The sequence below is a fragment of the Pseudomonas sp. SCA2728.1_7 genome (assembly GCF_018138145.1).
Classification (GTDB): Bacteria; Pseudomonadota; Gammaproteobacteria; order Pseudomonadales; family Pseudomonadaceae; genus Aquipseudomonas; species Aquipseudomonas koreensis_A.
This window is the reverse complement of the sequence record NZ_CP073104.1, coordinates 5,852,672-5,965,893: the sequence shown is the minus strand read 5'-3', so window position 1 is coordinate 5,965,893 and position 113,222 is coordinate 5,852,672. Positions and strand designations below refer to the sequence as shown.

Genomic DNA, 113,222 nt, shown 5'->3' with positions numbered 1-113,222 from the left:
GCATGGGTATGAGCGTACGCACATCGACAGTCTGGCGGCACTGAGCCGACTGCTCGGGGCTTACATTTTGAGCCCACCGGTGTTCGCCAGCGATGCAGCGCCAGCGAATGCTTCGCTGGACCGCTTCAGTCATCAGATTGAGCATGACACGCAGATGGAGAGTGATACGCGGGTGCCGTCGGTGGACAGCCTGGTGGGGCAGCGTTCCGATAGTTAAATCATCGATGTTTGGAGTACCACTATCGCGAGCAGGCGAAGGCCTACCTTTGGAATGCGTTCCCCTGTAGGAGTGAGCCTGCTCGCGATGACGTAAGTACAGGCAACACAAAACTGGCAGCCAACCCGCAATCGCCGTAGCATCCCGACATTGATTTGACCGAGGTGCCCATGCTCATTCCCTACGACGCGCTTGAAGTCGACACCCTCACCCGCCTGATCGAAGATTTCGTCACCCGCGACGGCACCGACAACGGCGATGACACGCCGCTGGAAACCCGCGTGCTGCGCGTGCGTCAAGCCTTGACCAAAGGCCAGGCACTGATCGTCTTCGACCCCGAAAGCGAGCAGTGCCAGTTGATGCTCAAGCACGACGTGCCCAAGCACCTGTTCGACTGAAATCCTCAGCGAACTTTCTGCGTGGCCTGCTTGCGCTGAATCCGCTCATAGACCTCCGCGCGGTGCACGTTGACCTTTTGCGGGGCCTCGACGCCAAAGCGCACGCTGGAGCCGTTCACTGACAGAACGCGCAAGGTGATGTCATCACCGATTGAAATCAACTCACCAACGACACGGCTGAGTACAAGCATGAGATTCGTCCTTCAGGGTTAGCGAGCCCTGAAGATGCGCGGCTTGCCGCGGCTCTACAATGCATGGCGGGCAAATCAGTTTTGCCTTACAGCCATGCTCGCATCAAGCCGTCAGACGTTTCCGACAAGCAACCCTCACGCCGCAGAAAATCGCGGCCCGAACAGAATCACGCTGGCGCCGATCACGCACAGTGCCACGCCGATCCAGTCCGAACCCAATGGACGCACCCGCTCGACCACCATCAGCCAGCCAATCGACGCGACGATGTAGATCCCGCCGTAAGCGGCGTAGGCGCGCCCGGCATAATTGGCTTCGACGCGAGTCAACAACAACGCGAACAAGGTCAGACTGAGCAGCGCAGGAATCACCCACAGAGCACTTTTGCCCTGGCGCAGCCACATGAAGAAGGCGAAACAACCGGCGATTTCAAACAGCGCCGCGAGGAAGAACCACAAGTAATTGAGCATTGATGCGTCTCGACAGGGTGACCATTGCGGCCACCCTAACGACGCCGTCTGTTACGGGCAAGCTCAGCCGTTGTTCTGTTTCGCCTTGGCGCGCATTTTCTCGGCCATGGAAGTCATTTCGTTATAGAGCAGTTGCGGGTTTTTCTGCTTGATCGCCCAAGCCATGCGCCCTTGTTCGTGGGGCAGGATCATGAACTCGCCGGCTGCCACTTGCTGATAGATGTAGTCGGCGATGTCCGCCGCCGTGATCGGCGAACTTTCCAGCAACTTGCCCACCTGCGCTTTCATCGCCGGGGTCGGGCCACGGAAAGAGTCGAGCAGATTGGTCTGGAAGAATGACGGGCAGACCACGTGTACGCCGACTTCCTGTTGCGCCAGTTCAATCAACAGGCTTTCCGAAAGTGCTACCACGCCAGCCTTGGCCACGTTGTAATTACTCATCGCCGGGCCCTGCATCAATGCGGCCATGGAGGCGATGTTGATGATTTTGCCTTTGCTTTGCTCAAGCAACGGCAGAAACGCCTTGCAGCCCTTGACCACGCCCATCAGGTTGATCGCGATCTGCCAGTCCCAGTCTTCCAGCGACAGCTCGCTGAAGAAACCGCCCGACGCAACACCGGCGTTGTTGACGATGATGTCGATGCCACCGAGCTTCTCTTCGCAGGCTTGGGCGAATGCGGTGAGCTGGCTGTAATCACGCACATCGCAGCGCTGAGTGAAACCGTCACCGCCCGCCTCGCGGACCATTTTCAGGGTTTCCTGCAGGCCGGGTTCGCTGACGTCCGACAAGGCCAGTTGCCAGCCTTCACGCGCCCAGCGCAGCGCGATTTCGCGACCCAGGCCCGAGCCCGCACCAGTGATCATCATGCGATTTTGCATAGCACACAGCCTTGTTGTTCCGGGGAAGATGCGCGGAGTGTAGCGAAGGATCGGCGCGCGCCCACGCTCCATCAGATTGCTGAATGGTCAGGGCAAACCGTGGCGCGTTGGATTCCCGAAAATGGTCTGAGTTCTGAACTAGACGAGAGGAAAAAAGGAAATAAGTCTGCGATCCAAATACATTAAAAAAACATTGAATTTTCTTTCACGCGCACCGGTCGGAATTTGTAAGCCGTCTGGAATTACTTAGTCTCCAGTCGCCCTTGAATACCAAGACTTCTCGAACACTATCAACAAGGAAATCGACATGGGCACAATTCTAATCATTATCCTGATCCTGTTGCTGATCGGTGGTCTGCCGGTCTTCCCGCACTCCAGAAGTTGGGGTTACGGTCCATCGGGCATTATCGGCGTGGTGTTGGTGGTGCTGTTGGTCCTGCTGTTACTCGGTCGGATATAACGCTTCAAGCGCAATAAAAAGAGGCCCTGTTCAGGGCCTCTTTTTTATTGCACGGATTTTATGATCGCTGCGCGATCAGTCCGGCTTGCCGTTGATTACACCGGCAGTGTTGTCCATCAGGCTCTTGGTCGCCGTTTGCAGGAACGCCTCGAGTTTGAGTTTCAACTCGGCCGTGCGCGGTGCATTCGGAACGATCTCGGCATGTGGATTGGCACCCAATTGGTATTGCCAGATCTTCGGGCCCATTTCCTTGTCTTTCGGCAGGACCAGAATCTGGTCGGCAGTGACGATGGCTGTGGTCTGCTCGCTGCCCGACGGCTTGATCACACCGAAACCGGTGTCGCCTTCCGGCAGGTTGAGCAAGTCACGGCCCCAGCACTGATGGCGCACTTCGCCACCCAGACGCCCCATGATGGTCGGCACGATGTCGATCTGCGTGCCCACGGTGTGGTCACGGGTACCAAACTTCTCCTGGATGCCCGGCGCGATCATCAGCATCGGCACGTTGAAGCGACCCAGGTCCATTTCGGTGATCTGGCGCTCGTTGCCGAAACCGTGGTCGCCAACGATGACGAACAGCGTTTCCTTGAAGTACGGCTCTTTGCGCGCCTTCTCGAAGAACTGACCCAGTGCCCAGTCGGCGTAACGCATGGCGGTCAAGTGTTCGTTGAGGCTGCCACGATCGGTCACGCGCTCGACCGGCAATGGCGTCGGCAAGGCGTACGGCGTGTGGTTGGACAGGGTTTGCAGCAGCGCGTAGAACGGCTTGCCGTTTTCGCGCGCCTTGAGCTCCTGCAGGCCACGGTCGAACATGTCCTGGTCGGACACGCCCCAGGTCGGATCGGAGAACACCGGGTTGACGAAGTCGTTACGGCCAACGAAGTTGGTCATGCCCTGATTGCTGAAAAAGCCCGACTGGTTGTCCCAGGCGAAATCGCCGTTGTAGACGTACACGTCGTCGTAGTTGCGGGCGCTGAGCAGCTGCGGCAGGCCGGACAGTTTGTGGCTGCCTTCCGGGGTCTGCATCAGGTATTCGAAACCCGGCAGGTTGGGGAAGCAGGCCATGGTCGCGAACATGCCCTGGTGGGTGTGCGTACCGTTGGAGAAGAAGCGATCGAACAGCAGGCCTTCCTTCGACAGTTTGTCCAGATAAGGCGTGATGTTGCCCGGCGCGCCCAACGCACCGACCGAGTGACCGGCCATGCTTTCCATCAGGATCACGACGACGTTCTTGATCGGCAGGGTCTTGTCGGCCGGCGGCGTGTATTCACGGCGCACGGCGGCGATATCGGCATCGACCAGTTTGTCATCCGGCATCAGCAACATATCGCGCACGACTTTCTGCGCTTGTTCTTGCGGCAGTGTGCCTTTCCAGATGTTGTCGCGGTCTTCGCCCATGCGGTCCTTGGCGGCCGCGATCAGCGACAGCGTGCCGTTGAGGCCGAGCTGGTTGGCGAAGTTGGAATCAGTGGTGTACACGTCACCCCAACGCATCGGCGGGCCTTGACGCAGAGTGCCACGAGCGGCAACCACGCAGATCAGCAAGCAGACCACGAACACCGCAAGACGGGTGTACCACGGCGCGACTTGACGGCTGCTGACGCTGCCGCCGCTGAACGGTCCGCGCGGACGCGTGGCACGGTCGGCGCCTTTGAACGCGAGGGTCAGAATGACGGTGCCGATGACCCATGCCAGCAGATAACGCACCACCGGGAAACCGTACCAGAGCATGCTCATCACGGTTTTCGGGTCTTCCTTCACATACTGGAAGACCAGACCATTGAGGCGCTGGTGAAACTCGCGGTAGAAGTCCATTTCCATCAAGCCGAGGAACAGCGCGATGCTCGAAGCGATGGTCAGCCACAGGCGGAAGAAGCCGCGCGCGGCCATGGCGCGTGCACTGAACAGTGCCAGCACCAGCGGAATGCACACGTAAACCACCAGGCGCAGGTCGAAACGCAGGCCGTTGGCGAAGGCTTCGAGGAAAGTCGAGGCCGGGGTGTCGAGGATCATCTCGCGGTTGTAGACCAGCAGCGCGAGGCGCAGCACGGAAAACATCACCATCATGACCAGCGCGCAAAGCAGCGTGTAGGCCAGATGCGATTTGACGGTCGGTTGCAGCAGGCGAGCAGAAGATCGCTGCTGATTCAGGGCGTCCGGGTTTGCCATGTCGTTTTAGGACCCATTGGAAGTTGAAGTTGCAAAAAGACAGCGGCGCCATGCCCTCTATTGGTCATTCCAGACCCCGGGGCTTGCGCGGTGCGCAAATGTTGCACGATCACCCGCACCATTGCCATTGATTACTGCCCCACCGCCAGACACTTTCATTTAGCGCAGCGGCAAACCGGGACAGCGTGCAAACAGCGCGGGCGAATTGTCTTGAACACTTTGTGAAAATTTCGTGCAACGCATATCTGGAAACACAATATAGATACAAAACAAAACGCCCCGAATCGATCGGGGCGTTTGCCTGTACACGCGACTTTACTTCTCGGCGCGTTCTTTCAGAGCCTTCAAGGTATTGAACGGCGCTTCAACAACGAACTTGTTGGCAACCATCGCCGGCACGCTGCCACCTGGTTCGGTGTGCACTTGATAAGTGACTTCAACCTGGTCGCCCTTCGGTACGAACTTCCAGAAGCCTTTGACCTGCTGCACGCGGACAAAGCCTTTTTCTTCAGGAACGTACGTCGGCAGACCTTTGAGGTTGCGGGTCAGGCTGCCGTCGGCGCCTTCGACGGTGGTGACTTCGATCACCGAGTCACGCGGAGTTACCGGCCAAGGGGTGTTGAACTGGGTGTAGGTCCAGCTCTTGTCGCCTTCGTGCTTGAGCAGTTTCTGGGTCTTGCACTCGTGAATCCAGGCACAGGCGCCGGAAACGTCTTCCTGCAGTGCGCGCAGTTTGGCGACGGTGGTCTTCATCAGCGCAACGCCCTGGTAGGACTTGTAGTCCGAACCCGGCACTTCACTCAGGGACACCTTGATGCCGTCCTCGTTCTTGGCGACTTTCCAGTCTTCAGCCTGAGCGACGGACGTGGCCAGCACAGCGGTCAAACCACACAACACAGCGATACGATGCAGCGAACCCATAGTCTTATTCCTTATTGTTGAAGTTCCGTTCGTTTGACACATCACGCCGCCGTCATCTGCTCCCACCAGCCGATCAGCCTGATCGCTTCTTCCGAGCTGCTGCCGCAGACTTCGACATCCGCAGCAAAGCCCGAACAGACTGCCGGGCGCTCCGGGCGGCCGAAAATGCTGCACAGGTTTTCGACCGAGAGTTGCACGCAACGTTCGCCAGCAGGTTTGCCATCAGGCATGCCGGGAATCGGCGAACTGATGGAAGGGGCAATGCAGCAAGCGCCACAGCCTTCACGGCATTTCATGACGAACGTTTCCTCGCGACGGGCGATGTGTAAAAGGGACGCGGACAGAGTAACCGCTAAAACGGCTGTTTTAAATTCCCTGAACCGGGGTTTTTAGCGATAACTGAATGTGACTGACCAGTCTCCGACAAAGCGTCTGGTCTGCGGGTCACAGATGGGCCGGGGTTTACTGCTTGAACTCAAAATCCAGCGCTGCGCCTTCGACTTCACGACGCTCTTCGTTGCGCAGTTGCAACTGCATTTCATTGCTGAGCAGGCGGCCGTTGAGCTGGAATCCGTTGTTTTTCTCGCCAAACATCTGCGGCAGGATCGGCTCGCGCTTGGGCAACTCAACCGTGCCCTTGGGCTTCAGCTCCTGGACCATGTCCTTGGGCAGGCTCAGATCGAGTCTGGCCGGCGGCAATTTGGTTTTCACCACTTCGCTGGCAGGTTTTGATTTCGAGGCGACCGGCTTGCGCTTCTTGATGACTTTTTGCTGGGTTTTCTTCGCCGTAGCGGCCTTCTGCGCGGGTGGATTTTTTTTCGCAGGGCTCGTCGCAGCCGGTTTTTCCTGATCCGCAGCGGCCACGGCTCCAGACGCATGACCGATCATCAGCAAACCCAACAAAACCCAAGCGGCAGGAAAAATCGCTTTCATGGACCCAACGACACTAACGGCAGAGGGCCATATGCTCGCTTGTTGGGCGCCACAAGACAAGCATCAGCCAGCGCTCGTTCAGAATCCGCCAGCGGTTTCCTGACACAGTTGCGTCGCCAGCATGCCTAAGGTCATCAGCGCGCGCTCCGCCTCGCGGTTCCACGGAATCCCGCAGTTAAGGCGGATACAGTGGTTGAACTGCTCGGTATTACTGAAGATCAGTCCCGGCGCAATGCTGATGCCCTGCTGCAACGCGCGGACATGCAATTCCTGTGTGTTCACCCTCCCCGGCAGGCTCACCCAGAGGATGAAACCGCCCGTGGGCCGGGTCATTTGCGTGCCTTCGGGGAAGTACTGCTGCACCGCCAACTGGAAGGCACTGAGGTTTTTCCGGTATTCCTGGCGGATGTACCGTAAATGCCGGTCATAACCGCCGTTTTCCAGATAAGCGGCAATCGCCATCTGCGTCACGCTGCACGCCGAGTGTGTGCTGAAGGTCTGCAAGCGCTGGATTTCCTGCTGATACTTGCCGGCGATCATCCAGCCGATGCGCACACCGGGTGACAGGGTCTTGGAGAAACTCGAACAGTAGATCACCCGATCCAGCCGGTCATAAGCCTTGAGCGCTTTGGTTTTGCCTTGCTCGAACATCAGTTCGCCATAGATATCGTCTTCGACGATCTGGATATCGAAATCCGAGGCCAGACGCAGCAACTGTTTCTGCCGCTCTTCGGGCATGGTGCCACCCAGCGGATTGCTCAGGCGCGTAGTCAGCACCAGCGCTTTGATCGACCATTGGTTGGCCGCCAGTTGCAGGGCTTCGAGGCTCATGCCGGTGGCCGGATCGCTGGGGATTTCGATGACTTTCAAGCCGAGCAGATCGGCCAGTTGCAGCAAACCGTAATAGGTCGGCGACTCAGCGGCAATCAAATCACCCGGACGGGTCAGCACGCGCAACGACATCTGCAAGGCATCGACGCAACCGTGGGTGATCACCACTTCCGAGGGATCGACCACCACACCAGCATCGCGCATACGGATCGCCACTTGCCGGCGCAGCGGTTCAAAACCGGGGCTGAACATGTAGCTGAAGGCGCGCGGGCTATGGAAACGGGTGACCTTGGCCAGTTGCTGATGCAGTGCGCGTACCGGCAAGTAATCCACGCTGGGCACAGCCGCACCCAGCGGGAACACACCTTCACGGCGTGATTCGACCAGCACCTGTTGAATGATGCTGCTGCGAGTGACCAGCCCCGGCCGTTCGACCCGGGCAATGTCCGGCGTCGGCGCGGTGAGCGCAGGCGTTTGGTGTACGTAATAACCGGACTGTGGCCGTGCGCGAATCAGCCCCTGATCTTCAAGATTGGCGTAAGCCTGCAACACCGTCGCATGGCTGACGTTGAGCTGCGAACTCATCTTGCGCACCGAAGGCACGCGCTCCCCCGGTTGATAGACCCCACGGCGGATGTCTTCGGCCAGTTGCTGAGCAATACGTTGGTAGAGCAAGAGATTGGTCATGACGCAGCACTCGATTTCACGGGCATTTTATTCTTGTGTGAAACAATACCGGAACAGTTTAGAAGTGTACTGGGACAGTTGCTACATTACTCGACCATACAGTGCGGTGTCTGCCCCTGACTGTACTGATTTGCGAGCCATTCGACAGACGTAAAAAAGCCCGGCACTGCATGACAGCCCGGGCTTTCCAGAGACGCAACCCTTAACGGGCGGCGCCGAGCTGGCCTTTTTCATCGGAGAAGACAATCTCAACCCGACGATTCTGTGCTCGTCCGCGCTCGGAAGCGTTGGCGTCCACTGGGTATTCGTCGCCGTAGCCCTCGACCTGAATGCGTTTGTCGTCGATGCCCAGATCCATCAACACGTCGGCGACCGATTGCGCGCGGTCACGAGACAGCTTGAGGTTTTCCTGTTTGCCGCCGGTGCTGTCGGTGTAGCCCTCGATGCGCACCACGCGTTTCGGGTTCAGTTGCAGGAACTGCACAATCTTCAGCACGACGCGATTGGCCGAGTTTTTCAGCTCCGCTTCACCGGTGTCGAACAGCACATCGCCGAGGGTCATCACCAGTCCACGGTCGGTCTGCGTGGTGGCCAGTGCAACGATCTGTTCTTCCAGCCACTTGCCCTGCTGCTGCACGCTAAGCAACTTGGATTCACGCAGGGCCAGTTGCAGGCGCTGGCGGTCCAGTTCGAGCTTGGCCGCGCGCTCTTCGTTGAGCACTTGATTGGTGTGCTCGCGGGCGATTTCGCTGTAACGCTGGCTCAGGTAAGCGTAATGCACGACGTCGGAACCGCTGCCCCAATAGGTCGACAGACGATCGGCACGGGCCAGCGACTCACCGGCGCGGATCACGTCTTTCGGCGCGATGCGCAGCACGTTGGAGTCTTCCTTGACCTTCTGGAAGTCGGCGCTGGCTTCTTGCAGCGCCGATTCGCTGTGCTGACCGGCGCAGCCGTACAGGCTGACACAAGCGGCGAGGATCAGGCCGCCGAGAACTTTCGACTTGAGACTCATTGGGCATCTCCCAGTTGCTTGCGCAGACGGACGATGCGGGTGTTGAGCACATTCACCTGTTCTTCACTTTTTTGCGTCAGCACTTTGGCTTCGGCCAGACGCGCATCCAGTTCGGCCTGTTCCGCACGCATGCGCGCGTTGCGGTAGGACTCGTCCGCCATGTTGCCTTTGGCGCGGTTGTACTTGGTTTCGGCCAGTTTCATTTCCGGCACGTCATCAGCGGTGGCACCCACAGCCTTGGCCTGGGTGATGGCCTGTTCGGTCAGGCGCATTTGTTCGATGGGTGCCGGATCGGTTGCGCAACCAGCCAGAGCCAGAACGGCCACAGCCGCGAAAAGAGGTCGAATACTCACTAAGAATCCCTACTGTTTTGGGGCACTGACAGGTTGTTGCGGCTGTTGCTGCTGCGCCTTCCAGCGCTCGATATTGCGTTGCAGCGCGGCTTCCGTCAGTCCGGACGCGGGCAATTCTGTCATCTTTTTGGCTAGCTGTCCGCGCAACCACGGATCGTTGCACGCCGAGTTATGCGAAACCGCGAGAAACAGACCCGGGCGGTCGATCGGTTGTTCAAAGGCCAGCAAGTCATTGGCCATGCCCAATGCCTGCGCGGCGGCCATGCCTGAGTAACGGCCGGCGAGTACATATTCCACTTCACCGAGGAGCAGTTTCTGAAAGGCCTGAGTAAGGTTGGCTGTCCGGGTCAAGGTCAGATTCTGCTCGGCGAAAGTGCCGAATGCCTGGGTGATTCGAGACTTTTCTGACAGCGCACCTGCGTGGCCGTGCAAGTCTTTGGCTTCGCCGTAGACCAGGGTCGAGCCTTTGCGCGTCCACACCAGGTAGTCGTTTTGCAGCAGCGGCGGATAGATGTAGTCGAGGTTTTCCAGCTCAGTAAATGTCAACGGCGCATCGGCCAGCATGTCCATGCGCCCACTGCGCACTTCGTCGAGGGCTTGCGAGCGTTTGCCGGCGTAGAGCAACTCGACCTTGATGCCGAGATCTTTGGCCACTTGCTGCAACAGGTCGGCGCTGGCACCGATCAACTGCTTGGGATTCTGCGGGTCCTGCCACAGATACGGCGGTGCATCCGGGCTACCGGTGACGACGAGGCGCTCGCATTTGCCAGCGGCCATGGCCAAACCGGGCAACAGGGCCAAACCCAACAACCATCCGCAGCGCAGATCCATGGCAAAACGCTCCCCACTCAAATCCAAGACAAAAAAAAGCCCGACCAACAGGCCGGGCTCTTTATAAGTGAAGCCGCTGGATTAGACCAGCTTCTCCAGCTCAGGTACGGCTTCGAACAGATCCGCCACGAGACCGTAATCGGCCACCTGGAAGATCGGCGCTTCTTCGTCCTTGTTGATCGCAACGATCACTTTGGAGTCTTTCATGCCGGCCAGATGCTGGATCGCGCCGGAGATACCGACGGCGATGTACAGCTGTGGCGCAACGATCTTGCCGGTCTGACCGACCTGCATGTCGTTCGGTACGAAACCTGCGTCGACCGCAGCGCGCGAAGCACCGACAGCAGCGCCGAGCTTGTCGGCCAGGGCGTACAGATGTTTGAAGTTGTCGCCGTTCTGCATGCCGCGGCCGCCGGAAACGACGATCTTGGCAGCGGTCAGTTCCGGACGATCGGACTTGGCCAGTTCTTCACCCACGAAGCTCGAAGTGCCAGCGTCGTGCGCAGCACCAACAGCTTCAACAGCAGCCGAACCACCTTCAGCAGCAACCGGGTCGAAACCGGTGGCACGCACGGTGATCACTTTGATCGCAGCGGTGGACTGCACGGTAGCGATGGCGTTACCGGCGTAGATCGGACGTTTGAAGGTATCAGCGCTTTCAACCGAGATGATCTCGGAGATCTGGTCAACGTCCAACTGCGCAGCAACGCGCGGCAGGATGTTTTTGCCGTTGGAGGTAGCGGCAGCCAGGATGTGGCTGTAGCCAGCGCCAAGCTCTGCAACCAGCGGAGCAACGTTTTCCGGCAACTGATGCGCGTAAGCGGCGTTGTCAGCGTTGAGGACTTTGCTCACGCCTGCGATTTTCGCAGCGGCTTCAGCCACGGCGCCAGCGCCTTGGCCAGCAACCAGAACGTGGATGTCGCCGCCGATTTTGGCAGCAGCAGCCACGGTGTTCAGCGTGGCCGGGGCCAGCACCTTGTTGTCGTGTTCGGCGATTACCAAGATAGTCATGATCAGATTACCTTCGCTTCGTTTTTCAGTTTCTCGACCAGTTCAGCCACCGACTTGACCTTGATGCCTGCGCTGCGTGCAGCCGGCGCTTCGACTTTCAGGGTCTTGTTGGTAGAGGCGGTGGAAACGCCCAAAGCGTCCGGAGTCAGCACTTCGAGAGGCTTCTTCTTGGCTTTCATGATGTTTGGCAGGGACGCATAACGCGGCTCGTTCAAACGCAGGTCGGTGGTGACGATCGCTGGCAGTTTCAGGGAAACAGTCTGCGCGCCGCCGTCGATTTCGCGAGTTACGGCAACGCTGTCGCCAGAGACTTCGACTTTCGAGGCGAACGTGCCCTGACCGTAGCCGCTCAGTGCAGCGAGCATCTGGCCGGTCTGGTTGTTGTCGCTGTCGATGGCCTGTTTGCCGAGGATCACCAGCTGCGGCTGTTCCTTGTCGACCACAGCCTTGAGCAGCTTGGCCACGGCGAGCGAGGTCAGATCTTCAGCGGATTCGACGAGGATGGCACGGTCGGCACCCAGAGCCAGTGCGGTACGCAACTGCTCCTGAGCGGTGGTCGGGCCGATGGAGACGACGACGATTTCAGTCGCAACACCTTTCTCTTTCAGGCGTACGGCTTCTTCCACTGCGATTTCGCAGAACGGGTTCATCGACATCTTGACGTTGGCGAGATCGACGCCGGAATTGTCCGCCTTGACGCGAACCTTGACGTTGTAATCCACAACGCGTTTGACAGCTACAAGAACCTTCATGGATTCCTCGTTACTCTCCGGTGAAAAGAAAGTCGCCTAGGCGAACCTGGCGGTTGATGCTCATCAGGCTAAAAGGGCACCTCTAAAAACGCCGACCGGGGTGCGAAGTGATTGCACGATGTGAAGGGGGTGCGACCGTTCGTCAGTGGTGACCGACAAGTCATTGATCCTCACGCTGTGTAAACTGCGCGCCAGACTGCGCTGCGCATCACTCTTAACCGCCTGTGCCCTGTCTTTAGACGTGCTCTTGAAACCGCCAGTCTGCCTACGACGAGCGCAAAACCGCCCGTATCTTGACCGGAACGCCTATTCCGGTCAATACAGCAAAATGACCATTCATAAGCCGCGCTTCTTTGATTTCTCTGGGCTGGAGCCGATTCAAACAAACGTTTGTATTGGACGCTAGGAGTGGTGTAGATATAATGCGCCGCCTAGAGAGAAAGGTCTGTTCTCCAATATTCCCCTTGACGTTAACGTAAAGGAATAGCGGATGCGACATCAAACCTCCAAATTAGAAAAAAAACTGTTGAGCCTTGAGTAGGAGATAGCCTGTGGAACGCGAATACATGGAATTCGACGTGGTCATCGTCGGTGCCGGCCCCGCTGGCCTGTCCGCCGCCTGCCGTCTGAAGCAGAAGGCCGCCGAAGCCGGTAAGGAAATCAGCGTCTGCGTGGTCGAAAAAGGCTCCGAAGTCGGTGCACACATCCTCTCCGGTGCCGTGTTCGAACCACGCGCTCTGAACGAACTGTTCCCGGACTGGAAAGAGCTCGGCGCGCCGCTGAACACGCCAGTCACCCGCGATGACATTTTCGTGCTGAAAAACGCCGAAAACGCGCAGAAAATTCCAGACTTCTTTGTGCCCAAGACCATGCACAACGAAGGCAACTACATCATCTCCCTCGGCAACCTGTGCCGCTGGCTCGCCCAGCAGGCCGAGAACCTTGGCGTAGAAATCTACCCAGGCTTCGCCGCTCAGGAAGCGCTGATCGACGAACAAGGCGTGGTGCGCGGGATCATTACTGGTGATCTGGGCGTCGACCGCGAAGGCAACCCGAAAGAAGGCCTGTACACCCCGGGCATGGAACTGCGTGGCAAATACACGCTGTTCGCCGAAGGCTGCCGTGGCCACATCGGCAAGCAACTGATCAAGCGCTACAACCTCGACAGCGATGCCGACGCTCAGCACTACGGGATCGGCCTGAAAGAAATCTGGGAAATCGACCCGGCCAAGCACCAGCCAGGCCTGGTGGTACACACCGCCGGTTGGCCGCTGGACATCATGGGCACCGAGAACACCGGTGGCTCGTTCCTCTATCACTTGGAAAACAACCAGGTGGTGGTCGGTCTGATCGTCGATCTTTCCTACAGCAACACCTATCTGTCGCCGTTCGACGAGTTCCAGCGCCTCAAGCACCACCCGGTGTTGGCTCAGTACCTGGAAGGCGGCAAGCGCATCAGCTACGGCGCCCGCGCGATCTGCAAAGGTGGCCTGAACTCGCTGCCGAAAATGGTCTTCAAGGGCGGCGCGCTGATCGGTTGCGACCTCGGCACCCTGAACTTCGCCAAGATCAAAGGCAGCCACACTGCGATGAAGTCCGGCATGCTCGCCGCTGAATCGGTGGCTGACGCACTGTTCGCGGAAAAGGACGGCACTGAAGAGCTGACCACTTACGTCGACGCGTTCAAGAAGAGCTGGCTCTACGACGAACTGTTCGCCAGCCGTAACTTCGGCCCGGCGATCCACAAGTTCGGCGCCATCGTCGGCGGCGGTTTCAACTGGCTGGATCAGAACATCTTCGGCGGCAAACTGCCGTTCACCCTGCACGACACCAAGCCGGATTACGCTTGCCTCAAGCTCGCCGCGGACTGCAAGAAGATCGACTATCCGAAACCAGACGGCAAACTCAGCTTCGACAAGCTCAGCTCGGTGTTCATCTCAGGTACCAACCATGAAGAAGAACAACCGTGCCACCTGAAGCTGACCGACCCGAGCATCCCGATCAGCAAGAACCTGCCGCTGTACGACGAACCGGCGCAGCGCTACTGCCCGGCCGGTGTGTACGAAGTGATCACCAAGGAAGACGGCGAGAAGCGCTTCCAGATCAATGCGCAGAACTGCGTGCACTGCAAGACCTGTGACATCAAGGACCCTTCGCAGAACATCACCTGGGTCACGCCGGAAGGCGCTGGCGGCCCGACTTATCCAAACATGTAAGTCGAAGCGCTGAACAACAAGGCTCCCGATTTGGGGGCCTTTTTGTTGCCCACAATTCCTGCAACACCGCCGAACCCTGTAGGAGTGAGCCTGCTCGCGATAGCGGTGTGTCAGTTGACGATGATGCTGACTGACACACCGCTATCGCGAGCAGGCTCACTCCTACAGGGGATCTCCATCGGATCAGGCGGCGCGCTCGTCACCCGGGCTGCGCTCAAAGTAGCGCTTGTACTCGCGGCTGAACTGCGACGTACTCTGGTACCCCACCCGATGCGCCACCTGCGCCACACCCAGCCCTTCCGCCACCAGCAACGTCTGCGCCTTCAACAAGCGCAAACGCTTCAGATACTGCACCGGCGACAACAACGTGCTGCGCTTGAAATGCTCATGAAAGGTCGACACGCTCATGTTCGCGCAACCGGCCAGCGTCTCCACGTTCAACGGCTCGGTGTAATGCGCATGCAGATGACTGATCGACGCCGCCACCCGCGCGAACTGCCCCTGTTGTTCCACCAGCGCCCGCAACACATCGGCCTGCGGCCCGCGCAACGCCACGAACAACAATTCACGCACCCGCGCCGGCCCGAGAATCTGGCATTCCAGCGGATCGTGCAGGCAACTCAGCAAACGTTCGACACAACCGCGCATGCCATCGTCGAGCACCACCGAGGTCATCGACTCCGGCGTCTGCGCGGGAATATGCCGGCCCGGCGCCAGCCCCATGGCCAGCACCAGCTCCCCGAGCAACACCCGATCAATCGCCACTGACACACCGAGCAATGGTGCATCTGGCAAGGCAAACGTCTCGCACTCGAACGGCACCGGCAGCGCCTGAATCAGGTAATGCCCAGCGCCATACTCCATGGTGCGCGGCCCGAGAAACGCCAGTTTGCTGCCCTGGGCGATGATCATCAGGCTTGGTTCATAAATGTGCGGGCCACGGGCGACGTCGCAACTGGCGCGCAACACTTGCACACCGGACAACCCGGTCGGGGAATAACCATCGCGCAGCGCCAGCGGTTCGATCAGCGAAACCAGCCGCGCATTGGCATCAAGATGACGAGTCAATTGCATCGAATTGTTCTTCACAAAAAATCACGGAAACAGGGGATGAAAACATCATGGCAGATCCTTTTGCCAATGCGACCGATCAACCCCGTATGCCGGAGGATTAGGCATGAGACCCGGAGGAATCGTCATGGCCGGACCGGCAGTCGACGCCCAAAATGCGCCGCCTCACTTGTTCCTGCTTATGCGAGGTTTCACATGTACACCGCCATCGGCTATGCCGCCCAATCGGCCACCACCCCCTCGCCCCGATGAAGTTCGAACGTCGCAGCCCGCGCGCCGACGACGTCGCCATCGAGATTCTCTACTGCGGCGTCTGCCACTCCGACATCCACCAGGCGCGCAACGAATGGGGCATCGCCGTTTATCCGTTGATGCCTGGCCACGAGATCGTCGGAAAAGTCACCGCGATCGGTGCGAATGTCACCCAACACAAAGTAGGCGATCTGGTCGGCGTTGGCTGCATGGTCGACTCGTGCCGCACCTGTGAAGCCTGCCAGTCGAACCTTGAGCAATATTGCCTCGAAGGCCCGACCATGACCTACGCCACCCCGGATCGGATCGACGGCAGTAACACCATGGGCGGTTATTCCGACAGCATCGTCGTCAGCGAACACTTCGTCGTGCGTATTCCGGAAAAACTCGCACTGGCCAGCGCCGCGCCGATCCTCTGCGCCGGCATCACCACCTACTCGCCGCTCAAGCACTACGGCGTCAAGGCCGGCGACAAGGTCGGGATTCTCGGCATGGGTGGCCTCGGCCACATGGGCATCAAGTTCGCCAAGGCCATGGGCGCTGAAGTCACGCTGTTCACCCGTTCGGCGAGCAAGGCTGAAGAAGGTCGTCGTCAGGGCGCCGATCACGTGATCGTGTCCACCGACGCCGAGCAGATGAAAGCCGCGGCCGGTTACTTCGACTTCCTGCTCGACACCATTCCGGTGCAGCACGATCTCAACCCGTACCTCGACACTCTGCGTTTCGACGGTGTGCACATTCTGGTCGGTCTGATCGAACCGATTGATCCGCCGGTACACGCCGGCAAACTGGTGATGAGCCGTCGCGTGCTGGCCGGTTCGTTGATCGGCGGCGTCGCCGAAACCCAGGAAGTGCTGGATTTCTGCGCCGAACACAACATCACCTGCGACATCGAAATGCTCGACATCCGCCAGATCAACGAGGCTTACGCCCGGATGATTGCCGGCGACGTGAAGTACCGTTTCGTCATCGACATGGCGACGCTCAAGGTTTAAATCTGCCTTATACCTTCAAGCCGAGCTCCGCCGAGAGCCGGGCTGTGACCCCTTTGATCAGGGGAATCAGCTCGGCCATTTTTTCCAGCGGCATGTACGGCACGGTGCTGGCGATACTGATCGCCGCGACAATGCCCTTGCTCGCATCGCGAATCGGCGCCGCCACGCAGCGGATCGACGGTTCGTTGTCTTCCAGATCGAAGGCGTAGCCACCGGCAACGTATTCGGTCATGCGCTGCTCAAGCTGTTCCCACGACTGCTGGGGATGCTGCGGCCAGAACTGACTTTTCCCACCTGCCGGCAGACTGATGTCGTACAGACGTTGCCAATCTTTCGGCGAATCATCGAGCATCAACGCCTTGCCAATCCCGGTGCGCGCCAACGGCATGCGATGGCCGACCCGCGAGCGCATTTCCGGGCCATTACGCCCCGGATTCTTCAGCAGATACAGCACTTCATCGCCTTCACGAATGCCCAAGTGCACGGTGTCGCCGGTCAGCGCCGACAACTCGTCCAGATACGGCCCGGCCAAGGTCACCAGCGGCAACTCTTCGCGCGCCTGAAAACCCAGCTCGATCAGCTTCGGCCCGAGCAGGTAACCGACTTGCGGCACCACGCGCAGGTAACGCTCATCAACCAGGCAACTGGCCAGACGATGGGTGGTGCTGCGCGTGGTGCCGATCAGCCGGGCAATCTCTTTAAGATCACGGGCGCCACTGGCCACCGCTTGCACCACACCGAGGCCGCGCAACAGCGTTTGCGTGCCGGTGGGCGCGGCGTCCTTGGTTTTTTCCGGGGCGTCTTCCTGCATATCCAGCCTTTTACCGTTGAGCGAAGGAACGGGCGGCATTATGGTCGCCCGACGCAGACCACTACAACTCGATACGCTCGACCTTGCCGACCAGCAGCACGTAGGACAAAGCACCGATCAAGGCGAGCACCGCGATATAGGTGATCGCTGGCGCGAACGAATCGCCACTGGCGAGGAAGCCGATGACGATCGGCGTGGCAATCGCCGACAGGTTGCCGATGAAGTTGAACACCCCGCCGGTCAGCCCTAGCAAACGCGCCGGCGCCAAGGTCGACACCAGCGACCAGGTGATCGAGGCCAGACCGTTGCCGAAGAACGCCAACGCCAGGAAGGCAATCACCAGCGGCGTCGATTCAACGAAGTTGGCGCCGATGATCGAGGTGGAAATCAGCAGCCCGCCGATGATCGGCAACTTGCGCGCAAAGCCGACGGTGTAGCCGCGACGGATCAAGAAATCGGAAAAGAACCCCGAACACAAAACGCCAACGAACGCTGCGAGAAACGGCAGCGACGCCAACAGGCCAGACTTGATGAAGTCCATGCCGCGATACTTCACCAGATAAGTCGGGAACCAGGTGAGGAAAAACCACAGCGTCGAGTTCAGGCAGAACTGGCCGAGGTAGATGCCCCACAACTTGCGTTTGGTCAGCACGATGCCCAAGTCGGTCCAGCTGAATTTGGCTTTGACCTTGGCCGATTCCTGCTGAATATCGACCAGACCACCGCCTTCACGGATCAGGTCGATTTCCGCTTCGTTGGCGCCTTTGAAATCCCGTGGCTCGCGATAGACCGCGTACCAGATCGCCGCCCAAATGATGCCCACCGCGCCGGTGGCGACAAACACCATGTGCCAGCCGAACTCGTGTTGCAGCCAGGCCAGCACCGGGGTCAGGAATGCCAGACCAACGAACTGCCCGGAGGTGTAGAAACCGATCGCCGTGGCGCGCTCACGCTCGGGAAACCAGGTCGTCACTACGCGGCTATTGATTGGATACGCCGGTGCTTCCAGTGCACCGACCGCCATGCGCAGCACGAACAATGCGATGAAACTGGCCGCGAAACCGAGCATCACCGTGGCCAGCGACCACAGCAGCAACGCGACGCTGTAAAGAATGCGCGGCGGCACACGATCGACCAGCCAGCCGCCGGGGATCTGCATGGCGGCGTAGGTCCAGCCGAACGCAGAGAAGATCAGGCCGACGTGAATCGGGTCGATACTCAGCTCACTGGTCAGGGCTGGCGCGGCAATCGACAGGTTGCTGCGGTCGAGGTAGTTGATGACCACGGTGATGAACAGCAACACCATGATGAAAAACCGCTTACGGCTGGGCGTGACTAAAGACGCCTGCCCGGTGAGGGTTTGCGGTTGCATGGGGAGAGCCTCTTTTTATGTTTATTGAGGTCGGCCTGAGGCCTGCACAAATCCCTGTAGGAGTGAGCCTGCTCGCGATAGCGTCTTGTCTGTAACATCAATTCTGGATGTCACATCGAATCGCGAGCAGGCTCACTCCTACATTTGAACTGTGGTGAATCAGAAGGGAATCACCACTCGGCAAAACTGCCATCGGCATGACGCCAGATCGGGTTGCGCCAGCGATGCCCGACCGCCGCGCGCTCGATCACGTATTCCTCGTTGATCTCGATGCCCAGGCCCGGCCCGTTCGGAATCTTCACGAAGCCTTTGTCGTAATCGAACACCCGTGGATCCTTCACGTAGTCGAGCAAATCGTTGCTCTCGTTGTAATGGATGCCCAGGCTCTGCTCCTGGATAAACGCGTTGTAACAAACCGCGTCCAATTGCAAACACGCCGCCAGCGCAATCGGCCCCAGCGGGCAATGCAGGGCCAGCGCGACGTCGTAGGCCTCGGCCATGTTGGCGATCTTGCGGGTTTCGGTGATTCCGCCGGCATGGGAAGCATCCGGCTGGATGATGTCGACATAGCCTTCGCTCAACACGCGTTTAAAGTCCCAACGCGAGAACAGCCGCTCGCCGAGGGCAATCGGTGTGCTGGTCAACGGCGCCAGCTCTTTCAGCGCTTCGTAGTTTTCGCTGAGCACCGGCTCTTCGATAAACATCAGTTTGTACGGGTCGAGTTCCTTCATCAGCACCTTGGCCATCGGCTTGTGCACGCGGCCATGAAAGTCGACGCCGATACCGACGTTCGGCCCGACCGCGTCACGCACGGCGGCGACGTTGGCCAGCGCCAGATCGACTTTTTCAAAGGTATCGAGAAATTGCAGCTCTTCGGTGCCGTTCATTTTCACCGCAGTGAAACCACGGCTCACCGCCTCTTGCGCCGCACGCGCGGTATCGGCCGGTCGGTCGCCGCCAATCCACGAATACACGCGAATCTTGTCACGCACCTGACCACCGAGCAGATCACTCACCGACACGCCGAGGGCCTTGCCCTTGATGTCCCACAACGCCTGATCGATGCCGGCCAGCGCACTCATGTGAATCGCGCCGCCACGGTAGAAGCCGCCGCGATAGAGCACGGTCCAGATGTCTTCGATATTGCGTGGGTCTTTGCCGATCAGGTAGTCGGACAATTCTTCGACGGCAGCGGCCACGGTGTGCGCGCGGCCCTCGACCACGGGCTCGCCCCAACCGGTGACGCCCTCGTCGGTTTCGACCTTGAGGAAACACCAGCGCGGCGGGACAATGAAGGTCGTGAGTTTGGTGATTTTCATCTCTGCTCTCTTTTGTAAATGCAGCTCTTATTAGATGCAGCGCACGCAGCGCCAGAAAGTCTTAGCGAAGCGCCTTCCACGCAGCCACGTAGGCCTTGGCATTCACTGCCACCTGCTCCGGCGTCATGCCCGGTTTGAACAGCCCGGAACCGAGGCCGAAACCTTTCACGCCTGCGTCGATAAACGCCTGCATGTTGTCCGGCGTGATGCCGCCGACCGGCGCCAGCACCGTCCCCGCCGGCAACACTGCGAGCCAGGCTTTGACGACCGCCGGGCCCATCTGCTCGGCCGGGAACAGCTTGAGAATGTCCGCGCCCTCCTCCAGCGCCGCGAAGGCTTCGGTCGGCGTGGCGACACCCGGCGATAAGTACAGCCCCGCCGCTTTTGCTGCGCGTAACACCTTGGCGTCGCTGTGCGGCATGACGATCACTTGGCCGCCGGCTTCTTTCACCAACCCGACCTGTTCCGGCGTCAGCACCGTGCCGGCACCGATCAGGCAATCGGCGGGCAAGGTCTTGCGCAGGATGCGGATACTTTCGTACGGCGAAGGGGAATTGAGCGGTACTTCGATGACGCGAAATCCGGCCGCATACAGGACTTCTCCGACAGCGGCGGCTTCCTGCGGATGCAGGCCCCGCAGGATCGCGATCAGACCGTTTTGCGCCAGTGCTTGCTTGAGCATGTCAGGCCTCCAGTCAGGGTTAACGGGATGAGGAATCAATCAGTCCGGCGGCCAGCGCCAGTTGCCACAGGCCACGCTCGGTGGCCTGTTCGGCCAGCGTCACGTTGGCGAACCCGCAGGCATCGAGGGCACGGCTGTAGCGCGCACAGAGTTGCGCGTTGCCGATGAGGATGATCGAAGGAAGATTCGGATTGTTGCGGCGACGGCGCTGAACCGTGGCGAGCGCCGCCAGTTCATGGCCGATCATCAGGCCGGACAGATAATCCGCCTGCTCGGTCGGGCTGAGTTCGCCGGTCAAGCCCAGGGTTCGGGCGCTGAACAACGTCGACAGCACACCGAGTTCGCCGTCCGCCGACAGAGCAACCTGCGCACCACGGTCAAATGCCAGAGCATCGAACATCGCGCCTTGCTTCAGGGTCCGGCCGAGGATGCTGTGCTCACTGAGCACGGCGAATACTTCGCCGGTCATGAAGGTATCGAAATGAGTGATGCAGCCATCGACCACGTCGACCCATTTCGAGTGGCTGCCCGGCAGGCCGATCAACAGATCAGCACCCGCCTCAATCGGCAGATTCTGCAACACGCCGAGCACTTGGGTTTCTTCGCCGCGCATCACGTTCGGCAGACGCGAACGCTGAATCACACCCGGCACGATATGCACGCGGGTGCCGCGCAGACTGACAACTGTTTGTAGGGAGTTTCCGAGATTGGCGACGTTCGCCGGCGTCTCGCAGTAGGCCGCTTCACGCCAGCCCTGCGCACTGCCGACCATGCCGCAGGCAATCACCGGCAGATCAGGCTGCGCATCGAGCCAGTCGCCGCATGCCTCGTCGAAGGCCAGTTCAAAACCATCGGCGCATTCGCGACCGTTGATGACTCGCGGAGTCTTCGGCAGTTGCATGATCCCGGACGACAGCGCGCGCTGCTCCAGCACCACACCACCCGCCGCGAGTTTGTAAGCACGTAATGAGGTCGTCCCCCAGTCGAGCGCGATCAATTGCGCCAGCATCGCTTCACCTGTTTTGTTTTTGGCAGTGAGTGCGACGGACTATAGACCTCTCAGGCGCTAAATCTCAATATGTAATTTTGCATCCCACATTATGGGATAAAGCAATCATTGCACGCGCTGCTGTTCAATGACGTGTACGAGGTCAGTTGCTGGAATCAGCATTGACTTCGAATAGTATCCCCCGAATGAGTAAGCTGAGGTAAACACTCTGCAAGAGACGGCGTTACGTTCATTTAATAATGCCAGCAGTTCTTCCGCGCTCATGAAAACATTTGAAACGCCCTCATCCTCCTTTCTCACTGCGGACAATCTAGACGTATAAATATGGTCTAAACCAGACTTATCGGCGTCAACCTCAACAAGATTACCAACAAAATAATTGGTCAATTTATCGGAGTTTTCAAATTCAAGCTCTTTATCCAGAGAGCAAAACAATGTTTCACCCAACTGTGTTTCTCCCGTCGCATCCTTAAAAAAATTCAACACATCGGTCTTCGAACTAAAGCGAACATTCCAAGACAAACTATCGCCCCCTGTAGCGACAGAAATGAATTCAATCTCGGTATCAGGAAGAATCGGCCGCTTGGCACAAGAACTACATAGAAGCATCGTCAGCAGAATAAATAGTCGTATCATTTTTTCGATTCCAAATATTGAGTCACTCGCTCATAAACTATATCGCACGCAGACTTTCCACTTTGAAGTTTGGAGGCGAACAGCATACCTGCTTGCCGGTGATTCGCACTGACCGCCTCATTTATATTCGGTCCAGATGTCATGATCCAGCGCTCTCCCAAACTGGCAACAGTATCTGAATCGTCTTTTTCCTTGGGGGATGCCAATATATTTATCCAGTAATCTGCCACGGGCTTTGGCGTCGTAAAATAGATATCAGAGAACATCCATACACCTGTACCACCGCCAACAGGATCGAGTGTTACCAACATCTTGACTGTATAACCTCGCTCTTTCAAAATCGAGGTCAAATGTGCACCATTCCACCCCCCAAGGCTATGACCAACAATCACAAGATAAACCGTCTTATCACCTTTTAACGGGCGTATTACATACTTCTCGATATCCTTCTCACCGCGAACATCCTTATAGCTTATATAAGGCAAATTAACGTCGAGCTTTTGTTCCGGAGACAGTCTGTTCGACAACTGATTCCACGCATTTTGCACGTTATGATGAGGAGGTTCATTCTGATAATACTCCTCTTTATCCCCAGCACCGCCAATAAAGAAAACGGCTACCTTTTTCACTTTGACAGTAACTTGCTTGACGCTCTGGTCAGTCTTGCAGGTCAACTCATGACCAGCCACTTCAGTTTTGCAGTCTCTGAGTGCAGGATTTTCGACTTCCATTTCGATCACTCTACAAACAATTTAATAGTTTCAGCCAAGTGAGAACTCACCATATGGGTAAAGCCCTGCTCATTGGTGATGCCATGTTCTATGCGCCCATCACCTCGCTGGATCGCATACGGATGATCGGGGATAGGCTCGCCAGTCGCCTCGTTAACCACTTGCAACCTGTCCGTAAAATGCACCGGCATCGGCAGCAATCCGCTAAACGCTGCCCCGCCGCCACTCTGGCCGATAATCACCGTCCCCGAGCCACCCACCACGACATTGCCGTGGCCTCCGGTGCTGTCGAGCGTGGCCGCGTTCAGGCCGTTGATAAAAACCGTGCCGGAAACGGCTCCGGTAATCGGACTGCCGCACGCCGATTTATCGGTCATGCGCGCGGCGGCGAGGCCGTCGAAGAAGACGTTCGGCGAGCCGGAGGCAATCGGGTTGGTGCCATGGCCTGGCAATGGACAGGCGGTCGGGTCGGTGACGCGTGCAGCGGGTTTACCACTCAATTCAAAGCTCCTTGCTTCAGGGGTTCCGGGTGCGGCTGATGAATATCGATGTCGGTCGCGGCGAAGCGCCAGCGATTGTCGACGGGGTCGAACAGGGCGTGGCAATGCTCACGGCTGTCGGGTGATGCGGCGGTTTGCAGGTGTTGCCAGGCTTCGTCGGTTTGCCAGGCCAGTTCAGCCGGCGAGGCGTCGTCGAGTTCGTTGAGCCAGGCGTTGTAGTTGCGCAGGTGATTACGCTCGTAAGTCGATTGCAGCAGTTCGGCCATTTGTGCGCCGAAGTCGAGATGATGCTGGGCCGTCCACTGGCCGATCTCGGAATAGACGTACCAGCCCATCGGCATCAACCCGCCGTCCTTGAGCAGCGAATGCCCGGCAGGGGCGACGAAACCACAGCAAATGTGCAGCGTCAGCCAGCCCTGATGGGCGTCGATAAACGCCGTCGGATCGAAGGTGCGCAGCGGTATCACGCGGTACTCGGCGAGCCCGGCACTGCGGGTCATCAACTCGGCATCAAGGCGTGACACGAACGCACGAATGGCGCTGCCGCCCGTACGATTTGTCATGCACAGAATGTCGACCGGTTGGCGCTGGGGGTTGTCGCTCAAGCCTGAGTTTTTCACCAGGCCATACAGACGCATTGACGCCCGTAGTCCGCTCATCGCCAGTCACTCGTTGACGCAGCGAAGGTTCCACGGGCGTGGAGAAGTTGTGCCAGAGGCATTGCAGGTGTCGTCCGTGAGCGCGCAAAAATGGCGCGTAGAATGCCGGACTAGAGCGCTGGCGACAATCGAATTAGCATTGTATTGCCATCGTTACGATCAGCCTTCGGCAAACTCCCGCAGGACCTGGCCATCCATGCGGTAGCGCACCCACTCTTCCTGAGGTTGCGCGCCGAGGGATTTGTAGAATTCGATCGCCGGGGTGTTCCAGTCAAGCACGCTCCATTCGAAGCGGCCGCAGTCGTTGTCGCAGGCAATTTTTGCCAGATGGCGCAACAGGGTTTTGCCAGCACCGCCGCCGCGTTGTTCGGGGGTAATGTAGAGGTCTTCGAGGTACAGGCAGTTGCTGCCCAGCCAGGTCGAGTAGCTGAAGAAGAACACTGCGAAACCGATCGGCAGTCCATCGCGCAGGCAAATCAGACCGTGAGCGGTGGCGCCTTCGCCGAACAGGCTGCGTTCGATGTCGGCAACGCTGGCGATGACTTCGTGGCGGGCCTTTTCGAAATCGGCGAGTTCAGTAATGAAGGCGAGGATTTGCGGGGCATCGCTGGGGGTCGCCGGGCGGATTTCGATCGTCATGGACGGGCCTTGTCGGAAGAGGAAAACGCCATACTAAGGTGGTGAGCGGCGCTCGTCACATGGCAAAACACACACTACCCTGCGCAATGTTGCAAACACTGCAGTTCCCTGTGGGAGCGAGCCTGCTCGCGAAGGCGTCCTTTCAGTCACCTGCATTGTTGATTGACAGACAGCATTCGCGAGCAGGCTCGCTCCCACAGGAACTGAGACAATCTGAAAGGATGCTTATGAACCTTGAGTTTTTTACACCCGTGGCGGCACTGGCAGCAGAGTTACTGCCCCACGCCCTGGAGCCGTCCGACGACGGCGCCCACGACCTCGCCCACCTGCAACGGGTCTGGCACAACGTGCGTACGTTGCATGAAGAAGAAGGTGGAGATCTTGAGGTGCTGCTGGCCGCCGTGCTCTTGCACGATTGCGTGGCCGTCGAGAAGAATTCACCGCTGCGTTCGCAGGCTTCGCGGCTGGCGGCAGATAAAGCTTCGTCAGTGCTGGCCGATCTGAACTGGCCGGAAGAAAAAATCATGGCCGTCGCCCACGCCATCGAAGCCCATAGTTTTTCCGCCAACCTCACTCCGCTCACCCTCGAAGCGAAAATCGTCCAGGACGCCGACCGCCTCGACTCACTGGGCATGCTCGGCGTCGCCCGTACCTTCTACATTGCCGGGCGCATGGGCTCGGCGCTGTACGACCCGCAGGATCCCGAAGCGAAACAACGCGACTACGACGACAAGCGGTTTTGCCTCGATCATTTCCAGACCAAACTGCTGCACCTCGCCGACGGTTTCCAGACTGCCGCCGGCCAGCGTCTGGCGCAGGTCCGTCATCATCGTCTGAAGGGCTTCATGGAGCAGTTCAAGGAAGAGATCGGTATCGCCTGATACGTTACTCCGGCGCACAGCAATCCTGACGTCGCTAACCTCAGACCTAAGTTGGGCGACGGGCGTGTTAAACAGATGCCGCTGAATTTTTCCGGTCAAGGAACCGCGTCATGTCACCAGCAACACCCAAGGTTTCAGGCAAGCTGTTCGGCCTGTTCTGTCTCGCCAGTTATCTGCTGTCGCTGTCCTATGGCTCGACGTTTTTGTTGTCGCTGCTGATCGCTTCTCGCGGTGGCAATGAACACGATGCCGGCAGTGTGATTTCGGCGGCGATGCTCAGTACGTTTGTCGCGGTACTGGTGTCCGGGCATTTGTCGGACTGGCTCGGGGCGGCGCGTTCGATTGCGTTGTTCGGGCTGTTGCTGGTGGTGGCGAGTCTGGGCTTTGCGCTGACGCAGGGGTTCGGTCATCTGCTGTTGTTTTTCGGCTTGCTGTTGGGATTGGGTTGGGGCGTTTTCTATACGTTGGGGCCGATCATCGTCGCCAGTCTGGTGACGCCGGCGCAACGAGCGAAATACTTCGCGCTGTTGTCGGGCAGCATGATGACCGGCATCGGCAGCGGCCCGTTGCTAGGTCGTGCGGCGAGTGCAGTGGGTTTGCCGGTGACCTCGGCGTTTTATCTGGCGGCACTGGCGAGCCTGGTTGGCGTGCTGTTGTTCTGGCAACTCGGGGCTCGATTGAAAAGCACGCAAGTAACCTCGGCCGCAAGAATCACTTGGCGAGCGACCACCCAAGTGCTCGGCTCGCGCGCACTGTTCCCGATCATCATGGTCGGTCTCGGCGGATGCGTGTTCGGTGGTCTGTCGAGTTTCCAGACCAGCTATGCCACCGCCCGCTCGCTGGATTACTCACTGTTCTTTCTGGGTTTCATGGGGGCGGCCATCAGCAGCCGGATGTTGATCGCAGGTTATGTGGTCAAACGTGATCCGCTGCGCGCGTCGTGTCTGTTGTCCGGACTGATGCTGGCTTCGATTGCGCTGTTCGCGTTCGGCGTGCACAGCGGCTTCAGTTATCTGCTGGCAGCGGTGATGCTCGGCGTCGGTTATGGCCTGACCTATTCGGTGATCAACGGTTTGGCGGCCAACGAAGCACCGGCCGGCACCACGTCACAGGCCTTGTTGCTGTTCAGTCTTGCGTACTTTATCGGTGTGTTTGGTTTCCCGTTGCTGGCCGGGAAAATCATCGTTGAGCACGGCATGAGCACGCTGCTTTTGACGGTTTTGATCGTCGCGTTGGCCAACTGGTTGATTACCCTGGGCCGTTTGCTCTGGCGGCGGATCAGTCTGAAAGCCGCGCAGGCAACCTAGACCGTTCGTCGCTGATCAGGCACCAATCCGATCACAGGGCAGACCAACGACAGGTAAGGATTCCAATCACTGGAGACGCCCTATGATCCCGTCAAGGTTGACCGCTTTCGTATTCAGCGCCCTGCTCTGCCCTGCGGTGTTCGCCGCATCCGCCACCGCAGCGGGCACTGGCCCTACCGACCCGACCCCGCCACGCGCCCCCGCCATCAACAGTGCCCCCGGCATGAATACCGATGGCTCCGGCGTGCCTTTGATCAATCAGCCTCCTGCGACCGGTACCGATCCGCGCACTCAGGGCAGTGATCCGGGCCGTCAGGGCGGCATGAACACCCCCGATGCCCCCGCAACGCCAGACAATGCTGGCCCCGGCATCGGCTCGAAAACCACCACCGGTGGCTCCGGTTCCGAAGGCTCCGGTCAGTAGTTCGCCGACGCGAGCGTCCTATTCAATCCAATGAAGAGGTAACCATGAACGTCGATAAAAACCTGGAAAAAGAAGTCCTCACCCGCCTGCTGCACGCCCATCCGAGTGGTCTGGGCAAGGAGGTGCTGGACAATTACCGGGGCGAGAAAGTCGTGGCCAGCGCCCTCGCCGCTTTGCAGGATCGCGGACTGATTCACCACGGGCATGTGACCTGCAACGAGGCTGGCGAGCATTCGTTGAACCTGCCGATCAAGCTCAGTGCGGCTGGCGTTGAGGCGGCGCGCAAGCTGGATCTGCAGTAGTCATGCGGCCGCTCGTTGCCGATGCGGCGAGCGGTATCCAGGATTGAATTGTGTGTTGAAACTAATTGCCCTTTCGCGAGCAGGCTCGCTCCCACATTTGAAATGCATTCCATTGTGGGAGCGAGCCTGCTCGCGAAAGCTATCTATCAGGCGTCGCCGGACTCGCGGATAAATGCATCCACTTCATCTGCCCCCGGCGAGGTCGCCGGCCCCCAGCGCGTCACCGCCAAAGCCGCTGCCGCATTCGCCCGCCGCGCCGCTTCATGGGCAGACAAGCCCTGCGCCAACCCGGCGACAAATACCCCGGCATGAGCATCACCGGCGCCGTTGCTGTCCAGCGCTTTCACGGCAAACCCCGGCACATGCCGACGCTCATCGCCCTGATGAATCCAGCAACCCTGCGGCCCGTCCCGCACCACCATCAGCACTTCTTTGGGCAGATGTTCAGCGAGACGATCCAGCGCCACGCCAATATCATCAGCACCAGTAAACCGCAGTGCTTCAACACTGTTGCTGGTCCACACATCGATGCGCGGCAACAGCGCCTGCATCAGCGGCGAATCCGGCGACTCCACCAACGGGCCCGGATCGAACACAACATTGATCGAGTCCGGTAGCGCCAACGTCCAGTCAAGCAACGCTTGGGCCTTGCCTTCGTGGAGCAGGCTGTAGCCGCTGAGATAAACGTAATCGCCCGACTCGGCCGGCACGCTGTTCAGATCCGCCTCAGTCACTTCACCTTCAGCGCCGATGTAGGAAATGAAACTGCGCTCGGCCGACGCATCGGTCAGCGCCACACACAAACCGGTGTCTTTCTGTGCGGGTTCGGTGATGCCGATGTGAATCCCCTCGGCGTTCATCGCCTGGCGCGCGAGATCACCGAAACGCCCAGTGCCATGGCGACCGAGATACACCACCGGCAGGCCATTGCGCACCGCCGCCGCCATCACGTTGAAACCGCCGCCGGCTTCGAAACCGGCCGACTGCGCCAGCACGTCACCGCCAATCTGCGGCAGTTTATCCACGGCCATGACCAGGTCGATGATGACCTGGCCGGTGTGCAACATCTTAGGCATGAGCATTCTCGGTTTGCGCGGCGCGGCGATCTTTCGCCCCGCCGAGGACGAAGTAAATGCCACCAGCGACGACGAAGGTCACGATCCAGCCGAGGCCGTTGTGGCCCAGCCAAGAGTCGGACAGGAAGCCTTTGAACCAGACGTTTTCAGCGGTGGTGCCGATGGTGGTGAAACTGAAGCCGAGGACGATGGCAATCGCCCATGCACCGAACGCACGCCACTCGATGCCGCCGCGATACCAATAGGCGCTGCTCGGGCTGACGTCGAGCAGGTCTTTCGGGCTGTAATAATGACGGTGAATCAGGTCGACGACGAAGATCCCGACCCACGCAGTGATCGGCACCGCCAGCAGGGAAATGAAGGTAATGAACGGGCCGTAGAAGCTGTCGGCGATCAGCATGAAGTAGATCGAACCGGCGAAGATCGCGACGATATCGACCACTACCGCGTAGACGCGTTTGACCTTGAGGCCGAGAGTCAGCGTGGTCAGCCCGGCGGAGTACACCGACAGGTTGTTCGACAGCAGCAAGCCACCGAATGCGGTGATCAGGTACGGCACGGCCATCCAGGTTGGCAGCATGTCGCGAATTGCCACGATCGGGTCAGTCGCCGAGGCGAGGTCGTTGTTGCCCACCGAGAGCAAGCCGCCGAGGGTGATCAGCAGCACCAGCGGAATACCCGCGCCGAATGCGGCAGACGCGACCAGACGCACAGCCTTGACGCTGCGGTGCTGATAGCGCGACATGTCGGCGCCAGCGTTGGCCCAACCGATACCGGTGCCGGCGGCCATGGTGCCGATACCGATGATCATTGCGCTCATCGGCGCCGGCGTGGCGTTGAATACCGCGCTCCAGTCGATGGTCGCGCAGAGGAAGCCGCCAACGAGAATGTTCAGCGCGCCGAACACGTAGTTCGCCCACTTCTGGATCACCAGCAAGGTCGCATGGCCGAGGCCGGACACCGACAGGGTCAGCAGGACGAAAATCGCGATGAAGATCAGCGTCAGTATCGGCGCACTTTTCGCTTCGACCGGTGAGCCGAACAGAATCGAGCACAGCGACAACAGCACGAATGCGGCAGTGGTGGTGTTGACGGTTTCCCAACCGAGACGCGACATCAGCGAGACCAGTGTCGGGCCGATATTGCCGCGTACGCCGAAGATCGCCCGCGACAAGGTCAGGCTCGGCGCGCGGCCACGGCGACCGGCAATCGAGATGATCCCGACCACCGCGAACGAACCGGCAGCACCGATGATCGCGACGATGATCGCCTGCCAGATCGCCAGCCCGCGAAACGCCACCAGCGTGGCGCCCAGCGGCAGGCCGAGGATGGAGATGTTGGCGGCGAACCAGACCCAGAACAGTTGCAGCGGATGGCCGTTGCACTCGGCTTCCGGCACCGGTTCGATGCCGCGGGTTTCCAGTTGCCCGGCGCTTTGCCCGGCGTTTGATGAACTCATGAAGGTGCTCCTGTTTGCCTTTTTTGTGGTTGTGGCAATGATGCAAAACGACAAGACATCGCGGCCGTCCTCGGCCTGTCTGCGCGATCCATTGCGGGTTGAAAATTCGAAATTTGCGGTGCGGCCTTCGCGAGCAGGCTCGCTCCCACATTGGATTTGTGGCGTTCACATAACCCCTGTGGGAGCGACGGTGCGACGATTCGACCTGCTCGCGAAGACTTCGGCTCGGTCAACGCAAGGCCAACAGTCCCTGCACCAACGGCTCAAGCTCCAGATGATTGACCGCTTTCACTGTGTCGATCATCGGCACCGGCCAACTCTCAAGACCCAGGCAGGCCCCCAGCATCGCGCCAAGAATCGCCGCGATGGTGTCAGTGTCACCACCAAGACTGGCGGCCATGCACAGCGCATCAAACGCGCTCATCTCACCCACCGCGACTTGCTGTGCCAGTGCAAACGAAACCACCACCGATTCCTGCGACGCCACCGAAGTGCCAATCACGTCGTAGAGCAGATCGGCCAGTAAAGCCTTGTCGCTATCGACACTGATGGTGCGCGCCCAACTGATGCGCGAAGCAATACGCCCACCGGCGACCCAGTGCCCGTGCGCCTCGGCTTGCTGAGCGATTTGCTGACCGAGGTTCAACGCCTCGCCGAGGTCCATGCCATTGATGCCAGCGGATACCACCGCTGCCACCGCCGCCGCACTGGAAATCCCCAGCGTGGTGTTGTGCGTGACCTGGCAAGCCTGCACAACCGCCGCAATAAAGCGTTGAGGATCGGCAACATCTGCCGCGATCCCCACTGGCGTGATGCGCATCGCCGCGCCATTGGTGGTGCCGTAACGCCCGGCCTCTTCCGGCGAGTGCCCGGCAAGGATCATTTCGATCGCGCGTTTGGTCGACGGCCCGAGCAAGTCCTGCGAGCCCTTGGCCTGCATCTCGGCTTCCCACTCGATCAGGCGTTGCGCGAGGATTGCCGGCTCGATGCGGCCCTTGCCTTCAACCAGCAACTCGCCGACCAGAATCGCCTGTTCGGTGTCGTCGGTGATCGAGCCTTTGGGCATGTTCGCGGCGATCGGCTGCAAGGGGCCGGCATCCTGCAAATCGGTGATCTGGCCGAAGCGGGTCTTGATGGTTTCTCGGTTCAGCGATTGGGTCGGCATGCCCAGCGCATCACCGAGGGCCAGGCCGTAGAAAGCGCCGAGGGCACGGTTGAGCGCGGTCATTTCGATTCTCCAAATTGCAGGTGCAGACGGAAATGCACCGGGTCGAGCAGGCTTTCGACCAGCTCCATGAAACGGTTCTGCCGGTCGTAGGTGGTGCGCAGGGCTTTGAGGAACACCGTGCCCTCAGGGCGGCCGAGCAGCGCGGCGTCTTCGGCATTCAGCGGTTCGGCGCCGATCCATTGATCGCCGCGCTCGCCGATGTAGCCGTACGCGGCCAGGGTGATGGTCAGGGAGTTGTCGATCAGACCGACGCGCGGCAGGCTTTCCAAGCCGCCGGTGGCCGGCATCAATGAGCGTTCGAGGGACACCAGCGTGCCGTCGTTGGAGCGACGACGGCGGTCGAGGGTGATGAATTGGTCGGTGCCGAACCGCGAGAGCAGATCGGGTCGGGTCACGGCTTCCAGGCGCAGCACTTCGGTGTTGATCAGTACGCCGCTGTCAGCCAGCGCCTGCGCCCAGCCGCTGCGCTGATCCAGCGCGACACCGTCGAAGGTGACGATGGAGCCGACGCCGCTTTGCGTGGCGATGTAATTGCGCCGTTTCAGTTCGGCCAGCGCTTCGCGCAGCGTGCCGCGGCTGACTTGGAATTCTTGAGCCAACTGATGTTCGCCGGGCAACAGAAAGCCGTCCTCCATGAGGCCGCTTTCGATGCGCCGGACGAGTTCGTCGACCACCCGTTGTTTCTTGTCAAATCGTACCTGTCTAATCATGTACAAATTGATACCTGAAACGGGTGTGGGCGGGCAAGGGAAATTTAGGGGAAGAGACAGAAGGTTGAAAGTCAAAAGCACCCTCACCCTAGCCCTCTCCCGGAGGGAGAGGGGACTGATTGGGGGATATTGGAGATTTACGTCGACCTGAAATAACGTCTTTGAATCCATGAACGCCAAGACTTCTCAAGTACGCCGACCTGAAAGTCCTTTACCGAATCCATAATCGACGAGGTCTTTCAGTCGACGGATCACCTCGGTCGACCCTTCCCCTCACCCTAGCCCTCCCGGAGGGAGAGGGGACTGAATGGGGGATGCTCAAGAAGTACGCCGACCTGAAAGTCCTTTACCGAATCCATAATCGGCGAGGTCTTTCAGTCGACGGATCACCTCGGTCGACCCTTCCCCTCACCCTAGCCCTCTCCCGGAGGGAGAGGGGACTGAATGGGGGATGCTCAAGAAGTTCGCCGACCTGAAAGTGCTTCGCCGAATCCACAATCGACACGAAAGTGCTTTTCCGATTCCATAATCGACTAGGTCTTTCAAGTCGATGCAGGACGCAAAACACCTCGGTCGGCCCCCTCTCCCTCCGGGAGAGGGCGGGGGTGAGGGGCTCTTGATTCTAGCGTTGCTTCAGCCGGTCAATGACCACGGCCAGCAGCAGGATCGACCCACGAATCACATACTGATAAAACGTGTCGATATTCTTCAGGTTCATCGCATTCTCGATGATCGCCAAAATCAACACCCCGGCAATCACATGCCGGATCATGCCGATCCCGCCGCTCAACGACACCCCGCCCAGCACGCAAGCGGAAATCACCGTCAACTCAAAACCCTGACCAATCATCGGCTGCCCGGACGTCATACGCGACGCCAGAATCACCCCCGCCAACGCACCAATCACACCGTGCACGGCAAAGATAATGATCTTGGTGCGATCAACGTTCACACCCGCCAGCAGCGCCGCTTCCTGGTTGCCACCGATGGCCATGGTGTTGCGCCCGTAAGTGGTGTAATTCAGCAGCCAGCCAAAAAACAGAAAGCAGACGATGGTGATCAGAATCGGCACCGGCACGCCGAACAACTGGCCATTGCCGAAGACAAAGAACGATTCCTGCGACACGCCCACCGCTTTGCCGTTGGCAAAAATGTACGCCAGACCACGAACGATCTGCATGGTCGCCAACGTCGTGATCAAGGCATTGACGCGCAACTTGGCAATCACAATGCCGTTGATCAGCCCGACAATCAGGCCCATCACCAACGCCGCACTGACCCCGAGAAACACGCTGTTGGTGTCACGCATCACCACCGCCGCGACCACGCCGGCGCAGGCAATGACAGAGCCCACCGACAAGTCGAAATGCCCCGATGCCAGGCAGTACAACATCGTGCACGCGGCGATCCCGGTGGTGGAAATTGCCAGGCCCAAACCGCGCATGTTCAGCGGCGAGAGGAAGTTGTCGATCAGCAGCGTGCAGGCAACGAAAATGCCCACCGCCGCCAGCAACATGACCCAGTCATCAAGGAAGCGCCGCATGTCCAGCGGTTTGCGCTCTTTGGGCAGGGTTTCGTTTTGGGTTGTCATCATAGTCACCTCTCAGTTCGCCACGCCGTCAGCGCGGTGGCGCGGCAAAGCCAGTTGCAGCAGGTTGGATTCATTGGCCTGGTCACGGCTGATTTCGCCGCGCAGGGCGCCTTCGCAGAGCACCAGAATGCGGTCGGAAATGCCCATCACTTCCATCAGATCGCTGGACACCACGATCACCGAAATACCCTCGGCGGCGAGGTTATGGATGATCTGGTAGATCTCAGCCTTGGCGCCGATGTCGATGCCGCGAGTGGGTTCGTCGAGCAGCAAGACCTTCATCGGCATCGACAACCAACGACCGAGAATGGCCTTCTGCTGATTGCCACCGGAAAGGAATTTGATCTGCTGGCCGGCGTGCGGGGTTTTCACTTTCAGGGCTTTGATCTGTTTGTCGGCGTTGCCCTTTTCCCACAGACCGCGAATCAGGCAGCCGAGGCCGGAATGGGCGCCGCGTGCACTGATGTTGATGTTTTCGGCAACGCTGGCCAGCGGGATGATGCCTTCCTTCTTGCGATCCTCCGGACACAGCAGAATCCCCGCGGCAATCGCGTCGCGCGGTGAGCGCAGTTTCAATTCATGACCGCGCAATTCGAGGCGTCCAGCGGTGTTGCGTTCCAGCCCGCTGAGCAGGCGAAACAGCTCGGTGCGCCCTGCCCCGACCAGTCCGAACAGGCCGAGGATTTCGCCTTTGTGCGCCTCGAAACTGATCGGTTCACGCAGGCCCGGGCCGAGCAGCCCAGATACCTTTAGCGCCACGGCGCCGCGTGGACGATGGCGATAATCGTAGATGTCCTGAATGTCGCGCCCGACCATGCAGGTCACCAGTTGATCGTGGCTCAACTGGCTCATGTCGTCGAAGGTGCGCACGTAGCGACCGTCCTTGAACACCGTCACCGCGTCGCAGATGCGGAACACTTCTTCCATCCGGTGCGAAACGTAGAGCACGACTTTGCCCTCGTCGCGCAAGCGGCCGATGATCGCCATCAAGCGGTCGATCTCACGGGCCGAAAGACTGCTGGTCGGTTCGTCGAAAGCGATGACGTGAGCACCACGCGACAGCGCTTTGGCGATTTCCACCAATTGCCGCTGGCCGAGGGACAAGCGCCCGACTTTGGTCTGCGGATCGATTTCATCGGCCAGGCCTTTAAGGCAATTCAACGCTTGCTGGCGCAGCGCGCCGCGATTGATCAAACCGAAACTGGCCGGCAGATGGCCGAGAAACAGGTTCTCGGCGACGGTCATTTCCGGCACCAGATGCAGCTCCTGGTGAATCACCGCGACACCGCTGCCGATGCTGTCAGCCGTCGACTTGAACGCCATGGTCTGCTCGCCGATCTGCAACTCGCCACTGCTCGGGATGTAAGCACCACCGAGGATTTTCAGCAGGGTCGACTTGCCGGCGCCGTTCTCGCCCATCAAGGCATGAACCTGCCCCGGATGGGCGACGAAACTGATGGCGTCCAGCGCCTTCACTCCGGGAAAGGTTTTGCCGATCCCGTTGAAGCGCAGGCTGCCGCTGGCGCTGTGTTGTTGTGTTTGTACTTGCGCGTGCATAAAGCCACCTCTTCACACCGAAACACGGCCCGGCTGCCCGGGCCGTCGCGGCATCAGTTCCACAGGCCGATTTTTTCCAGCTCTTGCTTGAAGTTCTCGCGGGTGATCAGGGTGACGTCGTCCATCGCGGTGTACTTCGGCGGCTCTTTGCCGGTGGTCACCCACTCGTACATCATCTCTGCGGTCTTGTAGCCTTCGATGTGCGGGCTTGGCAGCATCGAGCCAAAGAACCCGCTGTTAGGCTTTTTCAGTTCGCCGATGGCGTCGGTGCCATTGATACCGATACCGATCACGTTGGCCGCAGCAAAACCGGCGGCTTCGGTGGCGCGTACGCCGCCGAGCACAGTGTTGTCGTTCATGCCGCCGATGATCAGGTTTTTCGCCGCGCTCGGCAGTTTCACCAACGCCGAGTTAGTGGCGTCCATGCTGCCCGGTACGTCGAGGGTTTTCAGCGCGGCGAACAGAATGTGATCCTTCGGCATACCGGCGTCTTCAAGGGATTTCACCGAACCGTCGGTGCGCTTCTTGCCGGTGTCGAGTTCGTTGTAGGTGTTGACCACCGCGTAGGTGTCTTTCCAGTCCCAGTTACGCTTCTTCGCTTCGGCGACCATGGCGTTGCCCTGCTTCTGGCCGACTTCGAACGCGGCCATGCCGAGGTATGGCACGTCTTCCATGAACTTGCCGTTGGCGTCGACGAAACGGTCATCGACGGCAATCACTTTGAGGTCATTGAGCTTGGCTTTGGCCATGATCGCCGGGCCGAGCGACACGTCCGGCGGGCAGATCACAAAGCCCTTGGCACCGTTGGCAGCAAGGCTGTCGATGGCCGACAGGGTTTTCTCGCCATCCGGCACGGCGATTTTGATCAGTTCGAAGCCCTTGTCCTTGGCGGCTTTCTCGGCAAAGGCCCACTCGGTCTGGAACCACGGTTCTTCCGCCTGTTTGACCAGGAAACCGATTTTCACGGTGTCGGCAGCGAGCAGCGCACTGCTCAGGCTGAACGCGGTAACCGCCAGGGCGGTACTGCACAGGGTACGAATCCCGAAACGACGTTTCATAAGCTGACTCCTTGTTATTTTTTTTGAGCAATGTTTGAAAAGCGTTAAAGCGTGTTCCTGCAAAATCTTCTGACAATAGTCATATCGTATGATGATTGGATTGCAAACGGATTTATCCGCATGAAAGCCACTGTGCTCAGTCGTGGTACATCACCGAGCGCCCACCATCGATGGTGATGCATGCAGCATTGATGAACGGCGCCTCATCACTGGCCAGAAACACCGCAGTCATCGCTACTTCCAGCGGCTGACCGATGCGTTTCGGCGGGTGCAGATCGAAAGCACGCTGACGCTCGGCGTGCGGGTCGGCGAAACCGTTCCAGTAATCGACGTTCAGTTGCGTTTCGATATAGCCCGGCGCGATGGCGTTGACGCGAATCCCCTTCGCGGCGTATTCGATGCCGAGCGCGCGGGTCAGGCCGAGCAAACCGTGCTTGGCCACCGGGTACGGGAAGCAGCCGGGAATAATGTGGCTGGAATGGGTCGAGGCAATGTTGATGATGCTGCCAACGCCCTGCTCGATCATCTGCGGCAGCACCGCTTTGCAGCCGAACCAGGCGCCGTCCAGATCGATTGCGAAGCAGCGACGCCAGTCTTCTTCGGTCATTTCCAATGGATCGCGGAACACGTTGACCCCGGCACAATTGACCAGCACGTCGATGCGCCCGTGCAGTTCAACTGCGCGTTTGGCCATGGCGTGGAGATCGGGCTGATGCGAGACATCTGCCTGCAGCGCTTGCACGTCGTAACCCTGCTCACGCCAATGGGCGGCAACCTTCTCGACCTTTTCGACCTGGATATCGCTGATAACCAGTTTCGCTTGCTGCGACGCGCAGGCCGCGACGATGGCTTCGCCGATGCCTTGCGCGGCGCCGGTCAGCAGCACGACCTTGTTTTTCAGACGCTCGCCCTTCGGCGGTGCGGGCACCGGCGGCAGGGAAAGGGGTTCAGCCATGGATCAGGACTCCTGTTTCGCAAGCACAAAAAAACCGGGCATCTGCCGATGTCCGGTCTGGAAGGCGATGTGAACGAAACAGGCAGGCGCCGCCGACGGCATCGAGCCGTTGCGAGACGCGGACTCCACGCGGGAGTGCGATAGACATTCGCTGCATCACTTCACCTGTTTTGTTCTTTTTAAGTGTGAGTGCGTGTTACTGCTGGAGCCGACTATAAACCCGACCGCCAAATAATCTCAATATATAATTTTGCATCCCATATTTTGGGATTTAATCCGCAAAGCGCGTACAGAGTTTTCCTGCGACATCCACGCGCATCGACAGTACCGCGCCATCCAATGGATGGTTGTGGGGACTCTGGGCGCTGGTGATGAACAGGGTTTTCAGGCCTTCACCGCCGAACACACAACTGGTCGGGCGACTGACCGGTAGATCGATTCTGCGATCAACTTTGCCATCCGGCGTCAGCCGCAGCAGGCAACTGCCATCCCAGCGGGCATTCCAGATATAGCCTTCGGCGTCCATCGCCGAACCGTCCGGGCCACCCTGCTGATCGGGGCCATACCAGACTTGTGCGACATCGAGATTGCCGTCGGTGTGAATGAAATAGCGGTGCAGCGTGTTATCGAGACTGTCGCCGAACAGCAGCGTGGTGCCGTCGTCACTCCACAACAGCGTGTTGGGAATACCCAGGCCGCGCAACAACGGCGTGACACGTTTATCCGGATCGATCCGGAACAGACCACCGGAACGACGGGTGATCGGCAGATCTTCGCCCTGTTCGCCGATGTTGTTTTGCATGGTGCCGAGCCACAGACGACCTTGGCCATCGCAGCGTGCTTCGTTGGGACGATTGCCGGGCTGCGGGTCGGCGACGCAGAACAGCGTCAGGCGCGGCTCGAGGCCGGGGGAATCGAGGTCGAGGCGATAGACACCGCTGCTCAGGGTCACCAGCGCATCGCCGCTGGCGCAGGGGATGAACGCGGAAACGTGCTCGGGCATTTGCCAGAATCTGCACGTTCTGGCCGATCAGACGCAGGGCCTGTTTGCCGGCGATATCAACCCAGTACAGCGCCTGGGTTGGCGCGTCCCAGAACGGGCCTTCACCGAGCTGGGCGCGGTGTTGGGTCAGGGCGGTCCACGGCATATAACGGTCTCCATTGTTCTTGTGATTTTCTGTAGGAGTGAGCCTGCTCGCGATCGCGGTGGATCAGTCAAATCTGCTTTGCCTGATACGACGCTATCGCGAGCAGGCTCACTCCTACAGGGGATTTCGGTGTATTCAACTGGCTTTTTTGTCGGCCATGACTTTCGGGTAAAAGCGTTTGATCGCCAGGTCGGCGTTGTCGATCAGGGTCATGCACGCCCAAACGCCGCGCGCGGAATCGCGGGCGGCGATGGCGTCGGCCATGTCTTTGTGGATCGGCAAAGTGCGGCGCAGTTCATCCGGGTCGGCCGCAGAAACTTCAAACGACACAGCGAGCAACGCGCCGAGCGCCGGGACCATTTGTTCAATGAATTGGTTATGGCTGGCGGCGAGAATGCATTCGTGGAAGACCTGATCGGCGCGGTTGTAATCGATGCCGCTGTCGACCGCACGCTCAAGGGCGTTATAGGCCAGTTGCACCGCTTCAATCTGTTCCAGCGTCGCGCGCTCGCACGCCCAGCGCACGGCCATCGGCTCTATGGTGCGGCGCAGGTCGAGCAGGTCATCGACGAAGTTTTCCGGCAAGCCGTTGCGCGACAGCCAACCGACCACTTGCGGATCGAACAGGTTCCAGCGCCGTACCGGCAGCACGCGGGTGCCGACTTTCGGCCCGACTTCAAGCATGCCTTTGGCGACGAGGGTTTTGATGGCTTCGCGGATGACCGTGCGACTGACGCCGAGCTGTTCGCCCAGATCGGCCTCGACCTTGATCGTCTGCCCGGGTTTGACCTGGCCAGCGGCGATCCAGCTACCCAGCCAGTCAACGGTCGACGCATGAAAGCTGCTGGACATGAACACCTCAAAGCGGATCGCGATGGGTGATCAAGCTAATCATCATACGATTGCGCGTCAATAAGGATTTACTGCAGGAACACAAATCAGTGTAGGAGTGAGCCTGCTCGCGATAGCGGTATGTCAGTCACCATAAGTATTGACTGATCCACCGCTATCGCGAGCAGGCTCACTCCTACAAGGGGTTGTGTTTCAGGGTTCCAGGCCGATGCGAAAGAACTCGCCGCCGCTCCACACGCCAAGCCAACGCTGCCCGTCGATTTCGCGACTCACCGCCAGTTCCACCAGTTGGTAGAACACATTGCGATGAATCAGCGCTTCAAGATTGGTGCGCACATGCACGTAAGGCGCAGGCTCCTGCGTCGTCGGATCAATCTCGACCCGAATCGGATGCTCAGGCCCGGCCTCGGCGGTTTCATCAACGTTGGTGGTGAAGCGCAACAGCTGCGCCTCCCCTTCGCCTTCAACCTCGACGGCAATCGCCACGAACGGCGCATCGTCGACCTTGATCCCGACCTTCTCGACCGGTGTGATCAGGAAATAGTCATCGCCATCGCGGCGCATGATCGTCGAGAACAGCTTGACCATCGGCTTGCGCCCGATCGGCGTACCCAGGTAATACCAGGTGCCGTCGCGGGCGATGCGCATGTCGATGTCGCCGCAGAAGTCCGGGTTCCACAAGTGCACCGGCGGCAAGCCTTTGGTTTTCGGGATCTGTCCCAACAGGTCATTGGCTTTTTGCGGGCCACTCATGGCGTTCTCCTTGAATTATTGGTCGCCGACTCCCAACAGGCTGCGCGCGTACTGCGCCAGCGGCGGGCCGATCAGGTCTTCGGGCTTGCTGTCGTGGAACGTCAGTAAACCGCCACGACTCTTGATCCGTGCAGTATCAATCAAATACTGGGTGCTGGTCTCGATCAACATGATCTGAATCACGCCGCCGTCGATGCCGAGGCGATCCACCGCTTCTTCATCGAGCCACTCATCGGAGTTGCCGATGCGGTCGTCAGCCTTGGCGAAACGCGTGTACAGCAGATAGTGCGCACCGGCATCGCGAGCTTCGCCCATCGCCTGATCGAGTCCCTCGGGAGCGCGGGCGCGGCGAACCATAGGAAAATATTCGACGAAACCTTTGAAAGCTTCTTCAGCCACCACATTCGGGCGCGGGTAAGAACCACCCGGCGGTGCGAACGCGCCCTGGGCGATGTAGATGAATGAGTCCGGCTGAATGCGGAAGTTGTTCACGCGGCGGCTGTCGCTGTGATCCAGCAAGCCTGCGTCGCTCATCTGATAGCGAGTGCCTTCGGCCATATCGCTGACAGTCATACAGCCGCCAAGCGCCAAAACGGCCAGCAGCAAAACCAGGCTACGCATCCTATTCCTCCAGAGGCCGGTGACGGAAAACCGGCGAATGGCCGTTGGATGCAGCTTTTGCGCCAGCTCTGAAAATTCGTTGATTGTAAGATCGTATTCGCGAGCAGGCTCGCTCCCACAGGGGGAATACATTCCAAGGTGGGAGCGAGCCTGCTCGCGAAAGCGGTTGTTCAGCCGCCGATGATTTTCATGACGGTAGCGCCGCCAGAGAACGCCACTTCCTGCTTGTCCCCCAACGCCTTGACCAGCAAACGCTGGAGCGCCGGCAACGCCTGATGGCGCGGCTTGTCGAGCAGATCACCGACATAGTGGCGGTTACTCGACGACAGACAGCCATGCAACCAACCAGTGGACGACAGGCGCAAACGCGAGCACGTGCGGCAGAACGGCACGCTTTCGTTGGCGATCACGCCAAAGTTGCCTAAACCGGGAATTGCGTAACGCACGGCCGTTGCGTCCACTGGTGCGTCGGTTTGTGCGTACTCATAACGCTCGCCAATCAGCGCCAGCAGCTGTTGCAGGCTGACGAACTGTTGCAGGAACGCATTATTGTCCTTGGCCAAGTGACCCATGCGCATCAGCTCGATGAAGCGCAATTCGTATCCACGCTCCAGACAGTAATCCAGCAGCGGCATGACTTGATCAAGGTTCTGCCCGCGCAACGGCACCATGTTGACCTTGATCTTCATCCCCGCCGCTTTCGCCTGATCCATGCCATCGAGCACCGTGGCCAGATCGCCACCACGGGCGATGCTGCGGAACGCGCTGGCGTCGAGGGTATCGAGGGACACGTTGATCCGGCGCAGACCGGCATCCACCAGCAGCGGGAGTTTTTTCGCGAGGAGTTGACCGTTGGTGGTCAGGCTGATGTCGTCCAGGCCCATCTTGCCGACGGCGGTCATGAACGATTCGAGTTTGGGGCTGACCAGCGGCTCGCCACCGGTAATTCGCAGCCGCTCGATGCCGGCGGCTTCGATCAGATACGCCACGCCACGCGCCATGGCTTCGGCCGACAGTTCATCCTGCGCAGCCACCAGCCGCTTGCCGTTGGGCACGCAGTAGGTACACGCGTAATTGCAGGCTGAAGTCAGACTGATCCGCAAATTGCGAAAACGCCTGCCTTGACGGTCAACGATCATGATCACTCCGGCGAAAGAATTTCGAGCCGCTAAAACTTGACTCACAAATCAAGTTTTAGCAAGCCCTATGCCTGAGTATATTCCTGCGGTACTGCGACATGTAGCGAAATCATGGCGCAATAAAGCAGCTGAATGGCTCAGCTGCTTGGCGTTTCCGGATCGCGCTTGCGCTTGTTGCCCATGCGCACGCCGATGTCCATCAGGAACTGGAAGAAACCTTCCTGATCTTCCAGCACATTGCTCCAGAACGGCGAGTGATACAGCGCCACGGCGCCGTGCACCAGCGCCCAGGATGCGCAGTAGTGGAAGTATGGCGGCACGTCTTCGAGCTTGCCTTCGCTGATACGGCCCTTGATCAGCAGGGTCAGGCGTTCGAAGTTCGAGGCACGGATCTTGTGCAGCTCCTCGACCATTTCCGGCACCTGATTGCCTTTGACGACCTTCTCTTCGAGACGGTCGAACAGGCGATAACGCTGCGGGTCGCGCATGCGGAATTCGAAGTAGGCGCGGGACAGCGCTTCCTTGTCCTTGTCGACATCAGCCGAATGCAGCAGCTCGTTCAAATCGCGCTCGTAATCGAGCATCAGGCGCAGATAGATCTCGGCCTTGGATTTGAAGTGCTTGTAGATCGTGCCTTTGCCGATACCCACGGCATCAGCAATCATCTCGACGGTGACACTGTCTTCACCTTGGTCGAGGAACAGCTTGAGCGCGGTATCGAGAATTTCTTGCTCGCGGCGACGAAACTCACGGACCTTACGAGGTTCTTTGTGCATAAGAAAAGGTCTGAAGGGTCAAAATTCGAAGCCGCGTATTATGCCTAACTTGCGCAAAAATGCACGGATCATCCGACCATATCTGTGTTTCTTGTTCATTTTGAGAACGTTTTGGGCGCAATGAGAACTCAACTGAAGCGAACGTATTCCAAATTTGTTTAAAAACCCCGACCGGCTAACTGGACTGCACGCCAGACTGATCAATACTTGAACTGTCGGGCGACATCTCCCCCAAGTGTCGCGCCGATAAAGGTACCAAGGGACCGCGTGCCTTTGTTTTACTCCTAATGGTCTTAACCCGGATTCACCCCCCAGAACCCGGGTTTTTTTTGCCTGCGATTTGGCTAGCGCTTACAGGGCAGATTTAACACTCGCCAGCGGGAACAACCGCTTGAAGTTCTCGGTGGTCTGCTCGGCAAAACGCTCGTAGTTCTCACCGCGCAGCATCGCCAGGAATTCCGCCACTTCGCGCACGTACTGCGGCAGGTTCGGCTTGCCGCGATAAGGGATCGGTGCCAGATACGGTGAATCGGTTTCCACCAGCAAGCGATCCGCCGGGACCTTGCTCGCGACGTCGCGCAACGCATCAGCATTGCGGAAGGTGACGATGCCCGACAGGGAAATGTAATAACCCATGTCCAGTGCAGCCTTGGCCATGTCCCAGTCTTCGGTGAAACAATGCAGCACGCCGGCCTGCGGCAATGCCGCTTCGCGCAACAGCTCAAGGGTATCGGCACGCGCGCCACGGGTGTGGATGATCACCGGTTTGCCGGTCTGCTGCGCCGCTTGCAGGTGCAGACGAAACGACGCCTGCTGCAACTCGGCGGCTTCCGGCTCGTAGTGATAATCGAGGCCGGTTTCACCGATCGCCACCACTTTCGGGTGATTGAGTTCGTGCAGCAGCCAGTCCAGCGCTGGCGCCGCGCCCGGTTGCACATCCAGCGGATGCACGCCGACCGAGCAATCAACGTCATCGTAACGCTCAGCCAGGGCTTTGACGTCGGCGGCGTTGTCGGCACTCACGCCGATACACAGGAAGTGCCCTACTCCGCGCTCACGGGCCGCATCGAGTGCAGCATCCAGCGAGCCGTCATGGGCGGCGAGGTCGAGGCGATCAAGGTGACAATGGGAATCTACGAGCATAAAAAAGACGGCTACTTACATCGTATGAGTGGGACGGTCGGATTTAAGCGCTCCGGCCAGATGGGTTTCGATGCGACTGCGCGCGGTGTTGTCGCCGTCGTTGAACTGCACGCCGACACCGGCAGCGCGATTGCCTTGCGCCCCTTTCGGGGTGATCCAGGCGACTTTGCCGGCCACCGGAATCTTCTCGGCCTCGTCCATCAGGTTGAGCAGCATGAACACCTCGTCGCCCAACTTGTAACTTTTGTTGGTCGGGATGAACAGGCCACCGTTCTTGATGAACGGCATGTAGGCGGCGTAGAGCACCGACTTGTCCTTGATGGTCAGGGACAAAATACCGTTGCGCGGCCCCGGGCTGACAGATTCATTCATGTTGACCTCCACTGCTGATGTTCAGAGTCTAGGTACACATTCTTATCTTTGGCCAGGCAATCCCGCCCATTGCACCAACAACGCTTCCAGCAGCAAGGCCGGGTTGAGGTTGGCCTTGCTCAGGACTTTCTGGCGCTGGGCGAGAATCCAGTCCTGAATTTCGAGGACTTTGCCTTGCGCACTTTTCTGCGCCAGGTACTGCACGACTTTACGCATATCGGTCAGACCGAGGCCGGCTTCATCCTGAGTCAATTGATAACGCAGGATCAGGCTCGACCAATCGCAGAACCAGTCGAACAGCCGCAGCATCGGAATGCTTTTCCATTCCTCCGCCAGTTGCGTCGGCGATTGCTGCTGCTTGAGCAGCTTCTTCACGCCTTCGACCACTTGCGCGCGCTGTTCGCGCACGCCCTGGGATTGCAGGCTGACCGCCATCAACGGCGAACCGGCGGCCAGCGTCAGCAGTTCGACACGATCTTCTTCCGAGCAGTCCGGCAGCGCCTGAGCCAGCCATTGCAGGCTCATCGCCTCGCCCGGCAACGGACAGGCCTGCTGCACGCAACGGCTCTTGATAGTGGGCAGCAGACGACTGGTCTGGTGGCTGACCAACAGCAGAACCGTGTCGCCGGACGGTTCTTCAAGGCTCTTGAGCAAGGCGTTGGCGGCGTTGATGTTCATCGACTCGACCGGCTCGATCAGCACCACCTTGCGCCCGCCGAGCTGCGCGGTCTGCACCACGAAGCTGACCAGATCGCGCACCTGATCGACCTTGATCGCCTTGTCGGCTTCTTCCGGTTCGAGGATGTAATTATCCGGGTGGCTGCCAGCCTTGAGCAGCAGGCAGGATTTGCATTCGCCGCAGGCTTCCGGCGTCGGCCGCTGACACAAGAGGCTGGCCATCAGGCGCTCGGCCAGCGCGCGCTTGCCGATACCGGCCGGCCCGTGCAGCAGATAGGCGTGCGCGTGCTGCTTACGCCCGGCCAGTTGCTGCCAGAGGCTGTCCTGCCATGGATAGGCCTCAGCCACGGGCCAGCTCCAGCAAGTTCGGAATCAGGGTATCCAGCGATTGTTGAACCTTGGCCAATGGCTGGCCGGCATCGATGCGCACATAGCGCGCAGGATCCGCCTCAGCACGCTTGAGGAAGGCACTACGCACGGCCTCGAAAAACGCCCGACCTTCCAGCTCGAAACGATCCAGACGACCACGGGCACTGGCGCGGGCCAGACCGATCTCCACCGGCAGATCGAAAATCAGTGTCAGATCCGGGCGCAGATCGCCTTGCACAAAGGTTTCCAGCGCGGCGATGCGCTCCAGCGACAGACCGCGACCGCCGCCCTGATAGGCGTAAGTGGAATCGGTAAAGCGATCACACAGCACCACCGCGCCTCGGGCCATGGCCGGTCGAATCACCTCTGCCAGATGCTGGGCACGCGCAGCAAACACCAGCAACAGCTCGGCGTCCGGATTCATGACTTCGTCGGCCGGCGCCAGCAGCACTTCGCGGATCCGCTCGGCCAGCGGCGTGCCACCAGGCTCGCGGGTCAGCACCACTTCGATACCGGCGGCGCGCAGGCGCTCAGCGAGGTATTCGCGGTTGGTGCTTTTGCCGGCGCCTTCAGGGCCTTCAAGAGTAATAAACAAGCCAGTCACAGGCAGTCCTTAATCAACGTCATTGCGTATTTTGTGGGGCGGCGGCTTCTGGAGTCGGCGCTGGCTCCTGTGGTGCAACTTGTGGCATCGACTCTGGCGCTGTGTCCGGAGAGGCCGCAGGAATCGCATCCTCGGCAGCGGGAGCCGCTTCAGGCGTTACCGCTGGCGCAGGGCTGGAGCGGTAATCCGCACGGCGCTTGAGCTGATACTCACGCACCGCATTGTTGTGCGCATCGAGATCGTCAGAGAACACATGACTGCCGTCACCACGCGCAACAAAGTACAGGCTGGTGCCGTCCACCGGGTTCAATGCCGCGTGAATCGCTTCGCGGCCAACCATCGCGATCGGCGTCGGCGGCAGGCCGGGGATCACGTAAGTGTTATACGCCGTCGGCTCTTTCAGATGTGCACGGGTCAACTTGCCGGTGTAGCGATCGCCCAGACCATAGATGACGGTCGGATCGGTCTGCAGCTGCATGCCCAGAGCCATGCGACGCACGAAGACACCGGCAATTTGCCCACGCTCCTGCGGCACGCCGGTTTCCTTCTCGACCAGCGACGCCATGATCAGCGCTTGATAAGGTTCGGTGTACGGCACATCGGCAGAACGACTCTCCCACTCTTTCGCCAGAACTTCATCGAGGCGGTCAAAGGCTTTCTTCAGCAACTCGGCATCAGACATGCCACGCACGAAGCGGTAGGTATCGGGGAAGAAACGGCCTTCCGGGAACAGACCTTTATGGCCGATTTTGGCCATGACGTCGCTGTCGCTCAAACCGTTCAGGGTCTGCTCGACCTTGTCATCCTTGGCCAGCGCGGCGCGTACCTGGTGGAAATTCCAGCCTTCCACCAGCGTCAGGCTGTACTGCACCACTTCGCCACGCTTCCACAAGTCGATCAGACCATTGACGGTCATGCCCGGCTGCATGCGGTATTCACCGCTGTGAATCGGCGTGCCGGCGAGATTGAAACGCCAGTAAACCCGCAGCCAGAACGCGTCCTTGATGACGCCATCGGTTTCGAGGGAAAGGAACGTACGGGTCGGAGTGGAGCCTTTCGGCACATCCAGCAGTTCTTCCTGCGTGATGTTCAGAGGCTGTTCCAGTGCAGAGTGAATCTTCCAGGCGCTGGCGCCCATCAACAGCCCTGCCAGAACCAGTCCGGTTTCCAGCAGCAGCAAAAGTTTACGTCTCACAAATCAGGCATCCAGTAGGGCGCGGGCAATGGTTTGCAGTTTACGGGTGAGCGGGCCAACCGGCCAGCTCAGTGCAGCACAGGCGCGTACCGGCCAGACGCCATACACGCTGTTGCAGACAAACACTTCATCAGCCCATTGCAGCTGATCGAGGCTGATGTCGGCGATTTGTGTGGGGATGGCCAATGACTCGGCCTGAAACAATATTTCGGCGCGCATCACACCGGCGACGCCACAGCGCTTGAGGTCCGGCGTTATCAGCACACCGTCACGCACCAAAAACAGATTACTGAATACACCTTCGATCACTCGACCGACCTGATCGAGCATCAAGCCTTCGGCATGTTCACTGTCCTGCCATTCGGCACGGGCGAGAACCTGTTCAAGGCGATTGAGGTGTTTGAGTCCGGCGAGTAATGGCTGCTTGGCCAAGCGGGTGCTGCACGGGAACAGGCGGACGCCTTGTTCAGCATGAACAGCAGGATAAGCCGCAGGAGGATTGCCTTGCAGAATGCGGCGGCCCGGCGCCGTCGGGTCGGGCGCATAACCGCGCAAACCATCGCCACGGGTGAGGATGAGTTTGAGCACGCCCGCGCCCATCGCTGCCGCATAGCTCAGCAGCTCGTGACGGATCAGTTCGATATCCGCCGCAATGGCCAGACGCGAGCAGCCGTCGGCCAGGCGCGTCAGGTGTCGATCCAGCAGGATCGGCTGGCCGCTACGCACGGCGATGGTCTCGAACAGACCATCGCCGTAAGCCAGGCCGCGATCTTTCAGCGACAGAGCGTCAGCCGGTTGACCGTCGACCCAGCTGTCCATCAGCCTGCGAACCGGCGGAAAGCCAAGGTGCCGTTGGTGCCGCCAAAACCGAAGGAGTTGGACAACACGACATCGATGTCCATGTTGCGCGCAGTGTGCGGCACAAAATCGAGATCGCAGCCTTCGTCCGGTTCTTCGAGGTTGATGGTCGGCGGGGCTACCTGGCTGTTGATCGCCAGCACGCTGAAGATCGCTTCCACCGCGCCCGCTGCACCCAACAGGTGACCGGTCATCGACTTGGTCGAGCTGACCGCCAGTTTGTAGGCGTGCTCACCGAACACGCTCTTGATCGCATTGGCTTCGGCGAGGTCGCCGGCCGAAGTCGAAGTACCGTGAGCGTTGATGTATTGCACTTGATCAGCGTTGATCTTGGCATCGCGCAACGCATTGGTGATGCAGCGTGCGGCACCGGCGCCGTCGGCCGGTGGCGAGGTCATGTGGAACGCATCGCCGCTGGTGCCGAAGCCGATCAGCTCGGCGTAGATAGTCGCGCCGCGCGCCTTGGCGTGCTCCAGTTCTTCAAGAACCAGTGCGCCGGCACCGTCGGACAGGACGAAACCGTCACGACCCTTGTCCCACGGACGGCTGGCGCGGGTTGGCTCATCGTTGCGCGTCGACAGCGCACGGGACGCACCGAAGCCGCCCATGCCCAGACCGCACGCGGCCATTTCGGCACCGCCGGCAATCATCACGTCGGCTTCGTCGTACATGATGTTGCGCGCCGCCATGCCAATGCAGTGCGTACCGGTGGTACATGCGGTGGCGATGGCGTAGTTAGGTCCCTGTGCACCCAGGTGGATGGACAGAAAACCGGAAATCATATTGATGATCGAGCCTGGCACGAAGAATGGCGAGATTCGACGCGGGCCCGTCTCATGCAGAGTACGGCTGGTTTCTTCGATATTGGTCAGACCGCCGATCCCCGAACCCATGGCCACGCCAATGCGTTCACGGTTGGCGTCAGTGACTTCCAGACCGGCGTTGCGCACGGCTTGAAAGCCGGCGGCGAGGCCGTACTGAATGAACAGGTCGAGCTTGCGCGCTTCCTTGACCGACAGGTATTCCTCGACATTGAAGCCCTTTACCGAGCCGCCAAAGCGGGTGGAATAGGCAGAAAGGTCGGTGTGTTCGATCAGACCAATGCCACTGCGGCCAGCCAGAATGCCCTGCCAACTGCTCGGCACATCCGTGCCCAGTGGCGACAACATACCCATACCGGTGACTACGACGCGTCTACGCGACACAGCACTCTCCTTTTTCAAATGACGACGACTTTGCATCAGGCCTAAAGAAAAAACCGCACGCCATGATGGCAGTGCGGTTTTTCCATGACAGCAAACAACGATTACAAACTATTACGCCTGGTGGCTAGTAACGTAGTCGATTGCAGCTTGTACAGTAGTGATCTTCTCAGCTTCTTCGTCAGGGATTTCGGTCTCGAATTCCTCTTCCAGAGCCATCACCAGCTCAACGGTGTCAAGGGAGTCGGCACCCAGGTCTTCTACGAAGGAAGCGGTGTTGACCACTTCTTCTTCTTTAACACCCAGTTGCTCGGCAACGATTTTCTTGACGCGCTCTTCGATGGTGCTCATACCTTGTTTTCACTCCTAATGGACAAATTCAGGCAGCTGGCCAGTGGGTAAGTGTATAGAAAGACTTTTCAGTTTTTCAACTGAAAGCTTCACTCCTCAAACCCTGCAGCCCTCTGCCTATAAATAGATTGCAGCTTTATAACGGATTTTAGACAGCTCGTATGACATTTTTTTGAAGCAATCCGTCACATTTTACTTACATGTACATCCCACCGTTCACCGGGATTGTAGCCCCAGTGACGTATGCCGCACCGTCGGATGCAAGAAAAGCGACCACAGACGCGATCTCTTGAGCTTGTCCCAGACGACCCAGCGGAATCTGCGTCTGCAAGGCTTCACGCTGTGCTTCAGGCAGCTCGCGGGTCATATCGGTGTCGATAAACCCTGGGGTTACCGAGTTGACCGTAATCGAACGCGAACCGACTTCACGCGCCATTGCACGGCTGAAACCTTCCAGACCGGCCTTGGCGGCTGCATAGTTTACTTGGCCAGCGTTGCCCATGGCACCCACTACCGAGCCAATACTGATAATTCGGCCCCAACGCGCCTTGGTCATGCCGCGCAAAACGCCCTTGGACAGGCGGAACAGACTGTTCAGGTTGGTATCGATCACGTCGTACCACTCGTCGTCTTTCATGCGCATCATCAGGTTATCGCGGGTGATGCCGGCATTATTGACCAGGATCGCCACTGGTGCACCAAACTGCTCCTGAATGCTTGCCAGCACCGCGCTGACCGATTCGTCGCTGGTGACGTTCAGCTCAAGGCCAGTGCCCTGAATACCGTTTTCCTTCAGGGTCGCAGCAATGCGCTCAGCACCCGAAGCGGAGGTCGCGGTGCCAACAACAATGGCGCCCTGACGACCCAGTTCCAGCGCGATAGCCTGACCAATGCCGCGGCTTGCACCGGTGACCAGTGCAACTTTACCTTGCAGACTCATGCAAGTTTCTCCTGATTCAGGCTTGCGCTGCACGAGCGGCAGCGAAAGCGTCTGGGGTATTGAGGTTGGATGTCGCCACGCCTTCGGCGCAACGCTTGTTCAGACCGGCCAGGACTTTACCCGGGCCGCATTCGACCAGATTGGTCGCGCCCTTGGCAGCGAGAGTCTGTACCGACTCGACCCAGCGCACTGGCTTGTAGAGTTGTTCGAGCAGATCACGCTTGAGGGTTTCCAGATCGGCCGGCACTTGCGCGCTGACGTTCTGTACTACCGGGATCTGCGGCGCCTGCCAGTCGATGGCAGCAATGGATTCGGCGAAGCGCTCAGCGGCCGGACCCATCAGCTCGCAGTGCGACGGCACGCTCACCGGCAACGGCATGGCACGCTTGGCACCACGCGCCTTGCAGCCTTCGATGGCGCGCTCGACCGCAGCCTTGGCACCGGCAATCACCACCTGGCCCGGCGAGTTGAAGTTGACGGCGCTGACCACTTCACCCTGCGCAGCTTCGGCGCAGGCAGCCAGTACATCAGCGTCTTCCAGACCGAGAATGGCAGCCATGCCGCCCTGCCCGGCCGGAACCGCTTCCTGCATCAACTGACCGCGACGCTCAACGAGCTTCACCGCGTCCGCCAGCGTCAGGCTGCCAGCGGCAACCAGCGCGCTGTATTCACCCAGGCTGTGACCGGCAACGAATGCCGGGCGCGCACCACCTTCAGCCAGCCACAGGCGCCACAGAGCGATCGAAGCGGTCAGAATGGCCGGTTGGGTTTTATGGGTTTGATTGAGCAGTTCTTCCGGGCCCTGCTGGGTCAGTGCCCACAGGTCATAACCCAGAGCCTCAGAGGCTTCTTTGAAAGTTTCGAGGATCAACGGATATTCCGCGCCCAGCTCGGCCAGCATGCCGAGGGACTGCGAACCTTGTCCTGGAAAGACGAATGCGAGGGAAGCAGACATGTAACAAGCCCCTAATGATCTTGTCGTCGGAAAATGACGCCCCGCTTGGGGACGCAAGAAACTGACAGTTGGATGGCCCTTTGAACCGGGCGGTCACATTTAAGCATTGTCCGACGAAAACGCCTAAGACAACAGATCCTCCAGACGGCCGTGAAGGCGCTCGGGGAGGTTCTCCTGGATCTCGATCAGCGCACGCGAAATAGCACTCTGAAAGCCCTGAACCCCGGCCGAACCGTGACTTTTCACGACGATGCCCTGCAAGCCGAGAAAGCTTGCGCCATTATGTCGCGCCGGCGCCAGATCCGCCTGCAAACGCTTCATCAACGGCAATGCCAAAGCCCCCACTGCACGGGAGAGCAGATTCTTTTTGAACAGCGCTTCGATGCGCGCAGCAATCATCGTCGCCAGGCCTTCGCTGGACTTGAGCAGGATGTTGCCGACGAAACCGTCACACACCACGACATCGGCCTCGCCACGATACAAACCGTCGCCTTCGATGAAGCCGATGTAGTTGATACCGCGAGCAGCCTGCAACAGCGTCGCCGCGAGCTTGACCTGCTGATTACCCTTGATGTCTTCGGTGCCGATATTCAGCAGCGCAACACGCGGGCGATGGATACCCAGCGTCTGCGCCGCCACCGAGCCCATCACCGCAAACTGCAGCAAATGCTCAGCACTGCAATCGACGTTGGCGCCCAGATCGAGCAACTGGCAAAAACCCTTCTGCGTCGGAATCGCGGCAACCATCGCCGGGCGATCAATACCCGGCAACGTCTTCAGCACGAATCGCGAGAGCGCCATCAACGCCCCGGTATTGCCAGCACTGACACAGGCCTGAGCCTTGCCATCACGCACCAGTTCCAAGGCGACACGCATCGACGAGTCCGGCTTGCCACGCAAGGCCTGGGTCGGTTTTTCGTCCATGGTGATGACTTCGCTGGCCGCAACAATCGTCAGGCGCGCGCGATCGGCAGCCGATTGGCCGTTGATCAGTTCTTCAAGAAGGGAGGGTTGACCGACGAGGGTCAGGTGCAGCGAGGGCGTAGCAGAAAGGCAAGCAAGGCTGGCCTGAACAATGCTGCGGGGACCGAAGTCCCCGCCCATTGCGTCAATCGCGATGACTTGAGCGGACAAGTGATTACTCGTCAGCGCCCTTGTCGATCACTTTACGGCCACGGTATACGCCTTCTGGCGATACGTGGTGACGCAGGTGAACTTCACCAGTGGTTTTTTCTACAGACAGGGTGCTAGCCTCGAGAGCGTCGTGCGAACGGCGCATGTCACGGGCAGAGCGGGATTTTTTGTTCTGCTGAACAGCCATAATTGATTAACTCCTAAACGTTTGGGTCACGCTTTAACTGCGCCAATACACTGAACGGGTTGGACCGCGTTGACTCGTCCTCGCTCGGTTCGGGCTCATCGAGACCCGCCGGCTGCTGGCATTCTTCCGGATGATGAGCAGGCACAATGGGCAAGGCGAGCAGAAGCTCCTCCTCGATCAGTGACTGCAGATCCAATGGATCTTCGCCCAGTTCCAGCACGTCATAACCTTTCGGCAACGACTGGGTATTCGCACCCTCTTTCACCACAGCATAACTGCATTCGCTGTGGATCGGCAGGGTGACCAGCTCAAGACAACGCTGGCAAACCATTTTGACTTCGGTGTCGATAAAGCTGTGGATTACCACAGATTTACGTTCATCTCGTTCAAAAACGAATTTCGCCTGCACCGTACCGACATTGTCGGAAAGCGGGTCGCAGAGTCTCTCCAAATCGGCCAGCAGCATTTCACCTTGAAGGGTGGTGCCACGGTCAGCCAATTTGCGCGGGTCAACGTGAGGTGGAATCGGGTCATTCAACATAGGCGCAGCATTATAGGGATGCACCCACCCATGTCAAAGGAAATTGTGCCCTGTCCGTCACTTGCGTGCCTCCGCTAGAATTCGCACCTGCCTCAGGAGACGCGAATGCTGCCTTTATTACTCGCTTCAAGCTCGACCTATCGTCGCGAATTGCTCGCCCGCCTGCACCTGCCGTTCGTCTGCTCCTCTCCGGATATCGATGAAAGCCATCGTCCGGGCGAGTCAGCCATCGAGCTGGTCAAACGCCTCGCCGAACAAAAAGCCCGGGCATTGGCTGACAGTTACCCTGCGCACTTGATCATCGGCTCCGACCAGGTTGCCGTGCTCGGCGAGCAGATCATTGGCAAGCCGCACACCTTTGAGAAGGCCCGCGAGCAACTGATGGCCGCCAGCGGCGCCAGCGTGACCTTCCTGACCGGCCTGGCGCTGCTCAACAGCCAGACCGGCGAATGCCAGGTCGACTGCGTGCCGTTTACCGTGCACATGCGTCAGCTCGATCAGGCGCGCGTTGAGCGCTATCTGCGCATCGAGCAGCCGTATGACTGCGCAGGGAGCTTCAAGGCGGAAGGACTGGGCGTCAGCCTGTTTCAGTCCACCGAAGGCCCTGACGCCACCAGCCTGATCGGCCTGCCATTGATTCGGCTGATTGACATGCTGTTGGTGGAAGGCGTGCAGATTCCTTAAAAGCAAAAGATCGCAGCCTGCGGCAGCTCCTACAGGGGAATGTAAAACCCTGGAGGAGCTACCGCAGGCTGCGATCTTTTGACCTTTACAACGAATTAACGCAACGAAGGCCCGTGGAACCCCATCCACATCGCCAACTGCTCAGCCACGCTGGCACCGAGCTTTTTCGAGAAGCGATCAAACGGCGATTCCTGAACGGTGAAATCCACCAGCTCTTTCTCGCCAATCACATCCCGCGCAACCGAACTGGCATTGCCCAGCCCATCGATCAACCCCAGCGGCAGCGCCTGCTCGCCCGACCAGACCAATCCGGAGAACAGCTCTGGATGATCCTTGTCCTTCAGACGATCACCACGACCCTGCTTGACGCTATTGATGAACTGCTTGTGCGTCGTGTCGAGCACGCCCTGCCAGAACGCCGTTTCTTCAGGCTTCTGTGGCTGGAACGGATCGAGGAACGACTTGTGTTCACCCGAAGTGTACGTGCGACGCTCAACGCCAAGCTTCTCCATGGTGCCGACAAAACCGTAACCGGCCGCCGTCACACCGATCGAACCGACCAGACTCGCCTTGTCGGCGTAGATCTGATCCGCCGCACTGGCGATGTAATAAGCACCGGAAGCACCCAGGTCAGAAATCACCGCATACACCTTGATATCCGGGTGCAGGCCACGCAGGCGCTTGATCTCGTCATACACATAACCCGACTGCACCGGACTGCCGCCCGGGCTGTTGATGCGCAGGACGACGCCTTTGACCTTCTTGTCTTCAAACGCGGCGCGCAGACTACCGACAATGTTATCGGCGCTGGCAGGCTCCTTGTCGGCGATCACGCCGGTGACATCGATCAACGCGGTGTAGTTATCGCTACGGGTGGCGCTTTTTTCCATATCCATCAGCGGCGTGAACAAAATCAGCGCCACAAACAGGTAAACAAACGTCAGCAGCTTGAAGAAAATCCCCCAACGTCGTGAACGCCGCTGCTCTTGCACACCGGCCAGCAGGGTTTTTTCCAATAGCTTCCAGCTTTTCTGATCACCGTCGTCGGCACTTGCCTTGGCCGGTGCTTTCCATTCGTCGGTCATGCCATCCACCCCAGCAAAAACGTATTAAGCCTGCTTCTCCAGCCAGGCATGCAATTCGGAAAAACGGTCGATCGACAGGCGCGGTTCGAACTGCTGCAGCGATTCGATCGATTGCGCGCCATAGCTGACCGCCACCGAGTCCATCCCCGCGTTACGCGCCATCAGCAGATCGAAGGACGAATCGCCAACCATCAGCGCCTGCTCCGCGCGCACACCACAATGAGCAAGGATCTGCTCCAGCATCAGAGGGTGCGGCTTGCTGGCAGTTTCATCGGCAGCACGGGTGATATCGAAATATTCTTCCCAGCCATTGGCCTTGAGCACCCGATCCAGCCCGCGACGATTCTTGCCGGTGGCGACAGCCAGGTGATAACCCTGCTCACGAAACGACGCCATCGATTCGACTACGCCTTCGAACAACGGCGAAGGCACAGCTTCGGCAGCGATGTAGTGATCGGCGTAATACTCGCGAAACAAAGTCATTTCGGCATCGCTGATTTCGGGGTACAGCGTACGGATCGCCTCGGGCAGACCCAAGCCGATGATGCCTTTGACGGCAAAGTCATCACGCAACTCGAAACCGGAGCGCCCGGATGCGGAGTGCATCGCCTCGACGATCCGATGGATGGAATCGGCCAGTGTGCCGTCCCAATCGAAAATCAGCAGTTTGTAATCAGATGGGCGCACTCAATCGCTCCACGGTCTTGGCCCACATTTCATCGACCGGCGCCTGCAAGGTCAGCTTGCCGCCATCGGGCAGCGGCACGGTCAGCATGTAGGCGTGCAGAAACAGCCGCTTGCCGCCCAGATCGCGAATTTCCTTGGTGAAATCCTCATCGCCATACTTGCTGTCACCAGCAATGCAATGGCCGGCATGCAAAGTGTGCACGCGAATCTGGTGGGTGCGTCCGGTAACCGGCTTAGCCTCGACCATGGTGGCGAAATCACCGAAGCGGCGCAGCACCTTGAACATGGTCAGGGCTTCTTTGCCTTCTTCGTTGACTTCAACCATGCGCTCGCCGGAACGCAGATTGCTCTTGAGCAACGGCGCACTGACTTTCTTGATCGAGGTCGCCCAGTTGCCGCGCACCAGCGCCATGTAGCGCTTGTCGACGCCATCGCCGCGCAACTGCTCGTGCAAGTGGCGCAACATGCTGCGCTTTTTGGCGATCATCAGCAGGCCGGAGGTGTCACGGTCGAGACGGTGAACCAACTCCAGTTCTTTGGCATCGGGACGCAACTGACGAAAGGCTTCGATCACGCCGAAGTTCAGGCCGCTGCCACCGTGAACCGCAATGCCGGCGGGCTTGTTGATCACGATCAGGGCTTTGTCTTCGAAGACAATCGAGGCTTCCAGGCGCTGCAGCAGGCCTTGAGCGAGTGGCACCGGCTCATCGCGCTCAGGCACGCGAACCGGCGGCACGCGCACGATATCACCGGCCTGCAGCTTGTATTCGGGCTTGATCCGACCTTTGTTCACGCGCACTTCGCCTTTACGCAAAATGCGGTAAATCAAGGTCTTGGGCACGCCTTTGAGCCGGGCGAGGAGGAAATTGTCGATTCGTTGGCCGGCATACTCCGGCGAGACTTCAAGCAATTGAACGCCTGGAGTCGAAGGGGCAGTAGTTGTCATGCCGCGGATGATAACAATTTTTATGGAATTGAAGCACTTAATCATTGCTGCTATAGTCGCGAACGCCGCCAAAAGCGGCCTGGACAGAGGAACCACGGTCAAAAACCGGCCCTGACCAACGCAATTCACCAGGACGCGAGGCCGTCCTACGGGGCTTTCGCTACGTAACGGTGGAGTTTGCAGTTGTAACAAGCGCAGGTGACATGAGGCCTGAATTACACCGTCGAGCAGAGTTTTTACTCGCCTGACAGGCACACATTCAAGGCCAGTTCACAAAGTGCAGTCAGCTGCAGATGACCCCGAGCGAATGCTTCGGAAACAACGCCTGAATTAGCCATGATGCGTGACCTCCCCTTTCGGAGCTCACGGTAAATGCCAACCCGCTGCGGATTCTGCGCGCGGCAGCACCCGAATTATCAGGGATACGTGTAGGGTGGAGATGCACAACCGCTGGACTGTGTAGCAATAGGCTTTATCAAGACGCTTCATCTCGTCCACAGCCGCTGGTTGATTCCTCCTCCTGACTGAGTGCTTAAGTAGCCACAGCAAGCAGGACGCGTACGTCGCTATATCGGCCCAATTGGCCGCATATCGCTGGACACGGGAATGGCCAACCACTCCCGACGCACCTGACACCGACCGTGAGAAGTCGTGTGTGCCGAACGCCGTTTCCGGCAGCCCGGAAACCGACGGTACTACATGAAAAGAATGCTGATTAACGCAACTCAACCCGAAGAGTTGCGTGTTGCACTGGTAGATGGCCAACGCCTCTACGACCTGGACATCGAATCCGGTGCACGCGAGCAGAAGAAGGCCAACATCTATAAAGGCCGCATCACTCGCATCGAACCAAGCCTTGAGGCTGCCTTTGTCGATTTCGGCTCCGAGCGCCACGGCTTCCTGCCCCTCAAAGAAATCTCCCGCGAATACTTCAAGAAAGCCCCTGAAGGCCGCGTCAACATCAAGGACGTCCTGAGCGAAGGCCAGGAAGTCATCGTTCAGGTCGAAAAAGAAGAACGTGGCAACAAGGGCGCAGCCCTGACCACCTTCATCAGCCTGGCCGGTCGTTACCTCGTGCTGATGCCGAACAACCCGCGTGCCGGCGGTATCTCCCGTCGCATCGAAGGCGAAGAGCGCAACGAACTGCGTGAAGCGCTGAACGGCCTGGTTGCACCGGCCGACATGGGTCTGATCGTGCGCACTGCCGGCCTGGGCCGCAGCAGCGAAGAAATGCAGTGGGACCTCGACTACCTGCTGCAACTGTGGACCGCCATCAAAGAAGCCTCGCTGGATCGCTCCGCGCCTTTCCTGATCTACCAGGAAAGCAACGTGATCATCCGCGCCATCCGCGATTACCTGCGCCAGGACATCGGCGAAGTGCTGATCGACAGCGTTGAAGCCCAGGACGAAGCCCTGACCTTCATCCGTCAGGTGATGCCGCAGTACGCCAGCAAGATCAAGCTGTACGAAGACAGCGTGCCGCTGTTCAACCGCTTCCAGATCGAAAGCCAGATCGAGACCGCTTTCCAGCGCGTCGTTGAACTGCCTTCCGGCGGCTCCATCGTCATCGATCCGACCGAAGCCCTGGTGTCCATCGACATCAACTCGGCGCGCGCCACCAAAGGCAGCGACATCGAAGAAACCGCTCTGCAGACCAACCTTGAAGCCGCCGAAGAAATCGCCCGTCAGTTGCGCTTGCGCGACATCGGCGGCCTGATCGTCATCGACTTCATCGACATGACCCCAGCCAAGAACCAGCGCGCCGTGGAAGAGAAAGTCCGCGAATGCCTGGAAGCCGACCGCGCCCGCGTGCAGATCGGCCGCATCTCGCGCTTCGGCCTGCTGGAAATGTCCCGTCAGCGCCTGCGTCCATCGCTGGGCGAAAGCAGCGGCATCGTCTGCCCGCGTTGCAACGGCACCGGCATCATCCGTGACGTTGAATCGCTGTCGCTGGCGATCCTGCGCCTGATTGAAGAAGAAGCCCTGAAAGACCGCACTGCCGAAGTGCGCGCTCAGGTGCCAATCCCGGTCGCCGCGTTCCTGCTCAACGAAAAACGCAACTCGATCACCAAGATCGAACTGCGCACCCGTGCCCGCATCATCATTCTGCCGAACGACCACCTCGAAACCCCGCATTTCGAAGTTCAGCGTCTGCGTGACGACAGCCCGGAAGCCGCGACCAACCAGTCCAGCTACGAAATCGCTGCTGCCGCTGCCGAAGTCGAAGAAGTCCAGCCAGCCGCCGCGACCCGCACCCTGGTTCGCCAGGAAGCCGCGGTCAAGACTGCTCCGGCCCGTGCCAACGCTCCGGTTCCGACCGAAGTCGCCGCGCCTGCCGCTCCAGCACCGGCCCCGGTTGCCGCGCCAGAGCCAAGCCTGTTCAAAGGCCTGGTGAAATCGCTGGTCAGCCTTTTCGCCACCAAAGAAGAGCCAGCCGCTCCGGTTGTGGTTGAAAAACCAGCCAGCGAACGTCCGGCCCGCAACGAAGAACGTCGCAACGGTCGTCAGCAGAGCCGCAACCGTAACGGTCGCCGCGATGAAGAACGCAAGCCACGCGAAGAACGTGCCCCACGTGAAGAACGTGCGCCACGCGAGCCACGCGAAGAGCGCGCGCCACGTGAAGCCCGTGAAGTCCGCGAGCCTCGCGAAACCCGTACCGAAGCGCCAGTTGCCCGCGAAGAACGCGCGCCACGTGCTCCGCGTGAAGAACGTGCTCCACGTGCACCGCGCGAAGACCGCAAGCCACGTGGCGAGCGTGAAGAACGTGTACGTGAACTGCGCGAGCCTCTGGACGCCGCTCCAGTTGCAGCAGCCACCGCAGCCGTTGCCGCTGAAGAGCGTCCGGCCCGTCAGCCACGTGAAGAGCGCGCACCGCGTCCGCCGCGTGAAGAGCGTCAACCGCGTGCCGAGCAGGCCGCTGCTGCCGTCGCTGAAGAAGAAGTGAACATCAACGAAGAGCAACTGCCGGAAGACGGTTCGGAGAACGCCGAAGGCGATCGTCCACGTCGTCGTTCGCGCGGTCAGCGTCGTCGCAGCAACCGTCGTGAGCGTCAGCGTGATGCCAACGGCAACGTGATCGAAGGTTCGGAAGAATCCGAAGCCGGCGAAAACGCTGAAGAGCCAAGCACCGCCGATCTGGCTGCTGGTCTGGCTGTCACCGCCGCTGTTGCCAGCACCGTGATCAGCGCTCCGGCCGAAGCCCAAGCCCACGAGCAAGCCGAACGCGCTACCGCTGCTGTTCAGGAAACTGCTGCTGTGGAAGCGCCAGCTGTTGAAGCGACCACGCCAGTGGAAGTGGTTGCTGCTCCGGAAGTCGAAGTGGCACCGGTTCAGGAAACCCTGCCTCAGGTAGAGCCTGCGCCAGTTGTAGTGGCCGAGCCGGTGGTAGAAAGCGTTGCTGAAACCGCGACCGAAACCGTGCGTGAAGTTCGCGAAGAGCAGACCGCTTTCAACTGGGTTGCCGAGCCGGCTGTTGCTGAAACGCCAGCGCCAGTGGTTGAAGCACCGGTTGTTGAAAAGCCAGTGTTCGAAGCGCCTGCGGTTGAAGCTCCTGCTGTTGAAGAGAGCAAAGTTGCCGAGCCAGTGGTCGTTGCTGAACCAGCACCGGTTGTCGAAGCACCTGTCGTTGCCGAAGCGCCAGCTCCAGTGGTTGAAGCACCGGCTCCGGTCAGCGCCCTGACACCAAGCGGCCGCGCGCCGAACGACCCACGTGAAGTGCGTCGTCGCAAGCGTGAAGAAGAGCGTCTGCAGAAGGAAGCCGAACTGGCTGCCGCTGCTGCTCCGGTTGCTGAAGTGGTCGAGGCAGCGCCTGCCCCGGTCGCTGAAGAAGCGGTTGTCGAAGCGGTGATCGCTGAAGCACCACGCTCCGTTCAGGACGCGGTCGAGCAACACCAAGAGGCCGAGGAAAAAGAGCACGAGCCTAAACCACTCGTGTAATTTCCAAAGCCAATAAAAAGCCCCGCCCGGTGAAAACCTGGCGGGGCTTTTTTATGCCTGCAATTTAAGCCTTAACGCTATCTCCTGTAGGAGTGAGCCTGCTCGCGATAGCGGTGTGTCAGTTGATACAACTTTTGCTGAACCACCGCTATCGCGAGCAGGCTCACTCCTACAGGGGATCTGAGCAAGGCTCAGGATTGGGGAAAAACCAAAGTCTCAGGCACATCGATATCCCACAGAACGCCTGGGTCATCGACAGCAATCTCCACCACCCTACCCTGCTTGAACAACGGCCGAGCCCCGCGATCGCCGCTCAACGCCTGCAACCCCAAACCAAACGAGCGCCCAAATCCCACCGGATGGCCAAACTCGCCCTCCTGCACCGGCACGCTCACCGCATCATCAGCAATCGCCGCGACCACCCGCTCAATACTCGACGGCAAGATAAACGGCATATCCCCCAGCACAATCAACCAGCCATCGGCATCCGGGCAAGCCGCGACGCCAGCGGCAATGCTGTCACCCATCCCGGTCGATTCAATCGACACCACGTCACAGCCATAAGCCTGCGCCATGCGCATCGCCTGTGGCCGCGCCTCAGTCGTCACCAACACACGCTTATCAAGATCGGCCGGCAGATTAACCAATACCTGCTCGATCACCGAACGCACCGCGCCATCACGCCCGGTGCAGTCCGCCAGCAACTTGTCCTTATCGGCACCTGCCACCTGGCGAAAGCGGCTGCCCTCGCCTGCAGCCAGCACAATCACTGCAATGGATCGACTCATGCGTCCTCCAAAGTTTTCTTCTGCTTCAATTCGACCCCGTTCTTGATCGCGACAATTTCCGCCAGCAAGGACAAGGCAATTTCTGCCGGCGAATGACTGCCAATGTGCAGACCGATCGGCCCGTGCAATCGATCGATCGCCTGTACCGACAAGCCTAGCTGAGCGAGATTTTCCCGACGCTTCTGGCTGTTGACCCGCGAACCGAGCGCCCCCACATAGAAGGCTGGCGAATCCAGCGCCGTGAGCAACGCCATGTCATCCAGACGCGGATCGTGAGTCAACGCGACAATCGCTGTGCGCTCATCGGTCTGGATGCTCAACACCGCGTCATCCGGCATGCCCGGGACGAAACGTCCGTGATGCTCTTCCCAGCCGTAAACGAATTCGCTGCGCGGGTCGCAGATCAGCACTTCAAAATCCAGCAGTCGCGCCATGTCCGCGACGTAGCGCGACAACTGGCCGGCGCCGATCAACAGCAGACGCCAGCGCGGACCGTAAATGGCGCGCAGGGTTTTGCCATCGAATTCCAGCGCATCGGATTTACTTGCCGGCGCCAGAAGCACTTCACCGGTGTCGATATTCAACTCGCGAGCGACAATCTCGTGGGCCTCGCAACGGGCCAGCAATTCAGCGACCCAAGCAGGATCGCCAACGCGCTCTTCGGTCAGGCGCAACGTACCGCCACAAGGCAATCCGAAGCGCGCCGCCTCCTCTCGCGTGACGCCATAAGTGATCAACTGCACCGGCGGCCCATCGGTGGCGATGCGGCCGTCGTGCAGCCGGGCAATCAAGTCATCCTCGACGCACCCGCCCGACACCGAACCAATCACCACGCCATCCTCGCGCAACGCCAACATGGCGCCGGGAGCGCGGGGCGCGGTGCCCCAGGTCTGCACCACGCTGAACAGCACCACCCGCTGCCCGGCGCGGCGCCACTCGAGGACACTGCGCAGGACGTTGAGGTCGACGCTGTCCATCAGGCCTCTGCCTTCTGCCAGCCCTGCAACTGATAGCGCACCGGCAGGTTGCGAATACGCTTGCCGGTGGCGGCGAAAATCGCGTTGCACAGCGCCGGGGCGATCGGCGGTACGCCCGGTTCGCCGACGCCGCCCAACGGCACGTCGCCCGGCGGTGTCACCAGATGCACGGCAACTTCCTTCGGCGCCAGCGACATGCGCGCCACTTCGTACATGTGGAAGTTGTCCTGCTGAACCTTACCGTCCTTGAAGCTGATTTCACCCAGCACAGCATTGCCCAGGCCCATCACACAAGCGCCTTCGAACTGCGAGCGAATGCGCTCGGGGTTGATCTGCGGCCCGCAATCCACAGCAATATCAGCCTTGTGCACGATCAGCGTGCCATCGTCTTTGACCTCGACTTCGATCACCGCCGCCACATAGGTGACGAAGCTGTAATGCACCGCCAGGCCAAGACCACGCCCCTTGGGCAGTTTGCGCCCCCAACCGGCAGCCTTGGCCGCAGTTTCCAGCACGGTGCGCATGCGTCCGGTGTCGATCGGGTAACGCTCGGGAGATTCGCCGTAGTTCCACTCCTCGCTCAAGGTACGCGGATCGATCTGCCGATCCGCGCCGAGCAGTTTGATCTGGTATTTGAGCGGATCCTCACCGGCCTTGTGTGCCAGCTCATCGACGAAACTCTGGATCGCGAAACCATGGGGAATGTTCGACACCGAGCGATACCAGCCGACTCGCGTATGCACGGTGGCTTCGGGGTTTTCCAGGCGCACATTGGGAATGGCGTAGGCCATGTTGGTGAAACCCATGCCCAGCTCGAACGCCGCCTCATGATTCATCCCCGGCGCAAACAACGCGGTGATGCTCGGCGCCACGGTGCGATGCAACCAGCCCGACGGCATGCCGTCCTTAGCCACGCCAGCCTTCAAATACTCGGCGGACACGGTGTGGAAATACGAGTTGTGGATGTCATCCTCACGCGTCCACTGTACTCGCACTGCTTTACCCGGAAACTCCTTGGCGAGGATCGCCGCTTCAACGACAAAGTCCGGTTTCGACTTGCGACCGAAACCACCGCCGAGCAGCGTGACATTAAAGGTGACGTTGTCGAACGGCAAACCAAGGCGCTCACCGATGCGCTCGCGCGTCACTTGCGGGGCCTGACTCGGTGCCCAGGCTTCGCAGACGCCATCCTTGTAACGGGCGATGGCGACCATTGGTTCCATCGGCGCCTGGGCCAGATGCGGTAAATAGTAGGAAGCTTCCAGCGTGCTGGCAGCGCCGCTCAATGCCTTGTCGATATCGCCGGTATTGCGTACCACTTTGCCGGGTTTCAGCGAGGCGGCTTCCAGCTCCTTGCGATAGGCGATCGAGTCGTAACTGGCGTTCGGGCCGTCGTCCCACTCGATTTTCAGCGCTTCGCGGCCCTTGATTGCAGCCCAGGTATTGGTGGCAACAACCGCCACGCCACCCAATGGCTGGAATTCAGAAGGCAATGGACGGCCTTCAATCTGGAGCACTTTGAGCACGCCGGGGACTTTCAGCGCGGCGCTGTCGTCCAGCGATTTGACCTTGCCGCCGTACACCGCCGGACGGGCAATGGTGGCGTACAGCATACCGTCGAAATGCACGTCCGCGCCGTATACCGCGCGACCGTTGACGATGTCGTCACCATCGATGGCTTTCGTACCTTCCTTGCCGATGTAGCGAAACTCCGACGGCTGCTTGAGACGCAAGCTGTCCCGTGTCGGTACTGCCAACGCACTGGCTGCGGCGGCTAGCTCGCCATAACCCAGCTCACGGCCGGACGGCTTGTGAATGACTTTGTGCAACTGCGCGTGGCATTCGCCGACCGGCACTTTCCACTGTGCGGCGGCGGCCTGCTCGAGCATCGTCCGTGCCGCCGCGCCGCAACGCCGCATCGGTTCATACCAATGGCGCATGCTGCGCGAACCGTCAGTGTCCTGGTTGCCGAAACGCACTTCATCACCCGGTGCCTGCTGCACTTTGACGTGCGCCCAATCGGCCTCCAGCTCATCAGCGACAACCATGGTCAGACTGGTGCGCACGCCCTGGCCCATCTCCGAGCGGTTGCACACCACGGTGACCGTGCCGTCGGCGGCGATGCTGACGTAGACCTTCGGATCATCGATCCAGCCGTTGGGCATGCCATCGGCGCCGAACTGTTTCGGTTTGTCTTCGGCCAACGCATCCTGCCAGCCCCAACTCGCCGCCAGCACCAGCGCACCGGTGGCGCCGACGCCTTTGAGGAAACCGCGACGACTCAGATTGCTCAGGGCGAAATCATTCGGAAGACGGCTCATGCCTTGGCCTCCTTCAAATGGGTGGAGGCTTGGCGAATCGCAGTCTTGATTCGGTTATACGTGCCGCAGCGGCAAATGTTGCCGACCATGGCTTCTTCGATCTGTTCGTCGCTCGGGTTCGGGTTGGTTTTAAGCAACGCGGTGGCCGACATGATTTGCCCGCCCTGACAGAAACCGCATTGGGCGACAGCCGTGTCCAGCCAGGCTTGCTGAACCACCTGACCCACCGGGTCCGCGTGCAGGTTGTCGATGGTGGTGACGTTCTGGCCAACCACCGAGCCGATCGGCGTGATGCAACTGCGCGCCGGCAAGCCATCGATATGAATGGTGCAGGCGCCACACAGGCCCATGCCGCAGCCGAATTTGGTGCCGTTGTAACCAGCAACATCGCGGATAGCCCAGAGCAGCGGCATGTCTTCCGTGACATCAAGTGAATGGTCTTGGCCATTGAGTTTCAGGGTAATCATGGGCACGCCCGCATATTTTTGGTGGTTATCGGGTCGAGCAATCTGCCGCCGTTGAATCGGCGGTGGTTCACGCAGATCGACTCAGGCTAATCAGGCTCTCTTGTGCCGACGCGAACGTCTGCACCGGGCCTTTGGTGGAGCAAATGACGGTTATCGTTAGCTCGCTAAGTTAACCCAGCATTAACAAAAAAGCCCTGCTGAGACAGGGCTTTTCAGTTGCAAGCTTTTAGCTACAAGCTGCAAGTAAAGGCAGTAGCTGGCTCACCATCAAGATTGTAGCTTGCCGCTCAAAGCTTGAAGCTCGCCGCTGCTTCAATACCGATTGGGCTCCATTTCCAGTTCGACATTGAAACGTTCGGCAATGTCTTTCTGGATGCGTTGCGCCAGATCGAGCAGTTGCAGCCCGGTTGCCGCGCCGTAGTTGACCAGCACCAGCGCCTGCAATTTATGCACGCCGGCATCGGCCTCACGGAAACCTTTCCAGCCAGCGCGCTCGATCAACCAACCCGCGGCCAGTTTCATCTGCCCGTCCGGTTGCGCGTAGGCGACCACATCCGGATGCTGGGCTTTGATCTGCGCGACGATGGCCGCCGACACCAGCGGATTCTTGAAGAAGCTGCCGGCATTGCCGAGCACTGCCGGGTCCGGCAGTTTTTCACTGCGAATGCTGCAGATGGCGCGGCTGACATCGGTCGGCGTCGGCTGCTCGATACCCTGCTCGGTCAGGCGCTGGCGCACCGGACCGTATTCGAGATGCAGATGCGCAACGCGATCCAGTTTGAATCGCACGCGAAGAATCAACCAACGCCCCGGCTGCTGCTTGAACAGACTGTCGCGGTAGGCAAAGTTGCATTCTTCGAGAGTGAAGTCGCGCAACTCGCCGGTCTGACGATCCAACGCGGTGAGCCCGGCAAACACATCCTTGATCTCGACACCGTAAGCGCCAATGTTCTGCATCGGCGCAGCGCCGACAGTGCCGGGAATCAGACTGAGGTTTTCCAGTCCGGAAAAGCCCAGCTCCAGTGTGTGCTGGACAAACGGATGCCACGGCTCGCCGGCTTCAGCCTCGATCACCACCCGGCTGCCGTCATCGCTGATCACACGAATGCCACGGGTGGCCATGCGCAGCACCAGCGCCGCAATGTCTGCGGTGAGCAGCAAGTTGCTGCCGCCGCCGATGACCAGCAATGGCACATCATGAGCAGTGGCATACGCCAGCGCCTCACGGACATCGGCATCGCTGTGGGCTTCGGCGAACAGTTGCGCGCGCACGTCGACGCCAAAACTGTTGAACGGTTTCAGGGAAACCTGCGGTTGCACCTGCAAACTCATAACCGGCCCTTCACTTCGATCAACAATTGGTCACAGGCTGCCTCGATCAGATCCAGCACCTGCTCGAACCCTTGATCGCCGTCGTAATACGGATCCGGCACTTCATCGACCACGCCGGCGTAGCGACGCAGAAACAGGTCCAGCTCAGCCTTGCCGGTGGACGGCTGCAACGCCTTGAGGTTGCGCAGGTTGCTGTTGTCCATCGCCAGAATCAGATCGTAACTGGCGAAGTCCGCGCGGCTGACCTGCTGCGCGCGTTGCGCCGACAGGTCATAGCCGCGCACTTTGGCGGCAGCCTGGCTGCGTTTGTCCGGCGGGTTGCCGACGTGCCAGTCACCGGTGCCAGCCGAAGCCACTTCGACCTGATCCGCCAGCCCCGCTTCGCGCAGTTTGTGCCGCAACACGCCTTCGGCCGTGGGCGAACGGCAAATGTTGCCCAGGCACACAAACAGAACGCGCATCAGGCCCCCAGCAATCGGCGAACGCGCTCGAGGTCTTCGGCAGTGTCGACACCGGTGGGCGGCGCGATCAGTGCATCGGCGACATGAATGCGTACGCCGTGCCACAGGGCACGCAGTTGCTCGAGGGATTCAGTGTTTTCCAGCCAGCACGGGCCCCAACTGACGAAGTCATGAAGGAAACCGGCGCGGTAGGCGTAAATGCCGATGTGGCGACGGTATGGCACGCCTTCGGGCAATTGCTCGCGGCTTTTGGCAAAGGCATCGCGCGCCCACGGCAAAGTGGAGCGGCTGAAGGTCAACGCAAGACCGTTGATGTCACTGACGACCTTGACCACGTTCGGGTTGAACAGGGTTTCAATGTCTTCGATCGGCTCGGCCAACGTAGCCATACGCGCGTCAGTGTGAGCCGCCAGGTTGGCGGCGACCTGATCGATCACGCTTGGCGGAATCAGCGGCTCGTCGCCCTGCACGTTGACCACGATCGCATCGGGTTCCAGGCCAAGTTTCGCTGCGACTTCAGCCAGACGATCGGTGCCGGAATTGTGATCTTCACGGGTCAGCACCACTTCAGCGCCAAACGCTTTGCAGGCCTCGATGATGCGCGCATCGTCAGTGGCGACCACCACACGGTTCGCGCTGCTTTTGCTCGCCTGCTCCCAGACGTGCTGGATCATCGGTTTGCCAGCGATATCCAGCAGCGGCTTGCCTGGCAGGCGGGTCGAGGCGAAACGCGACGGGATGACAACGGTGAAGGCGGTAGTCATTTATCCAGACGCTCCTCGGTGGTCAGGGTGCGGGCTTCGCTTTCGAGCATCACCGGGATGCCGTCGCGGATCGGATACGCCAGACCGGCGCCCTTGCTGATCAGTTCGGTCTTGTCGGCGCTGAGCTTGAGCGGGCCTTTGCAGATCGGGCACGCGAGGATATCGAGCAATTTGGTGTCCATGAACATTCCCTGAGTAAAGAGTTAAGGCAAAAGCCGATCAGGCAACAGGCGCATCAGCTGTGTGTCGAACCAGGCCACGAAGGCCGGCGACGGCACGGCATCGACCGCCAGATACCACCAGTCGGCTGCAGCGAAGGCACGGCACTTCACCGCGTCCTTTTCGGTCATCACCAATGGCAATGACGGTGTAAAATTCAAGGCCTGCACGCTGTATTCGGCGTGGTCGGCAAACGCGTGCGGAACCGCTCGCCAGTCTAGCGCTTCGAGGGTATTGAAGAAACGTTGCGGATTGCCGATCCCGGCGACGGCGTGCACGGCCTGACCGGCAGAAAAATGCTCGAGCGACTTGCGTTCGCCACTGCGCAGATTGACCAGCGCGGTGGGTTGCAGATGGAAAGCAAAACCGTCTTCGCGATCAGTCGTGGCACCGTTGAACAAGACGCCGTCGACGCTTTGCAGGCGCTCAATCGGTTCGCGCAACGGCCCGGCAGGCAAGCAACGTTTATTGCCCAGCCCACGGGCGGCATCGATCAGCACCAGTTCCAGATCCCGCGCCAGACGATAATGCTGCATACCGTCGTCGGAGAGGATCAGATCCAGCGGTTCGCTGGCGAGCAAGGCTTTGACGGCGGCGCTGCGATCGGGGTCGATCATCAGCGGCACACCTGTGCGCTGGACGATCAACAACGGTTCATCACCAGCAATGTGAGCGCTTTGCTCGGCCTCAACGCGCCACGGCAACTGCGGTGGTTTGGCACCGTAACCACGGCTGACCACGCCGACGCGCAAACCGCTGCGCCGGCAATGTTCGATCAGCCAGAGGATCATCGGTGTCTTGCCGGTGCCGCCAACGGTGATATTGCCGACCACGATCAACGGCACGGGCGACTGATAGATTTCGCCTTCACCGTCGAGAAAACGTTGGCGTTTGTTGATCACCACGCGGCGGTACAACAACTCCAGCGGCCGCAGCAGCGTAAGGGCCGGATGCCCCTGATACCAAGCGGCGAGCAAACGATCGGACAGGCTCATCAGGATTTCGGCGCCGCCTCGACCGTGGTCATGCGCAGATGGCTGAAACCGAGCTTGCCGGCCGCATCCATGGCGGTGATCACGGATTGATGCTGAGTCTTGCCGTCGGCACTGATCGACAACGGCATGTTGGTGTCACCGTTGGATTCTTTCTGCATGGCTTCCATCAATGTCGCCAGATCGTTCTTCGGCAGAATCTTGTTGTTCACCGAGAACACGCCTTCAGCGCTGATCGCCACGTCGATCTGCTTGAGCTGCTGATCTTCGGCCGGTGAACCGCTGACCGCTTCCGGCAGGTCGACGCGCAACTGGGTTTCACGGGTAAACGTGGTGGTCACGACGAAAAACAGCAGCAGAATGAACACCACGTCGATCAGCGACGCGAGGTTGATATCGATGGTTTCCCGAGGCTTGCGACGGAATTTCACACCCGGCCCTCGGCCAGATCGACGTCACGGTCGCCCTGCACCACTTCAACCAGTTTGATCGCTTCCTGTTCCATGCCGACCACCAGCTCATCGATGCGGCGTTGCAGGAACCGGTGGAAGAACACCGCCGGAATACCGACCATCAGGCCCGCAGCGGTGGTGATCAGCGCTTTGGAAATACCACCGGCCAATACCGAGGCGTTGGTGGTCATGCCTGAGCCAGTGAAGGCACTGAAAATGTCGATCATGCCTAACACGGTGCCCAGCAGACCGAGCAACGGCGACATGGCGGCAATCGTGCCCAGCGCGTTAACGTAGCGCTCGAGTTCGTGAATGACCCGGGCGGCGGCCTCTTCGATGCACTCTTTCATGATCTCGCGACCATGCTTGGAGTTGGCCAGACCGGCGGCGAGGATTTCCCCCAGCGGCGAATTGGCGCGCAATTCCTTGAGCTTTTCTTTATTGAGCTGCTTGTCCTTGATCCACACCCAGACCTGGCCCAGCAGATGCTCGGGGGTGACGCGACTGGCGCGCAGGGTCCACAGGCGTTCGGCGACGATCGCCATGGCCGCGATGGAGCTCAGAATGATCGGCAACATCATCCAGCCGCCGGATTTGACCAATTCCCACACAGTGACAGTCCCCTCGAAAAAGTGCGCCACTTTACCATACCGATTCACGATTAAGACCCGCCGCCCCGACGACCGTGAGGTGGCATCCATGCTGGCACCGATCAACGGGCGAGCGCAGGCGTATCGCGCCAGAAACGCCGCTGTTGACGCATCGTCCACGGCGGCTTGAAGCGGCCCAATTGCAGATGAATGGCGCCGTGTTCGGCGCTGTCGTAAATGTGCAGGCCTTGTTTGCGATAACGCGCCAGCACGGTCGGGTGGGGATGACCAAATGAATTGCCATGACCTCGCGAAATCAGCACGGACTCAGGCTTCAAGACGTTGAGCAGCGCCATCGACGACGAACTGCGACTGCCATGGTGAGGCGCTTGCAGCCATTGCGTCGGCACGGCCAGCGGACTGTCGAGCAGCGAGCGCTCGGCGTGGGTGTCGATGTCGCCAGTCAGCAGCAGGCGCTCGCCATTGGCCTCGATCTGCAAGACGCACGAACGCTGATTGCTGTCGTGAGCGTCCGTCCACTGCCAAAGTTGAAAACGCACGCCGTCCCACTGCCATTGCTGCCCACTAGCGCAGGCTTCGGCGCCCAATTGAGCGGGCAGTCCCGCCGGGTCGCCGCTGATCACTTGATCGACGGTCAAACCACGAGTGATCGCCAAAGCGCCGCCAGCGTGATCGGCGTCCGCATGGCTGAGCAGCATCAAATCGAGTTTTTCCACATTGAGTTTGCGCAACGCGGGCAGCACCACCCGCTCGCCGAGATCGAAATCGCCAAAACGCGGCCCGGCGTCATACAGCAGCGCGTAATGACGGGTGCGGATCAGAATGGCCAGGCCTTGGCCAACATCGAGCTGCCAGATATCGGCCAGGCCTTCGGCCAATCGCTCGCGGGGTGGCATGGCCAGCAGCAACAACAGTGGCCAGCCCAGTGCACGCATCGGCACGCCGCGCGGCAACAGCAACAACACGGCGCCGAGGCTGCCAATGGCCCAGACCCAAGCGGGTAGCGAGGGTGCGATCCACGCCGGCCAATGCCCGGCAATCATTGCCAGCGCGCGAAACAGTCCGTCGATCAAACCGCCGGCCAGCCACAGCAGGCCGGCGCCGACATAAGGAACAGGCAACAACACCGTCCCCAGTAGCGCCGGCGGTAACACCACAAGACTGACCCAGGGCACCGCGAACAAATTGGCCAGCGGCCCACTAAGACTGATCGGCAGGTTCAGCGCCAGCAACACCGGGCACAAGCCGATCGCGATCAACCATTGCGCCCGCGTCCAGGTCTGCCACCAGCGCCACGCCCCCAAACGACCGCCAAAGGTAAAGATCAGCACGGCCACCGCCGCAAACGAGAGCCAAAAACCTGGACGCAAACTGGCAAGCGGTTCCAGCAACAGCACACCATTGAACGCCAGCAGCAACGGCCACCATGCCCCCAGATGGCGAAAGCGCAGCCGCCACAACAGCACCAGCCCGACCATCACGCAGGCCCGCTGCACCGGCACATCGAACCCGGCAAGCAGGCCATAACCAAACGCTGCCGCGAACGCCAGCCCACAGGCCCATGGCAGCCACGGCCAACGCAATGGCCACAGACCAAATCGCGCCAACCCTGCGACCAGCCAATACATCACCGCCGCGAGCAAACCGATGTGCTGGCCGGAAATCACCAGCAAGTGCACGGTGCCGGTGTCCTGCAGAATCCGCCAATCCTCACGACTGAGTCCCGAACCGTCGCCCAGCACCAGCGCCGCCAGTGCGCCGCTTCGCCCCTGCGCATCCACGCTCAGCAAACGCTGACGAATACTGTCGCGCCAGGCCCACCTTGCTTCGCTCAGGCGTTGGCCGTCCTTGATCGTGCCGGTCGCACCGATGCGTTGCGCGAGCAGCCATGCTTCGTAATCGAAGGCGTCCGGGTTGAGCAAACCACCGGGACGCTTGAGCTTGACCGCCAAGCGCCAGCGCTCGCCACTGTTGACCGGCGGCCCGGCGTACCAGGCGAGGCGCATCAGCGATGGCAGCTTTTCATGACGCGAGCGCGCATCCGCCAGCTCGAAACGCACCACACCCTCGGCGCTCTGCGGCAAGCCGATAACCCGTCCTTCGAGCCAACGGGTTTCGCCATCCAGTTCAGTTGGCAAACGATCATTCAACGCCCATTGCGCACCGACGCTGGCCCACGAGAAGCCAAACAGCAAAAACGCCAACGGATAGCTGCGAAACGGCAGCAGCATCAAAGCCGCCACCGGCAGCAACAGCAGCAACCAGACCGGCGGTAATGCCGGCATAAAAACCGCGGCGAGCAGACCGACTGCAAGCGCCATCATCCCTGTGCGCATAAGCCCGTCCTTGAGAGTCCCGCACTTAGGCATAGCGGGTGTCGGGCACAGGCGTCGTCAACAATTGTCACAAAGTCTGAATGGGCGCTTCGTAGAATCCAGACATACTTGCCGCCTTAACCGACCGAGAAGCCTTATGCCCCGGCGCTTATTCAAACGTTACATGCCCGATCCGACGAGCATCAGGGAACACAAATCCTTACGCTTTCTCGGCAAGTTGCTGCATGACCCGAACCTCTGGCACCTCAATCGCCACTCGGTCGCCCGGGCGATGGCGGTCGGCCTGTTTGCTGCGTTCCTGCCGATTCCGGCGCAGATGCTGGTGGCCGCCGCACTCGCCGTCATGGTGCGGGGGAACATGCCGATTGCCGTCAGCCTGGTGTGGCTGACCAATCCGATCACCATGCCGGCGGTATTCTTCTGCACGTATCAGGCCGGGGCGTTTTTGATGGACGTGCCTGCCCGGCATCTTCCGGACGAGTTGACCTGGGAGTGGATCAGCGGCGAGTTGTCGACGTTGTGGCAGCCGTTCTTGCTCGGCTCGGTGGTGGTGGGGTTGGTGCTCGGCGCCCTCGCCTATTGCCTGGTGATGATGTACTGGCGCTGGTGGGTCGCGCGGCAATGGGCGCGGCGCAAGAAAAGTCGCATGCGCTGAATGCAAAGCGGCCTCCGCAGTGGGAGGCCGTTTTGATTTGTGGCATCTGTATTGCCCCATCGCGAGCAGGCTCACTCCTACATTGGAATGCGTTCCCCTGTAGGAGTGAGCCTGCTCGCGATGGCCACGACTCGGTCTGGAGTCAGGTACGCATCCCGCGCCCACTCACCAGCAACCGTGCACAACCGAGATACAACACCACCGTCGCCACCAGCATAAAGGTGATCGCGATACCGATCTTGATATCCGACACACCGAGAATGCCGTAACGGAAGGCGTTGACCATGTGCAGCACCGGGTTGGCCAGCGACACGGTCTGCCAGAACGGCGGCAGCAAGGTGATCGAGTAAAACACCCCACCCAGGTAAGTCAGCGGCGTCAGCACAAAGGTCGGGATAATCGAAATATCATCGAAGTTGCGCGCAAACACCGCGTTGATGAAGCCCAGCAGCGAGAAGATCGTCGCCGTCAGCACCACCACCAGAATGGTCACACCGAGGTGATGCACCTGCAAATGGGTGAAGAACAGCGACAGAATCGTCACGATCACGCCCACCATCAGTCCACGCAACACGCCGCCAATGGTGAAGCCGATCAGAATCGTGTGCGGCGACACCGGCGACACCATCAGCTCTTCGATGGAGCGCTGGAACTTGCTGCCGAAGAAACTCGAGACCACGTTGCCGTAGGAGTTGGTGATCACCGACATCATGATCAGCCCCGGCACGATGTATTCCATGTAGGTGAAGCCACCCATGTCACCGATCTGCCGACCGATCAGATTGCCGAAGATCACGAAGTACAGAACCATGGTGATCGCCGGCGGCAGCAGCGTTTGCGGCCAGATCCGCGTGAAGCGTTTGACCTCGCGGTAAACGATGGTCTGAAGGGCGACGAGGTTGGGACGGAATTCGGAACTCATACCGCCACCTTCGACAGATTTTTCTCCACCAGGGACACGAACAGCTCCTCGAGGCGATTGGTTTTGTTACGCAGGCTCAGCACTTCGATGTTCTGCTGCGCCAACTGGGTGAACAACGCCGTGATGCCCATGGACTTGTCGACCTGGACTTCCAGGGTATGGCTGTCGATCAACCTGGCCGGGTAACCGAGCAATTGCGGCGCGACGTTCAAATCGTTTTTCAGGTCGAGCAGGAAGGTTTCCACGTGCAACTGGCCCAGCAATTGTTTCATGCTGGTGTTCTCGACGATGGTGCCGTGGTCGATGATGCCGATGTTGCGGCACAACTGCTCAGCCTCTTCCAGATAGTGCGTGGTGAGGATGATGGTGATGCCTTTCTGGTTCAGTTCGGTGAGGAACGTCCACATCGAACGGCGCAGCTCGATATCCACACCTGCGGTCGGTTCATCGAGGATCAGCAGACGTGGTTCGTGTACCAGCGCACGAGCGATCATCAAGCGCCGCTTCATGCCGCCGGACAACGAACGTGACGGCACGTCGCGCTTGTCCCACAGGCCCAACTGGGTCAGATATTGCTCGGCGCGCTCCTTGGCAACTTTCGCCGGAATGCCGTAGTAACCGGCCTGGGTCACGACGATGTCGAAGGTCTTTTCAAACTGGTTGAAGTTGAATTCCTGGGGCACCACGCCGATCGAGCGCTTGAGCTGCGCAGGATTCTTGTCCAGGTCATGACCGAAGATATTCACCGTGCCGCTGGTCTTGTTGACCAGGGTCGAAAGAATGCCGATGGTCGTGGATTTGCCGGCACCGTTGGGGCCGAGCAAGGCGAAAAAGTCACCTTCGGCGACGTCCAGATCGATACCACTCAAGGCCTGGAACCCGTTGCCGTAGGTTTTGGTTAGCTGCCGGATGGACAGAGCGGAACTCATATCTGATTTACGCACCATTGAAGGGAAAAAGGAGACGGCGGCGAAGGATCGAACCGCAGCGCAAGTGCGCAATGGTGCTTGCCGCCGCCGTACAAGTACAGTCAAGTGTGTCGATAGTAGGTATTAAGTCAACGCGGTCATGACGGCTTTCTGGTAGGCCGGACGCTGCTTCAGGCGCTCGTACCAGGCTTGCAGATGCGCTTGCGGCGCGCGTTCGATGGGCATCTCGAACCAGGCATAAATGAAACTGCCGAGCGGGATATCACCCATGCCGATGTCTTTTCCGGAAAGGTAAGGCTGACTGGCCAAGGCACTGTCGGCCATGCTCAGCAGCTCATTGCATTCCTTGATCGCTGCATTGATTGCCGTCCAGTCCTGCTTGTCCGCTGGCGTGCGCAACACGCCCCAGAACACCGTGCGGAAGGGACCGGCAAAACTCGAGGTGGTCCAGTCCATCCACTTGTCAGCGACGGCGCGGGTTTGCGGATTCGCCGAATACCAGTGGCTGTCGGGCGCATGTCTGGCCAGCAGATAGCGGACGATGGCGTTGGATTCCCACAACACGAAACCGTCGTCTTCGATCACCGGCACCCGGCCGTTCGGGTTCATCGCCCGGTACTCGGGCGTGTCGACCACGCCGAATGCGCCACCGGCATCAATCGCCTCGTAAGCCAGACCGAGTTCCTCGGCAGCCCACAACGGCTTCCTGACATTCGATGAGTTTTTCCGTCCCCAGATCTTCAGCATGACCGCCTCTTTTCAAATGCGTGGGCAGGCAGCATACGCCGGATCAGGTACGGCTCAAATCACTCTGCATATCACCCAGCAGTTGCGGCTGCAGATCAGTGAACAGGTGCGGATAGCACTTTTGCAGATGTTCGAAGAAGAATGTTTCCGGGACATCGGCGAATTGACCGTGATCGACCAGATACTCCATCAACTGCGCCCCGTCACGGTTGAACGGATGAAAAACGCTGTCGTTGATGCCGTCGAATTCCAGCGGCGCGACGTTGAACAACTCGCAGAGCTTCTGGTTGAACGCCGGCGTGGCTTTGACCCAGCGTCCATTGAGGAACAGCTCGGTGTAACCGTGCATGGCGAACATGTCGCTCTTCAGCAGTTCAAGCAGGCGCGGGGTCGACAGGTGATTGCGCACATCGGCCAGACCAATGCGCGCCGGGATCGCGCAATGCCGTGCACAACCGGCTAGCAGTGTGGCTTTGGGCACGCAATAACTCTCCCCCGTCGCCAGCGCATAACTGCCGCACAGGGTCTGCGGATCACGACTGAAGGTGTACGGGTTGTAGCGCACCGCCTCACGCACGGCGTAATAAAGACTGATCGCCTGCTCGAGCGGATCGCGGCTGGCACCCCGGTGTTGTTCGGCGAACTCCACCACTGCCGGGTGGTCACTATCGATGAAGCGGCCGGGGCTCAGATATTCGTGCATGACGACAATCTCCTGGGTGAGCCCCGAGTCTAGCGACAGCTTCAGCACAGAGATAACGACGTTTCGGCCAAACTTGGACGCAAAGACGCGGAATCAGCGAACGATTTCCCACGCGCGTTGCCCACCGAACCTACGAAAACCATCCGGGGTTTCCCACGATTTCAATCACCTTGGTCTGACCACCCGGTTTTACAGATGCCGTCTAAGCTCTGGAGGGTCGATTTGCCTTGGTTCACGGAGGACTGAATATGCTGTTGTTGTGGATACTGGTTTTGATCGTTGGTGTGGCGTATCTCGCCCACCGACGTATTTCCCCTCTGCCGGCCTTGGGCATTGTTGCCGTCTACCTGCTGGCGATGGGTATTTTCAGTCATGCACCGGGCTGGCTGCTGCTGGTGTTCTGGGTAGTGCTGGCGGTGGTCGCCGCACCGTTGCTGCTGCCTGACCTGCGCCGCAAGCATTTCACGGCGCCGCTGTTCAACTGGTTCCAGAAAACCCTGCCGCCGATGTCGCAGACCGAACGCGACGCGATCGACGCCGGTACCGTCTGGTGGGATGGCGAGCTGTTCAGCGGCCGTCCGGACTGGGACAAACTGCTGGCCTATCCCAAGGCGCAATTGAGCGAAGAAGAACAGGCGTTCATCGACGGCCCGACCGAAGAACTTTGCGCGATGGTCACTGACTGGCAGATCGGCCAGTCGATGGACCTGCCGGCCGAAGCTTGGACGCACATCAAGGAACATGGCTTTTTTGCCCTGATCATTCCGAAAGAATTTGGCGGCAAAGGCTTCTCGGCTTACGCCCACTCGCAAGTGGCGATGAAACTCGCTACCCGTAGCGGTGACCTCGCCTCCACCGTCATGGTGCCGAACTCCCTCGGCCCGGCCGAACTGCTGCTGCACTACGGCACCGACGAACAACGCAATCACTACCTGCCACGTCTGGCCCGTGGCGATGACATCCCGTGCTTCGCCCTCACCGGACCGCTCGCGGGTTCCGATGCCGGTGCGATGCCCGACACCGGGATCATCTGCAAAGGTCAGTGGGAAGGCCAGGAAGTCGTCGGCCTGCGCCTGAACTGGGAAAAACGCTACATCACCCTCGGCCCCGTTGCGACCCTGCTCGGCCTGGCTTTCAAGGCCTATGACCCGGAACATCTGCTGGGCGACAAGGAAGACCTCGGCATCAGCCTGGCGCTGATCCCGACCGATACCGCCGGCGTGGAAATCGGTCGTCGTCACCTGCCACTGGGCGCGGCATTCATGAACGGTCCGAACTCCGGCAAGGATGTGTTCATTCCGCTGGACTTCCTTATCGGCGGTCAGGAAATGCTCGGCAAGGGCTGGATGATGCTGATGAACTGCCTGTCGGTCGGCCGTTCGATTTCGTTGCCGGCAGTCGGCACTGGCGCAGCCAAATTCACCAGTCTGGTCACCGGGCAATACGCGCAGATTCGCGAGCAGTTCAATGTGCCGCTGTCGGCCTTCGAAGGTATTCAGGAAGCCATGGCGCGCATCGGCGGCAACGCATGGATGATGGATGCCGCGCGGATGCTCACTGCCAACGCGGTGGACCTGGGCGAAAAACCTTCGGTGCTGTCGGCGATCCTCAAGTACCACCTCACCGAACGCGGCCGCGAGTGCATCAGCCACGCCATGGACGTGCACGGCGGCAAGGCGATCATCATGGGGCCGAACAACTACCTGGGGCGCAGCTGGAACGGTGCGCCGATCTTCATCACCGTGGAAGGCGCGAATATCCTCTCGCGCAACTTGATGATCTTCGGTCAGGGCGCGATTCGCTGCCATCCGTTTGTACTGAAGGAAATGGCACTGGCCGGTCGCGAAGACAAGGATCAGGCGCTGAAAGAGTTCGATGGCCTGCTGCTCAAACACATCGGTTTCGCTGTGAGCAACGCTGCCAGCACGCTTGTGCTGAACCTGGGTTTTGGCCACTTCGAACATGCGCCGGGCGACAAGATCAGTCAGGGTTACTTCCGCGCACTCAACCGTCAGGCGGCAGCGTTCGCCATGCTCGCCGACTTCAGCATGATGTTGCTGGGTGGCGAACTGAAGCGTCGCGAACGTCTGTCGGCACGTTTGGGTGACGTGTTGAGCAACCTGTATCTGGCCTCAGCCGCGCTCAAGCGCTATCACGATCTGGATTCGCCGGCGTACATGGAACCGCTGTTCCGTTGGGCGATGGAAGAAAGCCTCGGCCAATCGGAACGGGCGCTGGATGAATTGCTGCGCAACTTCCCGAACAAAGTGTTTGGCTGTCTGTTGCGCGCCATCGTCTTCCCGTTTGGTCGTCGTCACAAAGGCCCGTCGGACAAACTCGGTGCCGAAGTGGCTGGCGTAATCGGTCGTGCCAAAGGCGATCCGGCACTGGAAGAGCTGCTTGCCGGTTGCTATCGCCCGCAGTCTGCAGACGATGCGGTCGGGGCATTGCAACATGCCAGCGATTTGCTGAACGCCGCGCAGCCGTTGCACAAAAAACTGCACACGTCGCTAAAAAACGGTCAGGTCAAACCGGCCGCAGGCGAACACGCCATCGATGCAGCGCTGGAGGCCGGTGTGCTGCAACCGGTGGAAGCGCAGAGCCTGCGTGATGCCGAAGCGGCGCGACGCAAGGTGATCGACGTCGATGATTTCGACAAAGAGGAGTTGAAACTGGCAGAGGGCAAAGTCCGCTGATCCTGACAACCATGTCCAAGAGGGCGCAGGAGCTTTATACTCCCGCGCCCGTTTTGCTCTTGAGGACTTATCTCGTGTCCAACGTCGTTGCCGATCATCTTGTTTTGCTCGACCACCTGCGCAGCATCCTGGTCGCCGTAGGTGAGGCCGAACAGGTTCCCGAAGAAAGCCATGCCCTGTTCCTGGAGCGCTTCGACGAACTGCTCGCATCGCTGCCGATCGACCCGATCGAAAGCCAGTACCTGGGCCAGGACATCCTGACTCAAGTGATTAGCCGTTACCCGCAAATCGCCCACCTGATCCCGCGCGATCTGCTGTGGTTCTTCGCCGGTGACTGCCTGCACTACCTGTCCGATGAAGAGATCGACCTGTATCAGGCGCTGGAAGAACGCCGTTACGAAGCTGAACAGAACGACGAACCGTTCGACTGGAATCAGGAAAAACAGCTGCTCGCGATGTCCGCTCAGGACAGCAAGCACTGATTTAACTGTTTGGTTGAAAATCAAAAGATCGCAGCCTTCGGCAGCTCCTACAGTGGACTCACGCAATCCCCTGTAGGAGCTGCCGAAGGCTGCGATCTTTTGCTTCTGCGTTAGAGCAGCCCTTCGCTTTCCGGTAATTCATACGCCATGGCTGCGTTACTCGCACCACCTGACTTGCCCGGCTTGCTCAAGGTAGGCTCTTTCTGCAGACACTCCACCAGATAGTCGATAAACACCCGCAACTTGGGAGGCAGATAGCGCGTCGGCGAATGCAGCAACCACAGTCCGCCATGGTAGGACGCGAGGAAGGTCCAGTCCGGCAGCACCTGCACAATCAACTTCTGCTCAAGTGCGTAACGGGCAGTGAAATACGGCAGGCTGCCAATGCCGATGTGCTGCAACACCGCGCCCAAGCGCACGCCCGTGTGATTGGCGGCATAGCGACCGCGCACACCCACCGTCACTGCCTTGCTGCCTTTCTTGAATTTCCAGCGTGCATCACTGGGGGTTTCACCCAGATAGATACAACTGTGATTGAGCAAATCATGGGGGTGGGTCGGTGTGCCGTGCTCAGCCAGGTATTGCGGCGTGGCACAGAGCAAATGATCGATGGTCAGCAATTGCCGCCCGACCAGCCCGGCCGGTGGTCGATCGGTGATTCGAATCGCCAGATCGACATGGTCGTCGATCAAATCGACCTGGCGATCTTCCAGCAGCAACTCGACATCGACCTTGGGATAGCGTCGCAGAAACTCGGGCATGTGCGGATGAATCACGAAGCGACCTACCGCTTTCGGTACGCTGACCCGCACGAGCCCTTCCGCTTCATGGGTGAACTGGCCGCTGATTTCCATCACCGATTTCGCCGCGCTGACCATTTCCTGACAACGCTTGAAAACCTCTTCTCCACCATCACTCAAACGCAGCTTGCGCGTGGTGCGCTGCAACAACCGCGTGGCCAAGGCTTTTTCCAGCCGCGAAATACTACGGCTCACCGCTGACGGCGATGAGCCCAGTTGCCGAGCGGCTTCAGAGAAGCTGCCGGTCTCCACAACCTTGACGAAAATCGCCATTTCACCGAGCAGCGGTAGCGGCAGATTGATGCTCACAGCGCACAAGTCCTTTGATGTTTGAACGGATTATCACGTTATTGCACGATTCATATAATAAAAACAGAAACTTTAATAAGGGCATGGAATATGACGCTTCGCCTCTTTTTCCATAGTGATGACCTCAAGGCCAATGTGGAAGTCCTCGACTGCACGCCCCAAGAGCACGAATTCGCCGTGGTATTGCGCGCCACACTGTTTCATCCGCAAGGCGGCGGTCAGCCATGTGATACCGGCTGGATCGGCGAAAGCCAGGTACTGCGTGTAGTGCAGGAGCCGGAGCGGATCATTCATTTTGTCGACCGACCGGTAAAGCTCGGCATGACCTGTATTCGTGTTGACGAAGAGCGTCGCCGGTTCAATACGCGCATGCATTCAGCCGGCCACCTGATCGGGCATTTCGTTCAGGCCATGGGCTGGATGCCGATCAAGGCCCACCACTGGCCGGATGAAGGTCGCGTGCAATTCAAACCCGGTGATGCCGCGCAGGAAGTCGACGCCGAGACCGTTCAGTGCGGCATCGGCCAGTGGATCGAACACGATCTACCCCGCCTGACCTCGCTGCGCGAAGGTGCGCGGGAGATCGGTTTCGGTGAACTCCCGGCTTATGGCTGCGGCGGCACCCATGTACGTAGCCTGAAGGATCTGGGCACAGTCACGATCGCGTCCCTTTCGCAGAAGAAAGGCACGCTGTCCGTCCACTACAGCGTGGATTGAGCATTCCGGACGTTGCCTCACGCAGCGTCCGACGCCGGGGAACTGCACTCGCAGCTTCCGTAGACTATCGATAGATGGACCTAAAAAAAATGATGCTAGACGTCGAGCGTCTCGATGAGACGTGCATAAAAAAACTGGCCAACGAAGAAGTCCTCGCCATCCGCGTCAAAGGCTTTTTGCCGGAGCCGCTGGCCATTCAGATTGGCGACAAGATTCTCGCTCCAGGCTTTGAGGGTTACATCAACGCACCGAGTATCGGCCGCATCGGCATGGCCTTTTACGAGGCGGAAAACCAGCCGCTGCTGATCGAGGATTACTTCGAACGCGCCACCAGCAACATCGCCGAACTGCGCAATCGCTGCGCGCCCTACTCTTCACCGATCGACACCTTGCGCTGCATGCTCGACGAGTCCTGGCCGGCCGGTGCGCACCTGGAAAACCTCTATGGACGGAAAATGTATGTCGGCCTTTCGCGAGTGGTGAAACCCGGCGTGTGCTTCCTCGCCCACCACGACATCTTCGCCAAAGACGCCCCGGACAGCTTCCAGGCCCGCAGCCTGGAGGCGCAGTTCGCTTGCAACGTCTATCTGAACATGCCGACCGAGGGCGGCGCGCTGCAGATGTGGGACGACGACATCAGCCCGGATCAATTCGACGAGATGCGTGGCGACAGCTACGGCATTGAACCGGCGCTGCTCGGCCCACCCACCCTCGAAGTCCGACCGCAACCCGGCGATTTCATCATGTTCAATTCGCGGCGCATGCACTCGGTGACCCCGGGCGTGGCCGATCCGCGTTTGAGTCTTTCCTTTTTTGTCGGCTATCGCGGCAATGCTTCACCCCTGACCTACTGGAGCTGAGATGTATTCGAATTATCTGGGCGAGTTTCTGGCGCTGGCTACCATTCACTTTCTGGCCGTGGTTGCTCCCGGCCCCGACTTCGCGGTCACCATTCGCCAAAGCGTTCGATTCGGCCGACTGGTGGGGATTTGCACGGCGCTGGGTATTGGCGCGGGGATTTCCGTACACGTGCTGTACACGCTGCTCGGTGTGGGCGCATTGATGCACACCACCCCGTGGTTGCTGACCGTGGCCAAAGTGGTTGGCGGTGCTTACATCCTGTATTTGGGTGTCAGCCTGTTGCGCAGCAAACCCAAATCGGCCATTGAAGGTGAGAAAACCAGCGAGGAGCCGGTGGTTGAACAAACCCTGTTCAAAGCCTTCAGCACCGGGTTTCTGACCAATGCGACCAACCCCAAGGCCACGCTGTTTTTCCTGGCTATTTTCACAACGATCATCAGCGCCAGCACGCCACTGCAAATCCAGGCCTTTTACGGACTGTGGATGTGTTTTGTGAATGCGCTGTGGTTTGTCGTGGTCGCGCTGTTTTTCTCGAGCAGTCGGGTTCGAGTGCTGTTCATGCGCATGGGACATTGGTTCGAACGCACCATGGGCGTGGTGCTGATTCTGTTTGCCGGGCGCTTGATGCTGTCCTGGTAAACAGACGGAAAACGCAAAAAGGCCCATCGAATCGCTTCGACGGGCCTTTTTCTTCATGACCTGATGGCACAAACACAAATCACGCGCATACAAAAACGCCGCTCTGTTGAGCGGCGTTTTTGTGAATATGGAGCGGGAAACGAGACTCGAACTCGCGACCCCGACCTTGGCAAGGTCGTGCTCTACCAACTGAGCTATTCCCGCAATGGCGTCCCCTAGGGGACTCGAACCCCTGTTACCGCCGTGAAAGGGCGGTGTCCTAGGCCACTAGACGAAGGGGACACAGGCTACAACTTTCACTAATAAAAACGCCGCTCACTGAGCGGCGTCTTTAGAATTTGGAGCGGGAAACGAGACTCGAACTCGCGACCCCGACCTTGGCAAGGTCGTGCTCTACCAACTGAGCTATTCCCGCAAATGGCGTCCCCTAGGGGACTCGAACCCCTGTTACCGCCGTGAAAGGGCGGTGTCCTAGGCCACTAGACGAAGGGGACACGCTACCCGGAACACATGGTGTGTGTTTCGGTGTCCAGATCCTTGTCCGAAGACTTGGTTCTGGTTTCACTCAGCACCGCCCGAAAGCGCTACTGTTTAAAATTGGAGCGGGAAACGAGACTCGAACTCGCGACCCCGACCTTGGCAAGGTCGTGCTCTACCAACTGAGCTATTCCCGCATTGGCGTCCCCTAGGGGACTCGAACCCCTGTTACCGCCGTGAAAGGGCGGTGTCCTAGGCCACTAGACGAAGGGGACACACTACAACATTCACTCCCTGCCGCGCTTCGCTGTGTGCTTTACGCTGCAAGTGGCGCGCATTCTATGGATGGATTGAGAGGTCGTCAACCCCTTGATATAAATTTATTTAAATCAATGACTTCGACCTGCTTTACGGCGGCAATCAGGCTTTTCCGTCGCCCGACGATTGACGCCTATATTCTGCCACTCGCCAAGACGTTATAGTCCACCGCACAGTGATGGCAATCTGCACCCGCAGCGCCAGCATTCATATAAGCAGCGTGCGGCCGATACAGATTGAACCTGCCGATCCAACTCGTCGAGCGGCGCTAGGCGGTTAAATGCCCAGCCACTACACTCGCATGCGAACCCTATAAAGAGGTCTTACCGGTGACACCACTCATGATCACCCTGCTTGTCATAGCCGGGATCGCAATTCTGATCGCCATTGGCTACATGAACCATGTGGTGGAAAACAACAAACTGGAGAAGGCCCGCACCAAGGTCGAACTCAACGACCGCCTGCGCCGCTGCGGCGAACTGACCGAAACCTTCCCGGGCCAGTTCATGACCCCGGCCCTCAAGCTGCTGCTGACCCGTCTGGAACTGAACGTCTGCCAGCGCCTGCTGAACCTGGAAAAAACCAGCGCCACCACCAAAGCGCGCATCACCGAACTGAGCGCCCTCGTCGCCCAAGGTGAATCGATCCCGGTCAACAACCCACCGGCACCGATCCTGACCGAAGCCAAAGCCAAAGACGTGCGATTCCTGCTCGAAGCCCTCCACGGCCAGATCACCCGCGCCGCCCACGACGGATTCCTGCCGCCGAACGAAGCCAAACACTGGATCCGCGAAGTCCGCCACATTCTGGTGCTGCTGCACATCGAGTTCTTCAACAACCTCGGCCAACAGTCCCTGCAACAAAACCAGCCAGGCCAGGCCCGCCTCGCCTTCGAACGCGGCGTGCAATACCTGCGCAAACAGCAGGATCCGCAGATGTACGCAGAACAACTGCAATACCTGGAAAAACTACTGGCCCGCGCCAACGCCCAGGTCATGGACAAAATTGCACCGGTTGAAGGTGAAGAGAACCAACTGACCGCCGGCCTCAAAGATGCCGAGGCCGATGCCGACTGGAAGAAGAAAGTGATTTACGACTGATTGCAGAGGTTGAAAAAGAAGCCACCGAGAGGTGGCTTTTTTGTCGGCTCGCGGGAGTGAACCTGATAGAAAACCGGTGAATGTGAGGCCGCTTTCGCGAGCAGGCTCGCTCCCACATTGGGACTGAGTACATCCGATAGAGGATTGGTCGGCTGTCAGGCCGCGATCGCGAGCAGGCTCACTCCTACATTGGGACTGAGTACATCCGATAGAGGATTGGTCGGCTGTCAGGCCGCCTTCGCGAGCAGGCTCGCTCCCACAGAAAAGCAAAAACAACGCCCACCTCACAACCGCTTCCGCTTCTCACCACTCAACAGGATGAGCGTTAGCTCGGCTGCAGCTCTTGATCTTAAGGCCCGTCGGCAGGCTGAGTGGAGGGATTGATCCGGGGGTGGGAGCGCAGCGACCGTTCGACGAAGTCGAACACATCGAGAGGAGGTGCAGCGAAGCAAACCGTAGGCGATGCCCCCGGATTAATCACGGAGCGAAGGAACCCCGAGCCCCAGCGAGCGGGCCGAACGTCAGGGCGCAGACCTTTTGGTTACTTTTGGGGCGTTTGCCAAAAGTGACCCGCTGTAAGAGCCATCCCTTTCAAGGTCTTCGGTAAAATCCCCTGAAATTTCATTCAGGGATCCCAAACGATGTGGGCCGATGTTCTAGCGCGTTTCGAGAAAAAAGCACCCGCCAGTGTCATGGCTAAATTGGCGCTGGAGCAGGCTATTGCCCCTGAGTGGGTCGATCAGGTTTTCGAAGAGCATCGGCAACGGCAGTATTCTCGTGAGCTACTGTTCTCGACCATCGTCAAGCTGATGTCCCTTGTTTCATTGGGCTTGAAGCCATCCCTGCACGCCGCCGCGCGGCAACTGGAAGATCTTCCTGTCAGTTTGGCGGCTCTCTACGACAAGATCAGTCGTACCGAACCCGCGCTGTTGCGCGCTCTGGTTACAGGCTGTGCACAACGCCTGGCTCCAACCATCAAACAGCTGGGTTGTACGGCGATGCTGCCGGGTTGGCAGATTCGGATAGTGGACGGTAATCACTTGGCATCTACTGAGAAACGCTTGGGGGCTTTACGCCACGAGCGCGGTGCTGCTCGTCCCGGCTTTTCGGTGGTGGCTTACGACCCGGACCTGGATCAGGTCATCGACCTTCAGGCGTGTGAGGATGCCTACGCAAGCGAGCGAGTGTGTGTGCTGCCTCTATTGGCCAGTGCCGAGCCGGGCCAGGTGTGGCTGGCTGATCGACTCTATTGCACGCTCCCGGTCATGGAAGCTTGTGAGCAGGCCCAGACGTCCTTTGTCATTCGCCAGCAAGCCAAGCATCCACGCTTGATTCAAGAAGGTGAGTGGCAAGAGCCGGTACCTGTGGAAACAGGCACTGTGCGCGAGCAGATCATCCAGGTCAGAGGCGGTTACCAATGTCGGCGGGTCGAGCTGACGCTTCATTCTCCAACGGACTCGGGAGACAGCAGCTTGATGTTCTGGAGCAACCTACCCCAGAGCGTCAGTGCACAGCAGATCGCAGAGCTCTATCGCCGCCGCTGGAGCATTGAAGGTATGTTCCAGCGACTGGAAGCGATTCTGGAAAGTGAAATCGAAACCCTTGGCAGCCCGAAGGCTGCCTTGCTCGGGTTCGCTACTGCGGTATTGGCCTACAACGTCCTGGCCGTCCTCAAACGAAGTGTCGAGCAAGCTCACCGGGAGACTCAACCTGAAGGATGGGAAGCTTCCATCTATCACTTGGCGGTTCAGGTCAGGAGTGGTTATGAGGGAATGCAGATTGCACTGCCCTCAGAATATCTTCCCGTTGTCCCTCTGGAGCAACTGGCCCAACGCCTGTTGGAGTTGGCCAGAAACATCCAGCCCAAACAAGTTGCGAAAAGCCCCCGCGGTCCCAAGGTGCCTAAACCCAAGACATGGGTTCAAGGCACAGCGGTCCATGCTCATGTTTCAACGGACAGAGTTATCAAGGCTGCCAAAACGAAAAGACCTTGAAAGGGATGGCTGTAAGAGCGGAACCGCCGGCAGCAGCACTCGAAAAAACGGATATACACCCAAACCCCAAGAGCATGGCCGGCCCAAAGGCCGCCAAGCGTCAAAGCCGAAAATGCCCAACCATCCCACGCAACTCACTCCCCAACTGCGCCAACTCAACACTCGAAGCCGCATTCCCACGCATCGCGATCGACGACTGATCCGCACTCGCACGAATACTCGTCACACTGCGGTTGATCTCCTCCGCCACCGAACTCTGCTCCTCGGCCGCCGCCGCAATCTGCTGATTCATCTGCTGAATCAACGACACCGCCGCCGCAATACTCCCCAGCGCACTCTCAGTCTGCAACGCATCACTGACCGCCAGCTTCACCAACTCCCCGCTGCTCTGAATCTGCTGCACCGACGAATGCGCCGCCAAGCGCAAGGCACTGACCAGCCGTTCAATTTCCTCAGTCGATTGCTGCGTGCGCCGAGCCAGCGCACGTACCTCATCGGCCACCACCGCAAAGCCCCTGCCCTGCTCCCCGGCCCGGGCCGCCTCGATCGCGGCATTCAACGCCAGTAAATTAGTCTGTTCAGCAACGCTTTTGATCACCCCCAGCACCGTGCCGATATTCTGGATTTCAGCACTGAGGCTTTCGATGCTCGAACTGGCCGACGTCGCCGAATCAGCCAACTGCTCGATGCGCGCCATGCTCTGGCGCACCACCTGCTGACCACTCTCGACCTTGTCATCCGCCGTCTGCGCGGCCAGCGCCGCTTCTTCGGCATTGCGCGCCACGTCATGCACAGTGGCGGTCATCTGGTTCATTGCCGTGGCGACCTGCTCGGTTTCTTCCTTCTGGCTGCTGACCTCAAGGTTGGTCTGCTCGGTGACCGCCGACAACGATTGCGCTGAACTGGCCAGTCGCTCGATCCCCGCCTGCAAACCGCTGACGATGGTGCTCAGACCCGCGCCCATCTGTTGCATCGCCAGCATCAACTGACCGATCTCGTCGCGCCGGGTCACCTCAACGGTCGCACTCAAGTCGCCGGCGGCAATCTGCTGGGCAACCTGAATCACGCTGCGCAATGGCGCGACGATCAGTCGGGTGATCAGCCACGCAGCGAGCAACCCGACGAGCAAAGCCAACGCCGATGAACCAATGATCAACAGCGAGTTTTTCTTCAGTTCCGCCTGCATCGCGCCATCTTCAGCAACATAAGCCTGATTCACCCGCTCGACCACCTCGTTGGCGCGCTGGTGCAATTGCTCGTAGACGGTTTTTTCCTGGACGAGCAAGCCGGTGTACTCGGCCAGTTTGTCGTTGAAACCGGCGATATGCCCGGACACCTCATTGAGTACAGTCAGGTAACCCTCATCCTTGACCGTAGTTTTAAGTTCTTCGGCCTGGGCCTGAGCCTGTGCGGCCTGTTCGATATTGCCCTTGCCAGCACTGTCGGCATCGCCCTTGCGGCTTTGATCGAGGCGAATCCGCGCTTCGTTCATCGCTTGCAGCATCAACCGCGACACCTGACTGACCTGACCGGCCTGCTCAATGAACTGCGCACCGTCCTTGCCCTCGGTGTCCTTCAAGGTATAAGCACCGTCGTCGGCAAGCCCGGCCTGCAACACGTCGAGGTTGTTGGCGACACTGGACACCGACCAACTGGCCATTTCCAGCGCAAGATCCTTGGCCTGAGTCAACGAGACAAACTCGTCGAACGCTTTGCGATAAGCGCCGAGCGACTGCTGCACATCATTCATGACCGGCACATTGGCCACCGACTGCGCCTTGAGCTGATCAGCCAGAGCAACTAGTTCGTCGACGCCCTTACGCAAGGCATCGGCCGTTTTCGGATCGCCTCGCAAGGCATACTCCTGCTCGAGCAGGCGCACTTTGAGCAGGCTGCTGTTGAGCGAAGACATCTGTTTCAGCCCGTCGAAACGCTGACTGATGGTTTGCAGGGACCAGACGCCAATAGCTGCCACCAGCGCCGTGAGGAGCAAAACCAGCACAAACCCGATACCCAGTTTTTTTGCCATACCGAGGTTGGCAAAACGTCCTTGCATGGCCGAAATCATTGCGCGTAGTCCCCTGCCATTGTCAGTAGAGCGAAGAGTCGCAACGGCCATCCACCGGCACAAGTCTCTGGCGTCGGAATAATGGCAAAAAGCTACGCCTGCGTCGTTTTCAGAACGCTTGAGGTCGATCCGAACCGGTGTGGCGAAAAAACTGCCGGGCGCGTGGATCACACGCGTAGGCGACGTTGATGCGCAGCCAATCGCTCGACTCGCCACTGGGGCTGAAGGTATCAGGCGCTGACAGCAACACACCGTAGCGTTGAGCCTGCCGGCGCACCCGAATCTGATCGCTCATGCGCGAGCGCGCCCAGATGAACAAGCCACCCGCAGGCTTGCCGAAAACCTCCCAATCGGCGTCCTCCAGCGCCTGCAACGCGGCCGCGCGATCGGCATTCAGCCGTTGACGCTGGCGTTGCACCAGTTTGCGGTAAGCGCCACTGACCATCAGGCTGGCCAACACGGCCTCGGAAAACCTCGACACCCCCAGCCCGCTGATCATTTTGACCTGCGCCAGGCGCCTGACAATGTCGCTGTCGGCGAAGACGAACCCGACCCGCAAGGAACTGCTCAGCGTCTTGGAAAAACTGCCCACGTAGATGACTCGCCCACCATCGTCCAGCGCCGCCAGTCGCGTACCGTTACCGGTATGCAAGTCCGCGTAGACGTCATCTTCGATCACACGCAGATCGTAGGCTTTGCTCAGTTGCAGGATGCGTTGCGCCACGCTCGGCGACAGGCAACTGCCTGTAGGGTTGTGATGATGACTGTTGATGAACAACGCACCGGGCCGAAACTGTTGCAGCAAAGTCTCCAGCGCTTCGATATCCGGCCCGTTCGGGGTTCGGCTCACCTCAAGCATACGCACGCCATGCAGGCGCAGCAGATCAAACAGCGGCGCGTACCCCGGCGTTTCGACCACCACGCAGTCTCCGGCCTTGAACAAGGTGCGCACGATCAGATCCAGCGCATGGCTGGCGCCGCCGGTACTCAGCAGCTGCGAACTGCGGGCCTCGATACTGAACAGCTTCAGGCGTTTGGCAATTTGCTCGCGCAACGCTGGGAGACCCAGGGGCGTGCTGTAGTTGAACAGGCTGGCCATGTCGGTGCGCGCCACCTCGCGCAGGGCATAACTGAGGTCGTCAGGCTCGCGCCAGCTTTGCGGCAGTCCGCCGCCACCAAGATTCAAGCCACCTGCGGCCTCGCAGACGGCATCGCACCAGGCAAACCGGCCTTCGAATGGCGCCAATTCATCCTCTGCGCCGAGTGTCGATGGCGAGGCGGCGACACTGAATCCGGTGCCTTGGCATGAGCTCAGAATGCCCTGCGATACCAGCCGTTCACACGCCTCGACCACACACGACTGGCTGAGCAGGTTGCCCCGGGCAATTTGCCGCACGGAGGGCAAACGGGTGGCCGGCGGTACGCCACTTTGCAGGATCCACTCGGTCAGTCCGTCAACAATCTGCTGCACGACCGGCACCATTGCCTGTCGATCAATTCTCAATTCCATGAGCAAGCAAACTCCTGTCCGTTTTGCTGGCGGCAGTAAATCACAGCCGCGCCGGACAGGCTGTGCGACAACGCCGCCAAAAGCGACCGTTCTAACCGTTTGATACACATTGTTTAAGGGACTTCACGGAACTGACCGTGCCCCACAAAAAAAGCCCGCAATGAATGCGGGCGGTTTTTTCTGGCGCTTTATTCAGAATGCGGTGACGCCGCCGTCCACTGCCAGCGAGTGGCCGGTGGTAAATGCGGCACCGTCGCTGCACAGGTACAACACGGCACTGGCAATTTCCTCGACTTTGCCAATGCGACCGACCGGGTGCATGGCATTGGCGAACTCGCCTTTCTTCGGGTCGGCCTCATAAGCGCGGCGGAACATGTCGGTATCGATCACCGCCGGGCACACCGCGTTGACGCGGATTTTCTTCTTGGCGTATTCGATGGCTGCCGATTTGGTCAAACCGATCACCGCGTGCTTCGACGCCGCGTAGATGCTCATCTTCGGCGCCGCGCCCAACCCGGCTACCGAGGCGGTATTGACGATCGCCCCGCCGCCCTGCGCCAGCAACAGTGGCAGTTGATACTTCATGCACAGCCAGACGCCTTTGACGTTGACACCCATGATCGCGTCGAACTCATCCATCGAGCCGTCGGCCAGTTTGCCTTTTTCGATTTCGATGCCGGCATTGTTGAAGGCATAGTCGAGACGGCCGTAGGTGTTGATGACCTCGTCCATCAGATTTTTCACTTCGCTTTCGACGGTAACGTTGCAGCGCACGAAGGTCGCTTCGCCTCCGGCGGTACGAATCAGCGCCACCGTGCCCTCGCCCCCTGCCGCGTCCAGGTCGGCGACCACCACTTTCAGGCCTTCGGCGGCGAACGCCTGCGCGGTCGCACGGCCGATGCCGTTGGCCGCGCCGGTAACTACGGCAACCTGACCGGAAAACGTCATGCTCATTGTTATGTCCTCGAAGGGATGGATGCAGGGGGATTTGTAGAGTGGCAGCATAGCCATTGAGGTCTGCCGAGCGTCAGCACTATCCAATGGCTGTTTAGGTGCCCATGCGTTGCAGTGATAAAACCTGCCAGGTGATCATCACTGCACTGGATCGGCGTGCATTCGCCGCATCAGCCGACCTTGCGCCAATGCTGTCGAGGGTCTATCAACAAGGCTTCATTCCGTTCGAGTGCCTGCCATGACCAACCAGACCAATCGCCAGTTCCTGCTCGCCAAACGCCCAGTGGGTGCGGCTACCCGCGAGACCTTCACCTATCAGGAAGTACCGGTCGGCGAACCAGCGGCGGGCCAGATTCTGGTCAAAAACGAATACCTGTCCCTCGACCCGGCCATGCGCGGCTGGATGAACGAAGGCAAGTCCTACATCCCGCCGGTCGGTATCGGTGAAGTCATGCGCGCGCTGGGCGTAGGTAAAGTCATCGCTTCGAACAATCCGGGCTTTGCGGTCGGGGATTACGTCAACGGTGCCATTGGCGTGCAGGATTACTTCCTCGGCGAACCAAGAGGTTTCTACAAAGTCGATCCGAAACTGGCGCCGTTGCCGGTGTATTTGTCAGCGTTGGGCATGACCGGCATGACCGCCTACTTCGCCCTGCTCGATGTCGGCGCACCGAAGGCCGGTGACACCGTAGTGTTGTCCGGCGCTGCGGGTGCAGTGGGCAGCATTGCCGGGCAGATTGCCAAGATCAAAGGTTGCCGTGTGGTTGGCATTGCCGGTGGCGCCGACAAGTGCAAATTCCTCATCGACGAATTGGGCTTTGACGGTGCCATCGACTACAAGTCCGAAGATGTCGTAGCCGGGCTTAAACGCGAATGCCCGAAAGGCGTCGACGTGTATTTCGACAACGTTGGCGGTGACATCCTTGATGCCGTGCTCAGCCGTTTGAACATGAAGGCGCGCGTGGTGATCTGCGGCGCGATCAGCCAGTACAACAACAAGGAAGCGGTCAAAGGCCCGGCCAACTACCTGTCGCTGCTGGTCAACCGCGCGCGCATGGAAGGCTTCGTGGTGATGGACTATGCCGCGCAATACGCCAGCGCTGCGCAGGAAATGGCCGGCTGGATGGCCAAGGGGCAGCTCAAGAGCAAGGAAGATATCGTCGAAGGCCTGGAGACCTTCCCGGAGACGCTGATGAAATTGTTCAGCGGTGAGAATTTTGGCAAGTTGGTACTGAAAATCTAAAATCACCACAAAACAAATGTAGGAGTGAGCCTGCTCGCGATAGCGGTGTGTCAGTCAACATTAACGTTGTTTGACACACCGCTATCGCGAGCAGGCTCACTCCTACAGAGTTTTGCGGTGCCTGATCAGGCGATTTCGGCGACAACCGACGCCAATGCCTTGGCCGGATCCGCCGCCTGGCTGATCGGACGGCCAATCACCAGATAATCGGAACCGGCATCCAGCGCCTGACGCGGGGTCAGAATGCGGCGCTGATCGTCCTGCGCGCTGCCGGCCGGACGAATCCCCGGGGTCACCAGTTGCAGCGACGGATGTGCGGTTTTCAGTGCCGTGGCTTCCAGCGCCGAGCACACCAGACCATCCATGCCAGCCTTCTCGGCCAGCGCAGCCAGACGCAAAACCTGCTCTTGCGGTTCGATATCCAGACCGATACCGGCGAGGTCTTCGCGCTCCATGCTGGTCAGCACGGTCACGCCGATCAGCAGCGGTTGCGGGCCGCTACGCTTGTCCAGCTCTTCACGGCAAGCAGCCATCATGCGCAGGCCACCGGAACAATGCACGTTGACCATCCACACGCCCATCTCGGCAGCGGCTTTCACGGCCATCGCGGTGGTGTTGGGAATGTCGTGGAATTTCAGGTCGAGGAATACTTCAAAACCCTTGTCACGCAGGGTGCCGACAATTTCTGCGGCGCAACTGGTGAACAGTTCCTTGCCCACTTTGACCCGGCACAGTTTCGGGTCCAACTGGTCGGCCAGCTTCAGTGCGGCGTCACGGGTGGGGAAATCCAGGGCGACGATGATAGGAGTCTGGCAGGCGGACATGAATGGGCTCTCAGGCAGGTCGAAATCGGCGCGCATTGTAGCGGAACCGGCGGCGGCGCGGCACCCGATGATCGGTAAATCGTCGCGCCGACCGTGATCAGCATAGCGCTCGCTGCTATTGTGTCGAATCCGATACACAACCGACATGCCAGCAACAAGCACCCGCGCTAGCCTCGCCAGCCGCAACACGTCCTTACATCAGCACTTCCCGCCTCACGGCCGGACGCCTATGCTGAAACCACCACCTCGCAGCCCATCTTTTGTGGTTGGCGGCCTACTGGCAGATGAACAGCCTCATGCACAACACCCAAATGACCGCGACGGATGAGCCTAAAGACGACAAGCGCTGGAGCATTCGTGCGCTGATCGTCGACGATGACGTGCCGATCCGCGAGCTGATGATCGATTACCTCGCCCGTTTCAATATCCACGCCAGTGGCGTCACCGACGGTGCGGCGATGCGTCAGGCGCTGCTCGCCGAGCATTTCGACGTCGTCGTGCTGGATCTGATGCTGCCCGGCGAAGACGGCTTGTCGCTGTGCCGCTGGCTGCGCGCCGAATCGGACATCCCGATCCTGATGCTCACCGCTCGCTGCGAACCGACCGACCGCATCATCGGCCTGGAACTGGGCGCTGATGACTACATGGCCAAACCGTTCGAGCCACGCGAACTGGTCGCGCGCATTCAAACGATTCTGCGTCGGGTGCGCGATGACCGAACCGAACAACGGGCCAACATCCGTTTCGACAACTGGCGCTTGAACAGCGTTCTACGTCAGTTGATCGCCGACGATGGCTTGGTAGTGCCGCTGTCAAACGCCGAATTCCGCCTGCTGTGGGTGTTTATCGAACGTCCGCGCCGAGTGCTCAGCCGCGAACAATTGCTCGACGCGGCCCGGGGTCGTTCGATTGAAGCGTTCGACCGCAGCATCGACTTGCTGGTATCGCGCCTGCGGCAGAAACTCGGTGACGACCCGAAAGCCCCACAGCTGATCAAAACCGTGCGCGGTGAAGGTTACCTGTTCGACGCACGAGACATCGGCTGATGCGGGCGCGCTTCGACACGCTGTTCGGCCGCCTGTTTGGCGTGCTGTTCGTGGCGATCGTCCTCGCGCACCTGCTGGCTTTCACCTGGTTCCGCCTCTATGGCCCGCCTCCGCCTCCGCCACCTCCGGAGTTCTCCCAAGGCGCCGACGGCCAACCGATGGCGCAGGACACGCGCTACCCGCCACGGCCCCCGCGCCCATGGTTCGGTGGGCCGGTGGTGCCGCTGACCTTCCAGTTCATCACGCTGATGATCGCGGCGTGGTACGGCGCCAAACTGCTCAGTCGCCCGATCCAGCGCCTGAGCGACGCCGCCGAACGCCTCAGCGAAGACCTCGACAGCCCGCCGCTCGACGAGTCCGGCCCGCGCGAAGCCCGGCAAGCGGCGCACACCTTCAACCTGATGCAACGGCGCATTCGCGAACAGGTGCAGCAGCGCGCACGCATGCTCGGTGCCGTATCCCACGACCTGCGCACGCCGCTGTCTCGGCTGAAACTGCGCCTGGAAAATATCAGCGACGAAAAGCTGCAAGGCCAGATGCGTCAAGACCTGGATGACATGATCGGCATGCTCGACGCCACGCTCACCTACCTGCACGAACAACGCACCAGCGAAGCCTTGCAGTTGATGGATGTGCAGGCGCTGGTCGAGTCACTGTGCGAAAACGCTCAGGACCAAGGTGCCGACGTGCACGTCAGCGGCCATTGCACACCGCTGCCGGTACAACCGATGGCGCTGCGCTCGTGCATCAATAACCTGATGGACAACGCCCTGCGTTACGCCGGGCAGGCGCGGATTGAACTGCAGGATCAGCGCGAACAACTGCTGATCCGCGTGATCGACCACGGCCCGGGGATTGCCGAAGACAAGCGTGAAGCGGTGTTTGAGCCTTTTTATCGCTTGGAAGGCTCGCGCAATCGCAACTCCGGCGGTGTGGGGCTAGGGATGACCATTGCTCGCGAGGCCGCGCAACGCTTGGGTGGCCAGCTCAATCTTGAAGAAACCCCGGGCGGAGGCCTTACCGCCATCATCCGCCTGCCGCGCCCCTGAGAAACACACATCCCCTTGTAGGAGTGAGCCTGCTCGCGATAGCGGTTTATCTGTGAGAGTTGCTTTGACTGACACACTGCTATCGCGAGCAGGCTCACTCCTACAGGGGGTGGAGGTGAAATTTCAGTCTGTGTACCCATCGGTACAAACCCCACATACCCCCGACAACTAGCGCCCTGACGCTGCATAAGCCGGTACACCCACCGGTTTGCCATTCCAGGGAGTGAGTCCGATGATCGGTAGCGTCAGCAATTACACGAGCTATACCAGCACCAGCAGCACCTCCACGCAAAACGCCCGCAGCCAGCAACTGCAAAAAGAACTGTTCGCCAAACTCGACAGCAACGGCGACGGCGCGGTGGACCAGGACGAACTGAAAAGTGCCCTGTCGCAGAAATCCGACGACGGCCTGCTGGTCAACCTGAGCAAGCAATTCGGCGATCTGGACAGCGACGCCAGCGGCAGCCTCAGCACCGAAGAAATGACCGCCATGGCGCCCCCGCCGCCGCCCGGTGATCAAGCCCCCGACACCGACCTGGCGGACGCCCTGATCAGCGCCCTCGACTCCGATGGCGACGGCGCCATCAGCAACGACGAACTGAGCAGCGGCCTGACCAGCGCCGGCAGCACTGCCGACAGTAACGAACTCTTCTCCGCACTCGACAAGAACAAGGACGGCACCGTCAGTCAGGACGAACTCACCGCCAGCCTGACCCCACCACCGCCACCTCCCCCGCAAATCAACAGCGACGAGCTGTTCAGCCAACTCGACGCCGATGGCGACGGCAGCGTGACCGCGACAGAACTGAGCAGCGCACTGCAAACCAGCAACAACAGCACCGAAACGACCAGCACCGACACCAGCGCCGCGCTGCTCAAGGTGCTCGATAGCGACAGCAGTGGCGGCGTGAGCAGTGATGAACTGAAAGCGGCTTTACAGGCTGGGCGTGAACGACCTGACGAAGAACAGACCGCTTCGACCCAGAGCACCACTGAAGCGCTGAACCGCATGATTGCCAATTTGAGCAAGCAGTACTCGCTGGAGAAGACGGCGTCAGTGGGCAAGTATTTGAATGTGGCGACTTGAGTCGACGCCATTATTTGCCGCGGACAATCAAAAGCCCCTCACCCTAGCCCTCTCCCGGAGGGAGAGGGGACTGATTGAGGTGTTTGGGAGAGCTACAGCGACGTGAAATACCGAGTCGAACTCAGATTCTGAAACAGATCAAAAGCCCCTCACCCTAACCCTCTCCCGGAGGGAGAGGGGACTGATTGAGGTGTTTGGGAGAGGTACAGCGACATGAAATACCGAGTCGAGCTCAGATTCTGAAACAGATCAAAAGCCCCTCACCCTAACCCTCTCCCGGAGGGAGAGGGGACTGATTGAGGTGTTTGGGAGAGCTACAGCGACGTGAAATACCGAGTCGAACTCAGATTCTGAAACAGATCAAAAGCCCCTCACCCTAACCCTCTCCCAGAGGGAGAGGGGACTGACCGAGGTGATTGCGAGAGATACGGCGACGTGAAATACCGAGTTGAACGCAAATTTTGAGAGGCCCACCATCGGCTCCCTCTCCCTCGGGAGAGGGTTGGGGTGAGGGGCGAATCCACCACAAAACCAAAGTCGAACACCCGCTCTTCACCACTCAATAGGCCGAGTGTCAGCTCGCCTGCTCTTGATCTTGATCCACGGGCGACGTCGGAAGGCTGAGTGGAGGGATTGATCCGGGCGTGGGAGCGCAGCGACCGTTTGGCGCAGCCAAACACAGCGAGAGGAGGTGCAGCGAAGCAAACCGTAGGCGCTGCGCCCGGATCGATCCCGCAGCGAAGGAACCCCGAGCCCCAGCGAGCGGGCCGCACGCAGGAGCAAGCCCTTTTGGTTACTTTTGGCTGGGCCGGCATTCCGGGCGTTTGCCAAAAGTGACCCGCCGTAAGGGCCATCCCTTTCAAGGTCTTCGGTAAAATCCCCTGAAATTTCATTCAGGGATCCCCAAACGATGTGGGCCGATGTTCTAGCGCGTTTCGAGAAAAAAGCACCTGCCAGTGTCATGGCTAAATTGGCTCTGGAGCAGGCTATTGCCCCTGAGTGGGTCGATCAGGTTTTCGAAGAGCATCGGCAACGGCAGTATTCTCGTGAGCTGCTGTTCTCGACCATCATCAAGCTGATGTCCCTTGTTTCATTGGGCCTGAAGCCATCCCTGCACGCCGCCGCGCGGCAACTGGAAGATCTTCCTGTCAGTTTGGCGGCTCTCTACGACAAGATCAGTCGTACCGAGCCGGCGCTGTTGCGCGCCCTGGTTACGGGCTGCGCTCAACGCCTGACTCCAACCATAAAAGAGCTGGGTTGCACGACGATGCTGCCGGGTTGGCAGATTCGGATAGTGGATGGTAATCACTTGGCATCTACTGAGAAACGCTTGGGGGCTTTACGCCACGAGCGCGGTGCTGCTCGTCCCGGCTTTTCGGTGGTGGCTTACGACCCGGACCTGGATCAGGTCATCGACCTTCAGGCGTGTGAGGATGCCTACGCAAGCGAGCGAGTGTGTGTGCTGCCTCTATTGGCCAGTGCCGAGCCGGGCCAGGTGTGGCTGGCTGATCGACTCTATTGCACGCTCCCGGTCATGGAAGCTTGTGAGCAGGCCCAGACGTCCTTTGTCATTCGCCAGCAAGCCAAGCATCCACGCTTGATTCAAGAAGGTGAGTGGCAAGAGCCGGTACCTGTGGAAACAGGCACTGTGCGCGAGCAGATCATCCAGGTCAGAGGCGGTTACCAATGTCGGCGGGTCGAGCTGACGCTTCATTCTCCAACGGACTCGGGAGACAGCAGCTTGATGTTCTGGAGCAACCTACCCCAGAGCGTCAGTGCACAGCAGATCGCAGAGCTCTATCGCCGCCGCTGGAGCATTGAAGGTATGTTCCAGCGACTGGAAGCGATTCTGGAAAGTGAAATCGAAACCCTTGGCAGCCCGAAGGCTGCCTTGCTCGGGTTCGCTACTGCGGTATTGGCCTACAACGTCCTGGCCGTCCTCAAACGAAGTGTCGAGCAAGCTCACCGGGAGACTCAACCTGAAGGATGGGAAGCTTCCATCTATCACTTGGCGGTTCAGGTCAGGAGTGGTTATGAGGGAATGCAGATTGCACTGCCCTCAGAATATCTTCCCGTTGTCCCTCTGGAGCAACTGGCCCAACGCCTGTTGGAGTTGGCCAGAAACATCCAGCCCAAACAAGTTGCGAAAAGCCCCCGCGGTCCCAAGGTGCCTAAACCCAAGACATGGGTTCAAGGCACAGCGGTCCATGCTCATGTTTCAACGGACAGAGTTATCAAGGCTGCCAAAACGAAAAGACCTTGAAAGGGATGGCCGTAAGGGCGGAACCCTAAGCCGCCGTTACCGCAGCAACGGATATTCACCCAAAACCCAAAACCCAAACCCGCTAGCGCCGCTCCTCAACCCGCCCCTGACTCTTGCTCCAGTCCGTCAACAAACTATAAGCCACCGCCAACAACGTAGGCCCGATAAACAACCCGATAAACCCGAACGCAATCAACCCGCCAAACACCCCAAGCAACACAATCACCAACGGCAAATTCCCGCCGCGACTGATCAGATACGGCTTGAGCACGTTGTCCACGCCACTGATGATGAACGTCCCCCAAATCCCGAGAAACACCGCCATCCCATACTCACCCTTCCACGCCAGCCAGGCCGTCGCCGGCACCCACACCAAGGGCGGCCCCATCGGAATCAGACTCAACAGGAAGGTGACAATCCCCAGCACCAACGCCCCCGGCACCCCGGCAATCAAAAACCCGATCAACGCCAGAACCGCCTGCGCCGCCGCCGTGCCGATCACCCCGTTGACCACCCGCTGCACCGTACCGGCCACCAACTCGATGTAATACCCGGCACGATCCCCGATCAAACGCTCCAGCAGACTGTGCACAAATGCCGCCAGTCGCGGCCCGTCACGATAGAAAAAGAACACAAAGACAATGCTCAGGGTCAGCTCGAGAATCCCGCCGCCGATCTGCGCACTCCGCGCTAGCAGCCAGTTACCGACCTGCCCCAGATAAGGTTTGATCGACACCATCAATGCGGCGCCTTGCTGATCGATGCTGTTCCACAGCCCGACCAGGCGCTCGCCTGCAAACGGTACAGTCCCCAGCCACACCGGCGCTTCCGGCAGACCATCGACCTGCACATCCTTGATAAACGCCGTGGCATCACGCACATGATCCCCCACGTTGAACCCCAGCCACACCAGCGGCGCGGCCACGAGCAACATCCAGCCCAGCGTCAGAATCCCTGCAGCCAGCGACTCACGGCCATTGAGCCAGCGGGTCAACAGACGCATCAGCGGCCAGCTGGCAAACGCCAGTACCGCGCCCCAGAACAGCGCCGACCAGAACGGCGCCATCACCCACAGGCTGGCACCAAACAACACCAGCAGCAGGATCTGCACCAGCAGGCGATCATTATTGAGCATGTGAGGTCTCGAAAAAGTCAGTCAGGCAAAGAGTAGGCGAACACGCCGCGCGTGCTCGCCGAAACAGCTTATCGCAACAGATCGATGCGCAGGCCAGAGCCTTCGACACTGCCGGTTTCCATGCGTGCCGCGCGCACACCCTGATTGATCAACGCCTGGCGCCAGGCTTCGGCCTTGGGCCCGGAGACTGTCACGCGCAACGTCGTATCAAGGTTAAGACCACGGGAAATCAGACGTAGCCAGGTGTCATCCGGCTCATTCACGCGATCAGGAAAATCCAGCTCACCGGTGCTTTTCAGTTGACGCAACAGGGTCGCCGAGGTCGGCAGCAGCTCACCCAGCGGAGCAACCGCCTCGAATTGCTCGACATGCAGATAGGCTTTGCGGTTGCCACGGGTGATGCTGTAAAGCGCCACCAGCGTGTTGTCGCGCGGCGCCGCCAGCCTCAGCAGCAGATAGGCCTGTTGCTCGTCGGCACCGTACAATTTGGAATTACCGAACACCTCGTTGGCCCACAGGCTGCTTTCCCCGCAATCACGCGCCTGACACCAGAACAGCAATTCGGCGTCCTGTTTTTGCAGGGCCTCGCGAGCGGCGGTAAAGGCTTCGTTGGCGGAGTGTTCGGGTGGCAACTCGTAGGTCACTGAAGTGGTCTGGCCACGGGCGGTGACCTGGCCGTCGAAACGCAGTTGCCCGCTGATCTTGCGGATCGAACCCAGCGGATAGATCCGCTCCAGTTCAACCGGAGGTCGATAGTCGACGATCTGTGCATCGGCCAGACGCGGCACGATCTGCAGATCCTGACTGCCCGGCACATCGGCGGCGAACGAAACGGTACTGAAACAGCACAGTGCCAACAGACTGAGTGACCGCATAGTCAGGCTCATCGGATCGGCGTGACTGGGTAATTCGAGGTCGTAGCGGTGTAGTAATCCATCGTGGTTGTCTCCCATTTCAACCCGCCCAGCCTCGACAGTTGCCCGCAGCAAGTCAAGGAATGGCGAAGAAGCGATTGAAACAGTCTGCGACAAGATCCGCCCCGGCCTCATCGTTCAGGTGCAAATGGTGCCCGCCCGCCAACTGTTCCCGGCTAAAGGGTAGACGTTCCAGCAACTCGGGATGTTTGGCCAGCATGCCGTCAGCCGCGACCACCAGATGCGCCGGGCAACTGACCCGAAGTGCGAAAGCCATTGCCTGTTCCTGGGTCAGGCGCAGGGGCGATGGCAGGGTCAGACGATTGTCGGTGCGCCAGGTGTAGCCACCAGGCACCGGCATCAGGCCGCGCTGGGCCAACAATTCAGCCGCCTCACGGCTGACGGCGACCAGACCTTTCATGCGCGCTTCGATGGCGCGGTCAAGGGTGTTGTAGACCGGTTTGCGTTTTTCCCGCAGATCCAGCTGCGCTTGCAGGGCCATGCCCATGCGCTCGGCCGCATTTTCGCCTTTGTCTGTAGGCGGAATCACCCCGTCTATCAGTGCCAGATGACTGATGCGTTCCGGTAACGAACCCGCCAGCACCATGGACACGATGGCACCCATGGAATGCCCGAGCAGACCGAACCGCTTCCAGCCCAGTTGCTCGGCGACTTGCAGCACGTCATGGGCGTAGTCCCACAGGGCATACCCGGCGCCGTTTGGCCGATGCCCGGAATGCCCGTGCCCGGCCATGTCCAACGCGATGATGCGCAAGCCTTTGAGCTTCGGCGCCAAACGGGCAAAGCTGTTGGCGTTGTCGAGCCAGCCATGCAGCGCGATCACCGGCACACCGTCCTCGGGCCCGAACAAATGCGCGGCCAGTTCGATATGCGGCAGGCTCAGGCGCACTTCTTCGAAAGTCGGGCTCATGCGCAATCCTTGTCCTGACGGTTTTGCCAACGGGTAAACAGATTCTTCAACAACCGTGCGGTGTCCTGCGGTCGCTCAAGCGGAAACATGTGGCCACCGGGCATGCTCAGTGCCTCGCCTTGGGCCAGACGCGAAACGAAACGGGTGTGATGACGCATGACCACACGACTCGTGTGCCCGCGCACCACCGCCAGCGGCACTTGCAATTGACCGGTACGACCGGGGCTGGTGTGCGGGACGCCGCGGTAGATGCTGATCTCGGTAGCCGGATCGAAACGCAGGCGCAGTTTGTCGCCGACCTGGTGCAAACCGTGTTGCAGGTAGGCATCGAAGCATTCCGGATCGAAACCGCGAAACAGTGTTTTACCGGCAAAGTAGCTGCGCGCACTGTCGAGATCGGCGAATTCTTCACGCCGGCCGAGGGTGCGGCCGGCCGGGGTCAGTCTGTCGATGAAGCCAAAACGCTTGGCGGCACGGATCACCCACTGATCGGTGCGGGTCAGCACCGGCGAATCAAGCATCACCACGCCGCGATACAGCTCCGGGCAACGCAAAGCTGCATGCAGGTGCAGCACGCCGCCGAAAGAATGACCGACGCCCCACACCGGTTGATCCTGCTGCTGCAAATGGTGGATCAGCTCGTCGACGAGGTTGTACCAGTTGTCATCTGCCGGGAAACGCGGGTCATGGGCATGCTGCTCCAGATGCGCAACCCGATACTCGGGCTCCAGCGCCGCGAACAATTTGCCATAGGTGCCCGAGGGGAACCCGTTGGCGTGGGCGAAAAAGATTGGTTGCGACATACGGGCAAATCCATGAGCGGGAAACGTGCGTTGATTGTCCGCAAGACCGCGTCCGGCAGCAATGACCGTAACTGCCAGGAATGATGACAGTCCGCTCAGGGCTATGGTGAGTCAGTCGGATCGCTACCCCCTCACCCCAGCCCTCTCCCCCAGGGGGGCGAGGGGGAAGGGAGCAGATTTGCATGAGTTTCAAAACCTGAGTTCGGCTCGATAACTCAGGTCGGCGCAACTCGAACATCCAGCCCGGTAAGTCCCCTCTCCCTCTGGGAGAGGGTTAGGGTGAGGGTGGCTGCTCACCCAACGGCACAACCGCCATGGTCAACCGCGACACACAACTGGCCTTGCCTTCATCACTGGTCAAACGGATATCCCAAACATGGGTCGTACGGCCGATATGAATCGGCTTGGCCACCGCCGTCACCCGGCCACTGCGCAAGCCGCGCAAGTGGTTGGCGTTGATCTCAAGCCCCACGCAATAAAACTTGCTGGCATCGATGCACAGGTAACTGGCCATCGAACCGACGGACTCCGCCAGCACCACCGATGCACCGCCGTGCAGCAAACCGTAGGGCTGATGGGTGCGATGGTCGATGACCATGCTCGCGGTCAGCGATTCTTCGTCGAACGCTTCGAAGCGGATGTCCAGCACTTCGCCGATGGTGTTCTTCTGGATCGCGTTCAACTGCTCGATGTTCGGAGTGGTACGCCACAGGCTCATCGCAGACTTCCTTTGTTGTTTTAGGGGTCGCTCAATCCTGCCACAGCACCGCCTCGCTGCGCTCGCTCCATTCTTCGAAACGCGCGCCATAGGTGTCTTCGATGACGTTGCGCTTGATCTTCAAGGTCGGCGTGAGGAAGCCGTTTTCCACCGCCCAACTGTCCTTGACCACCACCAACCGGCGCAGGCGTTCGTGCTTGTCGAGCACGGCGTTGACCTCCTCCAGGAGTTTTTCCAGACTCGAATGCAGGCTCGCCCGGCCCTCTTCCTGATTGACGCTCGACAGCACACACAAACCCAACGGCGCGCTCAAGCCATCACCGACCACGCACACCTGCTCGATGCGTGAATGCACGGCTAAACGGTTCTCGATCGGCGCCGGGGCAACGTATTTGCCCTTGCTGGTCTTGAAGATTTCCTTGAGTCGGCCAGTCAGGCGCAGGCGCCCTTCAGCATCCTGTTCGCCCTTGTCGCCGGTGCGCAGAAAGCCGTCCTCAGTCAGGGTCTCGGCGGTCTTCTGCGGCTCCTTGAAATAGCCGAGCATGTTTGCCTGACTGCGCACTTGCACTTCGCCCGACTCATCGATACGCACTTCGACATCGGGGCACGGTTTGCCGATCCAGCCCTGCTTGTATTGCCCCGGCAGGCAGATGTGCGAATAACCGCAGCCCTCGGTCATGCCGTAGACCTCCAGCACATCGAGGCCGAGTTTCCGATACCAGGCGAGCAATGTCTGCGGCACCGGTGCGGCGCCGGACAGCGCGACACGCAAGGCATCCAGCCCCAGCCCCGCCAGCACTTTGTGCCCGACACGTTTGCCAATGAACGGCAGACCGAGAAGAAACTCCAGACGCTGCGCCGGGATCTTGCTATACACCCCCATCTGAAATTTGGTCCAGATGCGCGGCACGCCGAACATTGCGGTTGGCCGTGCACGCTGCAGATCGGTAATGAACGTCTCGAGGCTCTCGGCAAAGAATACGGTTTGCCCGGTGTAGATCGACGCCAGTTCCACGAACATGCGCTCGGCGACGTGGCACAGCGGCAAGTACGACAGCAGCCGGTCGCTCTGGTTAAGCCCGAACAGTTGGGTGCCGCGCGTGGTAGCGAAACCGAGATTGGCAAAACTGTGCATCACCCCTTTGGGCAGGCCAGTGGTGCCGGAGGTGTAGATGATTGTCGCCAGTTGCTCGGCCGCCGGACGTGGATCGTCCTGAATCGGTGAGCTGCGCTGCAAGTCCGCCCAGCTGAAATCGAAATCCCCGGGCGGGTGCAATGGCAGGCTGATGGTCGGCAGATCGGCCGGCACGCCTTTGGCCATGCCCGGCCAATCGTCGAGTTTGCCAATGAAGGCCAGGACGCTTTCCGAGTGATTGAGTACTTGCGCGACGGAGTCGGCGGTGAGGTTGGGATACAACGGGACGGAGACGTGCCCGGCCATCCAGATCGCCAGGTCGGCGATGATCCAGTGCGCGCAGTTTTTCGAGATCAGGGCGATGTGACTGCCTTGCGGCAACTCGCGAGCACGCAACCAGTGCGCGGCGCAGCGAGCCTGATGGCCGACGTCGGCCCAGCTCAGGGTTTCGACCTGGCCGCCGCCAATGGGCTGCACGAGGAAGCGCTGGCGCGGGTGCCGGGCTTCACGTTCGTAGAACACGTCCAGCGGCAAACGGAAGGCGGCAGACATGCGACTCGCTCCTGTTTTTCGGGTCTGGAGCAAGCGTAGTCAACCAAGCAAGTGCTTGGTTGGAATTTTCAAACAAATAATTTCATGGTGTACGCGGTACCTGTAGGAGTGAGCCTGCTCGCGATAGCGGGTTGTCAGTCGACATAAATAGCGACTGATATACCGCTATCGCGAGCAGGCTCACTCCTACAGGGGTCGGTGTTTACAACCTCAGGGGTGTTTGAGGCTGTTGAGGGTCATCGAGCCGATCAGCAGTTCCGGGCTTTCCAGCTCAGCCAACCCGGCGGTGCTGACCTTCTCCGGCGGATACCCGGCGCCATGCTGCAGATAGCTCAGCAGATTGCCCACCAACGGGTTGTGGCTGACCAGCAGCACATTGCTCACCGACACCAGTTGATCGGTGACCTTGTCCGGATCAACCTCCGGCGTCAGCCACTCGACCGTGCGAATCTCCGGCTCGAAACCCAACGCTTCGCGAACAATCTGCGCGGTCTGCTGCGCACGCAGATAAGGGCTGGCGTAGATTGCCGTCAGCGGCTGGCCGATCAACCGGGCGGCGCTGCTCAAGGCCTCTTTGCGACCGTGCTCGGTCAGTTCCCGTTCGGAGTCGGGGCACGAGCCATAAGGCACGGCTTCACCGTGACGCAATACCCAGAGTTTCATAGCTTGGGTTCCTCATCTCGAACCGGATGTGGCGCCGGGGCAACGGCGTGCGGCGCTTCACCTTCCGGAGTACGCGGCGTTGGCCAGTCGGCGAACGGCCAGGGTTTCTGGTCGCTGTGGAAACTGCCGAAACGGCCGATCTGCGCCAGAAACTGGCTCAGGCTGTCGCCGAAATTCATCAGGCTGGCGCTCGGGGCGCCATAGATCAAACGATAGATCAATTGCACCAGCACCACCGCGCCGAGGATGAACTGCGCCACTTGCCAGACCAGCACATAGACGATCATCCACAACACGCGCAGGAGGATGGACTCGTACTTGGCTTCGGTTTTCGGATCGTTCATGGCTTGCTTCCTGTCCGTAGATAAAGCTGGATTCAGTTGAAACCGCTGGTGGAAATAAAATCGACGTCGGTTTTCGGCTCGGCCCGCATCAGTAGACCGATCACCTGCTCCAGCGTGCGTCCTTCGAACAGGATCGCGTGCAGCCCGGCGACCAGCGGCATATAGACGCCGACTTCCTGCGACTTGGCCTTGAGCACCTTCAAGGTGTTGACCCCTTCGGCGACTTCACCGAGGCGCGACACCGCTTCGTCGAGGCTCAAGCCCTGACCCAGCGCAAAACCGACTTGATAGTTGCGACTCTTCGGCGACGAACAAGTCACGATCAGATCGCCGACACCGGCCAGACCGAGGAAGGTCATGGGATTAGCGCCCTGATTCACCGCAAAGCGGGTCATCTCGGCGAGGGCGCGAGTGATCAGCATGCTCTTGGTGTTCTCGCCCATCTCCAGTGCCACCGCCATGCCGGCGATGATTGCGTAAACGTTCTTCAACGCCCCGCCCAGTTCGACACCGAAACGGTCGGCGCTGGCGTAAACGCGGAACGTACGACCGTGCAGCGCGGCTTGCACGGCTTTACACAGCTCTTCGTCTTCGCTGGCGACCACGGTGGCCGTCAGCGCGTGCTCGGCAATTTCCCGCGCCAGGTTCGGCCCGGACAACACGCCGATGCGCGCATTCGGGGCGATCTCTTCGAGAATCTGGCTCATCAGTTTGAAGGTCTGCGCTTCGATGCCTTTGGTCAGGCTGACCAGCATCTTGCCGCTCAGGCGCTCGGCGTGGGCGGCGAGCACTGTGCGCAACGCGCTGGACGGCAGCGCGACAAAGCACAAATCACAGGCGTCGAGGGTTTCCTGCAGGTCGGTGACAGCAGTCACGCCGGGCAGAATCTTGATGCCTTTGAGGTAACGCGGGTTTTCGCGGTTGACCCGGATGGCCTCGGCCTGCTCGGGGTCACGCATCCACTGCCGGACTTGATGGCCGTTCTCGGCCAGTAGATTGGCCACGGCGGTACCAAAACTTCCGCCTCCCAGGACCGCAATCGGGCGCTGTTCAGTCATATGCAATCCGTTAATCCATACCAGTGGCGATGCCGGCATTATACGGGGCGACCCGGTCGCGGCCAGCCCCCGCAACAATTACCGACACTTGTAGGAAGAAGACCGATAAAACCTAGGAAAATGCCTGCAACGTGACTGGAAAAGTCACTGCCCTCGGTTAACATGCGCGCCAATTCTTTGCTTTCAAGGCTGTGTCGTGTCCGTCGGTTCTCTTCCTCCGCGTTCGTCTCTGTTGCTGGCGCTGCTGTTCAGCCCGGTTTTGCAGGCGGACGATCTGTTTGTCGACAGCGAAGCGCTGCCGCAGGTGCTGACGGCCACGCGCCTGAAACAGACGCCGGCGGAGGTGCCGGGGAGCATGACCGTACTCGACAGCGAACTGATCAACGCCAGCGGTGCCCGCGACATCAGCGAACTGCTGCGGCTGGTGCCGGGGATGATGGTCGGCAACATCAATGGCAATCAGGCAGCGGTCAATTACCACGGCACCAACGCCAGCGAAGCGCGGCGCATGCAAGTGCTGATCGACGGCCGCTCGGTGTACCGCGCCGGTTTGTCGACGGTGGACTGGAGCGATATTCCGGTGGCCATGGAAGACATCGAGCGCATCGAAGTGTTTCGCGGCCCCAACACCGTCAGTTACGGTGCCAACGCGTTGATGGCAGTGGTCAACATCATCACCCGCCACCCGGCGGACAGCCACGGCACACGCCTGAAGTACACCCGTGGCCAGCGCGGCATCAATGACTTTTATGCCAGCCAGGGCACCGGTTGGAATGGCGGTGATTTGCGCCTGTCGTTGTCTGGCCAGGAAGACGATGGCTTCGACAGCGATCGCAGCGGTGCCGATTACCGTGACAGCCGCCGCTTGAACCGTTTCAGTCTTGCGGTCACCCACACCCTCAGCGATAACCAGAGCCTCGACTGGCAGGTCAACGCCAAGGATGGGACCAACCAGCGACCGTACACCTACCGCCCGGTGTTCTCCGGGATTACCGCCGCCGGGAATAATTCCGACGTGGTGGCCAAGGATTACGCCGGTTCGGTGCGCTGGAACCTCGACATCAACCCGGAACACAGCCTTTATATACAAGGCTCGGCGCAACACTGGGATCGCCAGCAAACCTGGCGCGCCTGCGATGCCGAGGTGTCATTCAGCCCCGAGCTGACGCAACTGTGGCAGCTCAACCCGAATTACACCGAACGTCTGGCGCGCAACATCACCCGGTTCACCGGCCCCGGCGCGGCGCCCGGCACACCGCAGGAAATGGCCCTGGCCAATCAGGTGCTCGAGCAATGGCGTAACGGCGCCAGCCGAACCCTGTGCGGCGACATCGACCAGAGCGCCCGGGAATCGCGCTACGACCTCGAATTGCAAGACACCCTCAGCCTGTCCGACAGCCTGCGCCTGGTCAGCGGCATGAACTATCGTTACGACCGCGCCGACTCCGAAACCTACTTCAATGGCACGCTGGACGACACCACGTGGCGCGCGTTCGGCCAACTGGAATGGCGTGCCACGGAACACTGGTTGTTGCAGGGCGGTGCGATGTTTGAAAACACGCAACTGATCGGCAGTTCGCTGACCCCGCGATTTGCCGTCAATTACCTGATCAACCCGCGCCATGGCCTGCGTGCGGTGTACTCGGAAGCAATCCGCTCGCCGGACATGTTCGAGAACAACGTCAACTGGAGCTATCAGGTCAGCAACCTGCACCCTTCCGCCTACGGCCAGTCTTCGGCGCGCTACTTCGTCAAGACGCGGGGGCCGGGCGATCTCGATCAGGAGCACATGCGTTCACGGGAACTGGGCTACAACGGCTATTTCGCCGAGTTGGGTCTGGCTGTGGATGTGAAGCTGTTCTACGACGAGATCACCGGGATGATCAGCGAGCCGCTGCGTAACAACCAGTACATCGCCAGCAACGCCAACAGCTCGCGTTTTCGCGGCACGGAAACCCAGCTCGACTGGCGCGTGAGCCTGGCCGACCGCTTGCGCTTCACCTACGCCTTTGTCGATGCCGAGGCGAGTAACCCACTGGATCAGCAGTTCACTTCGCGTAACAGCGGTTCGGCCGGTTGGCTGCGCGACTGGGGCCACGGCTGGAACAGCGCCCTCTTCTATTACGGCGACAATGCACTCAACGGTTACCGCTTCGAGCGGGTCGACACGCGCATCGCCAAACGCATCGCGCTGGGCAAAGCGCAGTTACAACTGGCTGGCGTGCTGCAACAGCGTCTAGACCATGAGCCGACCACCTTCGTCGACAATAACTACGACGAACGTCGAGTGATGTATTTCAGCGCCGAGCTGGAGTTCTAGGATGCGCTACGGGCCGTCACGGAAGATGCCAACCTTTGGCCACTGGCTGGCCGGGGTGTGTCTGTTTCTGACCGCTTGGCTGCACGGCGTGGCGGTGCAGGCCGCGGATATTCTGTTGACCGGAGCCGAGGAAAGCCCCGGCGTGCAAGCGTTCGTCCAGGCGCTCAGCGAATTGCGCCCGACCGACAATGTGCGTTTCCAACCGCTGGCCAGTCTGCCGGCACCGGGCAAACTGCCCGCCAGTCTGCGCCTGATTCTGCTCGATCTGCCGAGCCTCGACTGGCGTCTGCAAGAAACCCAAGGCCCGGCGACGCTGGTGCTGCGCATCAGTCGCTTGCAGGCTCGCCAGCGTCTCGGCAGCACGCAACCGGCACACCTGAGTTTGCTGTGGAGTGATCCGCCGCTGAGCCGCCAGTTGCAGTTGATCCGGCGCATTCTGCCCCAGGCCCGGCGGATCGGCGTGTTGTTCGATGAGCACAGCGAATTCCTCCTCAAGGAACTGAATCTCGCCGCCGCGCCGCTGAACCTGCAAATCGTCAGCGAGCGCTGGGACAACACCCACGACAGCCGTCCCCTGCAAACCGTGCTGAAGAACAGCGACGTACTGCTGGGGCTCGACGATCCCGATCTGTACAACCCGAAAACCGCGAAGAACCTGCTGCTCAGCAGCTACTCACGGCAAGTCGCGCTGGTCGGTCCCAACATTGCTTTCGTCCGCGCCGGCAGCCTGGCCAGCACGTACAGCGATCAGAACGACTGGCTGGCGATGCTCGATCAATTGCTCGACCAACCCTCGGCCAGTTGGCCGCGGACGCTCTACCCCGCACGTTTTAAAGTCTCAAGTAATGCGCAGGTCGCTCGTTCACTCGGTATCGAACCGCTGAATGAAGCGTCTGTCGCCAGCGCGCTGGCTGAAGGAGAACACCGCCCATGAGTTTCCGTCGCCGTTGGGACATCAATACCCGCACCCAGCTGATCAGCCTCGGCCCGGCGTTGTTGCTGACCCTGCTGTTGATCAGCTTCTTCACCTTCGTGCGCATTCAGGATTTGCGCCAGGAGCTGAACCACACCGGCCAACTGATCGCCAACCAACTGGCACCCGCCACCGAATACGGGGTGATTTCCGGCAACAACGAAGTGCTGGAAAGCCTGCTCAAAGCCACACTGGCCACGCCCAACGTACGTTTTCTCGAAGTCCAGGACAGCGCCAACCGGATTCTGGTGTACGTCGAACAACCCGCGGCGGCGCACGGTCGACCGCATCAGGTCGAAGTGTTTCAGGCACCGGTACGCTTGCAACGCATCGCCCTGCACAATGATTTCTTTCAGGACGGCAAAGTCAGTAATGGTGGGGCCAGTGAAGACTATCTGGGGCGGGTGATCGTCGGTCTGTCCAATGATGCCTTCAGCCAGCGCCAGCAGGAGATCCTGCTCAAGGCCGGGATTCTCGCGCTGTTCGCCCTGCTCTTTACCTTCGTTCTGGCGCGGCGCTTGGCCGGCAGCCTGTCGCAGCCGATCCGCAATATCGGCGATGCGGTCAAAGCCATTCAGGACGGCGACTATAAAACCCCGCTGCCGATCGTCGATGACACCGAACTGGGCGCGCTGTCGCAGCACATCAACAACCTCGCCCAGGCGCTGGAACAGGCCAGCCGCGAGCAGCATCAAGCCATGGCGCAACTGATCCAGACCCGTGAAGAGGCGGAGAAGGCCAACAACGCCAAATCCGACTTTCTGGCGATGATGAGCCACGAACTGCGCACGCCCATGAACGGTGTGCTGGGCATGTTGCAATTGCTGGAGACCACCGAGATGACCGAGGAGCAGGTCGAATACGCCGCCCTCGCCTCGGAGTCCACCGAACACCTGCTGAAAGTCATCAACGATATTCTCGACTTCTCGCGCATCGAGCGTTCGGAGCTGGAACTGGAGCACATCCCGTTCAACCTCGCCGAACTGATCGGCGCCTGCGCGCAGTCGTTCCAGCACAGCGCGGTACAGCGAGGGCTGGCGCTGAATCTGCGCATCCCGGATGACATGCGCGGTTTGCAGGTGCAGGGCGATCCGACGCGGATCCGGCAGATTCTGGTCAATCTGGTCGGCAATGCGCTTAAGTTCACCGAGCAAGGTCGGGTCAGCATCGAGGCGCAGTGGCAGTCGCTGGATCACGAACTGCTGTGGTTCACCTGTTCGGTGCGTGACAGCGGCATCGGTATTTCTTCTGAAAGTCTGGAATTGATGTTCAACGCCTTCCAGCAGGCCGACAGTTCGATTTCACGGCGTTACGGCGGCACCGGTCTCGGTCTGCCGATTGCCCGTACGCTGGCCGAACGCATGGGCGGCACCTTGCGCGCGCAGAGCGAGGAAGGTCGCGGTTCGGTGTTCACCCTGGAAATTCCGCTGGCACTCTATAAGCAGGCGCTGCCGCCACTGGCTGCGCCGCGTGCACTGAACGGCAAAGAGCATGGTGAAGGGCGCAATGTCTTGCTGGTCGAAGACAATCCGGTGAACCAGACAGTTATTGAAGCGATGCTGCGCAGTCTGGGCTTTACTGTCAGTGTTGCCACCGATGGCGCACAAGCCGTGCGCAGTGCCGAGGGCAGCGACTTTGAGGTGATTCTGATGGATTGCCGGTTGCCGATCATCGATGGCTACGAGGCTACCCGGCAGATCCGGCTGCTGCCCGGACGCAGTGAGGTGCCGATCATTGCGCTGACCGCCAACGCCTTGCAGGGCGACCGCGAGACCTGTCTGTCGGCGGGCATGAACGATTATCTGGCGAAGCCGTTCAAACGTAATGATCTGCAGCAGATTCTGCAGCGCTGGGTGTCGTAGTGTGGGCCTTTCGACCATCTGCGACTGGCGTGAAAAGCGAAAGTGCGGCAGTCTTAGGCACCCGAACGAGCCTCAAAAGGGGCTTGAATAAAAATTTCAGTGCACAAGTGTACATTCATGTCCTTGGTGCTGTGACTTTCACCACAACGCAATAGTCTATGAGTAGGCTGCCGGTTCGAGGCATGAACGCTTCGAACGGTCGGGAAGATTTGCCCCACCTGCCGCATGGGATTATTGAGGAGCTCGCATGACCAAACAAAACGCCTTTACTCGGGAAGATCTGCTGCGCTGCAGTCGCGGTGAGCTGTTCGGCCCAGGTAACGCGCAACTGCCCGCCCCGAACATGCTGATGGTCGATCGCATCACCCTGATCAGCGAAGAAGGTGGCAAGTACGGCAAAGGTGAATTGGTCGCCGAACTGGATATCAACCCTGACCTGTGGTTCTTCGCGTGCCACTTCGAAGGCGATCCGGTAATGCCGGGCTGCCTGGGTCTGGATGCCATGTGGCAACTGGTCGGTTTCTTCCTGGGCTGGCAAGGCCTGCCGGGCCGTGGCCGTGCGCTGGGTTCGGGCGAAGTGAAGTTCTTCGGTCAGGTGCTGCCGACCGCCAAGAAAGTCACCTACAACATTCATATCAAACGCGTCCTCAAGGGCAAGCTGAACCTGGCCATTGCCGATGGTTCGGTAACTGTCGACGGTCGCGAAATCTACACCGCCGAAGGCCTTCGCGTCGGCGTGTTCACCTCCACTGACAACTTCTAAGGGTTATTCGCATGCGCCGCGTCGTTATCACTGGTCTGGGCATCGTTTCGTGCCTGGGCAATGACAAAGAGACCGTCTCCGCTAACCTGCGTGCAAGCCGCCCTGGCATCCGGTTCAACCCGGAATATGCCGAAATGGGTCTGCGTAGCCAGGTTTCCGGCTCCATTGACCTCAACCTTGAAGAGCTGATCGATCGCAAGATCTATCGCTTCGTCGGCCACGCAGC

The 113,222-nt window shown here is 59.6% G+C and carries 111 protein-coding genes, 6 tRNA genes and 2 pseudogenes (2 of these 119 running past the window's edge); 29 read left to right on the top strand and 90 right to left on the bottom strand.

Annotated elements, in window-relative coordinates:
* Both KBP52_RS26765 and KBP52_RS26760 read left to right on the top strand, forming a co-directional pair.
* Positions 1-217: the end of an osmoprotectant NAGGN system M42 family peptidase gene (locus KBP52_RS26765; protein ID WP_077574040.1), read on the top strand. 974 nt of this gene lie to the left of the window's left edge; the window shows 217 of its 1,191 coding nt (coding positions 975-1,191); its start codon lies off the left edge, out of view; it ends in the stop codon at positions 215-217.
* 170 nt (positions 218-387) lie between these two features.
* Entirely contained in the window at positions 388-615 is a 228-nt protein-coding gene (locus KBP52_RS26760; RefSeq protein ID WP_003192759.1) for a YheU family protein, read from the top strand.
* Between the two features lie 5 nt (positions 616-620).
* Here the strand turns inward: KBP52_RS26760 and csrA are convergent, their stop codons facing one another.
* From csrA to KBP52_RS26745, 3 genes are all read right to left on the bottom strand, one after another.
* Positions 621-806, bottom strand: a complete 186-nt coding sequence (gene csrA, locus KBP52_RS26755) for a carbon storage regulator CsrA (protein WP_077574041.1) — start codon at positions 804-806, stop codon at positions 621-623.
* A 135-nt stretch (positions 807-941) separates the two neighbouring features.
* Positions 942-1,274: a YnfA family protein gene (locus KBP52_RS26750; RefSeq protein WP_008088571.1), complete on the bottom strand. Its 333-nt coding sequence runs from the start codon at positions 1,272-1,274 to the stop codon at positions 942-944.
* A gap of 63 nt (positions 1,275-1,337) precedes the next feature.
* Positions 1,338-2,153 (bottom strand): SDR family oxidoreductase, encoded by an 816-nt coding sequence (locus tag KBP52_RS26745; protein ID WP_095120542.1) that lies wholly within the window; start codon positions 2,151-2,153, stop codon positions 1,338-1,340.
* A gap of 301 nt (positions 2,154-2,454) precedes the next feature.
* Between KBP52_RS26745 and KBP52_RS26740 the strand changes: the two genes are divergently transcribed.
* Positions 2,455-2,613, top strand: a complete 159-nt coding sequence (locus KBP52_RS26740; protein WP_169432680.1) for a DUF3309 family protein — start codon at positions 2,455-2,457, stop codon at positions 2,611-2,613.
* Positions 2,614-2,688: 75 nt separating this feature from the next.
* On the opposite strand, the gene KBP52_RS26735 is transcribed toward KBP52_RS26740, so the two are convergent.
* The 10 genes from KBP52_RS26735 to KBP52_RS26690 all read right to left on the bottom strand — a co-directional run bounded on the left by KBP52_RS26735 (position 2,689) and on the right by KBP52_RS26690 (position 12,116).
* On the bottom strand, positions 2,689-4,782 hold the full coding sequence (locus KBP52_RS26735) for an LTA synthase family protein (RefSeq protein WP_034155318.1): 2,094 nt from the start codon (positions 4,780-4,782) through the stop codon (positions 2,689-2,691).
* Positions 4,783-5,097: 315 nt separating this feature from the next.
* On the bottom strand, positions 5,098-5,703 hold the full coding sequence (locus tag KBP52_RS26730; RefSeq protein ID WP_077574043.1) for an START domain-containing protein: 606 nt from the start codon (positions 5,701-5,703) through the stop codon (positions 5,098-5,100).
* Positions 5,704-5,744: 41 nt separating this feature from the next.
* Positions 5,745-5,999 carry a YkgJ family cysteine cluster protein gene (locus KBP52_RS26725; protein ID WP_007908349.1) on the bottom strand — a complete coding sequence of 85 codons (255 nt, stop codon included), beginning with the start codon at positions 5,997-5,999 and terminating at the stop codon, positions 5,745-5,747.
* Positions 6,000-6,165: 166 nt separating this feature from the next.
* Positions 6,166-6,636 (bottom strand): translation initiation factor 2, encoded by a 471-nt coding sequence (locus KBP52_RS26720; protein ID WP_212621322.1) that lies wholly within the window; start codon positions 6,634-6,636, stop codon positions 6,166-6,168.
* Between the two features lie 78 nt (positions 6,637-6,714).
* Positions 6,715-8,154, bottom strand: coding sequence for a PLP-dependent aminotransferase family protein (locus KBP52_RS26715; RefSeq protein ID WP_007908347.1), 1,440 nt, complete (start codon positions 8,152-8,154; stop codon positions 6,715-6,717).
* Positions 8,155-8,356: 202 nt separating this feature from the next.
* Positions 8,357-9,169: an OmpA family protein gene (locus KBP52_RS26710; RefSeq protein ID WP_212621321.1), complete on the bottom strand. Its 813-nt coding sequence runs from the start codon at positions 9,167-9,169 to the stop codon at positions 8,357-8,359.
* On the bottom strand, positions 9,166-9,522 hold the full coding sequence (locus KBP52_RS26705) for a DUF4398 domain-containing protein (RefSeq protein ID WP_077574046.1): 357 nt from the start codon (positions 9,520-9,522) through the stop codon (positions 9,166-9,168). The genes KBP52_RS26710 and KBP52_RS26705 overlap by 4 nt, the downstream gene beginning before the upstream one ends.
* 9 nt (positions 9,523-9,531) lie before the next feature.
* Complete coding sequence (locus tag KBP52_RS26700) at positions 9,532-10,353, bottom strand: transporter substrate-binding domain-containing protein (RefSeq protein ID WP_212621320.1); 822 nt, start codon at positions 10,351-10,353, stop codon at positions 9,532-9,534.
* An 81-nt stretch (positions 10,354-10,434) separates the two neighbouring features.
* Entirely contained in the window at positions 10,435-11,364 is a 930-nt protein-coding gene (locus KBP52_RS26695) for an FAD-binding protein (protein ID WP_007908340.1), read from the bottom strand.
* A gap of 2 nt (positions 11,365-11,366) precedes the next feature.
* The gene (locus KBP52_RS26690; protein ID WP_007908338.1) at positions 11,367-12,116 is read right to left on the bottom strand and encodes an electron transfer flavoprotein subunit beta/FixA family protein; all 750 of its coding nucleotides are present in this window, start codon (positions 12,114-12,116) and stop codon (positions 11,367-11,369) included.
* A gap of 551 nt (positions 12,117-12,667) precedes the next feature.
* On the opposite strand from KBP52_RS26690, the gene KBP52_RS26685 reads away from it, so the two are divergent.
* Complete coding sequence (locus KBP52_RS26685; protein ID WP_016985998.1) at positions 12,668-14,332, top strand: electron transfer flavoprotein-ubiquinone oxidoreductase; 1,665 nt, start codon at positions 12,668-12,670, stop codon at positions 14,330-14,332.
* Between the two features lie 183 nt (positions 14,333-14,515).
* Here KBP52_RS26685 and KBP52_RS26680 read toward each other — a convergent pair whose 3' ends face one another.
* Complete coding sequence (locus KBP52_RS26680) at positions 14,516-15,406, bottom strand: AraC family transcriptional regulator (protein WP_137217812.1); 891 nt, start codon at positions 15,404-15,406, stop codon at positions 14,516-14,518.
* A gap of 192 nt (positions 15,407-15,598) precedes the next feature.
* Between KBP52_RS26680 and KBP52_RS26675 the strand changes: the two are divergent.
* Positions 15,599-16,650: pseudogene (locus tag KBP52_RS26675) on the top strand (NAD(P)-dependent alcohol dehydrogenase).
* A 7-nt stretch (positions 16,651-16,657) separates the two neighbouring features.
* Here KBP52_RS26675 and KBP52_RS26670 read toward each other — a convergent pair.
* The 10 genes from KBP52_RS26670 to KBP52_RS26625 all read right to left on the bottom strand — a co-directional run bounded on the left by KBP52_RS26670 (position 16,658) and on the right by KBP52_RS26625 (position 25,008).
* Positions 16,658-17,461: an IclR family transcriptional regulator gene (locus KBP52_RS26670; RefSeq protein WP_034155326.1), complete on the bottom strand. Its 804-nt coding sequence runs from the start codon at positions 17,459-17,461 to the stop codon at positions 16,658-16,660.
* A 61-nt stretch (positions 17,462-17,522) separates the two neighbouring features.
* A complete protein-coding gene (locus KBP52_RS26665; RefSeq protein ID WP_212621318.1) occupies positions 17,523-18,833 on the bottom strand; it encodes an MFS transporter in 1,311 nt (436 codons plus the stop codon).
* 170 nt (positions 18,834-19,003) lie between these two features.
* On the bottom strand, positions 19,004-20,152 hold the full coding sequence (dgoD, locus tag KBP52_RS26660) for a galactonate dehydratase (RefSeq protein WP_064391479.1): 1,149 nt from the start codon (positions 20,150-20,152) through the stop codon (positions 19,004-19,006).
* Between the two features lie 61 nt (positions 20,153-20,213).
* The gene (locus tag KBP52_RS26655) at positions 20,214-20,834 is read right to left on the bottom strand and encodes a 2-dehydro-3-deoxy-6-phosphogalactonate aldolase (RefSeq protein ID WP_212621317.1); all 621 of its coding nucleotides are present in this window, start codon (positions 20,832-20,834) and stop codon (positions 20,214-20,216) included.
* A gap of 19 nt (positions 20,835-20,853) precedes the next feature.
* Positions 20,854-21,843, bottom strand: a complete 990-nt coding sequence (locus KBP52_RS26650) for a 2-dehydro-3-deoxygalactonokinase (RefSeq protein WP_212621316.1) — start codon at positions 21,841-21,843, stop codon at positions 20,854-20,856.
* 105 nt (positions 21,844-21,948) lie between these two features.
* Positions 21,949-22,479: a hypothetical protein gene (locus KBP52_RS26645; protein WP_077574054.1), complete on the bottom strand. Its 531-nt coding sequence runs from the start codon at positions 22,477-22,479 to the stop codon at positions 21,949-21,951.
* Positions 22,476-23,210: a hypothetical protein gene (locus KBP52_RS26640; RefSeq protein ID WP_077574055.1), complete on the bottom strand. Its 735-nt coding sequence runs from the start codon at positions 23,208-23,210 to the stop codon at positions 22,476-22,478. Before KBP52_RS26640 ends, KBP52_RS26645 begins: the two co-directional genes overlap by 4 nt.
* A 5-nt stretch (positions 23,211-23,215) precedes the next feature.
* Positions 23,216-23,710, bottom strand: a complete 495-nt coding sequence (locus KBP52_RS26635; protein ID WP_016986005.1) for a PAAR domain-containing protein — start codon at positions 23,708-23,710, stop codon at positions 23,216-23,218.
* A complete protein-coding gene (locus KBP52_RS26630) occupies positions 23,707-24,369 on the bottom strand; it encodes a hypothetical protein (protein ID WP_212621315.1) in 663 nt (220 codons plus the stop codon). Before KBP52_RS26630 ends, KBP52_RS26635 begins: the two co-directional genes overlap by 4 nt.
* A gap of 159 nt (positions 24,370-24,528) precedes the next feature.
* Positions 24,529-25,008, bottom strand: coding sequence for a GNAT family N-acetyltransferase (locus tag KBP52_RS26625; protein ID WP_007908312.1), 480 nt, complete (start codon positions 25,006-25,008; stop codon positions 24,529-24,531).
* 227 nt (positions 25,009-25,235) lie between these two features.
* Between KBP52_RS26625 and KBP52_RS26620 the strand changes: the two genes are divergently transcribed.
* The 4 genes from KBP52_RS26620 (at position 25,236) to KBP52_RS26605 (ending at position 27,922) form a co-directional block, all read left to right on the top strand.
* Positions 25,236-25,889 carry an HD domain-containing protein gene (locus KBP52_RS26620; RefSeq protein WP_212621314.1) on the top strand — a complete coding sequence of 218 codons (654 nt, stop codon included), beginning with the start codon at positions 25,236-25,238 and terminating at the stop codon, positions 25,887-25,889.
* 110 nt (positions 25,890-25,999) lie between these two features.
* On the top strand, positions 26,000-27,196 hold the full coding sequence (locus tag KBP52_RS26615; protein ID WP_212621313.1) for an MFS transporter: 1,197 nt from the start codon (positions 26,000-26,002) through the stop codon (positions 27,194-27,196).
* An 82-nt stretch (positions 27,197-27,278) separates the two neighbouring features.
* Complete coding sequence (locus tag KBP52_RS26610; RefSeq protein WP_008085503.1) at positions 27,279-27,620, top strand: hypothetical protein; 342 nt, start codon at positions 27,279-27,281, stop codon at positions 27,618-27,620.
* Between the two features lie 44 nt (positions 27,621-27,664).
* Positions 27,665-27,922 (top strand): hypothetical protein, encoded by a 258-nt coding sequence (locus tag KBP52_RS26605; protein WP_016986009.1) that lies wholly within the window; start codon positions 27,665-27,667, stop codon positions 27,920-27,922.
* A gap of 146 nt (positions 27,923-28,068) precedes the next feature.
* On the opposite strand, the gene KBP52_RS26600 is transcribed toward KBP52_RS26605, so the two are convergent.
* The 27 genes and pseudogenes from KBP52_RS26600 to KBP52_RS26470 form a co-directional block, all read right to left on the bottom strand.
* Positions 28,069-28,998, bottom strand: a complete 930-nt coding sequence (locus KBP52_RS26600; protein ID WP_212621312.1) for a PfkB family carbohydrate kinase — start codon at positions 28,996-28,998, stop codon at positions 28,069-28,071.
* Positions 28,991-30,457: a cytosine permease gene (locus KBP52_RS26595; protein ID WP_212621311.1), complete on the bottom strand. Its 1,467-nt coding sequence runs from the start codon at positions 30,455-30,457 to the stop codon at positions 28,991-28,993. Before KBP52_RS26595 ends, KBP52_RS26600 begins: the two co-directional genes overlap by 8 nt.
* Positions 30,458-30,686: 229 nt before the next feature.
* The gene (locus KBP52_RS26590; protein WP_116030459.1) at positions 30,687-31,685 is read right to left on the bottom strand and encodes an ADP-ribosylglycohydrolase family protein; all 999 of its coding nucleotides are present in this window, start codon (positions 31,683-31,685) and stop codon (positions 30,687-30,689) included.
* Positions 31,682-32,395, bottom strand: a complete 714-nt coding sequence (locus KBP52_RS26585) for a GntR family transcriptional regulator (RefSeq protein ID WP_212621310.1) — start codon at positions 32,393-32,395, stop codon at positions 31,682-31,684. Before KBP52_RS26585 ends, KBP52_RS26590 begins: the two co-directional genes overlap by 4 nt.
* Positions 32,396-33,017: 622 nt before the next feature.
* Positions 33,018-33,986 (bottom strand): L-arabinose ABC transporter permease AraH, encoded by a 969-nt coding sequence (araH, locus tag KBP52_RS26580; protein WP_026000669.1) that lies wholly within the window; start codon positions 33,984-33,986, stop codon positions 33,018-33,020.
* A gap of 12 nt (positions 33,987-33,998) precedes the next feature.
* On the bottom strand, positions 33,999-35,543 hold the full coding sequence (araG, locus tag KBP52_RS26575) for an L-arabinose ABC transporter ATP-binding protein AraG (RefSeq protein WP_212621309.1): 1,545 nt from the start codon (positions 35,541-35,543) through the stop codon (positions 33,999-34,001).
* A gap of 53 nt (positions 35,544-35,596) precedes the next feature.
* On the bottom strand, positions 35,597-36,601 hold the full coding sequence (locus KBP52_RS26570) for a substrate-binding domain-containing protein (RefSeq protein ID WP_064120360.1): 1,005 nt from the start codon (positions 36,599-36,601) through the stop codon (positions 35,597-35,599).
* A gap of 136 nt (positions 36,602-36,737) precedes the next feature.
* Positions 36,738-37,556, bottom strand: a complete 819-nt coding sequence (locus KBP52_RS26565) for an SDR family oxidoreductase (RefSeq protein WP_212621308.1) — start codon at positions 37,554-37,556, stop codon at positions 36,738-36,740.
* Between the two features lie 271 nt (positions 37,557-37,827).
* Positions 37,828-38,704: pseudogene (locus KBP52_RS26560) on the bottom strand (SMP-30/gluconolactonase/LRE family protein).
* A gap of 135 nt (positions 38,705-38,839) precedes the next feature.
* Complete coding sequence (locus KBP52_RS26555) at positions 38,840-39,556, bottom strand: FadR/GntR family transcriptional regulator (RefSeq protein ID WP_127929329.1); 717 nt, start codon at positions 39,554-39,556, stop codon at positions 38,840-38,842.
* Between the two features lie 192 nt (positions 39,557-39,748).
* Positions 39,749-40,309 (bottom strand): DUF1285 domain-containing protein, encoded by a 561-nt coding sequence (locus KBP52_RS26550; RefSeq protein ID WP_053122580.1) that lies wholly within the window; start codon positions 40,307-40,309, stop codon positions 39,749-39,751.
* A gap of 15 nt (positions 40,310-40,324) precedes the next feature.
* Complete coding sequence (locus KBP52_RS26545) at positions 40,325-40,930, bottom strand: DUF4823 domain-containing protein (RefSeq protein ID WP_007908280.1); 606 nt, start codon at positions 40,928-40,930, stop codon at positions 40,325-40,327.
* Between the two features lie 170 nt (positions 40,931-41,100).
* Positions 41,101-42,069, bottom strand: a complete 969-nt coding sequence (locus tag KBP52_RS26540) for a radical SAM protein (RefSeq protein WP_077574068.1) — start codon at positions 42,067-42,069, stop codon at positions 41,101-41,103.
* Between the two features lie 137 nt (positions 42,070-42,206).
* Positions 42,207-42,845, bottom strand: a complete 639-nt coding sequence (locus KBP52_RS26535; protein WP_007908276.1) for a TetR/AcrR family transcriptional regulator — start codon at positions 42,843-42,845, stop codon at positions 42,207-42,209.
* 351 nt (positions 42,846-43,196) lie between these two features.
* Positions 43,197-43,988, bottom strand: coding sequence for a TatD family hydrolase (locus tag KBP52_RS26530; protein ID WP_150793079.1), 792 nt, complete (start codon positions 43,986-43,988; stop codon positions 43,197-43,199).
* Between the two features lie 15 nt (positions 43,989-44,003).
* Positions 44,004-44,360 carry a PilZ domain-containing protein gene (locus tag KBP52_RS26525; protein ID WP_077574070.1) on the bottom strand — a complete coding sequence of 119 codons (357 nt, stop codon included), beginning with the start codon at positions 44,358-44,360 and terminating at the stop codon, positions 44,004-44,006.
* Between the two features lie 42 nt (positions 44,361-44,402).
* Entirely contained in the window at positions 44,403-45,386 is a 984-nt protein-coding gene (locus tag KBP52_RS26520) for a DNA polymerase III subunit delta' (RefSeq protein WP_212621307.1), read from the bottom strand.
* The gene (tmk, locus tag KBP52_RS26515; RefSeq protein ID WP_007908268.1) at positions 45,379-46,011 is read right to left on the bottom strand and encodes a dTMP kinase; all 633 of its coding nucleotides are present in this window, start codon (positions 46,009-46,011) and stop codon (positions 45,379-45,381) included. Before tmk ends, KBP52_RS26520 begins: the two co-directional genes overlap by 8 nt.
* Before the next feature lie 19 nt (positions 46,012-46,030).
* Positions 46,031-47,206 (bottom strand): endolytic transglycosylase MltG, encoded by a 1,176-nt coding sequence (gene mltG, locus KBP52_RS26510; protein WP_137218845.1) that lies wholly within the window; start codon positions 47,204-47,206, stop codon positions 46,031-46,033.
* A 3-nt stretch (positions 47,207-47,209) separates the two neighbouring features.
* Positions 47,210-48,025 (bottom strand): aminodeoxychorismate lyase, encoded by an 816-nt coding sequence (gene pabC / locus KBP52_RS26505; protein WP_077574074.1) that lies wholly within the window; start codon positions 48,023-48,025, stop codon positions 47,210-47,212.
* Positions 48,025-49,269: a beta-ketoacyl-ACP synthase II gene (gene fabF / locus KBP52_RS26500; protein WP_077574075.1), complete on the bottom strand. Its 1,245-nt coding sequence runs from the start codon at positions 49,267-49,269 to the stop codon at positions 48,025-48,027. Before fabF ends, pabC begins: the two co-directional genes overlap by 1 nt.
* Before the next feature lie 111 nt (positions 49,270-49,380).
* Complete coding sequence (acpP, locus tag KBP52_RS26495) at positions 49,381-49,617, bottom strand: acyl carrier protein (protein WP_003175607.1); 237 nt, start codon at positions 49,615-49,617, stop codon at positions 49,381-49,383.
* 196 nt (positions 49,618-49,813) lie between these two features.
* Positions 49,814-50,557 (bottom strand): 3-oxoacyl-ACP reductase FabG, encoded by a 744-nt coding sequence (fabG, locus tag KBP52_RS26490; protein ID WP_008086267.1) that lies wholly within the window; start codon positions 50,555-50,557, stop codon positions 49,814-49,816.
* A gap of 16 nt (positions 50,558-50,573) precedes the next feature.
* Positions 50,574-51,512, bottom strand: a complete 939-nt coding sequence (gene fabD, locus KBP52_RS26485) for an ACP S-malonyltransferase (RefSeq protein ID WP_212621306.1) — start codon at positions 51,510-51,512, stop codon at positions 50,574-50,576.
* A 123-nt stretch (positions 51,513-51,635) separates the two neighbouring features.
* Positions 51,636-52,646, bottom strand: a complete 1,011-nt coding sequence (gene plsX / locus KBP52_RS26480; protein WP_212621305.1) for a phosphate acyltransferase PlsX — start codon at positions 52,644-52,646, stop codon at positions 51,636-51,638.
* Between the two features lie 4 nt (positions 52,647-52,650).
* Positions 52,651-52,833 (bottom strand): 50S ribosomal protein L32, encoded by a 183-nt coding sequence (gene rpmF / locus KBP52_RS26475; RefSeq protein WP_003179396.1) that lies wholly within the window; start codon positions 52,831-52,833, stop codon positions 52,651-52,653.
* 13 nt (positions 52,834-52,846) lie between these two features.
* A complete protein-coding gene (locus tag KBP52_RS26470; RefSeq protein ID WP_007908248.1) occupies positions 52,847-53,374 on the bottom strand; it encodes a YceD family protein in 528 nt (175 codons plus the stop codon).
* Between the two features lie 105 nt (positions 53,375-53,479).
* Between KBP52_RS26470 and KBP52_RS26465 the strand changes: the two genes are divergently transcribed.
* Positions 53,480-54,058: a nucleoside triphosphate pyrophosphatase gene (locus KBP52_RS26465; RefSeq protein ID WP_123594425.1), complete on the top strand. Its 579-nt coding sequence runs from the start codon at positions 53,480-53,482 to the stop codon at positions 54,056-54,058.
* A 95-nt stretch (positions 54,059-54,153) separates the two neighbouring features.
* Here the strand turns inward: KBP52_RS26465 and sppA are convergent, their stop codons facing one another.
* From sppA to rluC, 3 genes are read right to left on the bottom strand one after another with little or no spacing between them, the layout of a single operon-like run.
* Positions 54,154-55,143 carry a signal peptide peptidase SppA gene (gene sppA, locus KBP52_RS26460; RefSeq protein WP_123594438.1) on the bottom strand — a complete coding sequence of 330 codons (990 nt, stop codon included), beginning with the start codon at positions 55,141-55,143 and terminating at the stop codon, positions 54,154-54,156.
* 24 nt (positions 55,144-55,167) lie between these two features.
* The gene (locus tag KBP52_RS26455; protein WP_077574078.1) at positions 55,168-55,830 is read right to left on the bottom strand and encodes an HAD-IA family hydrolase; all 663 of its coding nucleotides are present in this window, start codon (positions 55,828-55,830) and stop codon (positions 55,168-55,170) included.
* Positions 55,817-56,776 (bottom strand): 23S rRNA pseudouridine(955/2504/2580) synthase RluC, encoded by a 960-nt coding sequence (gene rluC, locus KBP52_RS26450; RefSeq protein ID WP_038364486.1) that lies wholly within the window; start codon positions 56,774-56,776, stop codon positions 55,817-55,819. Before rluC ends, KBP52_RS26455 begins: the two co-directional genes overlap by 14 nt.
* A 699-nt stretch (positions 56,777-57,475) precedes the next feature.
* Here rluC and rne point away from each other — a divergent pair.
* The gene (gene rne, locus KBP52_RS26445; protein WP_212621304.1) at positions 57,476-60,712 is read left to right on the top strand and encodes a ribonuclease E; all 3,237 of its coding nucleotides are present in this window, start codon (positions 57,476-57,478) and stop codon (positions 60,710-60,712) included.
* A 191-nt stretch (positions 60,713-60,903) separates the two neighbouring features.
* Here the strand turns inward: rne and KBP52_RS26440 are convergent, their stop codons facing one another.
* From KBP52_RS26440 to KBP52_RS26385, 12 genes are all read right to left on the bottom strand, one after another.
* Entirely contained in the window at positions 60,904-61,500 is a 597-nt protein-coding gene (locus tag KBP52_RS26440; RefSeq protein WP_212621303.1) for a nucleotidyltransferase family protein, read from the bottom strand.
* Positions 61,497-62,477 carry an XdhC family protein gene (locus KBP52_RS26435; RefSeq protein ID WP_116030441.1) on the bottom strand — a complete coding sequence of 327 codons (981 nt, stop codon included), beginning with the start codon at positions 62,475-62,477 and terminating at the stop codon, positions 61,497-61,499. Before KBP52_RS26435 ends, KBP52_RS26440 begins: the two co-directional genes overlap by 4 nt.
* A complete protein-coding gene (locus KBP52_RS26430; protein WP_212621302.1) occupies positions 62,477-64,798 on the bottom strand; it encodes a xanthine dehydrogenase family protein molybdopterin-binding subunit in 2,322 nt (773 codons plus the stop codon). The genes KBP52_RS26435 and KBP52_RS26430 overlap by 1 nt, the downstream gene beginning before the upstream one ends.
* The gene (locus tag KBP52_RS26425) at positions 64,795-65,265 is read right to left on the bottom strand and encodes a (2Fe-2S)-binding protein (protein WP_077574083.1); all 471 of its coding nucleotides are present in this window, start codon (positions 65,263-65,265) and stop codon (positions 64,795-64,797) included. The genes KBP52_RS26430 and KBP52_RS26425 overlap by 4 nt, the downstream gene beginning before the upstream one ends.
* Before the next feature lie 312 nt (positions 65,266-65,577).
* Positions 65,578-66,597 (bottom strand): UDP-N-acetylmuramate dehydrogenase, encoded by a 1,020-nt coding sequence (gene murB, locus KBP52_RS26420; RefSeq protein ID WP_212621301.1) that lies wholly within the window; start codon positions 66,595-66,597, stop codon positions 65,578-65,580.
* Positions 66,594-67,058 (bottom strand): low molecular weight protein-tyrosine-phosphatase, encoded by a 465-nt coding sequence (locus KBP52_RS26415; protein ID WP_016986041.1) that lies wholly within the window; start codon positions 67,056-67,058, stop codon positions 66,594-66,596. Before KBP52_RS26415 ends, murB begins: the two co-directional genes overlap by 4 nt.
* A complete protein-coding gene (gene kdsB, locus KBP52_RS26410) occupies positions 67,058-67,822 on the bottom strand; it encodes a 3-deoxy-manno-octulosonate cytidylyltransferase (RefSeq protein WP_212621300.1) in 765 nt (254 codons plus the stop codon). The genes KBP52_RS26415 and kdsB overlap by 1 nt, the downstream gene beginning before the upstream one ends.
* Positions 67,819-68,004 (bottom strand): Trm112 family protein, encoded by a 186-nt coding sequence (locus KBP52_RS26405; RefSeq protein ID WP_011060103.1) that lies wholly within the window; start codon positions 68,002-68,004, stop codon positions 67,819-67,821. The genes kdsB and KBP52_RS26405 overlap by 4 nt, the downstream gene beginning before the upstream one ends.
* A 21-nt stretch (positions 68,005-68,025) precedes the next feature.
* Positions 68,026-69,036 carry a tetraacyldisaccharide 4'-kinase gene (gene lpxK / locus KBP52_RS26400; RefSeq protein ID WP_212621299.1) on the bottom strand — a complete coding sequence of 337 codons (1,011 nt, stop codon included), beginning with the start codon at positions 69,034-69,036 and terminating at the stop codon, positions 68,026-68,028.
* Positions 69,036-69,464 (bottom strand): biopolymer transporter ExbD, encoded by a 429-nt coding sequence (locus tag KBP52_RS26395; protein ID WP_007908223.1) that lies wholly within the window; start codon positions 69,462-69,464, stop codon positions 69,036-69,038. The genes lpxK and KBP52_RS26395 overlap by 1 nt, the downstream gene beginning before the upstream one ends.
* The gene (locus tag KBP52_RS26390) at positions 69,461-70,096 is read right to left on the bottom strand and encodes a MotA/TolQ/ExbB proton channel family protein (protein WP_038364506.1); all 636 of its coding nucleotides are present in this window, start codon (positions 70,094-70,096) and stop codon (positions 69,461-69,463) included. The genes KBP52_RS26395 and KBP52_RS26390 overlap by 4 nt, the downstream gene beginning before the upstream one ends.
* Before the next feature lie 101 nt (positions 70,097-70,197).
* Positions 70,198-72,432, bottom strand: coding sequence for a DNA internalization-related competence protein ComEC/Rec2 (locus tag KBP52_RS26385; protein ID WP_212621298.1), 2,235 nt, complete (start codon positions 72,430-72,432; stop codon positions 70,198-70,200).
* 136 nt (positions 72,433-72,568) lie between these two features.
* Here KBP52_RS26385 and KBP52_RS26380 point away from each other — a divergent pair, with 136 nt between their 5' ends.
* Positions 72,569-73,087, top strand: a complete 519-nt coding sequence (locus KBP52_RS26380) for a DUF2062 domain-containing protein (protein WP_007908202.1) — start codon at positions 72,569-72,571, stop codon at positions 73,085-73,087.
* A gap of 142 nt (positions 73,088-73,229) precedes the next feature.
* On the opposite strand, the gene KBP52_RS26375 is transcribed toward KBP52_RS26380, so the two are convergent.
* From KBP52_RS26375 to KBP52_RS26360, 4 genes are all read right to left on the bottom strand, one after another.
* Entirely contained in the window at positions 73,230-74,009 is a 780-nt protein-coding gene (locus tag KBP52_RS26375) for an ABC transporter permease (protein ID WP_008087860.1), read from the bottom strand.
* Positions 74,006-74,938: an ABC transporter ATP-binding protein gene (locus KBP52_RS26370; protein WP_137218856.1), complete on the bottom strand. Its 933-nt coding sequence runs from the start codon at positions 74,936-74,938 to the stop codon at positions 74,006-74,008. The genes KBP52_RS26375 and KBP52_RS26370 overlap by 4 nt, the downstream gene beginning before the upstream one ends.
* 123 nt (positions 74,939-75,061) lie before the next feature.
* Positions 75,062-75,685, bottom strand: a complete 624-nt coding sequence (locus KBP52_RS26365) for a glutathione S-transferase (RefSeq protein ID WP_077574090.1) — start codon at positions 75,683-75,685, stop codon at positions 75,062-75,064.
* Positions 75,686-75,728: 43 nt separating this feature from the next.
* Complete coding sequence (locus tag KBP52_RS26360) at positions 75,729-76,388, bottom strand: transglutaminase family protein (protein WP_212621297.1); 660 nt, start codon at positions 76,386-76,388, stop codon at positions 75,729-75,731.
* Positions 76,389-76,636: 248 nt separating this feature from the next.
* On the opposite strand from KBP52_RS26360, the gene KBP52_RS26355 reads away from it, so the two are divergent.
* Entirely contained in the window at positions 76,637-79,084 is a 2,448-nt protein-coding gene (locus tag KBP52_RS26355; RefSeq protein ID WP_212621296.1) for an acyl-CoA dehydrogenase, read from the top strand.
* A gap of 74 nt (positions 79,085-79,158) precedes the next feature.
* Positions 79,159-79,566, top strand: a complete 408-nt coding sequence (locus KBP52_RS26350; RefSeq protein WP_039760212.1) for a PA2817 family protein — start codon at positions 79,159-79,161, stop codon at positions 79,564-79,566.
* Between the two features lie 110 nt (positions 79,567-79,676).
* Here KBP52_RS26350 and KBP52_RS26345 read toward each other — a convergent pair whose 3' ends face one another.
* Positions 79,677-80,675, bottom strand: a complete 999-nt coding sequence (locus KBP52_RS26345; RefSeq protein WP_077574093.1) for a LysR family transcriptional regulator — start codon at positions 80,673-80,675, stop codon at positions 79,677-79,679.
* Between the two features lie 90 nt (positions 80,676-80,765).
* Here KBP52_RS26345 and KBP52_RS26340 point away from each other — a divergent pair, with 90 nt between their 5' ends.
* From KBP52_RS26340 to KBP52_RS26330, 3 genes are all read left to right on the top strand, one after another.
* Positions 80,766-81,392 (top strand): alanyl-tRNA editing protein, encoded by a 627-nt coding sequence (locus KBP52_RS26340; RefSeq protein WP_123594410.1) that lies wholly within the window; start codon positions 80,766-80,768, stop codon positions 81,390-81,392.
* Between the two features lie 89 nt (positions 81,393-81,481).
* A complete protein-coding gene (locus KBP52_RS26335) occupies positions 81,482-82,252 on the top strand; it encodes a 2OG-Fe(II) oxygenase (protein ID WP_077574095.1) in 771 nt (256 codons plus the stop codon).
* Position 82,253: 1 nt separating this feature from the next.
* On the top strand, positions 82,254-82,892 hold the full coding sequence (locus KBP52_RS26330; RefSeq protein ID WP_077574096.1) for a LysE family translocator: 639 nt from the start codon (positions 82,254-82,256) through the stop codon (positions 82,890-82,892).
* Between the two features lie 128 nt (positions 82,893-83,020).
* Here the strand turns inward: KBP52_RS26330 and KBP52_RS26325 are convergent.
* From KBP52_RS26325 to KBP52_RS26300, 6 genes are all read right to left on the bottom strand, one after another.
* Positions 83,021-83,096: transfer RNA gene (locus tag KBP52_RS26325), tRNA-Gly, on the bottom strand.
* A gap of 2 nt (positions 83,097-83,098) precedes the next feature.
* Positions 83,099-83,174, bottom strand: a tRNA-Glu gene (locus KBP52_RS26320).
* Positions 83,175-83,231: 57 nt separating this feature from the next.
* Positions 83,232-83,307, bottom strand: a tRNA-Gly gene (locus KBP52_RS26315).
* 3 nt (positions 83,308-83,310) lie between these two features.
* Positions 83,311-83,386, bottom strand: a tRNA-Glu gene (locus tag KBP52_RS26310).
* A 104-nt stretch (positions 83,387-83,490) separates the two neighbouring features.
* Positions 83,491-83,566 (bottom strand) — tRNA-Gly (locus tag KBP52_RS26305).
* 2 nt (positions 83,567-83,568) lie between these two features.
* Positions 83,569-83,644 (bottom strand) — tRNA-Glu (locus tag KBP52_RS26300).
* 384 nt (positions 83,645-84,028) lie between these two features.
* Here KBP52_RS26300 and KBP52_RS26295 point away from each other — a divergent pair.
* Positions 84,029-84,787 carry a hypothetical protein gene (locus tag KBP52_RS26295; protein WP_177412574.1) on the top strand — a complete coding sequence of 253 codons (759 nt, stop codon included), beginning with the start codon at positions 84,029-84,031 and terminating at the stop codon, positions 84,785-84,787.
* A gap of 692 nt (positions 84,788-85,479) precedes the next feature.
* Positions 85,480-86,781 (top strand): IS4 family transposase, encoded by a 1,302-nt coding sequence (locus KBP52_RS26290; RefSeq protein WP_077573192.1) that lies wholly within the window; start codon positions 85,480-85,482, stop codon positions 86,779-86,781.
* A 100-nt stretch (positions 86,782-86,881) separates the two neighbouring features.
* Here the strand turns inward: KBP52_RS26290 and KBP52_RS26285 are convergent, their stop codons facing one another.
* The 3 genes from KBP52_RS26285 to KBP52_RS26275 all read right to left on the bottom strand — a co-directional run bounded on the left by KBP52_RS26285 (position 86,882) and on the right by KBP52_RS26275 (position 91,313).
* Positions 86,882-88,849: a methyl-accepting chemotaxis protein gene (locus tag KBP52_RS26285; protein ID WP_212621295.1), complete on the bottom strand. Its 1,968-nt coding sequence runs from the start codon at positions 88,847-88,849 to the stop codon at positions 86,882-86,884.
* Between the two features lie 109 nt (positions 88,850-88,958).
* A complete protein-coding gene (locus KBP52_RS26280) occupies positions 88,959-90,359 on the bottom strand; it encodes a PLP-dependent aminotransferase family protein (RefSeq protein ID WP_212621294.1) in 1,401 nt (466 codons plus the stop codon).
* Positions 90,360-90,551: 192 nt separating this feature from the next.
* Positions 90,552-91,313, bottom strand: a complete 762-nt coding sequence (locus KBP52_RS26275; protein ID WP_016983635.1) for an SDR family oxidoreductase — start codon at positions 91,311-91,313, stop codon at positions 90,552-90,554.
* A 238-nt stretch (positions 91,314-91,551) separates the two neighbouring features.
* Between KBP52_RS26275 and KBP52_RS26270 the strand changes: the two genes are divergently transcribed.
* Entirely contained in the window at positions 91,552-92,556 is a 1,005-nt protein-coding gene (locus KBP52_RS26270) for an NADP-dependent oxidoreductase (protein WP_077574100.1), read from the top strand.
* 125 nt (positions 92,557-92,681) lie between these two features.
* On the opposite strand, the gene pyrF is transcribed toward KBP52_RS26270, so the two are convergent.
* Positions 92,682-93,380 (bottom strand): orotidine-5'-phosphate decarboxylase, encoded by a 699-nt coding sequence (gene pyrF, locus KBP52_RS26265; protein WP_185036818.1) that lies wholly within the window; start codon positions 93,378-93,380, stop codon positions 92,682-92,684.
* A 284-nt stretch (positions 93,381-93,664) separates the two neighbouring features.
* Here pyrF and KBP52_RS26260 point away from each other — a divergent pair, with 284 nt between their 5' ends.
* The 4 genes from KBP52_RS26260 (at position 93,665) to KBP52_RS26245 (ending at position 98,825) form a co-directional block, all read left to right on the top strand.
* Complete coding sequence (locus KBP52_RS26260; RefSeq protein ID WP_007917450.1) at positions 93,665-94,426, top strand: response regulator; 762 nt, start codon at positions 93,665-93,667, stop codon at positions 94,424-94,426.
* Positions 94,426-95,475 (top strand): ATP-binding protein, encoded by a 1,050-nt coding sequence (locus KBP52_RS26255; protein WP_212621293.1) that lies wholly within the window; start codon positions 94,426-94,428, stop codon positions 95,473-95,475. Before KBP52_RS26260 ends, KBP52_RS26255 begins: the two co-directional genes overlap by 1 nt.
* A gap of 232 nt (positions 95,476-95,707) precedes the next feature.
* Positions 95,708-96,562: an EF-hand domain-containing protein gene (locus tag KBP52_RS26250; RefSeq protein ID WP_212621292.1), complete on the top strand. Its 855-nt coding sequence runs from the start codon at positions 95,708-95,710 to the stop codon at positions 96,560-96,562.
* A gap of 961 nt (positions 96,563-97,523) precedes the next feature.
* Positions 97,524-98,825: an IS4 family transposase gene (locus tag KBP52_RS26245; protein WP_212623166.1), complete on the top strand. Its 1,302-nt coding sequence runs from the start codon at positions 97,524-97,526 to the stop codon at positions 98,823-98,825.
* A gap of 82 nt (positions 98,826-98,907) precedes the next feature.
* Here KBP52_RS26245 and KBP52_RS26240 read toward each other — a convergent pair whose 3' ends face one another.
* From KBP52_RS26240 to KBP52_RS26200, 9 genes are all read right to left on the bottom strand, one after another.
* Positions 98,908-99,960: an AI-2E family transporter gene (locus tag KBP52_RS26240; protein WP_212621291.1), complete on the bottom strand. Its 1,053-nt coding sequence runs from the start codon at positions 99,958-99,960 to the stop codon at positions 98,908-98,910.
* Between the two features lie 68 nt (positions 99,961-100,028).
* The gene (locus KBP52_RS26235) at positions 100,029-100,835 is read right to left on the bottom strand and encodes a DUF4892 domain-containing protein (protein WP_212621290.1); all 807 of its coding nucleotides are present in this window, start codon (positions 100,833-100,835) and stop codon (positions 100,029-100,031) included.
* 115 nt (positions 100,836-100,950) lie between these two features.
* Positions 100,951-101,805: an alpha/beta hydrolase gene (locus KBP52_RS26230; protein WP_123594404.1), complete on the bottom strand. Its 855-nt coding sequence runs from the start codon at positions 101,803-101,805 to the stop codon at positions 100,951-100,953.
* Complete coding sequence (locus KBP52_RS26225) at positions 101,802-102,608, bottom strand: alpha/beta hydrolase (RefSeq protein WP_212621289.1); 807 nt, start codon at positions 102,606-102,608, stop codon at positions 101,802-101,804. The genes KBP52_RS26230 and KBP52_RS26225 overlap by 4 nt, the downstream gene beginning before the upstream one ends.
* A gap of 274 nt (positions 102,609-102,882) precedes the next feature.
* A complete protein-coding gene (locus tag KBP52_RS26220; RefSeq protein ID WP_077574107.1) occupies positions 102,883-103,326 on the bottom strand; it encodes a hotdog fold thioesterase in 444 nt (147 codons plus the stop codon).
* Positions 103,327-103,357: 31 nt separating this feature from the next.
* Positions 103,358-105,013, bottom strand: a complete 1,656-nt coding sequence (locus KBP52_RS26215; RefSeq protein WP_212621288.1) for an AMP-binding protein — start codon at positions 105,011-105,013, stop codon at positions 103,358-103,360.
* A gap of 210 nt (positions 105,014-105,223) precedes the next feature.
* Complete coding sequence (gene sixA, locus KBP52_RS26210; RefSeq protein ID WP_007917466.1) at positions 105,224-105,676, bottom strand: phosphohistidine phosphatase SixA; 453 nt, start codon at positions 105,674-105,676, stop codon at positions 105,224-105,226.
* Positions 105,673-106,020, bottom strand: coding sequence for a DUF4389 domain-containing protein (locus tag KBP52_RS26205; protein WP_008087808.1), 348 nt, complete (start codon positions 106,018-106,020; stop codon positions 105,673-105,675). Before KBP52_RS26205 ends, sixA begins: the two co-directional genes overlap by 4 nt.
* A 32-nt stretch (positions 106,021-106,052) precedes the next feature.
* Positions 106,053-107,078 carry an NAD(P)H-dependent glycerol-3-phosphate dehydrogenase gene (locus KBP52_RS26200; RefSeq protein ID WP_077574109.1) on the bottom strand — a complete coding sequence of 342 codons (1,026 nt, stop codon included), beginning with the start codon at positions 107,076-107,078 and terminating at the stop codon, positions 106,053-106,055.
* 196 nt (positions 107,079-107,274) lie between these two features.
* On the opposite strand from KBP52_RS26200, the gene KBP52_RS26195 reads away from it, so the two are divergent.
* The 5 genes from KBP52_RS26195 to fabB form a co-directional block, all read left to right on the top strand.
* Positions 107,275-109,398: a TonB-dependent receptor gene (locus KBP52_RS26195; protein WP_212621287.1), complete on the top strand. Its 2,124-nt coding sequence runs from the start codon at positions 107,275-107,277 to the stop codon at positions 109,396-109,398.
* Position 109,399: 1 nt separating this feature from the next.
* On the top strand, positions 109,400-110,332 hold the full coding sequence (locus tag KBP52_RS26190) for an ABC transporter substrate-binding protein (RefSeq protein ID WP_077574111.1): 933 nt from the start codon (positions 109,400-109,402) through the stop codon (positions 110,330-110,332).
* Positions 110,329-112,233 (top strand): ATP-binding protein, encoded by a 1,905-nt coding sequence (locus KBP52_RS26185; RefSeq protein WP_212621286.1) that lies wholly within the window; start codon positions 110,329-110,331, stop codon positions 112,231-112,233. Before KBP52_RS26190 ends, KBP52_RS26185 begins: the two co-directional genes overlap by 4 nt.
* A 247-nt stretch (positions 112,234-112,480) precedes the next feature.
* A complete protein-coding gene (fabA, locus tag KBP52_RS26180; RefSeq protein WP_003227150.1) occupies positions 112,481-112,996 on the top strand; it encodes a 3-hydroxyacyl-[acyl-carrier-protein] dehydratase FabA in 516 nt (171 codons plus the stop codon).
* A gap of 11 nt (positions 112,997-113,007) precedes the next feature.
* A protein-coding gene (gene fabB / locus KBP52_RS26175) for a beta-ketoacyl-ACP synthase I (RefSeq protein ID WP_034155815.1) crosses the window boundary here: on the top strand, positions 113,008-113,222 show its 5' portion. It continues 1,006 nt past the right edge of the window; only the first 215 of its 1,221 coding nucleotides appear in the window; its start codon is at positions 113,008-113,010; its stop codon lies off the right edge, out of view.

Coding starts and splice junctions, on each gene's coding strand:
- KBP52_RS26760 (WP_003192759.1), top strand. CDS start 388: ATGCTCATTCCCTACGACGCGCTTGAAGTCGACACCCTCACCCGCCTG.
- csrA (WP_077574041.1), bottom strand. CDS start 806: ATGCTTGTACTCAGCCGTGTCGTTGGTGAGTTGATTTCAATCGGTGAT.
- KBP52_RS26750 (WP_008088571.1), bottom strand. CDS start 1,274: ATGCTCAATTACTTGTGGTTCTTCCTCGCGGCGCTGTTTGAAATCGCC.
- KBP52_RS26745 (WP_095120542.1), bottom strand. CDS start 2,153: ATGCAAAATCGCATGATGATCACTGGTGCGGGCTCGGGCCTGGGTCGC.
- KBP52_RS26735 (WP_034155318.1), bottom strand. CDS start 4,782: ATGGCAAACCCGGACGCCCTGAATCAGCAGCGATCTTCTGCTCGCCTG.
- KBP52_RS26730 (WP_077574043.1), bottom strand. CDS start 5,703: ATGGGTTCGCTGCATCGTATCGCTGTGTTGTGTGGTTTGACCGCTGTG.
- KBP52_RS26725 (WP_007908349.1), bottom strand. CDS start 5,999: ATGAAATGCCGTGAAGGCTGTGGCGCTTGCTGCATTGCCCCTTCCATC.
- KBP52_RS26720 (WP_212621322.1), bottom strand. CDS start 6,636: ATGAAAGCGATTTTTCCTGCCGCTTGGGTTTTGTTGGGTTTGCTGATG.
- KBP52_RS26715 (WP_007908347.1), bottom strand. CDS start 8,154: ATGACCAATCTCTTGCTCTACCAACGTATTGCTCAGCAACTGGCCGAA.
- KBP52_RS26710 (WP_212621321.1), bottom strand. CDS start 9,169: ATGAGTCTCAAGTCGAAAGTTCTCGGCGGCCTGATCCTCGCCGCTTGT.
- KBP52_RS26700 (WP_212621320.1), bottom strand. CDS start 10,353: ATGGATCTGCGCTGCGGATGGTTGTTGGGTTTGGCCCTGTTGCCCGGT.
- KBP52_RS26695 (WP_007908340.1), bottom strand. CDS start 11,364: ATGACTATCTTGGTAATCGCCGAACACGACAACAAGGTGCTGGCCCCG.
- KBP52_RS26690 (WP_007908338.1), bottom strand. CDS start 12,116: ATGAAGGTTCTTGTAGCTGTCAAACGCGTTGTGGATTACAACGTCAAG.
- KBP52_RS26680 (WP_137217812.1), bottom strand. CDS start 15,406: ATGCAATTGACTCGTCATCTTGATGCCAATGCGCGGCTGGTTTCGCTG.
- KBP52_RS26670 (WP_034155326.1), bottom strand. CDS start 17,461: ATGCAGGAAGACGCCCCGGAAAAAACCAAGGACGCCGCGCCCACCGGC.
- KBP52_RS26665 (WP_212621318.1), bottom strand. CDS start 18,833: ATGCAACCGCAAACCCTCACCGGGCAGGCGTCTTTAGTCACGCCCAGC.
- dgoD (WP_064391479.1), bottom strand. CDS start 20,152: ATGAAAATCACCAAACTCACGACCTTCATTGTCCCGCCGCGCTGGTGT.
- KBP52_RS26655 (WP_212621317.1), bottom strand. CDS start 20,834: ATGCTCAAGCAAGCACTGGCGCAAAACGGTCTGATCGCGATCCTGCGG.
- KBP52_RS26650 (WP_212621316.1), bottom strand. CDS start 21,843: ATGCTGGCGCAATTGATCGCGCTCGACTGGGGGACGACCTCATTACGT.
- KBP52_RS26645 (WP_077574054.1), bottom strand. CDS start 22,479: ATGATACGACTATTTATTCTGCTGACGATGCTTCTATGTAGTTCTTGT.
- KBP52_RS26640 (WP_077574055.1), bottom strand. CDS start 23,210: ATGGAAGTCGAAAATCCTGCACTCAGAGACTGCAAAACTGAAGTGGCT.
- KBP52_RS26630 (WP_212621315.1), bottom strand. CDS start 24,369: ATGAGCGGACTACGGGCGTCAATGCGTCTGTATGGCCTGGTGAAAAAC.
- KBP52_RS26625 (WP_007908312.1), bottom strand. CDS start 25,008: ATGACGATCGAAATCCGCCCGGCGACCCCCAGCGATGCCCCGCAAATC.
- KBP52_RS26620 (WP_212621314.1), top strand. CDS start 25,236: ATGAACCTTGAGTTTTTTACACCCGTGGCGGCACTGGCAGCAGAGTTA.
- KBP52_RS26615 (WP_212621313.1), top strand. CDS start 26,000: ATGTCACCAGCAACACCCAAGGTTTCAGGCAAGCTGTTCGGCCTGTTC.
- KBP52_RS26610 (WP_008085503.1), top strand. CDS start 27,279: ATGATCCCGTCAAGGTTGACCGCTTTCGTATTCAGCGCCCTGCTCTGC.
- KBP52_RS26605 (WP_016986009.1), top strand. CDS start 27,665: ATGAACGTCGATAAAAACCTGGAAAAAGAAGTCCTCACCCGCCTGCTG.
- KBP52_RS26600 (WP_212621312.1), bottom strand. CDS start 28,998: ATGCCTAAGATGTTGCACACCGGCCAGGTCATCATCGACCTGGTCATG.
- KBP52_RS26595 (WP_212621311.1), bottom strand. CDS start 30,457: ATGAGTTCATCAAACGCCGGGCAAAGCGCCGGGCAACTGGAAACCCGC.
- KBP52_RS26590 (WP_116030459.1), bottom strand. CDS start 31,685: ATGACCGCGCTCAACCGTGCCCTCGGCGCTTTCTACGGCCTGGCCCTC.
- KBP52_RS26585 (WP_212621310.1), bottom strand. CDS start 32,395: ATGATTAGACAGGTACGATTTGACAAGAAACAACGGGTGGTCGACGAA.
- araH (WP_026000669.1), bottom strand. CDS start 33,986: ATGACAACCCAAAACGAAACCCTGCCCAAAGAGCGCAAACCGCTGGAC.
- araG (WP_212621309.1), bottom strand. CDS start 35,543: ATGCACGCGCAAGTACAAACACAACAACACAGCGCCAGCGGCAGCCTG.
- KBP52_RS26570 (WP_064120360.1), bottom strand. CDS start 36,601: ATGAAACGTCGTTTCGGGATTCGTACCCTGTGCAGTACCGCCCTGGCG.
- KBP52_RS26565 (WP_212621308.1), bottom strand. CDS start 37,556: ATGGCTGAACCCCTTTCCCTGCCGCCGGTGCCCGCACCGCCGAAGGGC.
- KBP52_RS26555 (WP_127929329.1), bottom strand. CDS start 39,556: ATGTCCAGCAGCTTTCATGCGTCGACCGTTGACTGGCTGGGTAGCTGG.
- KBP52_RS26550 (WP_053122580.1), bottom strand. CDS start 40,309: ATGAGTGGCCCGCAAAAAGCCAATGACCTGTTGGGACAGATCCCGAAA.
- KBP52_RS26545 (WP_007908280.1), bottom strand. CDS start 40,930: ATGCGTAGCCTGGTTTTGCTGCTGGCCGTTTTGGCGCTTGGCGGCTGT.
- KBP52_RS26540 (WP_077574068.1), bottom strand. CDS start 42,069: ATGATCGTTGACCGTCAAGGCAGGCGTTTTCGCAATTTGCGGATCAGT.
- KBP52_RS26535 (WP_007908276.1), bottom strand. CDS start 42,845: ATGCACAAAGAACCTCGTAAGGTCCGTGAGTTTCGTCGCCGCGAGCAA.
- KBP52_RS26530 (WP_150793079.1), bottom strand. CDS start 43,988: ATGCTCGTAGATTCCCATTGTCACCTTGATCGCCTCGACCTCGCCGCC.
- KBP52_RS26525 (WP_077574070.1), bottom strand. CDS start 44,360: ATGAATGAATCTGTCAGCCCGGGGCCGCGCAACGGTATTTTGTCCCTG.
- pabC (WP_077574074.1), bottom strand. CDS start 48,025: ATGGACAGCTGGGTCGACGGTCAACCGGCTGACGCTCTGTCGCTGAAA.
- acpP (WP_003175607.1), bottom strand. CDS start 49,617: ATGAGCACCATCGAAGAGCGCGTCAAGAAAATCGTTGCCGAGCAACTG.
- fabG (WP_008086267.1), bottom strand. CDS start 50,557: ATGAGTCTGCAAGGTAAAGTTGCACTGGTCACCGGTGCAAGCCGCGGC.
- fabD (WP_212621306.1), bottom strand. CDS start 51,512: ATGTCTGCTTCCCTCGCATTCGTCTTTCCAGGACAAGGTTCGCAGTCC.
- rpmF (WP_003179396.1), bottom strand. CDS start 52,833: ATGGCTGTTCAGCAGAACAAAAAATCCCGCTCTGCCCGTGACATGCGC.
- KBP52_RS26470 (WP_007908248.1), bottom strand. CDS start 53,374: ATGTTGAATGACCCGATTCCACCTCACGTTGACCCGCGCAAATTGGCT.
- KBP52_RS26465 (WP_123594425.1), top strand. CDS start 53,480: ATGCTGCCTTTATTACTCGCTTCAAGCTCGACCTATCGTCGCGAATTG.
- sppA (WP_123594438.1), bottom strand. CDS start 55,143: ATGACCGACGAATGGAAAGCACCGGCCAAGGCAAGTGCCGACGACGGT.
- rluC (WP_038364486.1), bottom strand. CDS start 56,776: ATGACAACTACTGCCCCTTCGACTCCAGGCGTTCAATTGCTTGAAGTC.
- rne (WP_212621304.1), top strand. CDS start 57,476: ATGAAAAGAATGCTGATTAACGCAACTCAACCCGAAGAGTTGCGTGTT.
- KBP52_RS26440 (WP_212621303.1), bottom strand. CDS start 61,500: ATGAGTCGATCCATTGCAGTGATTGTGCTGGCTGCAGGCGAGGGCAGC.
- KBP52_RS26435 (WP_116030441.1), bottom strand. CDS start 62,477: ATGGACAGCGTCGACCTCAACGTCCTGCGCAGTGTCCTCGAGTGGCGC.
- KBP52_RS26430 (WP_212621302.1), bottom strand. CDS start 64,798: ATGAGCCGTCTTCCGAATGATTTCGCCCTGAGCAATCTGAGTCGTCGC.
- KBP52_RS26425 (WP_077574083.1), bottom strand. CDS start 65,265: ATGATTACCCTGAAACTCAATGGCCAAGACCATTCACTTGATGTCACG.
- murB (WP_212621301.1), bottom strand. CDS start 66,597: ATGAGTTTGCAGGTGCAACCGCAGGTTTCCCTGAAACCGTTCAACAGT.
- KBP52_RS26415 (WP_016986041.1), bottom strand. CDS start 67,058: ATGCGCGTTCTGTTTGTGTGCCTGGGCAACATTTGCCGTTCGCCCACG.
- kdsB (WP_212621300.1), bottom strand. CDS start 67,822: ATGACTACCGCCTTCACCGTTGTCATCCCGTCGCGTTTCGCCTCGACC.
- KBP52_RS26405 (WP_011060103.1), bottom strand. CDS start 68,004: ATGGACACCAAATTGCTCGATATCCTCGCGTGCCCGATCTGCAAAGGC.
- lpxK (WP_212621299.1), bottom strand. CDS start 69,036: ATGAGCCTGTCCGATCGTTTGCTCGCCGCTTGGTATCAGGGGCATCCG.
- KBP52_RS26385 (WP_212621298.1), bottom strand. CDS start 72,432: ATGCGCACAGGGATGATGGCGCTTGCAGTCGGTCTGCTCGCCGCGGTT.
- KBP52_RS26380 (WP_007908202.1), top strand. CDS start 72,569: ATGCCCCGGCGCTTATTCAAACGTTACATGCCCGATCCGACGAGCATC.
- KBP52_RS26375 (WP_008087860.1), bottom strand. CDS start 74,009: ATGAGTTCCGAATTCCGTCCCAACCTCGTCGCCCTTCAGACCATCGTT.
- KBP52_RS26370 (WP_137218856.1), bottom strand. CDS start 74,938: ATGAGTTCCGCTCTGTCCATCCGGCAGCTAACCAAAACCTACGGCAAC.
- KBP52_RS26365 (WP_077574090.1), bottom strand. CDS start 75,685: ATGCTGAAGATCTGGGGACGGAAAAACTCATCGAATGTCAGGAAGCCG.
- KBP52_RS26360 (WP_212621297.1), bottom strand. CDS start 76,388: ATGCACGAATATCTGAGCCCCGGCCGCTTCATCGATAGTGACCACCCG.
- KBP52_RS26355 (WP_212621296.1), top strand. CDS start 76,637: ATGCTGTTGTTGTGGATACTGGTTTTGATCGTTGGTGTGGCGTATCTC.
- KBP52_RS26340 (WP_123594410.1), top strand. CDS start 80,766: ATGACGCTTCGCCTCTTTTTCCATAGTGATGACCTCAAGGCCAATGTG.
- KBP52_RS26335 (WP_077574095.1), top strand. CDS start 81,482: ATGATGCTAGACGTCGAGCGTCTCGATGAGACGTGCATAAAAAAACTG.
- KBP52_RS26330 (WP_077574096.1), top strand. CDS start 82,254: ATGTATTCGAATTATCTGGGCGAGTTTCTGGCGCTGGCTACCATTCAC.
- KBP52_RS26295 (WP_177412574.1), top strand. CDS start 84,029: ATGATCACCCTGCTTGTCATAGCCGGGATCGCAATTCTGATCGCCATT.
- KBP52_RS26290 (WP_077573192.1), top strand. CDS start 85,480: ATGGCTAAATTGGCGCTGGAGCAGGCTATTGCCCCTGAGTGGGTCGAT.
- KBP52_RS26285 (WP_212621295.1), bottom strand. CDS start 88,849: ATGATTTCGGCCATGCAAGGACGTTTTGCCAACCTCGGTATGGCAAAA.
- KBP52_RS26280 (WP_212621294.1), bottom strand. CDS start 90,359: ATGGAATTGAGAATTGATCGACAGGCAATGGTGCCGGTCGTGCAGCAG.
- KBP52_RS26275 (WP_016983635.1), bottom strand. CDS start 91,313: ATGAGCATGACGTTTTCCGGTCAGGTTGCCGTAGTTACCGGCGCGGCC.
- KBP52_RS26270 (WP_077574100.1), top strand. CDS start 91,552: ATGACCAACCAGACCAATCGCCAGTTCCTGCTCGCCAAACGCCCAGTG.
- pyrF (WP_185036818.1), bottom strand. CDS start 93,380: ATGTCCGCCTGCCAGACTCCTATCATCGTCGCCCTGGATTTCCCCACC.
- KBP52_RS26260 (WP_007917450.1), top strand. CDS start 93,665: ATGAACAGCCTCATGCACAACACCCAAATGACCGCGACGGATGAGCCT.
- KBP52_RS26255 (WP_212621293.1), top strand. CDS start 94,426: ATGCGGGCGCGCTTCGACACGCTGTTCGGCCGCCTGTTTGGCGTGCTG.
- KBP52_RS26250 (WP_212621292.1), top strand. CDS start 95,708: ATGATCGGTAGCGTCAGCAATTACACGAGCTATACCAGCACCAGCAGC.
- KBP52_RS26245 (WP_212623166.1), top strand. CDS start 97,524: ATGGCTAAATTGGCTCTGGAGCAGGCTATTGCCCCTGAGTGGGTCGAT.
- KBP52_RS26240 (WP_212621291.1), bottom strand. CDS start 99,960: ATGCTCAATAATGATCGCCTGCTGGTGCAGATCCTGCTGCTGGTGTTG.
- KBP52_RS26235 (WP_212621290.1), bottom strand. CDS start 100,835: ATGCGGTCACTCAGTCTGTTGGCACTGTGCTGTTTCAGTACCGTTTCG.
- KBP52_RS26230 (WP_123594404.1), bottom strand. CDS start 101,805: ATGAGCCCGACTTTCGAAGAAGTGCGCCTGAGCCTGCCGCATATCGAA.
- KBP52_RS26225 (WP_212621289.1), bottom strand. CDS start 102,608: ATGTCGCAACCAATCTTTTTCGCCCACGCCAACGGGTTCCCCTCGGGC.
- KBP52_RS26220 (WP_077574107.1), bottom strand. CDS start 103,326: ATGAGCCTGTGGCGTACCACTCCGAACATCGAGCAGTTGAACGCGATC.
- KBP52_RS26215 (WP_212621288.1), bottom strand. CDS start 105,013: ATGTCTGCCGCCTTCCGTTTGCCGCTGGACGTGTTCTACGAACGTGAA.
- sixA (WP_007917466.1), bottom strand. CDS start 105,676: ATGAAACTCTGGGTATTGCGTCACGGTGAAGCCGTGCCTTATGGCTCG.
- KBP52_RS26205 (WP_008087808.1), bottom strand. CDS start 106,020: ATGAACGATCCGAAAACCGAAGCCAAGTACGAGTCCATCCTCCTGCGC.
- KBP52_RS26200 (WP_077574109.1), bottom strand. CDS start 107,078: ATGACTGAACAGCGCCCGATTGCGGTCCTGGGAGGCGGAAGTTTTGGT.
- KBP52_RS26190 (WP_077574111.1), top strand. CDS start 109,400: ATGCGCTACGGGCCGTCACGGAAGATGCCAACCTTTGGCCACTGGCTG.
- KBP52_RS26185 (WP_212621286.1), top strand. CDS start 110,329: ATGAGTTTCCGTCGCCGTTGGGACATCAATACCCGCACCCAGCTGATC.
- fabA (WP_003227150.1), top strand. CDS start 112,481: ATGACCAAACAAAACGCCTTTACTCGGGAAGATCTGCTGCGCTGCAGT.